Source organism: Brevibacterium sp. CCUG 69071, from assembly GCF_021023135.1.
Lineage (GTDB): Bacteria > Actinomycetota > Actinomycetes > Actinomycetales > Brevibacteriaceae > Brevibacterium.
The window spans coordinates 56,808-172,150 of sequence record NZ_PGFV01000003.1; the positions used below are offsets into that span (position 1 = coordinate 56,808).

Sequence of the window (115,343 nt, forward strand, 5' to 3'; positions counted from 1 at the left end):
CGCTCATCGGCACGTCGTCCTCAGAGAAGTGCAGCCAATGGCCCACCGGGAACAGCGGAGCCGCGGCATTACCCTCGTGGCCGAGCAGGGTGGCCAGGCGCGCAGCCCGCTCCCCATCTGCCGTTTCCGACACGGTCGATGACCGTCCGACCCAGTCCTGCAGGTTGTTCTCGCTCATCGTTTCCGTGCCTCTCTCAGCGTCCCAGCAGTTCGTCGGAGATGATGCGCATCTGGATCTCCGAGGAGCCTTCGAAGATCTTCGTCAGCCGGGCATCCCTCCAGTGGCGCTCAACGGCGAAGTCCTTCGTGTATCCGGCACCACCGTGGATCTGCACCGCCTCCGAGGTCACCTTCTCCGACATCTCCCCGGCCAGGTACTTCACCATCGCCGCTTCCTTGTCACAGCGACGGCCTGAGTCGATGTCGGTGCACACCGAATACATGAGCTGCCGGCAGGCCTCGATCTGGGCGGCCATGTCCGCGACCTTGAACCGCAGATGCTGGAAATCAGCGAGCGGATGCCCGAACTGCACCCGTTCCTTCAGGTACTTAATCGAATCTTCGAGTGCCGCCTGCGCCAAGCCGATCGACCGGGCCGCGGTGTGGGCGCGGCCGACTTCGAGGCCGGACACAGCCTGGTAGAAGCCCTTGCCCTCTTCGCCCAGCAGCGCCTCGGCGGGCAGGTGGAAGTTCTCGAACGACAGCTCCCAGGTCTTCCACCCGAAGTAGCCGATCTTCTTCGCCGCCGCCCCGGACATGCCGGCCGGGAACTGCCCGCGGGGTTTCTCGATGAGGAATGTGGAGATCCCCCGGTGCCGTTTCTCCTCTGTCGAGGTGCGGGCGAAGAGGATGAGATAGTCAGCCTGGTCAGCGTAGGTGCACCACATCTTCGTGCCGTTGATGACCCAGCCGCCATCGGCCGCGCGTTCGGCCTTGCAGCGCATGTTCGCGATATCCGATCCGGCTTCGGCCTCGGACAGGGCGAAGGCACCGAGGTATTCGCCCGTGGCGATCTTCGGCAGCAGTCTGGCTTCCTGCTCGGGTGAGAAGTTGCCGCCCATCCCATTGCCTCGGGCCAACAGACCGCCGACGGACATCCAGGCACGGGAGAGTTCCTCCGCCACGAGGCAGTACTCGAAGACTCCGAGACCCAGGCCGCCGTATTCTTCGGGGATGAGGATGCCGAAGAAACCCATGTCAGCCATCTGTTTGACCATGGTCTCGGGGAACTGACCCTCGATGGGGTCGAGTTCATTGGCGATGGGCAGGACGACGTCGAGGGCGAACTCGCGGGCGAGCGCCTGGATCTCGAGGCGCTCCTCGGTCATCATGTGCGGGGTGTCCGGACGCGGACGCGGCTTGTGAGTCATTTCTTCTCCCCTGATCGAGGCTCAACCGGTCAGGCCTTGTTCCGGCCGATGAGCTGCTTGGCGATGACGTTGAGCTGGATCTCATTCGTGCCCTCGCCGACTATCATCAGCGGGGCATCACGGTAATAGCGTTCGACGTCGTATTCGGTGGAGTATCCGTAACCGCCATGGACCCGGATCGCGTCGAGGGCCACCTCGGCGGCCATTTCGGAAGCGTAGTACTTCGCCATGCCCGCTTCCATGTCGACCCGCGCCCCCGAGTCATAGGTCCGGGCCGCGTGGAGGACGAGCTGCCGGGCGGCCTCGAGCTTCGTCGCCATCTTCGCCAGCTGGTTGCCCACGGCCTGGTGCCTCCAGATGGGTTTGCCCATGGACTCGCGCTCCTGCGAGTACTTCACCGCATCATTGACCGCGGCCTGCGCGACGCCCAAGGAGCGAGAAGCCACCTGGATGCGACCAATCTCCAGGCCCTTCATCATCTGCTTGAACCCGACGCCCTCGACCGAGCCGAGCAGCTGAGACTGCGGCTGACGGAGATTCTCGAAGTTCAGTTCGCAGGTCTCGACACCCTTGTATCCGAGCTTCGAGAGGTTCTTCGACACTGTGAAACCCTCGCCCTTCTCAACAAGGATGATCGAAATGCCCTTATGCCTGGGCTCGGCGGACGGGTCGGTCTTGCACAGCAGGGCGATGAGATCGGACTTGCGGGCATTGGTGATCCATGTCTTCGACCCATTGATGACGTACTCCTCGCCGTCCTTGGCCGCCGAGGTGCGCATCGCCTGCAGGTCGGACCCGCCGCCGGGCTCGGTCAGAGCCATGGTCGCCCGCAGCTCACCGGTGGCCATGCGCGGCAGGTAGGTGTCTTTCTGCTCGGCGGTGCCGTATTCCTGGATGAGCTTCGCGACGACGGTGTGCCCGCCCATGGCTCCGGCCAGGGACATCCATCCGCGGGCGAGCTCCTGGGTGATGAGCGCATAGGCCTCGGTCGAGACCTTCCCCGCACCCCAGGGTTCGTCGATCGCAAGCCCGTAGATGCCCATGTCCTTCATCGTCTGGATCCAGGCTTCGGGGTATTCGTTCGCGTGCTCGACCCGGTTGACGTGGGGTTTGACGTCGCGGTCGACGAACTCGGCGACCGTGTCGATCATCATCTGCTCTTCGCTGCTCACTGCCATAGTGTGTTCCTTCGTTGCGAGACTATCTCCGTCGAAATGCCCATGTTGCGGGCACGAGTCGGGCGCAGCGTCTGCGACAGACTCTCGTTCCGGCACCTCTTCGCATCGTATGCCGCAGTTCCCGGGTGATGTCATTATGCCTTCGCGTCTTTGTCGGGTCTGTCGGGTCCGTATCCGAAGATGGAAGCGTGGAAGCCGCGCGGGCCGCCCCACCCCTGTCCGCACGCAATTGCATCCGTTTGCCGCGGGTCGGATTCGCCAACAGAGCGTCCTAGGTCGAAAGCGCCTGAGCAGCTCAACTATGCAAGACTGCGCACTGCGGCAGCGTAGGACCCCTGTTCTGAATACGCACTGTCGATGATTCTGTTCCACTCTCCGAGCGAGGACCTGCACGCCTCAACTAGTTGGCTCGCCGCGGTACTCAGCCCGGTTGAACGATGCAGAATGCCGAACGACGATTTCACTATCGGTGAGGTCTCGTAAATCTGCGCACCACTCCGGCAAGCGTCCATAGCCATACGTAACGGCAAGAACGTGAACATTTCGCCATGCATTACGAATGACAGCTGCGTCAGGCGATTGGGTACAACGGCGTGAGGGGAGAATTTCGGGTTCGCGCCGCCCAATACTGCCGAAACCATGGTGTTCTCCATGTTCGCAAGGTGCGAAACCACAATCGGAATGTCGGGCAGCTCATCGACTGAAATGAGCCCGTTCGAATCGGCAATTCCCCGGAGTTCCTGATTGTTCGGTGGTCCGACCAACAGAAGCCTCTGTGTGGAAAGCTCTTCATGGACGAGGCTGTCGTTGTGTTCTATCGGAAACGAGCTGAATCCCATTTCCGACTGTCCATTTTCCACTGCTGAGACGAGCCCCGTCGAACTCTGCTCTTCGGAAAACACGAAGTGGAAGTTCCGGTGCCGCCGGATGTATTCGGAGGCCCAGGAGACAACTGCATCGCTCGACAGCTCGGGCATGGTCGAAATTGTCACGACTCCTGTCCGAGCGTCCTGTATCTCTTTCGCACGGTCAGAAAGGGCGAGAACGCCGCCGAGGGTGTTTCTGGCATCTGGAGCGAGTGCCAGTCCTGCGGTACTCGGGATGAGTCTTCGGCCGGTTCGCACGAACAGCTCCACGTTGAGCTCACGCTCCAAGGCACGAAGTGCCTGGGATATCGTCGGTTGCGCTACGTGCAGGGCCTGTGCGGCGCGCCCGACCCCACCATGGTCAATGACGGCGATGAAGTACTCGAGTTGCCTCAGTTCCATTTCCTACCCCAGTCTTTGCCACAGTGAGTCTCGATTTTCCCAGATCAATCTCCGGATCCAGCTATTGGAACTCTCAACGTCGGTCGATGCGGTAGGAGTCCGGGAGACGATCGTGCAAGCGTGATTCTTTGGCCATTGCGCGACCAAGGTTCCTGCGGTGCACGGGAGACGAGCCTTCATAGATCCTCAATGCCCGCACGTCTCGCCACATCCTCGGTACCGGATGACGGCCGACTATGCCTTCTCCGCCCAACAGCTGCACACAAGTGTCTGCGACCTGGCTTGCCATCTCGGTACAAAAGAGTTTCGCTGCCGAGATCCGATGCCGTGGAACCTTTCCTAAGTCAAAGGCGATTGCGGCTTCGAGAGTGAGCGCACGCCCTGCCTCCAGCTGGGCAAAGCATGCACCGAGACTGTCTTGCACGACTCCGAGTTCGGCTAGCGATCCTCCGAACTGGTGCCTGGAGTTGACATGGTGGGCAGTCTCTTCGAGCATTCGGGCCGCTTGACCCACCGCTGTCGCGGCGACGTGGAGGCGGGCATGATTGATACCGCGAAGTGCCATCTGCATCCCGTTGCCTTCAACACCACCGACAAGAGCTGAGTCAGGGACCCGCACTTCAGCGAGTTCGATCTCCCCGACAGGCGCCTCGGCGTGACCGTTCATGGTATCGGCCGCTCTTGTACTGACACCTGGAGTATCACGGGGCACGAGGAATGTACTGATTCCTTCTGTTGTCCGTGCGAAGATGAAAAGCAGGTCTGCCCAAGCAGCGTTCGTGATGAACCGCTTGCTACCGTTGAGAAGCCACTCATCACCGACTCGAACCGCGCGGGTCTGCAGCGATTGTGCATCAGATCCAGCTTCCGGTTCGGTCAGCCCAAAAGCAGTGACCGTCTCTCCAGCCGCCATAGACGGCAACAGGGACTCCTGCTGTTCCTGTGTTCCGTGGTCGATGAGCCCTTGAGAGCATAATCCGATCACGGTAGAGAATCGCGAGCGATAGACCAGCGAGGCACGGGTGAATTCCAGGGTCAGCCGCACCTGCTCTTCCATCGACCAGCCGAGTCCTCCCGACTTTCGCGGAATGGAGATGCCGAATAGCCCGGCATCGATCATGCGATTAAGGATTCTCTGCGGTACCGCTCCCGCGGCGACGAGCTCTTCCTCACCCGGAATAAGCACCTCGGAAGTTAGTTCGGCGATATGCGCGAGATATCGATTAAAACTCATCGATTTGACGGCAGGATCGATCATTAGGTTCCACTCCGGTCTTTTGTTCTGAGGTTCGTAGTCGTTGGATTGGGTCACTGAACCGGTGACGGCGCACTGGCAGGTACAGAATGGGTCGAGGCATTAGTTGTCGGCGCTGAGCCCACCGCAGGTGCCCGACCATGCGCAACGGATCTCTTACCGTCGAACACGACAGGCAAGCTCGGGAGTCCTGCTGCCTGTGCGCCTTGCTCGCCGCGAAGATCGATGTTCGTAAGCAGGTTGCTGGCGATGAGATCCGGATCGCCGATAATCTCGTCAAGCGTCCGGATCCGACCGCAGACGATCCCTGCCGAGCGGAGGAGGTCGATAGCCTGGGCAGTGGTCAGATGGCCAAATGCGGCATGGAGGATGTCGAGCATACTCTCTCGGTTGGCCACACGCTGCGGGTTCGAGATGAAACGGGGATCAACAGCAAGTTCGGGACGTTCGAGTACATTGCATAGTGCTTCCCACTTCGAACGAGTGTAGGCCGAGACGACGATCTCACCGTCAGATACTGTAATGACGTCCGCCGCAGGTGCGGCCGTTGGCTGACCGTTGCCTTTTCGCCGTGGAGAGTTTCCAGTCATCGCGTACTCGGCCCACTGCACTGCCTGGGCATGGACTGTTGCCTCCATGAGCGAGGTCTCTACCAGAATGCCCCGACCAGTCGTATTCCGTTCCAGAATCGCAGCGAGGATTCCGGTTGTCAGCGAATGCGATGCGAGCACGTCTGACACTGCGAAACCGGCCCGCTGTGGCTGCCCTTCGGCTTCACCAGTAACCCCCATGATGCCGAATTCTGCTTGCGCCATGATATCGAGGCCGGGTGTCTCTCGGTTTGGCCCTCGCCGCCCGAAACCAGAGGCGACACCACATATCAGACGTGGATTGAGTTCTGAGACCGAATCCCAGTCGACACCGAGCTTCCGCGCTGTGCGCGGGAGGAAATTGTGGATAAGCACATCGGCAGAGGCAATGAGCGTCTGAAGCTGCGCGCGATCGTCTTCGAGAGTGAGATCGAGCGCAATACTGTCTTTGCCGCGGTTGCACGCTTCGACGATTGCCTCGCCGAAGACACCAATCGTTCGTGCCTGCTCGCCGGTTGGCGCCTCGATTTTGATCACACGTGCACCGAGGTCTGCGAGGTTCTGCCCCGCCATCGGCGCGGAGATGTACTGGCCTAAGTCAAGAACTGTCAGGCCTTGGAAGGCGGTGAGGCTCATAAGGGTCCTTTCGATATTCGCGTGTACTGAATTTCACGGGTTCATTCGCGCGCGGTAGGCGCCTGCCCCATATCCTTGGAGTCGGCGGACAGTGATTCACAGCCGGCGGCCCGCAAGCGGCCTTCTCGCCGGGCGGTGATCGTCAGAAGCACACGACGAGACCGTTCGGGGTCGAGCAGGTAGCCACCGATGAGCGCGCAGATGACAATTGCGACACCTGCAACTTGGAAAGCAAACGAGTAACCGTGTTGGACGGTGTCTGAACGATCGACGATGATGCCCACAACATAGGGTGCGAGGATTCCGGCGACGCTGTAGACGGCGATGATGCAGCCGAAAAAGCCGACTCGATGCTTTGCTGGCAAGAAATCCGAAGCTCCGGCAAAAGCCGTTGAAAAGGCCACACTGTTGATTGAGAAGGCACAGACTACGAGTACAAGTTGTGGCCAACCATGGTCGATCCCGCTGAAAGTTATAAGGCAGACTCCGGCGAAGATGAGAAGGACTGCCGTGAGATAGCTGCGAGCCACTTTCGAGGTGAATCCCTTGGTCAGCAGCCACCCGGATATGGCTCCTGATGATATGAGCACAACGACTGCACATGCGTAGGGGATTGTGACGAGAACTCCGGTCGCCTCCTGTGAGTACCCAAGACCTTCATGCATGAACACAGGAAGCCACGAAGTCTTGAGTGAGGTGATGATATACCCACCGAAACTCAGAATCGCGAGACCCCAGAAAGATCCAAGCCGGAAATAGGTGTAGAAAGGAACTCGAATATCCTCGTTCGCATCAGTGTTTTCCTCCCGACCAGCGAGAAGGGCCCGCTCGCTTTCGGGGAGCCGAGAATTGAACATCTGCAGACGTCCTCGGTTTGTCATCAGCCATATAAGTACCCAGACAAGTCCGATTATGACGAGTACCAAAAATGCTGCATGCCAGTGGAAGCGAATGATCACCCAGGTCAGAACCGGAGCACTGAGCAACGGGCCGAGGGAAGATCCTGCATTGACGATCGAGCCGGCCAGAGCCCTCTTCTGAGGCGAAAATCTGACAGCGACAATCCCCTGGCACAATGCATGAGCAGGTCCCTCGAAGAATCCGAGGGCCATCCGCGACAGAAAGAGAACGAGAAAACTAGTCTCCATGGTCAGCGGTATCATCGTAGCCACCCACGCGAGCATGAGAACCGGCGCTCCCCACAGCAGGTTGACCCATCGAAATAGGGCTCCGATGCCGACCGCTCCGGCAGCGAAAAGCCAGAAAAAGCCACTGCTGAGCAACCCGTATTCTGCGTCTCCAATTGCCAGGTCTGCTTTGATCTGGCTGGCGCTGAACCCGATAGAGGCCTTATCAGCAAAGTTGAGGGTGAAGAAGACCAACAGGAGTCCCACAATCACCCAGTCACGCTTCGTCGGATTCACTCCGCGTTTGTGAGCACTTCGCATTGTGCCGGTGACTGCTTTCTCCGGTGGTGTCTTCTTTGGCTGCATCGAGTCATCTCCTTTGACGAGGTGCTATCTACAGTTCCACCACGAGAGAAGTCGAACAAGATCGAATCATCACTAGGTCCCATAGGCTGGGCCTATACTTTCGACTCTCTGTGAAACGTATCCCCGTGGCCCGGCGTGCAATCGCGTACAGTCCTGATTATCTCGATGAGAGGGCTGAAGAGTTGAGGTCAGACTGCGTCAACTTCGGCAGTCTCGTCCAATCCGATTCCCCGTATCCAGAAGCGGGTGAGCATCTCCACCATCTCCTCGCTCGGCGCCCGGCCCCGCCAGCCGATCTCTGTCGACGCGTAGTACGTCATCATCGACACGATCGCGAGACCAGCCTCGGCGGGATCGACCTCGGGGTCAGCGATACCGCGAGCCTGCTGGCGACGGATGCCCTTCGCAATGCGTCGTCCGAAGCTGTCACGAATAGTGAGGCGGATCTGTCGAAACGACGGATCGTGGTAAGCCGCCTGCTCGAGCACAGTCGAGAGCCCGAGTGAGCGACTGTACGAGTCCAGGAACTTTCGAACTGAGGCCTCAATCCGGTCGCGCACCAAAGGTACGTCGACGTCTCTGACATCCGTGCTCATCAGTCGAGATTCGATGGATCTCTCGATGATCGCTGCGAAGATTGCCTTCTTGCTCTTGAAGTGGGCGTAAAAGGTCCCCCGAGAGATGTCTGCTTCCTGAATGATGTCCTCGACTGCGCAGTCGACGTAGCCGTTGCGGACGAAAGCCAAGGTTGCCGCGTCCAACAGCTGTTCGCGCGTCCTCTCGCCTCTCTTATTCTTCGGTGCTGGCTGTGGTGGAACACCCGCCCAGACACTGAGCGCCCGGACAATATTGTCGACATCTGCGTCGACTGCTGCGGGGAACTTCACTGGTAGCTCTCTCCTGTCCTGCAGTCCGGTGGCTGCTGCGGCAGCATCAGCGCCATCGACTCCGTGAGGAGACGCTGGGCGCCCACCCCGTTCGCGCATCGTATCGTCCTATCTTCCAGGGACCATTGAACGAGTATGGCTGCACCGACCATACCCAATTCAACCATCCTGGTGAGTTCATGGTGAAGTAGCGCGTGGCGCGATAGCCCTCATCAATTATTGTTCGAGCAGCATTGCTGCCTGCTCGGGAAGCATCCCCAGCAACCGACCCAGCACTTCTTCCTGATGTTGAGCAAGTGTGGGCGGCGTTGTGAGGGGACGCTCATTCACCTCCTCTGAGAAGCGCAGAGGATTTCCTACCGTCGGGCGGCGACCATATTCCGGATGGTCGACGTAGCGGATCATCCCCCTCTCAATGAGATGAGGATCATCGTCTACCTCGCGTAGTTCCTTCACCGGAGCGCACGGAACTTTCTGCGTCTCGAGACGCTGTCTCAGCTCTTCACGGGAGAAGGTCATCATGACTTCAGTGAGAATCGTGTCGAGCTCTTCCATGTTGTCGGCTCGATCGTGAACGGTGAGGAATCGCTCGTCCTCGACGAGATCGCCTCTGTCCAGAGCTGTGCACACGCCGCGCCAGTGCTCCTCTGAAGCGCTGATGATCGCAAGCCACCCGTCAGCTGCGCGGTAAACGTTGTACGGAGCCATCGCCAAACCGGAGTGTCGGTTCCCCGTCCTCTGTGGGAGATCACGGTCCGGATAGTTGTAGAGCCCGCTTAGCGCAGAGGTGAGCATCGGGTAGATTGTGTCATGCATCGACACTTCGACGACGCGCCCCTTGCCAGTCTTCTCTCGGTCATAAAGTGCTGCGACGGCGCCGGCAAACAGATGAATGCCACCGGAGAAGTCACTGAATGCGGGTCCAGCCTTGACCGGGGGGCCGTCGGAGAAGCCGGAGGTAGCGATAGTGCCGGACATCGCTTGGACAGTGAGGTCCATGGCAGACATCGAAGAGTAAGGCCCGGTGGATCCATATCCCTTGCCAGAGGCAATAACGAGCCGAGGGTTGCGTACGTGCAGTGCTTCGACCCCTAGGCCCAGCCGCTCGAGCGCCCCGGGTGCGTAGTTCTCGACCAAAACGTCGGCCTTTTCTACCAACCGCATGAGCGTTTCGTGCCCTTCCTCGCTCTTGAGGTCGAGAGCGATGCTCTTCTTATTCGAGTTCAGCATGATGAACTCTTGTGGGTCAGATGCGCCTCGCGCACGCCCCCGCAGTTTCTCCCCAGTGAGAGGCTCGACTTTGATCACCTCGGCGCCGAGGTGGGCAAACATGAGTCCCGTGTACGGTCCGTTGTATATATGTGCCAGTTCGAGGACGACGAGATCTTCGAACGAAGACAGTGTGTAGTCAGGTGTCGAGCTCACAGACGGCCTTTCGCGCGTTTGAGTTCTGCCGAGCAGGCTTCGGCTCCACGGGTGAGCTTGTCGATAGTCGCAAGCACATCGGCACCAGACATGGTGCCCGAAGACGGCCCCCAGACCGTCATGGAGAAGACGCAGTCTCCGTCCTTGTCGAAGATCGGCGCAGTAGCAGAATGGAACTCATAGTCCTCGCCGCGTCTGACATCGGTGTTGTTAAACGTGTGAGACGCGGCGTTGATGGTCGACATGAGATGCCGACGTTCTTCCGAGGTGTGAGCCTTGTTCGCGGAGTCCGAGGCGAGCTCAATGGCAGCCCCCGCCTCGTGTCCGATGCCGAACGCATATCCGGTCTCACGAACTCGCTCAACCACCTGCTCGAATGAATGAATCGCCGAGCCGTCCGGGTCGTCGTGGATACTTGATAGCCAAGCTTTCTCCTCATCCGGGCCGCCGAAGGCCGCAAACACGCCGCCGATCGGAGGCATGAATGGAACGTGACGTCCGACTCGAGAGGATCGACCGCCTCGGATCGAATTGCCGGCAGACGCCACAGTGACCAGGTCTTCATCCACCCGACACATGGCCATGACTTCAGTACTGAGACTGCCGGAGAGTCGCTCCAGGTAAGGTCGGACGATGTCTAACCCGGCTAGACGAGCTGCGGGAATACCTACGCCGACTGCCATCGAACTTGGGCGGAAAGATCCGTAGCCGCCGCGGAAAAATAGCAGTGGGAGGTTGTTCTTGACAGTCTCCAAAGAATGAACTCGTCCGATGACGATATCGTGGTCGCCACCGTCGTAAATACTCTCTGTATCGCAGTCGATGAAGGCAATCGCGTCGTCGAGCCGGGGGTTGCCCAGCGGGGACGTCGTCCACCCGAACCCATCGAGCTTGTCGGTCTTTCGCCGAGCGACAGCACGGCAGATATCTTCCTGGGTGTTACCCAAGACGTTGATTCCGAACTTCGTTCCGCTTGCCCGGATCGCGGCCCACGACGACGAAGTCTTCGTCGGAAGGAACCCCACCAAAGGCGGATCCAGGGACACAGATACGAAAGACCCTACGGTCATTGCTAAACCGGCCCCATCGCCGTGAGTCGCAGTCACGACGACGACTCCGGTGGGGAACGCGCCCATGACGCGTCGGAACTCATTGCTGTCGAAATCATTCACTGTGATCGGTCCTTTCATTTTCACGTCGGAAGAGTGTCAGCTGTTGGAATATTGCGTTCAAGACTCGGCTGCGCCTACAGACTCCTCGTTGCTGCCGACGCCGAGGATACGTCTCGGATTGATGCGCATCATTTGATCGATATCAGAATCGCAGACACCTCGAGCACGAATGTCCGTGACGATGCGCGGCATCACAACTCGCGCATCCCAGAGTGGAAGGTTGGTTCTTCGATGCTCATCGGGAAAGTTCATGCTGAAGACCGATGAATCAGTTGCCAAGACCATACGGTCGGCGTAGCCGAGTTCACACATGCGCACGACAGTGTCGATTCGCTGTTCGTAAGGTAGTTGGGACTCGAGTCCGAATCGATCCATCCCGAGCACGGAACCACGATCAGCGATGCGCCGCAGAACATCGATGTCATCGGTATCTCCCACATGTCCGATGACGATGCTGGCGAGGTCGATTCCACGGGATTCGAAATAGTCCTGTTGGAGAGAACCTGTATCGTGCGCTGGGCTGGAATGGGTCATGATCGGTGTACCGGTCTCAAGGTGAGCATCAGCCACTGCCTGCATGATGATGCGCACCCCCTCCGTCACACCGAACTTGTCTGCAGAGCACTTGAGGACTGCCGCACGCACCCCGGTAGAACTGATCCCTTCGCGGATGTCGCGAATGAAGATCTCCGCAAGTGGGTCGGGGCCGTCGAACAATCGGCCCGGGCCATTGAGGTTGGCGAAGGCAGGGGCTTCGAAATACGTGTACCAGCCGGTCGCCACGAGGATATTGAGATCGACCTGCTCGGCGATCCGCTTGAGGACCGGAATGTTCCGCCCGGTCCCCATCACAGAGAGGTCGACGAATGTATCGATTCCGGACTGCCCGACCTCGGTAAGCGTCCGAACCGCCCGGTCGACCATTTCATCTTCGGGGAATAACTCCGGATAGTTGATCATGAGCTCTGCGTTAAGCACGAAAACGTGCTCATGCATGAGGACCGTTCCCAACTTGTCGGTCGGGACATTGCCGGTGAGCGAGGGAATCACCCGAGATCACTCCATTCGTGTGGCCAGAACATGTTCATGGTCGGTCTTCTGGCTGCGGGTCGTGGCCGCCAAGCTGTCTGATCGCATGGAACCCGAAGACATCATGACTTCGGATCAGCTGGGACGGTTGGGAAGAACGATCTCATCGTAGATTCGCTCGGCGATAGGCTCGAGGTAGGAACGATCCTCGAAATCGTCGCTGCCTTTGTACCAGTCAGGAAAGTCGTCGAATCCTCCGTCGTTGGTATATCCAAGCTCTTCGGAAATCGAAGTCCACTTGTCGATGCTTTCGGCCACAGCTTTATTAAGCGCCTCACCGTCCGTGGTGTCGGTTCCAGCGACATCGTCGAGCAGTGCTTCGTTCGCCTTCGACAAGGCTTCTTCGGACGCGGAATCGAGGAAGTTTACCTCTCCGTCATTCTCCGCGGCGACATCCGCCGTGTCACGGATCGATTCGAGGGAGTTGTACAGCTCCCCGGACATGTACTCCTCTTGGAGGTCGAACATGAGCTGCCGAGCTACCAGTGGTATCGACTCCCACGCTTGGCCGGCTACGAGACTGCCGGGGCCTGAGGCGAAGCTCTGCTCTTGGGGGAAGTACACATGTGGTGCCACCTCGAGCCAGCTTGCTGCAATCGCCGTACCTGGCGATTGCAGCGAACAGTCGAGGATTCCGCGTTGGAACGCCTCGTACCCCTCCGCAAGCTCGATTGTCGTCGCAGTACCCCCCAGCGACTCGATCTCCCGCTGGTGCGACTCTGCGTTACCGCGGATCTGCGCACCGCGGAAGTCTGCAGGGCTCTTGCGTTCCGAGTTGCAAACCAATGATGGATTGCCGTTCGGGTTCGCAGGGTTGATCACATGCATCCCACGACTCTCGAACTCCTCGAGGATCTCCGGGGTATTGAAAGCCACCTCCATCAGTGCGGCGTGCGTGACAATCTCCCCCTGCAGCGGAGTGCTGGGCACCTGGACCATCGAGGAGGTCATGTCCACGAAAGCCTGCATCTGTTGAGGCTCGTAGGTCGTGTAGTAATGCGCAAGATCGAGACGGCCATCAACAAGGGCGCTCGGCACATCAGTCGGTGCGGCAATCGCTCCCGCGTAATGGATATTGACCGTGATCTTTCCGCCGGACCATTCCTCGAGGGAATCGGCGAATTTCTGGTCACGCAACGACGCGTAGGATTCCGGATTGGCCGAGGCGACCTGGAAGTCGAGTTCGATCGGCTCGACGTCTTCGAAGGCTTTCTTGTATTCCTCCGCAGAGGCACCAGCCTCGATTCCCTCGCCACCTCCGCCTTCGCCTCCGCCGTTGTCTGCCTTCGAACATCCGGCCAGGATGACCGTCGTCGCCACAGCAAGAGGCAGTGCAACGCCTAACTTGAATCTCGATCGCATGTGATTACTCCTTTGTAATTCCACAGACACGCGGGATCGCGTGCTGGTCAGCCTTCAGTGAAGTGCTTGATCGCCCCTCGGAAGCCGAGCTCACGCATCTGGTCCTTTACCTGATCGATCGACTCGGCGGTGTGTGAGATTGAATCCCACTCAGCACCGGACCGTAATGCCTCGACAAAGCCCTGTCGGTCGAATACCCGATTGAGCGCGTTCTTTTTGAGGTAGAGGAGATCCAGCGGTGTCTTGCCGACCCTGCGCGCCAGCACAGTCGCAGCCTCTTCCACCTCACCCTTTGGCACGCTGCGGTTCGCCCACCCCAGGTCCGCGGCTTCCGCGCCAGACATACTGTTGCCAGCGATGTATGACAGTTCCTTCGCCTTCCGCATACCGACGTGCCACAGAGAGACGGGACTGAGCAGACCACCGCCGAGGGGAATCGAGGGCCACCCGATGTTCGCATCGTCGGCGACGACAACGAGGTCAGCACAGGCGACAAACATCGTCGCTCCGCCCAGACAATGCCCCTCGACCGCCGCGATGATCGGCTTTGGGTAGCGCCACACTCGTTCCCACAGGTCCACTGCATTCTGGAGTTTGCGCCAGTCTTGATAGGCCGTGGGAGCGGTGTAGCTCGTCACGACGTCGTAACCTGCACTGAAATTCCCACCGGCACCCTGCACGACGACTGCGGAGATGGAGTCATCGTCCTTGAGTTCGGCTAGTGCAGCAAAGAGGTCGTTCAGCAATTCGGTGTTGAATGCGTTGAGCTTCTCCGGGCGCTGCATCGTAATGACAGCGTAGCGGTGCTCTCCATTGCGTTCTGTACTTACCAGACTCATGGCAATCACACTCCGTGGAATTCGACGGCCGTCTTCGCCTTGAAAGCTGCGACCGAGTTCTTATGGTCCTGGGTCGTTGACGTCACCGCAGAGGCAAACGATTCGAAGTCCCAAGTCTGCGCAAAGGTGAGATCCGACGCTGCGTGTATGACCTTGCGGGTCGAAAACATAGCGGCGGTAGGCCCTGCCGCGAGAGTCTCGGCGAAACGTTGGACCTTGTTAGTGAACTCCTCGTCCCCGTAGCTCTGGGCAGCGATGCCCAGTTCCAGTGCCTTGACGGCGTCAATGATCTCGCCGGTCATCCCGTAGTACATTGTTGTCCTCGTACCAATCTGCTGCGCCAGGAAGTAGGGAACGGAGCTGTCGGGAGCGAGGCCCCGCTTGACGAAGCCGAACTGGAACTTGGCGGTGTCACTGGCGATGATGAGATCGGCCCCCAGAGCAAGGCCGAAACCCGCACCGACCGCGTGACCGCGAACTGCGGCGATCGTCGGCACCCTCACTCCGCGCAGAAGCTCGATGAGCTCACGGCCCAACGCAATGCGCGCGGCTCCTTGGACGGGGGTGCTCTTCCCCATGCCTTTGACGTCACCGCCCGCGCAGAAACTGTCACCTGCTCCGGTCAGAACGATACAGCGGACAGCCTCATCGTGATGGGCATCGAGCAGGGCGGTGCGCAGGTCAGCACGGAGGTCGATGCTGAGCGCGTTCTTCGCCTCAGGTCGGTTGAGCGTAATCGTGAGCACTCCCGCGCGAAGTTCACGCTCGACGTAGGAAAGAGTTGCGAAGTCGCTCACAGCACCGTCTCCCCGGCGAGCAGACGTTTGGCAATGGTGCGGCGTTGGATTTCTGAGGTTCCGTCAGGAATGCGCAACATGCGGGCGAAACGATATGCCGATTCCAGGCCCATTTCGTTTGTCAGACCAAGTCCGCCGTGGATCTGGATGGCCTCGTCGAGGACTTTGCCCACCATCTCGGTACACCGGGCCTTGACGATCGAAGTCTCCTTGACGGACTTCTCACCGGCATCGACCATTTCAGCAGTCCGAAGCACTGCCGACTTGCAAAGATAGATTTCCATCGCCATCTCCGCAAGCTTTCCCTGGATGAGCTGATGTTCGCCGATCGTCTTGCCGAAGGTGCTGCGCGTGTTCGCGTAGCTGATGGACTTGTCGAGCGCCCATCGTGCGAGACCCACGCACGTCGCGGACATCGTGAGTCGGCCGCGACCGATGCCGCCCAGGGCAAGTTTGAAGGCTTCGCCTTCCACGCCCACGATCTGCCTCGGGGTCACGTGAACATCCGTGAGCGAGATGATAGTCGCATTCGAGCCCCGGTTGCCCATCATCGGGATACCGGTGTCGACTGAGAATCCGGGGGAGTCGGTGTCAACGAAGAAGCAGGTGATTCCACCCTTCCGAGCTTTGAACTGTTCGGGGTCGGTCACTGCGAAGACGAAGGCGTGTGACGCATGGGCGGCGTTCGAGATCCACTGCTTCTGACCATTGATGACCCACCCGTCCTCGACTGGTGTCGCTTTCGACTTGACGTTGAAGACGTCTGAGCCTGCATCGGGTTCTGACAGGGCGAAACACAGAGTGGCGCTGCCGTCTCTGATGGCGTCAATCTTCTCGGCCAGCAGATCCTCGTTGAGTTTGAGCAGTAGCGGGCTCAGGCCGTTGGTGAACGGTGATGGGATGACTGACTCGTGGACGATGATGCGATCAGGCCCGTAGCGATGATGCATCGCTTCCTGGATGGCGACAATTCCGCTTGCCGATAGATTCCCGCCGCCCAGCTCCTCCGCCCCGTAGAGCGAGTAGAAGCCGGATTCGGCCGACAGCTCTCGGACCTGCCTGTTGATCGCAAGGTATTCCGGGGTCATGAGACCACGGTCGTTGTAGATTCGGCGATCATCGGCGAGGAGCTCGGCGTTCGCCTGCTCGATCGGCTCGACTGCCTTGTCGACGAACCCGAAGAGAGCGTCGATGATTTCTTTGTGCTCTGCAGCCTGTTCTGCCGCGCTGCCATTCATATCTGCGTTTTCCTCCGCCGCTGCTGGGTGTGGGCGCGGCGCCCTGGGTCGCCCCTGGGCGCCGCGGAGACTGTCCCGTCAAGCCGGGACGAGTGGTGTCAGGAACTCAACCCGCTGATCTGCGGGCGCACTTCCTTTGCGAATTTGGTCATTGACTTGAGGACTTGGCCCTGAGGCTGGCTGCCGGCATCGAACCAACCGACCAGTCCACCTATTCCCGTGACCTTCTTGTAATCGTCCAGCTGCTGAGCAACATCGTCAGACGATCCGAGGATGATCGCACCTTTGTCGAGATACTCCTGGAAGCTCAATTCGTTGAGGCCGAGACCGACTTTCGCCCTGTTGCTGAGAATGCTGAGATACCACATGAGACCCTTTTCGTACTCTTTCGCCGCGGTCTCACGGTCGTCGGAGACGTGGATGGCCTTAAGCTGCGACGACCTAGCAACGAGGTCGTCGATCTCGTCGTAGTTGTAGCCCGCGTCCCTGGCTTCCTCACGGTAGATGTTGACAAGGCGAGCCATATCCTCCCACGTCGGCATCTGACCCATTACAAAGGCGAAGCCCTGTCGAGCCGCCGCACGCAACGATGCCTCAGTCTGTGACACCATAACGAAGACTGGCGGATGAGGCTTCTGCAGGGGCCTCGGCATGAGCTGGATCTCTTCCGCCTGCTCACCTTCGCCGGGAACCGAGAAGTGCTTGCCTTTATGACTGATCTTGCCGGTCCGCCAGCCCTGCATGATGATCTCGAACGTCTCTTGATAGCGCTCGTCGCGCTCATCAGGGTTGATGTTGTAAGCCTGGAACTCGAGCAAGTCGTACGCCTTGCCGATACCGAAATTGAGGCGGCCGTCGCTGATGACGTCTAGCAGCGAGAAGTCTTCCGCTAGCTTAAGCGGGTGGTTCATCGGGAGACGAGCGACGCCGGTACCCAAGCGAATGTTTTTCGTCGTACCAGCGCAAGCGGCCAGAAGCACCTGAGACGACGAGATGATGCCATACTGACGCGCGTTGTGCTCTGCAACCCAAGCTTCCTCAAACCCAAGCTCATCCGCGAGATTGATCTGTTCGATGCCCTTGTGGACAGCTTCGTATTCAGTGCTCCAGTCTGGCACGTTGGTGAGGCTGAAGATTCCGAAGTGCAGTTCGTTGTGGGCCACTGGCTTTCCTCCCGATGATTCGACGACGCGAATCTGCATACATGCGACTCTGCGTGAATGTTTCTAGACACTTGCGTCTAGTTCTGAATCATCAAAGCACTTATTCATGAAACATGTCAAGACGATCAGGCCACATCATGCCAGGCCCCGCAATAGGTGACAACAGGTCAGCCGCAAATCTCGCTAATCTGTCGATTTTCGAAATCCAGCCACTCCAACGTATAGACAAAACATGACTATGTTGTATAGATTCCTCTAGAAGCCGCCGTCTACGGCGGACCGACTCAATGCCGCGTCGGTCGGTCATCCTATCTGGAACTCAACGACCGGCCTCGAAAGGATGAGAATGTCCAGTGCCAATGCAGTCGTCGTCACAGGATCCTCTGGAGGATTGGGATTCGCCACAGCGCAACGCTTCCTCAAGGACGGTTATACGGTTTTCGGCTTCGACTTCGGGACACCGGCGCGGCTCAAAGGCAGCGGCAACGCCGAATTCGTCCCGTTTCGGGTCGATGTTTCCAACAACGAGAGCGTGCGTGAAGCCGTAACGGCTGCGGCTAAACACGCTCCGATCGCGGGGCTCATCCACTGCGCTGGAATCGCAGAATTCGGACCAGACAACCCTGGCCATCTAGTTGCACCGACCTCCGGTCAGGTCATCGACAATCTGGACACGATCGAGCGGACACTTCGCGTCAATCTCGGCGGGACATTCATAGTCCTGCGCCATGTGATCGCCGCAATGACTGCGCGCGACACGCCAGCGAACGAGGAACGTGGCTTCATCATCCTCACCTCGTCTGGCGCAGCATTTGAAGGCAAACCCGGACAGTCGGCATACTCAGCTTCGAAAGCCGGCGTGATCGGAATGACCCTTCCACTAGCGCGAGAGCTGTCACCGTGGGCGATTCGCATCGCGACGATCGCACCAGGACTGTTTGATACGCCGATCCTTGCAGAGACACCTCGCCTGCCTCGCCATATACCTTTCCCCAATCGGATGGGCCATCCGAACGAATATGCCGCGCTGGCTCACCACATCGCGCAGAACAGCTATATCAACGCAGAGGTCATTCGCCTGGACGGCGGCATACGAAGCGCGTTCGAATCAGCATCGCCGTTCGTCCGTTGAACTCCCTGACACTTCTGCCGAGTTCACAACCTCGGCGGAACTTCCCGAGTAACCTCACCCACTGATCAGAAAGCCGGATTTCAATGTTGAAAGTCGTCAAATCTTTGGAGACCGCACTCTGTGCGATCGCTGCGTTGGCGCTGATCGCCATGATCATACTCAGCGTCACCAACGCCTTGGGCCGTACATGGTTCAGCAGCCCGATCCACGGCGCGAATGAGATCTCCGCGCAGTGGCTCCTGCCCATCACAGTACTGCTCGCACTTCCCAGCACACAGGTGTGGAAAGAGAACTATGTCGTGTCGATCGTGACAGAACGCCTCAATCCGACTTCACTGGGGCTCCTTAAGGCCGTCGGTTACGGAGCCAGCGCGATCCTGTGTGCGGCGATCGCCTGGTTCGGGTTGGAGGAGGCCCTGTCGCAGATGGAAATCCGTGCGACTGCAGGCGTCACCTCCCTGCCGGTGTGGCAGTTCTACTTCCTGGTTCCTATCGGCTTCGCACTCGCAATGATTGTGTTCGTTTTCGACGCCGTCCTCTCGTTCCGAGACCCCCATGAGGACATCAACACCGGAACCGGCAAGTCCATCAATCACGATGCCGAAGAAGAGACGGTCTGAGGGAGTGTCCATCATGTCATCCAGTCATTCAGCAACGGACCAGGCCCTCGACGAGGCACCTGTCGGCCGCACCGAAGCGAGCAAGGGGCCGCTGGATTCGTCCCGCAAAAGCAAGCCGTTAGGCTTCTTCATCTCCATCGCGGTCGTTATCATCTGCGCGATCGGCCTGTTCACCAGCGTCAGCGACCTTGCTTCTGGCCTGTGGTGCATTGGGTTGATGGTCGCTCTTATGTTCATCGGTGTGCCGATTCCTCTGTCCTTGGGGATTGCAAGCTCATTGGGGATCTATTATGTGAGCGGCACGCTTGCTCTCACGAACGTTCTCAAGACCTCTGCTTTCACCGCGTCGTCGTCGTGGTCGATGACGGTTCTACCGCTCTTCATCTTCATGGGCCTACTGCTGACGCAAGCTGGTCTCACCCAGAAGATGTACAAGGCGACAGAGCTATGGTTCGGCTGGCTGCCGGGCGGACTGGGCATCGGCACAACTGCCGCTGGTGCTGGTCTTGCATCAGTTTCCGGTTCGACGATTGGAATGACATACGCTTTGGGACGTGCTGGAATTCCTGAGATGCTCAGAGCCGGCTACGACCGACGGATAGCGGTCGGCACCGTTGTCATCGCAGGTCTGCCCGGCCAGCTCATTCCACCGTCGATTCTCTTGGTCGTCTATGCCGGCATCGCATCCGTGCCAGTCGGCCCACAGCTCATGGCTGGCGTCATTCCCGGATTACTCATCGCAATCGCATACGCACTCATGTTGTTGTTTATCGGCATCTTCCTTCCCCGACTCGTCGGGCGGGACAAGAACAAGGTGCGTGGAGACGAGAAAAACATCACCTGGGGAGAGCGCTTTGGAGCACTTGCGCAGATATGGGGCTTCCCGCTAATTATGCTGGTGCTGTTCGGCGGCATGTTCACCGGAGTCTTCACCCCGAGCGAGGCCGGAGCAGCAGCAGCAGGCATGTCGTTGGTCCTCGCCATCTTCTACACCTGGCGCAACAAGCCGATTGCACAGGTCGCAACAGCAGCTATGAACGCAGTCCGTTCATCTGCCGCTATCTTCTTCATCCTCATCGGCGCAGAGATGCTCACCCGGATGCTCGCAGTGACCGGGCTAGCCGAAAGCGTGACCTCGTTCATCACCGATCTCGGGCTGTCACGATTCCTGTTTCTCTGTGTCCTCATCGTGCTCTACATCTTCATGGGCATGTTCTTCGACACTCTCGCCATGATGCTGCTGACGATCCCGATACTCATGCCGGCGTTCGCTGCGTACGACGTCAATCTCCTGTGGTTCGGTGTCTTCATCGTCTTCCTCGGAGAGATCGGCATGATCACCCCGCCTGTGGGAGTGCTGTCTTACGTCGTTTACAACATTTGTAAGAAGCGAGAGGTCAACACAGGTATCAGGATCTCTTTGGGCGACGTCTTCATGTCGCTCGCGTGGTTCCTGCCTCTGTCGATCGCCTTCCTCATCGTCCTCATTCTGTGGCCGGACATAGCGCTTTGGCTTCCCGGGATCTCCAACGCATGATCGAGCGAAGATGTGACGTGCACCTTTCCGCATACACGGAAGGGTGCACGTCGTCGTCTTCCAAGTGGGCATATTTGACCTGAAACGATCTGGCCCAGTATCTGCACGTTTGAGGAACAATCTCGCGCCCGGATAACCGGTCGCCCCACCAAATAGCGGAGTAACCATGTTGGCAGCTACAAATTCCCAGCAGAATCATCCGACGAAAAGAAGGGATTGTGCGGGAACATCCGAGCGCCCGGGACGAGTCGACGACAAGATCGTTTTCGTCACTGGCGGCGCTTCCGGGATCGGGTGGGCATCAGCCCGTGCACTCTGTGCTGAGGGCGCCCGCGTTATCATCGCTGATCGGGACGAAGAATTGGGACGCTCGCGCGCTGAAGAGCTCGGTGAAGACACTGCGCCCTTCGTCAGGCTGGATGTCGCGGACTCTGCTTCCTGGGCAGTCGCGGTCGACGTTGCAGTCAATCAGTTCGGCGGCCTCACCGGGCTGGTCAACAATGCCGGCATCGCTGGTCACGGCGGACTTGAAGACATGGATGACGACACATGGCACACGGTCATGTCGGTCAACCTCCACGGTGTCTTCTTCGGTATGCGATCCTGCTTGCCAGAGCTCAAGAAGAACGACTCTGCCTCCATCGTCTCCATCTCTTCCATCGCGGGCCTGGTGGGTTTCAAGGGATCACCTGCGTACTCGGCATCGAAGTGGGCAGTACATGGACTCACAAAAACCGCCGCCATGGAGTTTGGGGACCAAGGCATGCGTGTGAATTCCGTCCATCCAGGCAGCATCGCGACACCGCTGACCGCGAACCTGGCACGTGGCATCGGGCAGATCCCCGCGGGGCGAGTCGGATGGCCGGAGGAGGTGGCAGCGCTCGTCGTCTACCTCATCTCCGACGAATCGCGTTTTACTAACGGCGCCAGCATCGCAGTAGACGGTGCTGAAACAGCGGGAAACAATATTCGCGGAGTGGTGTGATCTAGAGCCATGCTTTGAATCGCCCCGGGGATAATAGAGGCAGGGAGATTGGAAGAAGGAGATTCTCTCGTGCCAGTGAAATACACCGACGAACTCAAGGCTCGTGCCGTCGAGCTCGTCATCCATGCCCAGTCCGACCCGGACACCGCGAACGGGGCAATCACCCGCGTCGCCAGTGAGCTCGGTCTGAGTAAAGAGACCTTGCGAGTCTGGGTGCGCAAGCATAAAGAGTCTGGCAAAGCCACACCGACGGAGTCCGTTGATCTTGAAGTAGAGAACCGCCGGTTGCGGGCTGAGTTGGCTGAAGCGAAGCGGGCGAACGAGATCCTGAAGAGGGCTTCGGCTTTCTTCGCGGCGGAGCTCGACCGCCCATCGAAGTGATCGTCGCCTTCATCGACGACAATCGCAACGAGTTCGGAGTCGAGCCAATCGTGCGCGCCTTGTCCGGGACTGCTGCACGGATTGCTGCGAGCTCGTATTACGCGTTCAAGAAGCGCCAACCATCGGCCAGGGCCCGCCGGGACCAGGCACTGATGGTGGTCATCCAGGATGTCTATGAGGCGAACTACTCCTGCTACGGAGTGCGGAAGATGTGGAAGGCGATCAACCGCGACTACGCCGACCAATTCGGTCCGGTGGCCCGCTGCACGGTGGAGCGGTTGATGCGCCAGTTGGGCATCGACGGAATCCGGCGGAAGCGGAAACGTCCGAAGACGGCCTCAGCCAGGGCTGAGGAGTGTCCGGACGATCTTGTCGAACGCGAGTTCACAGCACCTGGCCCGAATTGCGTTTGGGTCGCCGATATTACGTATGTTCCGACTCAAGTTGGGTGGGTGTACACGACGTTCATCCTTGATGTGTTCCACCGCGAGATCGTGGGCTGGCAGGTGACGAACCATATGCGGGAGTCACTAGCCCGGGACGCACTCACTATGGCTCTGGCTGAGTCATCGGGGAAATTTGCGTTCGGTGGGTTCGAAAGTGCCCGCAGGAATCTGCGTGATCCCCATGAGTGTGGTGTGGACTCCGATGTTGCTGGCTAGCGTCATCACGTCGATGACCTGGTCCGGGGTCGCTCCGTAGCGAATCGCCTGCGCAGTATGGGTCTTGATACCAGGAGCAAAGAGGTGGGTGGTAGCTACATCAATAGCGATATAGATGAGCTCCTTGAACCAGGGCTGGAGTACGCCATGCGTCCAAGCAAGCCCTGACAGATCGAGATATGCTTCAAAATGTTCCGGCGAGTAGGCGAGGACAACGTCCCAGTGTGAGGACCAGTATTTCTTCTCGTCGATGAAGCGCTGTTTGAGCGCTTCGCGATGAGCGTCGAGCTTTTCAGCGTCGACAGCGACGCCAAGTTCTTCGAATATCTCGTGAGCTATGGGCACACCGACCAGCATCGAGTGAATCCCCAGGGATGCTGACAGTTGGAGCGTCTCGTCTATTTCTTCATTCGTCACGCCCGATTTCAGAGCTTCCCGAATGTGGTGCCTTGTATGTTTCTCATTAAGATAAGTGACCTGTGCATTAACAGCCACGCAAATGAGTTCCCTCTGCGCATCGGTGAGGTTACCGCGCTTCTGAGTGACCCGCAAAAGCCGATCGTAGGCCGCGAAATATTTAGGGTCTGCATTGAGCAGGTCATCGAGCGAGTCATTCCAGTACCCGTGCGCATCCTCGAATTCTGATCGAGCACTGACCCGACATCCTTGTCTCAATTCCATGTCACCCCAAAGCCACCTATGACAGCGTGATTAATGCATCAGCTTCGGACAATTATACCTTTCTGAACAGTCTTGTCTAACTTTCGTGGTCAGATGTTCACCATGGGTCCAGCAAAGGGGTTGCGCCACATTTGGCATATAGCCGCTGTCCAGATTGTTTCTGGAGCAAGTTGCGCCGCATCAAAAACGAACCTCCGGACGTCATCTTGGCAGCCATGACCAGCACCGATCGGCCCTGGCCTTCTGGGAGATCCGTGGGGCAGTGGAGGCGAGGCAGCGCATATACCGCCCCACCGGGCTGTGATCCCGGCACTCAAACCCTTGACTTCGAGTGCACTCACAGTCGTAGCGTTATGGTCATGACTCAGCCAGCAGTCGCCTCAGCCGCAACGACGATTCCGCACCCGCCGCCGTTGCCCCGACAGGAACCACCCAACGTGGACGTCCCGCTCTCCATCTCCGAGGTCAGCGAACTCCTCGGGATCACTGCACACACCGCCCGCTACTACGAACGCGCCGGACTGCTCACGATCGACAGGTCCCAATCGGGCCACCGCATCTACGACCGCAAGACCGTCGAACGGCTCGACTTCCTCGTCCGCATGCGCACCTCGGGCATGGGCATCAGCGAACTCAGCCGCTACGTCGACCTCGTCCGCGACGGGGACTCGACCACCGAAGAGCGCCTGCAGATCATGCTCGCCCAGCGCGAACGCATCCGGACCCAGATCCGCGAACTCGAACGTGCCCTGGACACGACGGAGTACAAGATCGCCACCTACGGCGGTGCCCCAACAACCTCAACAACCTCATCAGCCATCGACCACGAACCCGAAGGAACCTCATCATGACGACCACCCACCTCGGCGAGCTCAGTGTCTCGCCCATCGGCTTCGGCTGCATGGCCCTGTCCCACGTCTACGGCGGCACCACCGACGATTCCGCCCGCGCCACCCTGGGCGCAGCCGTCGATGCCGGCATCACCTTCCTCGACACCGCCGACGTCTACGGCGAGCCCCGCGAGGGCGCCACCGGTCCGGCCGGCACGAACGAAGAGATGCTCGCACCCTTTCTCGCCGGCCGTCGCGAGGAGGTCCAACTGGCCACGAAGTTCGGCATCACCGCGATCCGCACCGGCACGGACGGATCGACCAAACGCACGAACGGACGCCCCGACTACGCCCACCAGGCGTGCGAGGCATCGCTGAACCGCCTCGGCGTGGAGACGATCGATCTCTACTACCTGCACCGCCCGGACCCGGACGTCCCGATCGAGGAGACCGTCGGCGCCATGGCGGAACTCGTCGCGGCCGGCAAAGTCCGCCACATCGGCCTCTCCGAGGTCACCGCCGAGGAACTCCGGCGCGCCCATTCCACCCACCCGATCACTGCGCTCCAATCGGAGTGGAGCCTGTGGTCACGCGACGTCGAGGACCACGTCGTGCCGACCTGCGCGGAGCTCGGCATCGGCTTCGTGCCCTACAGCCCGCTGGGCCGCGGCTTCCTCACCGGCACCCTGACCAAGGAGCAGGTGGCCGGCGACTTCCGCAGCGGCACCGAGCGCATGGGGCAGGCCTGGGATGCCAACCAGCAGATCCTCGACATCATCGCCGAGGTGGCCCGCCGTCACGATGCCACCAACGCTCAGTTAGCGCTGGCGTGGCTGCTCCACCGCGGGGCTCAGATGGGTGTGACCGCCGTGCCGATTCCCGGATCGCGCAAGCCCGAACGAGCACTGGAGAACCTCGGCGCCCTCGACCTCACGCTCGACGCCGAAGACATGGGGCGACTCGATTCGATCCGCAGCCTCGTCGAGGGCACCCGCAACATCGTCGACAATCCGACCTGGATCAGTTCGGGGAGGGAGTGAGGCGAAGGGAGGCCCCTACCCAACCAACCCCATCACCGACTCCTTGACCTGCAGCACGGCGAGGAATCCGAACAGCAGGAAGCAGACGCCCAGCAGGACGTTCGACAGCCAGCGGTTGCGCAGCTCGGCCGCCACTGAGGAACGGTTGAGGATGACGAGGAGGGCCACGGCGAGCACGGGCAGGATGAAGGCGCTGATCGCGGCGTAGATGAGCACGAGCGTCACCGGTTTGCCGAAGCTCATGATGACCAGAGCCGCAATGGCGAGGTAGACCAGCGCCCCGCGGAACTCGATCGATTTCGCCGACATCTCGTGTTCGGGCTCATCCTGGTGCGGGTAGCGTCGCAGCACGCGGATGCAGTCGGAGGTCACGTAAGCGATGCCGGAGAACCCGCCGAGCACGCTCGTGTAGACCACGGCGAGGAAGCTGATGAGGAAGATCATCCGCCCGACCTCGCCGATGCGGCCGATGAGGTTGTCGGCGATCGCGAACAGTGAGTCGTTGTCCGAGATCGTGAAGCCCTGCCCGTAGAGAATGAACGCGCCGACGGCACTCATCGCCACGGCGAAGACGAGGACGAGTCCGTAGCTGATGAGCAGGTCGATGCGCACGACGGGTTTCCAGTCGGCGCTGCGCCAGGACTTCTCCCGGATCCAGTATGAGTAGGCGAGGATTCCCGTGGCCCCGCCGACCCCGCCGATGAGCGACATGACGGTGATGATCGAACCCTGCGGGAAGGTCGGGGCAATCGTCTCGACGGCAACGTCCTGCGCGCCCTGCCCTTGGTACACAGAAATCGCGAGCGCGATGATGCCGAAGAACATGAGGATCCCGAAGCCCATCATCGCCTTCTCGACGAGGCCGTAGCGGCCGATGCCGATGAGGATCACTGCTGAGGCAAGCACGACCACGGCGGTGGGCCAGAACGGCAGGACCGGGAAGATCGCCTGCAGGATGTTCGTCGTCACGGCCACCACTCCGGCGCCGAAGAACAGGCCGACGAGAAGCTCGGCGATGAGGAAGAGTGCGGGGAATGTTCGCCCGCCGAAGGAAGTCAGGTGCGACAGCAGCGAACGGTCACCGCTCATCTGCAGCCGCGATACCGCCTCGGAGAGGACGAACTTGAGGATGATGCCCACCGTGAACACCCAGATCAGAGCCAGTCCGTACTCGGCCCCGGAGTTCATCGTCGTGATCATGTCCGAAGCCCCGACGCTGGCCAGTGCCAGCACGATCCCGGGTCCGATCAGCCGCAGCCGTCCGGTCAGTGTCCCCGGTGCCGAGGCGGTGGTGACGGTGGTCTGCGATGGTGAGGGGGCGGACATAGGCGGGGTGGGGCTCCTTCGTGTAATCGTCGTTGAACGTGCTCGTGCCGCTCGAATGGGACCGCTCAAGTCTGACTGCTGTCCGCCCATCGGCACTCCTTGGTCTCAGCAATTGGGCAGATCCTGAGCAGGACTATATTGATCCCATGACCACGGCACTCGATGACGGACCGTTCTTCCACGGCACGAAGGCGCAGCTGGAACCCGGCGATCTCCTCACTCCCGGCTTCAACTCGAACTACCGGCCCGAGGTCGTCATGAACCACATCTACTTCACTGCCCTGCCCGATGGTGCAGGACTGGCCGCCGAGATCGCCGCGCTCGAAGGCATCCCCCACGTCTACGAAGTCGAACCGACCGGCGAGTTCGAGAACGACCCGAACGTCACGGACAAGAAGTTCCCCGGCAACCCCACCCGCTCCTACCGCAGCACCTCACCTCTGCGCATCATCCGCGAGGTCACCGACTGGACGCGGCTGAGTCCCGAGGACCTGGCGACCTGGCGGCAGCGCCTGGCCGCGATCCGCGAAGACGACGGAAAAGAGATCATCAACTGAGCAGGCTCCGGCACCCAGCCCGGACCTCCCCTACCTGCCGAAGAACTCCTTGCACACACGCCGGACGCGCTCGATCGCCTCGTCGTCGATGTCGAGATGCGTGACCCAGCGCAGTTTGCCGTGTGCACCGCCGGTGACGATGCCGCGCTCACTCAACAAAGAGCTGAAGGCCTCCATGTCCACACCGTCCGGGGACAGGAAGACCATGTTCGTGCGGGCCTCACCGGCGCCGAGCTCGGGGTAGTCGGCGAAGATCTCGGCCAACCGGGCAGCCCGATCGTGATCCTCGCGCAGACGCTCGACATTGTTCTCAAGCGCATAGATCCCTGCCGCGGCTATGACTCCGGTCTGACGCATGCCTCCGCCCAGGGTCTTCCGCAGTCGTTTGGCCCTGCCCACCAGTTCCGCAGGGCCGGCGAGCAGCGCACCGACCGGGGCGCCGAGGCCCTTCGACAGGCAGAGCGTGGCCGAATCGAACCGCCCCGCCACTGCCGCAGCTGCGCGACCTGTGGACACGACGGCGTTCATGATCCGCGCCCCGTCGAGGTGGGTCGCCAGCCCGCGATCGCGCGCCAGCTCGGTCGCCTCCTGGACGTAGGCTTCGGGCAAAGGCAGCCCGTTGAACGTGTTCTCCAACGTGAGCAGCCGGGTGACCGGGTTGTGGAAGTCATCGGGTTTGATCGCCGAGGCGATGGCCTCGAGATCGATGATCCCCTCGGGTTCGTTCGGCAGCGGCTGCGGCTGGACCGATCCCAGCACTGCCGCTCCCCCGCCCTCGTCACGGTAGGCGTGCGCGGTCTGGCCGACGATGAATTCGTCGCCGCGCCCGCAGTGGGCCATGATCGCCGCGAGGTTGGCCTGCGTCGCCGAGGGGAAGAACAGTGCCGCGTCCTTCCCGAGCATCTCGGCGGCCATCGACTCGAGCCGTTTCGTCGTCGCATCTTCGTCGTAGACGGCATCGCCCACCTCGGCGTCGGCCATGGCCCGGCGCATGCCGACGCTGGGCTTAGTGACGGTGTCGGAGCGGAAGTCGACCCGGTCGGTCACCGCGAGTTCTCTTTGACGATGGCGTAGTCGGCTCCGGTGGCGTTGCGGAAGCGTCCGCCTTCGGCCTGATAGTCATCCCCGGTCTCCTGCAGCTTCCGCACGAACAGCGGGCAGATCGGGACCACGGTCAGTCCCTTCTCCCGACAGTCGGCAAGCGCCTCGGCGACGAGGATCTTCGAGAGCCCTCTGCCACCGAATTCCTCGTCGACGACCGTGTGATAGAAGATCCGCTCCGTCTCGGGCACGGGTCCGGGCAGGTAGTGGGCTCGACCGGCGATCGTGCCTGCGTCGACCGCGATCGTATAGGCCTTCCGGTCTTCGTCGAGTTCGACGGCTACGGGTGCTCCCGTCGAATCCTTGAGATTCTCACTCATGTTTGCGACTCCTTCGTTGGGGTGGCTGTCAGGGATCGTCGATCCGCTCGGGTCCGCCTTGAACGTGGGGCGGGGGATTCTTCCGCGCCTTGATCTGAACGTCGGGCAACCTCGGCGCGGGAAGCCGGCCGAGTCCATCGGCGTTGCGGCCGGGACCACCCTTGCCCACGTACCCGTCGACCGCGCCGAAGCGGGAGCTCTCGGCCTGCCAGTCCTCGCGGTAGGCGCGGATCTCGTCGTGGCTGCGGCCCACGAAGTTCCACCACATGACGATCTCCTCACCGAACGGCTCCCCGCCGAGGATGACCACCCGACCCTCATCCTCGCCGAGGTTGCCGATGCGCATCGTCTCGACGCCGAGTCCCGTATATCCCAGGCTGTGGCGCGGCAGGGGCACGTTCTCGACGGTGATGTCTCCGGAGTCGACGAGGACTCCGTGTTCGAACTCGGGGTCGACGGGCAGGTCGATCGTGGCGCCGGGGCGCAGCCGCATTTCGGCGCCGAGGACCGGGGAATGGGTGGTCACCGGGGAGGACTGTCCCGCCAATTGCCCGAGGAAGACGATGAGTTCGCCTCCGTCGAGGGCCACGGGTTCGGGGGCGAAATGTTCGAAGCGGCGTTCGGGTCGGTTGCGGACGTTATCGGGCAGGGCCAGCCAGAGTTGGACGCCGTGGAGGGTGGAAGTGTCCGCGGTGGAGACCTCGGAGTGACAGATGCCGCTGCCGGCGGACATGAGGTTGACTTCGCCCGGTCGGACGAGGCCCGTGTTGCCGCCGGAGTCAATGTGCTCGATGTTGCCTTCGAAGAGCCAGCTGACCGTCTGCAGTCCCGTGTGCGGGTGCGGGGCGACGTCCATGCCGCCGGTGGTCGAGACGTCGGCGGGTCCGTAGTGGTCGACGAAGCACCAGGGTCCGATGAGGGAGCGCTGTCGCTGCGGCAGGGTTCGGCGCACGGTCATCGCGCGGGGGCCGCCGAGCGGAACCTCACGGGCGGTGATGATCTCGACCGGGGACCGATCCTTCTGGTCGCAGCTCGGAGCGGGCAGGCCGCCAGGCCGGCAGAGCACCTGCTGTGGGGCAGTCTCGACATTGCTCATGCCCGTATCGTACGCCCGGTGTCGAGGGGGTGGTTCAGCCCGAGTGTTCCTCGCCGGGAACCGGCCGACCATCGGGCTTCCCTGCATCGTTGCAGCCGGGCTTCCCTGCCTCGTCGGCAACCGGCACCGGGCGGATCTTGCTCACGAGCGCGAAGATCTCCTCGGCCTCATCGGCGCTGACCCCGGCGAAGCCGGCCATGATGATCTCGGCGTTTGTCGCCTCAGCTTCTTTCCGCAGCTGCACCCCGGCCTCGGTGAGGGTGACGAGCACTCCCCGCTGATCGTCGGGGTCCGGCTTCTGGACAACCAAGCCTCGCGCTTCCAACCGCCCGAGGAGTCGGCTGAGCGCGCTGCGACTGAGCACCATGCTGCGCAGCAGGTCCCGCTGACGCACCGGCTTCTCGGGATCGGAGTTGATGAGGGTATCGAATTCGTTGAGCGTGAGCCCGTGGCGCCGACCGAAGCCACGCTCGAACTGGGCCATGAAGTCCTGGTGCTTCTCCATCATCAGCCGCCACGACGCGATTTGGATCGGCCCGAAACGCCTGATGAGGCTGCTGACGGGCGTCGTCTCATTCCTCTGCTCGCTCATCGGACACCCTTGTTCCCTCTCTCACATCTTGTTGCATCGGCAACAAAGCCGTAGTTCAATGGTAATACCCGGCCCTCGAGAGGGCCACGTCGACCACCCCTCGACAGCAGTACCCGCACCATCCCCACGATGCCCCCGGCACGATCCGCTCGTGCGGGGGTATTGCATTGCCTCCGGACCGACCGCGAGTCCAGTAGATCCGCTTCAGTCCTTCGGAATCCGCTTCCGCCACGGCCACCACACGCTGCGCCCGACATCGTGCACGAGCGCCGGCACGACCAAGGACCGCACGAGGATCGCGTCGAGCAGCACTCCGAAGGTGACGATGAAGGCGAGCTGGGCGAGGAACATCACCGGGATCACCGACAGGGCGGCGAAGGTCGCGGCGAGCACGATCCCCGCCGAGGTGATCACCCCGCCCGTAGCCACGAGGCCGTCCAGCACGCCCCTCCTGGTGCCGAACCGCAGCGATTCCTCCCGCACCCTGGACATGAGGAAGATGTTGTAGTCGATGCCCAGCGCCACGAGGAAGACGAAGGCGTAGAGCGGCACCGAGGGATCCGCCCCGTCGAAGCCGATGATGTTGTTGAACACGAGCGCTGAGACTCCCAGGGCCGTGCCGAAGGAGAGCACCGTAAGCGCGACGAGCAGCACCGGGGCCAGCAGGGAGCGCAGGAGCAGGATGAGGATGATGGTGATGACGAGCAGGATGAGCGGGATCGCCAGGGTCCGGTCCGCCTCGGCGGTGGTGTTCGTGTCGAGGTCGACCGCGGTCTCCCCGCCCACCAGGGCCTGCGGGTCAACGTCGTGGACGGCCGCCCGGATGTCGGTGACGGTGGACTCGGCCGCCAGGGAGTCGGCAGCGTCGGACAGGGTGACCTCGAGCAGGACGTTGCCGTCGACCTCGGTGGGAGACGGCGGCGCGGTCGGCCCCGTGGGACCGCCGCCCGCGCGCGGCATCTCGAGCGCGCCCTCATCGTCGATCCCGAGGTTCCCGCTGGGTGAGTCCTCCGACGTCACGGACATCGATTCGACCCCGCCGAGGCGGCCGATCGCCTTCGCCGCATCTTCGAGTTCACCCTCGGCCAGAACGATCTGGGTGGGCGAGCCGGATCCGCCGGGGAAGTGCTCGGCGAGGACAAACTGACCGTCGCGGGCCTCGGATTCGCCGAGGACGAATTCGCTCTGCGCCACCCCGGAGGCCTTGAACTGCGGAACGGCGATGAGCGGCAGGGCGAGGAGGATGACGAGGGTGATCCAGATGGTCCGCGGCCGCTTGCCGACCACCTCGGCGATCCGAGCCCACAGGCCCTTCTTCGCCACCGTCGCCGAGGTGGTGCGCACCCGGGGGCGGAATGGCCAGAACACGGAGCGGCCGATGATCATCAGCGCCGCGGGCAGGAAGGTCAGGGCTGCGAGCATGGCCACGAGGATGCCGATCGCGGCGACTGGACCGAGTGCGCGGGTGGAGGCGAGGTCGGTGACGAGGAGGACGAGGAGACCGGCGATGACTGTGCCGCCGGAGGCTGCGATCGGTTCGATCACGCCCTTGAGAGCAGACAGGCCCGCGCGGACACGGTCGGTCTCGGTCAGCAGGGCGTCGCGGAAGCGGGCGACGACGAGCAGGGAGTAGTCGGTGGTGGCGCCGACGACGAGGATGAAGAGGATGCCTTGGACCTGCCCGTTGATGAGCAGGATGCCGGCGTCGGCGAGGTGCCAGATGACGAAGATCGAGGCAGCGAGCGCGGCGACCGAGGTGAAGAGGACGATGACCGGCAGCAGGGGTGAGCGGTAGACGATGATGAGGATGACGAAGACCGCGATGAGGGCCACGAGCAGGAGGATGCCGTCGATGCCGGCGAAGGCCTCGGAGAGGTCGGCGGCGAACCCGGCGGGGCCAGTGACGTAGACGTCGGCTGTGACGGTGGGGGCTTTGACGTCAGCGGTCCCGCTGGAGGCGGCCGCGGTCGGGAATGTCTCTGAGATGACGGCGCGGATGCGCTCCACGTCATCTCCGGTGCTGTCCGAGGAGACCGGGAGGATGAGCTGGAGGGCGTCGCCGTCCTCGGCGGGGATCACCGGTGAGGCGTCGGCAGCGAGCAGCCTCTCGTCTTCGAGCGTAGCGGTGAGGTCCTCGAGGTCGGTGGCGTCGTCCTCGTTGACGCCGTCGGTGTTCTCGAGGACGACGATCGCGGGCACGTAGTCGAGGTCGCTGAATTCATCGATGAGCTCCTGGGCGCGGGTCGATTCGGCCGATTCGGGCAGGAAGCTCGAGCGGTCGTTCGTCGCCACCTCGGAGATCTTGCCGAAGTACGGGCCGCCGATTCCCGAGATCCCGACCCAGGCGATGAGCAGGATCGCACAGAGGGCGATGAGTGAGCGGCGGCCGCGGATGACCGGGCCGCGTTCGCGGGGTGGGGGTTGGTGTCCCAGGTGCGCAGTTCCGCGACCGTTTCCGTGTCCGTCACCACGTCCGTTTCCGCGTCCCCCGCTCTCGGAAGCATCGTCGGAGGAGCCTGTCGGCGGCGTGGAAGTGAGCAGAAACTGCGGCATGAGACCACCCTACGCTGACGAGAGTCCCACAAGGGCGCTGCGACCGTCGATCGAGCAGATGGGCGAACGGGCAATCGGTGATAGATCGCGTAGCCCGCCGCGAACGCCCCTGCCCCACGCCCGCAGCGACCCATCACTCAGCAGACGAGTGGCCAGTCTGCAGACAGGCCACTTGCGCGCAGAGTGATGGATCGATGCACGCAAATGAAGGAGTCAGCCTCTCTGTCCCCTCCGCTGGCATTCGAGGGCGACAACTACGTCCGCCACGATTCGCGGATCGGTCAGCCGCGCCCCGAGCTGTCCTTCGATCTGACCGAGCCGGTAGCGGACCGTGTTTTCGTGCACGTTCAGTCGTCGAGCAGTGTCGGCGATGTTGCCGGAACACTCGATGTACGTCTTCAAGGTCGGCCAGGCATCGTTGCCGACGTTGAGTCTTTCCACATACCGTCGGGCAATCTGCCGATCGAAGCGAGAGTTCAGTCTGGCCGCCGCCCACTCGACCGGACGCATCTGTTCCACGTGGACGATCTCACCTGGTTTCGCCGCGGCCGCGGCAACATCGGCAGATCTCAACATCTCCGGAACTTGACCGAGAGCAGTGAACGATTCCGAGATTCCGACGGCGGTCACGCCCTCCGCCAGGAACTCTTCGATCGGAAAGTCCGACACGCACAGCGCCGTCACCTCGTCAGTCGTCGAGTTCATCCCAGAATCACTGAGCACGATTCCGTTCATCGCCGCCCTGGACGGCTCGGATGATGCCGCCCTCAGCACAGACTCCTGCGGCGCTGTTTCTGCAGACATCAATGGCAGACGCGCTCTTATTGCTCGCACAGGGCTGTAGGCAGGGATGCCGAAGTTCTCCAGTGTTCTCCACGTCGCCGGTTCACGACCCGGCGCTACTCCTGCCTGGAGCTCGCGCATGAGACGTGCCGACTCTTCCCGACGCGTGCTGATCGAGAACGATTCGAAACCTTCGAATGCTCGCAGGATCTTCACCGCAGTATCGAGGACAAGCATAGCCGCTGAACCTTCGACTTCGCTCAGCTTCCCACCAAATCGAAGGTCACGGATCGGATCGGAATCCTCATGCAGGGCGACGACGATGGCATGCATGCGCCGGCGGATCCTCACCGGCACCCCCACCACGATCCACCTGCCGATCTGGCTCTGCCGCACGTCGGAACTACTGTGGTGGTCATCAGCTTGCGAGTCCGTGGCCCCGGGTCGCGCGAATGCGTCGCTGACTACCCATTGGGAAATGAGTTGTGGTGGAGCAACACCGACCGCGCGAAGGACCTCTCCGAGTTCATTGACGATGAGCGCCGATCCTCTGGTGATCCGAGACGCCTGCTTGATCACGGATCCGAGTGGATCGTCCGCGCCTAGCGATGACAGCAACGCTTCGAAGACTTGCTCTCGACTGTTCATTTAGGACCTTCCGACATGCGGCGCGACTTCGCCCGCGCCCAGAATGTTCGCTCGATTCCGAATTTCCGGCGAAATGGAACTCCTACCTGCAGTTTCTCCCAATATTTGTGTATTTCACAATAGTGACGTCAGAGTCCTTCAGATCCTCCATTGACCAATTCCACACAATGAAGACACGATGAGGTTCAGTCCACACAATCGAAGGAGATCTCGTGGCCAATCTGCGCGTCGCCGTCGACGTCGGCGGTACTTTCACCGACATCTGCATTTTCGACGAATCCACCCAATCCATGCGAGTAACCAAGGTTCCCTCTACCCCAGACAATCCTATGACCGCTGTCCTGAACGGGGTCAGACGAGCGAATATCGATCTCACCGATGTCGAGCTCTTCTCACACGGAACCACCGTTGCCACCAATGCCCTCATCACTCGTAATTTCCCCAAAGCAGCCATGGTGACCACCGAAGGATTTCGAGATGTCATCGAAATCCGCGACGGCACGAAAGATGATCTCTGGGACGCCTATTCCGATGTTTCCGGACCATACATCCGTCGCCGCGACCGTTTTGAAGTTCTCGAGAGAATCGACTTCTCCGGCAATGTGATCACTCCCCTCGACGAAGATGCAGCGCGAGACCTAGGTCGACTGCTGCGCAAACGGAAAGTCGACACCGTGGCCGTCTGCTTCATCAACTCGTACGCAAACGCCGCTCATGAGAATCGGATGCGTGCGATCCTCGCCGAGGAATTGCCCGACGCCAGCATCTCCACGTCGGCAGAGATCCTCCCGGAGATCTTCGAACACAATCGTTTCAACACCACCGTCGCCAATGCGGTCCTCGGACCACTGGTTTCCGGTTATGTGGAGAAGCTCGACAAGAGCCTCACCGACGACGGATACTCCGGCGAACTGCTGCTCCTCCACTCGGGAGGCGGCTCGATGACCTCTGAGGTCGTCAAGAGATTCCCGGTTCGACTGGCTGCCTCCGGCATCGCTGCGGGTGCGATCGCCGCACAACACGTTGCCGAACAGTGTGGGTTCGCAAATGCCGTCGGGCTCGACATGGGAGGCACTTCGACCGACATCTCTCTCGTCGCCGACGGGGAGCTGAGAGAAACCAACGAATGGCAGGTCGAATACGGCCATCCCATCGTCTTCCCCAGCATCGAGGTTCTCACCATCGGGGCCGGCGGGGGTTCATTGGCCCACATCGATATTGCCGGCTCTCTGCGGAACGGCCCGCAGTCGGCCGGCGCCGATCCCGGCCCCGCTTGCTATCGCCTGGGTGGAACTGAGCCGACAAATACCGATGCCAACCTTTGGCTCGGCCGGCTCGGCACCGACTTGGCCGATGGTGAGATGACCCTCGACCGGGCGAGTTCGAAATCGGCTATCGAGAAGACGATCGCTGCGCCGCTCGAGCTCGATGTTGACGAAGCTGCAGACTCCATCATCAAGGTCGCGAATGCAAACATGGCCGACGCCGTCCGCCTGGTCTCCATTCGCCGCGGCCTCGACCCTCGGGACTTCGCCCTCATCGCCTTCGGCGGAGCAGGTGCGCTGCACGGCGCGGATGTCGCAAAAGAACTCGGCATCCCCAGTGTGATCGTGCCGCCCAGCCCCGGTGTCACCTCGGCGTTGGGCTGTCTCCTCGTGGACATTCAGCACGATCTCTCACAGATGTACACGGGAGCGGCCGACACCGCCGATTCCGGAGCAGTTGAAGAGCACTTCCGCGAGCTCGAACTAGAGGGCCGGAACAGGCTCCGGTATGAAAAGGTCGCCGAAGACGACTCGGTCTTCCAGCGCGGAATCTCCATGCGCTACCAGGGTCAGTGGCGGTCACTGCAGGTGAAGATGGGCGACGGCCCGAACGCTCTCGCCGAGGCGGTTCAGCTCTTCCACGAGGAGCACGAAAAGCAGTACGCGTTCCGACAGGACGACACTCCGGTCGAAATCTACCAACTGCATCTCAAGGCACTCGGAAAGACTCCGAAACCGAGCTTCAAACCCTCTCCTGTGAGTTCCGCCGACCCGGGAGACCCTATTGAGATCCGGGATGCCTACTTCGGCGGCACCTGGCATCGCACTCCGGTCTACCAGAGGGAGAATCTGCCCTCCGGCGCCGCCTTCATCGGGCCGGCCATTCTCAATCAGATCGATTCGACAACGGTGATCCCGCCCGATGCGTCGGCGGTCATCGACGAATGGTTCAACATCAGAATCACTCTGGCTTCCGACACCGCCAGTCGCGCTGCCGAGACCGCTGTCAGCGGCTCAACGCAGAGCGCACAATGAGGAGCGACAAATGACTACGACAACACCGTCAGCAAAGACTTCGACGCTCGACCCTGTTACCTTCGAGGTCCTCAAGAACGCCTTCGCCACCAGCGTCGACCTGATGAGCGAACAGATCCTGCGCACCTGCTATTCGTTCGTCATCTACTCGCGTGACTTCTCATCAGCACTGTGTGACAAATTCGGCAACACGGTGATGCAGGGCAGTGCAGACATCGCAGTCCACGTCGGCACCCTTCATTTCCAATGCAAGGCCGTGATGGAGGAGTTCGGCGAGGACATCAATCCGGGAGACGTCTTCCTCATCAACGACCCTTACCGAGGTGGCACCCACTTCAACGACGTCAGCTTCGTCCGCCCGATCTTCTCCGAGGACGAGATCATCGGCTTCGCGCAGAACAAGGGTCATTGGGCCGATATCGGCGGTTCTGTGCCTGGGTCGTTCGATGTCTCTGCGTCCGAACACTTCGGCGAAGGGCTGCGGATCACCCCCTTGCGGGTCTGGCACAAGGGACGATTCCTTCACGATGTGGCTCAGCTCCTCGTGTCGAACACGCGTGCCCCCGATCAGGCGCTCGGCGACCTCAACGCTCAAGCCGAGGCCACAGCAGTCTGTGAGCGTGAAGTCCTGAGACTCGTCGACAAGTATTCGAAGGACACCGTTCTTGCCGCAATGCAGGAGACTCAGGACTATGTGTGTCGCACAGTTCTCGCGAGCCTCGGTGACCTTCCTCGAGGCGAGTGGGAGACTGTCGACTATCTCGACGGGGATCCGGCGAAGGGTGAGGGGCTCGCTCCCATCCGAGTCAAGCTCACCCTCGACGGGGCAGGTATCCACTACGACCTCACCGGATCCGCCGAGGCGGTCTCCACATTCCTCAATTCCGGGTACGGCACGACGTTTTCGGCGATCTACGCCGGGACCAAGACCTTTTTCCCCGAGGTGCCACTCAACTCTGGTTTCTACCAAGCAGTCACGGCAGAGATCGGCGAGGAAGGAACCGTCGTCAATGCAGGGTGGCCACATGCGGTCACCGGATTCTGTTCGGGTCCGTATGAGAAGGTGATGAACGCGATCTTCGAGCTGTGGTCGCACATCATGCCAGAGCGAGCCATGGCCTGCGCATTCAACCTTGAATACCTTCTCGTCGGCGGGCACGACGCGCGAGTGAAGTCGAGTCCCTACTTCATGTGGTACGACTGGATGGCCGGCGGCTGGGGAGGGCGGTCGACGAAGGACGGCTCGTCGGCAACGTCTCCGGTCTTCGGCACTGGACTTGCCGTTCAGCCGGTCGAAGGCCAGGAACGCCTAACACCCGTCATCACGACTCAGCATTCCATCAACAAGGATTCGGGCGGTCCTGGTCGCTTCCGCGGAGGCTGCGGAGTCAACAAGGGCGGAATCCTGACAGACGCGGCGGGCGCGGTGATGAGCTACTGCTGCGACCGCGGCCGATCGACGACGTGGGGAATCAACGGCGGCCTGCCCTCCATCCCACACGGAGTCTGGCTGAATCCGTCCTCCGAGGATCGGAAGTATCTGGGCGCCACCTTCTCCAACGTCTCTATCAGCCCAGGCGACACTTTCGAACGCCCGAGCGCCGGCGGAGGAGGCTTCGGTGATCCCCTCGAGAGGACCACCGAGGAAGTCCTCGATGACGTCATCGACGGCTACGTCTCGCTCGACCGCGCGGCGAAGGACTATGGAGTCGTCATCAACGAGATCGATGCAGAACTCGACGAATACGAAATCGATGAGGCGGCGACTAAGACGCTTCGAACTCAAATTCGCGCCGAACGCGTGACATGGCTCGAAGCCGATCCTGCCGAGGTCGCTCAGCGCTATCGCGACGGAGAGATCACCGTTCACGATGTCGTGCGGCAACATGGCGTCGTCCTCGATTGGGGCACCGGGGAGCTGCTCGAGAAATCGACCGGACAGTTCCGTGAAAGTATGCAAACACGCTCCGTCATGCACTGGAAGTGATCGGACCTACCAGTTGGGCGATGAGCGCGTAGCCTGACGCGTGCATCGCCCAACCAGTACGTTCTTTCGACTGACGGTCACAGCCAATAAGGGTGAGTTCGAACGCAGATTGCCGTTCGCCCAAAATGACGAATCGACAATCCACCGACGAGGAGAACCTCACTTCGCCAGGTTAAAAGGCTAGTAGGAGTGCGGCTATCTGCTGGATAGAAGTTCGGCGGATTGCTGGATTCGCGGTATCCGACAGGCAATAAATCAACAGATCGGCGATCGACTCATCGATGCAGCTGTCATCAACACCGGCCCCGGCGCCTATCGCCGTCGGCGCCCCGATACGGGCTCTGCTCGAGAAATCCTGGTTCGGAGCCACGCTCGAGATGAGCGCCCTACGGAGACACGGCGATCCGCGGCAGCATCATCGTCGCGCCCACCGGCGAGGTGCTCGCGGGCCCGGTCTATGCAAAAGAGATGGTTCTCTGCGCCGACATCGATGACGGTTGCGTGCAGGTACTGACAGATCCTCATAGGATGGCAGGAATGAGCAGCTTCGTCGTTCCCGCCTTCGTGGCCGTCTTCGTCGGCTGCGGCATCGCCGTGCTCGCGTTCGTGCCGTTCGTCGCGATCAGCTATCGCCGCCGAGGCGGTCTGACGTTCGGGCGCACGCTGATGTGGCTGGCGGCCGCCATCTACGCCATGGCGCTGTGGACGTACACTCTGTTGCCGGTCCCTTCGGCCGACGAGGTCACCTGCGCGGCGGTGCAGCTGCGGCCCTTCCAGTTCGTCGCCGACATCCTCAGCTTCGACGTCGGCAGTGTGCGCAGCCTGATGACCAACCCTGCGGTACTGCAGGTAGCCCTCAACGTCATCCTCTTCGCTCCGCTCGGCTGGTTCGTCAGGCAGCTCGCCGGTCGGGGAATCGTCGTGGCGACGATGACTGGGCTGGCCACCTCGGCGCTCATCGAGTTCACTCAGCTCACCGGTATCTGGGGGATCTACCCGTGCGCCTACCGGGTCTTCGACGTCGACGACCTCATCATGAACACCTTCGGCGCGATCCTCGGCTCCCTGGCGAGCCTGCTCCTCCTCCACCGGCGCAGCGGCCTACAGGAAGCCGATGCCCCACGCCCGCTCACGGTGCCTCGCCGACTCACCGGCATCCTCTGCGACCTGCTCATCTGGGGACTGTTCAGCTGGACGGTCGCCCTCGCCTTCGGCATCGTCGAGGCCGTCCTCGGTGACGGCAGGATCACCGAGCCGGGGCCGTTCGTATCGCTCCTCGGCTTCGCCCTGCCCTTCGCCGCGCAGCTGCTCTCGGTTCTCAGCCGGGGTGTGACCATCGGCGAACGGATCGTGCTCATCACCGCCGTGCAGGTGCGACGCCCCGTGCCGGTCGGTCGGATCCTGCGGTTCCTCTTCGGCATCGGCGGGTACATGCTGCTGTCCCAGTGGACGTTCCCGCTCTCCGGTCTGCTCCTATCCCTCCTCGTCGCGGTCTCCGCCGTCATGGTGTTCACGACCCGCCGCCACCGCGGCCTGGCATGCGTGGTCTCAGGCACAGAGATCGACGATGCCAGGTCGACGGAAGCAGCGGTCGGCTAGACAGGTCCGGCGTACAGGCGAGTCACGGTCGTACCCGACCGCCTACGTCCTCACTCCCCGTCGTCGTGCCCTCAGCGCCAGAAGCGCGTCGACGAGGACGAAGGCGATGAGGCTGAGCCCGACGAGCGGCAGCAGCACACCGACCGCCACCGCACCGACGATGACGGACGCGACACCCCACCAAGGTGCACCGGACAGGACTCCGCGGGCGGGGGCGATACCGAACCTCCTCGACGGGTCGTGCTTCGGGCGGCGCTGCCACCACATCACGTAGCCCCACACGACCATCGCCGCGATCGCGATGGCGACGAGGAACATGACGATCTGATTGGCCAGCCCGAACATCGTGCCCATGTGGATGTCGACGCCCCATCGAGCGAGCTTCGAGACGAGCCCGTAGTCGGAGAAGTCGACCCGATCGGTGACCTCCATGGTGTTCGGGTCGAACGCCACGGCATCGACCTGAGTCGGATAGCTGCGCTGGATCTCCTGGACCACCCATGCCTGGTGGGCGTCCTCGGGCGGCAGGATCTCCACCTGCGCGGAATCGATATTGATCTGCCGCCCCATGGACAGCATCATGTCGAAATCGCCTGGATCGACGGCCGGCCCATCGGCTCCGGTCGTATCGGCTCCGGTCGCGGAGCCGGCATCGTCGGCTTCGGTCGAATCACCCGCACCTTGGTGGTGCGCGTGCTCACCGGCCCCGGAAGCCCCGTCCGACTCCGCCAGGTCGGTCGACACCGCCGGTGCCGTCCAGTCGAGAGCCTCGCGCAACTTGGTGACATTGTCTCCGCCCAGCTGTGACCAGGTGATTCCCGTCGCGGACAGGAACAGCATCCCGATCCCGACCCACACACCGACCGAGGCGTGCCAGGACAGGGTACGGCGCAGTCCCTTGTGTCGTGTCGTCGGATGCAGCAGCGCTGCCTTCCGTCGCGCCTTGACGAACCTGATCACCCACAGGCCCAATCCGGCGGCGGCGATGATGCCCAACCAGGAGGCCGCGAGTTCGCTGTAGTAGCGACCGACATCACCGAGGTGCAGCGCCCGGTGCAGCTGGTCGATCCAGGTTCGCAGCGGCAGGGATCCCGAGGTTCCGTACACGGTGAGATCCCCTGTCACCTCGGCGGTGGCGGGTTTGACGAAGACCGCCCGGGATTCGCTCTCCCCGAGCTCGGGGTCGGCATACATCACCCGGGTCGTGGCTCCGGGTTCGGGGGCGGGCCGGACTGCGCTGATCGTGTGACCAGGCCCGATGTAGTCATCGGCGGCGCTGACCTGATCGGCCAATGGCAGGGTCTCCGCCGCAGGTGGGACGGAGAGCTCATCGGCATAGACGAGCTTCTCCAGCTGCGGACTGAGTGCGTAGAGAGCCCCACTGAGCGCGGCGACGAGGATGAACGGTCCGACGAAGATTCCGGCGTAGAAGTGCAGGCGACGCAGAAACTGGCCGAACCAGCCGCGCTTGGCAGTGGGTGAGGTGGAGTCACGTCCCGGCGAGGCGGAGTCGTGACTCGGTGGTGCGGAACTGAGCCCCGGTTTCTCGGAGTCGTTGCTCCGACTTTCGGGCAGGGGTGATGAGTGAATGGTCATGCTCAAGCTTTCTGTGAAGAGTGCTCGCCGCCGCGAGAAGTCGGTCAGCTGAGCACGCGCCAGCGGGAATCCGCTGACGCTGAGGTCAAAGATGAAGAAGTCAGAAAGCTGTCACGGGAGGTCCGCGCGTCAGCACCGGCGAACGCAGCACGCCGAGGTGGCGCGGCAGGACGTCGACAACGCCGAGGTGGCGCATCGGTCGGCTCGGAACCGGGATCGGCCGTACCGGGCTCGGCAGCAGCGCGCGGACGACGAGTCGGACGAAGCTGCCGATCCGCTCCGGTAGCACCTCCGACCAATAGATCATGGCGATGGTGAGAACGGCTGCGACGAGGTGGGCTGCAAGCATGGCCGGCGAAGTGTGCGAGTGGGCCGCCATGGCATCGGCGCCCGAGCTCGACATCGACCCGGACATTCCGGACATCGCACCGTGCGCTCCTGCCATGGACCCGGGCATCGACGCGGCTCCGCCGTGGTGCATTGCGTGACGTTCCACCGCGTTCGTCGGACCGGCGGCTCCGGCCATCGGCGTGAAGACGGAGAAGAGGAGGTGGAACAGTGACTGGCTGGCCACCACCGACAGTGACAGTCTGGGCAGCGACAGCCTCCGGCCGGCGAGCAGGACACAGACGAGCGTCGAGAGAACGAGCGGCACAAGTACACCCATCAGTGTGGGCAGTGCCCCGCCGCCGATGACGTGTGAGGTCAGGGCCACGAAGGTGGCGAAGCCGGCGGCTGCACTGCCGCGCCGGGCCCGTCGCCCTCTCGCCTGAGTCATCACGTCCACCATTGTCACACGGAGGTCTGCCCTCAACCGGCCGGTCGCCGTTCGACCGACCGAGGAGCCCTGCCCTTCGGACAGCCCCCTACCCCTGGAACAGCCTCTACTCCTCGAGCAGCCCTCTGATGTCGGCGGCGGAGATCACCTCGTTGAAGGCGCTGCCGTTGTCCATGAGCGCGGTGAACAGTTCGGCCTTCTTCGCCTGCAGGGCCAGCACCTTCTCCTCGATCGTGTTCTCCGCGACGAGCCGGTAGACCATGACGTTGCGGGTCTGCCCGATCCGATGTGTCCGGTCGATCGCCTGGGATTCTGCGGCGGGGTTCCACCACGGGTCGAGGAGGAACACGTAGTCCGCCTCGGTCAGGGTCAGCCCGAAGCCGCCGGCCTTGAGGCTGATGAGGAACACCGGAGCCCGCCCTTCACGGAAGGACTCGATGACTCTCGTCCGGTCCTTCGTCGACCCGTCGAGGTAGACATAGTCGATTCCAACCTCCTCGAGTTCGGCGGCGACCGCCCGCAGGTAGCTCGTGAACTGGCTGAACACGAGCGCCCGGTGGTCTTCGGCGGTGATTTCGCTCAGGTATTCCATGAGCACGTGCAGCTTGCTCGATCCGATTCCCGAATCGGCGTGCTCGGCGACGATGCCGGGGTCGAGGGCGAGCATTCGCAGCAGCGTCAGCGAGCGGAAGATCGCGAAGCGGTTCTTCTCGAAATCGCCGAGGAGGCCGAGGACCTGTTTGCGTTCACGCTGGAGGACCGTGTCATAAAGCCTGCGGTGCGCCGGTTCGAGCTCGACGGAGAGCACCTGCTCCTGCTTCTCCGGCAGGTCGGCGGCCACGAGGTCCTTCGTCCGCCGCAGCATGAATGGCCGCAGTCTCGAGCGCAGCCGCGTCATCCGCTCCGGATCCTCCCCCGATTCGATCGGCCGGACGTAGTCCTCGCGGAACGCCTTCGCATTCGGGAACAGTCCCGGCGCCGTGATCGCCGCGAGCGACCACACATCGGTGAGCGAATTCTCCATCGGCGTGCCCGTGATCGCCAGGCGGAACGGGGCCGTGAGCCGTCTGGCCGCGCGGTGCGTCTTCGCCTGGTGGTTCTTCATGAACTGCGCCTCGTCGAAGATCACTCCCGCCCAGCCGAGTCCCGCGAATTCCTCGATGTCCAACCGCATCACCGCATACGAGGTGATGACGACATCGGCGCCGGCCACCGCCTCGGCGACGGGGACCTTACTCTTCTTCGTCGTCGCCGACACCGCGGTGACCGTGAGGTGCGGGGTGAACTTCCTGGCCTCGAGTACCCAGTTCGCGACCACCGAGGTGGGCGCGACAACGAGGAACGGCGGGAGCCCATCTGCTGCACTCTCACCGGCTCCCGCTCGCGGCCCCTTGACTGGACCGGCGACGACAGACCCGGCCGCTCCCCCAGCGGTCTTCCGCCTGGTCCGGTCGTGGTCGATGAGAGCGAGCGTCTGCAGAGTCTTGCCCAGGCCCATGTCATCGGCGAGGATCCCGCCGAGGTTGTGCTCGAGCAGGAACGCCAACCACCGGAATCCCTCGACCTGGTAGGGCCGCAGCTCCGCCTGCACGGTCTCGGGCACGGCCGCCTCGGCGATGGAGTCCAGCTGCCTGAGCCCATCCATCAGCCCGGCCCATCGCGGATCCTCGGCGACGTCGTCGGCGAGGTCTTCGAACTCGTCGTACAGGGCGGTCTGGTAGCGGCTGATCTGGGGCTTCTCCGGTGAGAACCCGTCGAGCGAGGCCGCCTCGGCGAGAAGTTCACGCAGTCGGTCGAAGGCGGGATCGTCGAGGGAGAAGTACGATCCGTCCTCGAGCAGCAGGTGGCTCTCCTCGGTGGCCAAGGCCCTGAACAGGTCGACGAAGGGGATCTCGTGGCCGTCGATGCTCACGTCGATGCCGAGGTCGAACCAGTCGGAGCCGTCGGCGCCTTCGGTCCGGATCGAGATCGCAGGTTCGGCCTCGAGCTCACGGAACTCGGGGGCGGCATCCGGGTCGCTGATGCTCACCGCGACCTCCTCGAGTGCTTCGAGCTGCGGGAGGATGCGGGTGGAGAAGGTCGCCACGTCGATGCCGGTCAGAGTCGCAGAAGCCGTTCTGGCGGCGGTCGGGTCGATCCCATGCACGCGCGCCAGGGCGGCCCGTTCGAACTTCGAATCACGCCCCTGGCTCGGCTCTGCGAACTCGCTGTGGTGGCCGACCAGCGGGTAGGTCCGCTTCGGCGAGAAGTAGGTCCACGACCATTCGAGTCGGAGGCTTCCGCCGGGCTGTCGGCCGGCCGTCTGGCCGCGTCCCGCCGCGGTCCGACGACCTTCCTTCTCCTTGCTGCCGGCGGTCTGTCCGGCATAGCTGAGCTGCAGGTTCAGCTGCGGAGGGCGTTCCACGGGCAGCTCGACCGAGCCGTCGCTGCTGATGATCGAGTCCGTGCCTCCGCGGCCGGCGGGCGGGCGCAGCAGCGGCAGGATCCGTTTGAAGAAGTTCTCGTGGGCTTCGGCGGGGATCTCCGTCGCCGAGGTGGTCGCCAGCAACGACCGCTGCCCCGGGCTGAGCTTTGAACTCAGCGGGGCGAGCGTGATCGTGGCCTTCGACTGTCCCGTCAGAGTCAGCGAGTAGACGCCATCGGAACCGAGCGGGCGCACCGTCTCCAGCGGGACAGTCCGGCCCTCGTGCGCCACTTCGGGGGCGAGGTTGAGCTCACCTCCTGTGCGAGTGATGTCGATGCGGAACGACGCGGACTCGGCGAGGCGCACGTCGATCTGCTTATCGGTGCTGATCAGCAGGATGTGGGCATCGTTCGCCTGGGCAAGCAGAGTCCACAGGAAGGGTGAGGAGAAGTCGTCGAGGATGATCGTCGCCGAGGAGTTCGAGTACCCGCGATAGCCGATCGCATCGTCGAGAGTGGCCAGGCGGAAGAACCACTCGAACTGTTCGGGATCAAAACGGGCGGAATTCATCCGAGTGGAGAACCAGTGCCAGCCGGACTGTCCCTTGATCCAATTGTCCTTCGACCCGGGTACGAGGGGGCGGATGTGCAGCTCCGGTTCGACCTCCTCGGCGAGTTCAGAGACTTTGAGCCTGCCGGGAGCCTTGGACCGGAAGTAGCGGCGATTCTGCGGACGGTGGAGCTCGAAGCCGAGCGCCAGCGGGGTTTCGGGTGCGGTCGCGCGCGGACGGGAGACTTCGACGATCCGGTCGAGGCGCTTCCTCCACTCCGGGGTCGGTGCCAGTCTGCCCGAGGATCGGATGCTGGGGAATCGGCGCGGGGCCGCGACGTCCTGTCCGTGTGCTTCAGCGCTCCGTGGACGCTCGCGTGCATCGTCATCGAAGACACGTGCATTGTTGAACAGCAGCAGCGCCACGCAGTGCTTGCAGCTGCGACCGACCGGGCAGGAGCAATGGGCACCGGCGACCTCACCCAGCCCCTCGCCCTCATTGTCATCGAAGACGACGCTGACGTTGTAGAGGCCGCTCGATCCGACGACGTCGCCGACGAGCTCCTGCCCATCACTCGACCACACGGCACGGAGGACGCGACCCTGATTGAGATAAGCCTGCCCCCGCGCGAACGCCGCCTCGCCGGCGAGGTCGAGGAGCACCTCGGTCGGCACCACGCTCATCGCTCGATCCATTGCCTCAGCTTCTCATGCCCCACTGACATGGCGAACCGCGCGGCCGACTCATGTCAGCGCCAGCATGTAGAGTGAAACACAGACCGTGACCGACATCACTGATCACGAGGATGGTTGCCGTGAGCGCAGATCAGACACCACCTGAAAACCCGAGCGGCATCGACGCCGCCGACACGCACGATGACGGGCCGCCGCCCAGATGGAGGCTGCTGGGTCCCGGCCTCGTGGTCGCCGCCACCGGCATCGGCGCCGGAGACCTCGTGGCGACCCTCGTCGCCGGTTCGAAGTTCGGCTATGCCCTGCTCTGGGCGGTCATCGCCGGAGTGGTGATCAAGATCTTCCTCGTCGAGGGTGCAGGCCGGTGGTCGCTGGCGACCGGGCATTCGATCTTCGAGGGCTGGCGCAGGCTGGGCCGGTGGACGTCGATCTACTTCGGTCCCTACATCATGATCTGGGGCTTCGTCTACGGTGCCACGGCGATGTCCGCCTCGGCGCTGCCGATCTACACCGTCTTCCCGCAGATCCCCTTCATCGTCTATGCGATCTTCTCCGGTCTCGTCGGCGCGGCTCTCGTCTGGATCGGGAAGTACCACGCCATCGAGAAGCTCGTCGCTGTCTTCGTCGGGCTGATGTTCCTCACCGTCGTCGGCTCGGCGGCCTTCGCGGCACCGAATGTCCTCGATGCGGTCAAAGGCCTTGTTCCGCTCATCCCCGAGGGCGGTGTCATCAACACCCTGAGCATCGCCGGCGGCGTCGGCGGCACGATCACGCTGGCTGCCTACGGCTATTGGCTCAAGGAGAAGGGCTGGTATCAGCCGAAGTGGATGCGGGTGATGCGCATCGACAACACGGTCGCCTATATCATCTCCGGTGTCTTCGTCATCTCGATGCTCATCATCGGCGCCGAGCTGCTGTACTCGGCGAACATCGCCATCGAATCCGGCGATGAAGGCCTCGTCGAACTCTCCGGGGTACTCGCCGACCGCTACGGCGGCTTCGTCGGCAACCTCTTCCTCCTCGGCTTCTGGGCGGCCTCGTTCTCCTCCGTCCTCGGCGTGTGGAACGGCGTGTCCATCATGTTCGCGGACTTCTGGGGCCGGGTGCGCAAGAAGGACGAGGACCACCCCGATCGTCGCTCGGGCGGCAAGTACTACAAGTTCTACGTGCTCTGGCTGACGTTCCCGCCGATGCTGCTCCTGCTGATCGGCAAACCGGTGAGCATCATCATCGCCTACGGGGTGTTGGGCTCGTTCTTCATGCCGTTCCTCGCGATCACGCTTCTGCTGCTCCTCAACGGTCGGCACATGCCCGAGAAGTGGCGCAACGGCTGGCTGCTCAACGTCATCCTCGGGGTGATCGCCGCGCTCTTCCTCGTCCTCGGCATCAACGAACTCATCGGAGCGTTCTCCCCGGGGTGATCTGCGGAGCGAGGCAGCCGGTGAGCCTCGACAGGTCGGCACCCCGGGTGATCGTGCTGAGAGCCGACGCTTCAGGGGTACCGATACGTCGGCACCGATACCTCGATCCCTCACTCTGCGTGCAGGAGGCCAGTCTGCAGACAGGTGTGCTGCACGCAGAGTGAGGGATCAGTGTACGCGGTGAGCCGAGGTTGTCCCGCGTTGCGACTCCGGCGGAACTCAGTTCGCATTCGAGGGCTCTTCGGCCACACCCCTGCGATCTCGTCCGATAAGCCAGCCCACGATGAGTGCGACGAAAGGAATCGCAGCGAGACCAGCACTCAATTGGACACTGCCACCTGTGACCAGAGTGAAATTCGAGAGAACCAGGCCCATGCCAGCCAGAAGCCCCACGGAAGCAAGAATCGGGATGAGAATCGTCCGCCATCTCCGACCGGCTCGAGCCGCCGAATTGCGGACGAAGAAGACGATCACCGCGATCGAAGTCGACAGCATGAGAACAGTCATTCCAACAGTCGCGACTCCAGCCATCGAACCGAAGACACCCACCAGCGGATCCACTCGGAAGATGGCGAAGACCGCAACGAGGATGAGAGCCGTACCTGTCTGAACCAGCGAGGACACCGATGGTGAGTGATGCTTCGGATGCACCGCAGCAAGAGGTTTGGGCAGGATCCTCATGCCGCCAAGAACGAACTGGTAGCGAGCGATCACGTTGTGGAACGACAGAACACAAGCGAAGAGACTGGTGAGAAGCAGAACATTGACTATGTCGCGACCGACATGGCCCAACTGATCGTTCGTCGTGTCGAGTAGCATGTTCGCTTCACCATCCAGGGTCCGTTGCGCCACTTCGGCGATTGAGTCAGGGCCGATAGCCACGACGAACGCCCAGCAGGTAAAGGCGTAGAACCCGCCGATGATGAGCACGGCTATGTAGGTGGCGCGAGGAACCGTGCGCTCCGGCGAGCGTGCCTCATTGCGGAAGACAGCGGTCGATTCAAATCCGATGAATCCAGTGAGCGCAAAGAGGATGGCGACGCCGATGGCACCGTCAAGAAATGTGTCTGGGGCAAATGACTCGACCGTGATCCCGGCCGGTCCGGGGTTGATGAGAATGGCGAAGTCCAAGACGAGGACGATCCCGATCTCTGCCACGAGTGCAACCCCGAGAACCTTTGCACTGAGGTCGATATGACGGTATCCGAGGAATGCGACGATCGCCAGAGTGAACAGGGCATAGATGGGCCACGGGATTGAAGGACCACCGTAGAAGCGCACGGTGTCATCGATCGCCCATCCGATGTAGCCATAGATGCCGACTTGGATTGCCGTGTACGAGACAAGCGCCACGACCGCGATTCCCATTCCGGCCCGCTTGCCGAGTCCCAGTGTGACATAGGAGAAGAAGGCCCCGGCTTCACGAACGTGAGGGGTCATCGTGACGAATCCGACGGAGAAGAGGAGCAGTATCAACGCCGCGATGAGGAATCCGACGGGAGCACCCGCCCCGTTGCCGAGTCCGATACCCAACGGCATATTGCCGCCGATGACCGTCAATGGTGCTGCCGCGGCAACTACCATGAAGACGATGCCCGTAGTTCCCAGCCGACCCGTCAGCTGCGCCGGTTGGTGAGTGTTCTTCGAATCGGTGTTTCCCATGGCGACCTCCTTGATGCTCAATGGTTGATTCGATTTCGCATTCGGTCAGTCGGCCATGGCCGCCATCAGCAACTCGTGGTCGATGGCGTGTGCCGTGATTCCAGTCGGTCCAGTGACAGTTTCAGCGGACACGAGACAGTTGAGAATGGCCTCTTCCGTTGCTTCGATCACGAGATCGAAGAAGCTGGTCGTGAGCTGCGGGGCGATCATCGACAGCTCGATCGTTGCCCGCTCGATCTGTGGGTTCTCGTCCCACAGATAAGGCGGAAGGCCACGATTTCCGGTTGAAAATGCCAGCATCAGGTCACCGCTGTACTGCTCACCGGTTCCGCCCATCCGGCCGACTCCAAGCGCGGCGCGCTGGGCCAGGCGGGTACATTGATGCGGCAGCAGAGGCGCATCGGTAGCGACGATGACGACAATCGACCCCGATCCCCGTTCGTAAACGGTCGGGGCATCCGGAGTGGGAACCACCTCGGCGCCGATACGTCGCCCGACCGGAACCCCCTCAACGCTCAGTCGCTCTCGCCTGCCGTGATTCGCCTGCACGAACACTCCCACCGTGTAGCTGCCAGCAGAGGTGTCGAGGATTCGTGACGACGTTCCCGATCCACCCTTGAACTCGTGGCAGATCATCCCGGTGCCACCGCCGACATTGCCTTCCTCCGGCAGCTCGGATGAGGCTGTGCGCAGTGCGTCGAAGACATGCTCTTCGCGAACATGATGACCATTGATGTCATTGAGCAACCCGTCATAGGTCTCGGCTACGACAGGCAGACACCAGTACGGTCCCGGACCACGGTGCGCCACCTGTTCCTTGACCAGCGCATCGCGAACGAGTCCGACGCTGTGAGTGTTGGTCAGCGCGATCGGCGACGTCAGTTCGCCGGCCTCCCTGATCCATTCGAGTCCGGTCATCTCACCGCTGCCGTTGAGCCTATGAGCACCAGCGAAGACGGGCTGCGTCCAGATGTCCTCGTGAGGGAGGATCGTCGTCACCCCAGTGTTCGCGGTCGTCTTCTCCCCACCGGAAGGCACTCCCCCGAGGGTGGAATATCCGAGCTTGACACCGGGTACATCGGTGATTGCATTGAGCGTGCCGGTCCGATGGGTGCCGACCACAATGCCGAGATCACGAGCTCTCACAGTTTTCCTCCAGTTATTTTCCTAATGTGAAAATAATGGCGTAATGTGGCGTGGAGCACAACCCCTCGACCGAAATCTCATTGCGCAGTCGGTAACCTGAATACTCAGCAGCCGAACGAGGAGCGAGGAGGCGCAGTGGCGCGACCAATCACTCAAGCGCAACGTCGGGAGGATATCCTTCGGGCAGCGATCTCACTCGTCGGCGAGACGGATCTTGCGCAGCTGAGCCTCGCCCAGGTGGCAGACAGACTCGGTGTGACGACCAACGCGATCAGGTACTACTACTCCGACATCGAGAGCCTCACCGCCGAACTCGCGGCGCGTTCGAACACCCGATTCTACGAGGACCGCCTCGCGCTCATCGATACGATCGCCGATCACGAGAAGCGGCTGGAGGCCGTAATCGAGGCCGGATTGCCGACAGGTCCCGAAGACGCGGAATGGCGAGTCATCTGGATGGCGATTCTCGATGCAGGTTTCGACCTCAAGAACCGATCCGATGTTCAAGCCATCTACCACCGCCAAGTCGGACTCTATGAATCTCTCCTCGCGGCAGGTTCTCGCGCGGGCGACTTCGACCTGCAGCAGGAAGCACTGGACATCGCGATGACCCTGATGTCGATGGAGGACTACCTGGGCTATCGTATTGCCGCTCGGGATCCGCTTGTATCCCGAAAGACGGCGCTGCATCTCATGAAGGACTTCGTTCGGGTCTCTGTCAGACCGCAGTCACTCGAACACGGGTTCCAGAGCGGTCAATCTCGGCACAGGGACTCCTAGGAGTCTCGCCTCGGCGAGGACATCACGCGGATAGATGCTGGTCATCTCATAGTTGCCGTGGCCGCTTCCCATCGCCTGATCCATGAGATAGCCGAAGCCGCCGTCGCCGCCGAGGAGTCTGCGCAGACCGAAGCCGAGCAGACCGGCCGGGATCAGGCTCACTGCCTTGGCCCCCAGGCGCGGAGTTCCGCCCTTGGCTTCGAGGACGGGGATCATCTCCCGCACGTGCAGCATCGATTCCTTCACCGCGGAGGGTGATCCCACGAATTCGCGGAAGCCGCCGGAGCGGAGGATTCCGATCATGATGGCAGCGTCGAGGATGAAGTGGAACCACAGCCAACTCCGGAAGTCCGCCACTTCGGAGACCGAGAACCCGGCCGTAGTGAAGAGCTCGTGCACCGCCCTGTCTCGCTCGGACGGCTTCTCACGATCGAGCAGCCCCAGGAATACGGTCTTGACCATGCCGCCGCGCAGGGTGCTGTCGAAGAATCCGCCGCCGGCGCCGGGGAAGCCCCACACGATCTGGTCCTCGGGGATTCCGGCCACCGCCTGTGTGGGCTCGATCCAGATGTTGTTGAAGACGAGCACCGTCGCCTTGCCGATGCGTGGGGCGAGGAATTCGACGGCGGTGGCCATCTGGTCGTGGTTGACGCTGAGGATGATGAGGTCGTAGTCATGATCGGCGGTCAGCTCCTCGCGCATCGTGATCGGCCAGCGCCGCCTGACCTCGCGATCGCCGCGTCGGCGGCGGCCGTCCCTGATCTCGAGGTCGACGTGCGGGCCATAGTCGGCGGCCCGGCCCGGACGGACATAGAAGTCGATCTCGTGCCCGGCCGTCTCGAGCGCCCATGCGTACTGTGTGCCGATCACTCCGCGACCGAACATGAGAATCTTCATCTGCTTGCCTCTTCTCCGGCCCATCGCCGGGTTTCGACCCACCCATCCTGATCTGGAAGGTGCTTTCCACTTAGGTTAAGGTCGAATGCGACCGGGTGATTCCGTTTCCGTGGAAGTGAGAGAAGATATGCCCGAGCAGTCTCAGATCGACGCCTCCCGCAGCACGAAACTTCGCTCGGATGCGGCACTCAACCGGCGGCGCATCCTCGCCGCCGCTACCGAGCTCTTCGCCGAACGCGGACTCGATGTGCCGATGAGTGCGATCGCCCGGCGGGCGGGAGTCGGTGTGGCCACGCTGTTCCGGCGGTTCCCTGACCGCGAGAGCCTCGTCGAAGAGGCCTTCGCCACGCAACTCGATCATTGCGAATCGGTGCTCTTCGAGGCGGTGTCCGATCCCGATCCGTGGAACGGCTTCCGCCGCTTCATCGAGGAGGTCTGTCGCATGCAGATCGAGGATCGCGGATTCACCGAGGCGTTCCTCTCGACCCGCGCCGCAGCCGAGGACTCCGAGATGCCAGAATCCGATTCCGGGCCCAATCCCGACCCCGGGCCCGGGCACGAGCACCGGCACGGCGTCGACGAGAAACGACGTGAGGCGGAGGTACAGTTCTCCCAGCTCGTCGACCGCGCGAAGCAAGCGGGAATGCTGCGGGAGGACTTCGCCGTCAGCGACCTGACGATGGTGTTGCTGGCCAATTCCGGCCTCAGCTCCGCATCGGGTCGGCACACACACGAACTCTCACAACGACTGGTCGCGTTTCTGCTCTTCGCCTTCGGAACCGAGACCGCGCGAGCTCAGATCGCGCTGCCGCCACCCAGCCGGATGGGTATCAGCGAGCTGTACTCCCCCGCGACGTGACCATCACATCTCTTCGTGGGTGAGCGGATCCCGGTCCTTCATCCGACCGCGCTCGAGTCCGGAGATCGCGGCCACCTCGGCGGGGGTGAGGTGGAAGCCGAAGACATCGGCGTTGCTGCGCTGACGTTCCGGGTTCGCCGACTTCGGAATCGGCAGACTGCCGATCTCGATGTGCCAACGCAGCACCACCTGGGCCGCTTCCACGCCATGCGCGGCGGCCGCCTCGGCGATGGGGGCCTCGTCGAACAGCCCCTGGTCGCGGTAGAGCGGTGACCAGGCTTCGGTCTGCACGCCGACCGAACGGTGGAACTCGATGAGCTTCTCCTGCGGGAAATATGGGTGGAGTTCGACCTGGTTGACGGCGGGGGTGACGCCGGTGACCTCGATGAGTTCGGCGAGCATCGCCTCGGTGAAGTTCGAGACGCCGATGGACTTCACGAGCCCGCGATCGCGCAGTTCGATGAGGCCGCGCCAGGTGTCGATGTACTTGCCGACGCTGGGGTTGGGCCAGTGGATGAGATGGAGGTCGAGGTAGTCGAGGCCGAGCCGGGCCAGCGATTCCTCGGTGCTCGCGATCGCCTCGTCGAAGCCGTGGTGACGGCCGGGGATCTTTGAGGTGACGAAGAGTTCGGACCGTTCGACCGGTGAGTTCGCGACGGCTTCGCCGACCTCGCGTTCGTTCTCGTAGTTGACCGCGGTGTCGAGGAGTCGGTAGCCGGAGTCGATGGCGCCGACGATCGCGTCGACGCCCTCCTGGCCCTTCATCGCGTAGATGCCGAGGCCGAGCTGCGGGATCGAGCGGCCGTCGTTGAGGTCGAGAGTGGGGATGGCTGGGTTCTGCGCTGATGTCGACATATCCCCACCCTATGACCGCCGAGGCGGGGCTGGCCAGGGGTGGTCGCTGCCTGTGAGGACCGCTGAAACTTCGTCGGCGCCGGGTTCTCACAACGCTTCTTGGGTTAGCGTTTGAGCATGAAGATGAGAGTGCGAGCCGTGGCGCAGGCGCCCCTTCGCTTCGCCCGGCGACTATCAGGCTGGCAGATGGCGTTTCTGCTTCCGTGCGTCGGCTTGGCGCTGGCTCTGCTTCTCCACGTGGCGCAGTGGGTGACTTCGTGGATCTCGACGTCGGTGGCTCAGTCTCGCGGTGTTGCCGAGACTTGCTCTGATCTGATCGACGACTTCGGTGCCGATCCGGACGCGGTGGAACTCGTCGATCGCGCCCCTTTCGGTTTCACCTGTTTCGCCTCGACCCACGACGGCGGCTACTCGATGATCGAATACTCTGGGGTCACCTCGGCGATGTTCGTCATGTCGGCCGGGCTCGCGGCGCTGGGCTTCGCGGTCCTCCTCGGCGTACTGCTGGCGTTCACGGTGACCAGGCTGGTCACGTTGTACCGCTCGCCGTTCTCCGAACCCTGTCGGGATCGGTGGCCGCTACGCCTCATCGGGGTCGGGGCCTTCCTGCTTCCGCTGATGCTGCTCGGCCAGTATCTGCAGTGGTATTCGGCGTCGAAGTCCGATGGATTCGGGATCTGCCCGGGAGACGTCGGCGGCGAAGAGGCGTTGGGATTCTCCGTGACTGCCAGTTACCTGCTTCCCAGCCTCACCTGCAGCGGGGACACCGTCTCCGGTGAGGAGTTCTCGGTGACGCAGTACGGGTTCCCCTTCTACGGATTACTCGCCGGGCTGATTCTGGTGGCGGTGGGGCTGGTTCTGCTCTTCGTTGTGAAACCGCTCCTCACACGACGAACCCGCGCGGCTCCCGCCCTTCAAAGACGTCGATGACTGCTTGGGCTGCGGCGATTCCGGCGCGTTCGCGCGCTTCGACGGTCTGCCCGGCGAGGTGGGATGTGATGACGACGGAGTCCATGGTCCGCAGCGGGTTGTCTTCGATGATGGGTTCGCGCTCGAGGACGTCAAGTCCGGCACCGGCGATCTGCCCCGAGCGTAGGGCGCTGACCAGGGCAGTTTCGTCGACGAGTGAACCACGGGAGGTGTTGATGAGGACGGCCGTGTCCTTCATTGCCGCCAGGGTCTCGGCGTCGATGACCGGGGTGCCGGTGGCCCGGGCATGGAGGGTGAGGTAGTCGGCGGCCTTCACCGTCGTGTCGAAGTCCGCGAAGTCGATCCCGGAGGCGGGGTCGACGTCGGGGTGGCCTGTGGACACGAGAACCTGCATGCCCAGGGCTGTGCCGAGTGCGGCGATTGCTCGGCCGCTGGGGCCATAGCCGATGACTCCGAGCGTCTTCCCTCGCAGTTCGGTCCCGGCTTCCCGCGGCCATCCGCCGGAGGCGACTCCGCTCAGTACGGTCGCGAGGCGGCGGGCGCTGGCGAGCATGAGGGCGAGTGCCATCTCGGCGACGGCGTGATGGTTGACCTCAGGAGTATTGCAGACTCGGATGCCGAGTTCGGCTGCGGCGTCGAGGTCGACGTTGTCGTAGCCGACTCCGGCGCGGGCGAGGACCTTGAGGTCGGTGGCGGCGGAGAGCATCTCGCGGGTGACCGGCTCACTTGCGGCGATCGCTCCGCCGGCTCCGGTGAAGAGTGTTCGCTTCTCCTCGTCTGTGCGGCCGCCTCCTGCCGGCGAGTAGACCGGCTCGAGACCGCGCTCACGCAGCATCGTGTCGACGGTGTCGCCCGAGTGGAGGTAGTCGGTGGTGATGACGATGCGTGAGCTCATGGATCCGACCTTACCGGTGGCGGGTTGGTCTCAGGGTGATGTTCCGCGTGGTGGTGTGGATACCGATCCCGACGCATCGCTTACCCGAGCCTCACTCCCCCGCCGACACCTGCCGGACCAACCTCGCCGAGGCGGTGTTCCGGTACGAATCGACGATGAGTTCCCGCAGCTCCTCATCGTCCAGCCCTGACACTTCGAGGCCGATCCACCCGGTCGGACCGAGATACATGGGAACGAAGGAGTCCGGTCGCTCGAGCATCACCTCGGCGTCCATGGGATCGAGGAGGACGAGAACGGAGTGAGGGTGCTGTTCGATCTCGCCGGTCACGTGCTTGCGTGCACCCCCGTAGTAGGCGAAGACCTTCTTCGTAAAGAAGGTCGGGCGACCGTGCGAGACCTTCTCCATGGCCTCGGGCAGGCTCAGCGCGATCGCCCGCAGCCGGGCGAGCACCGGATCGTCGTCATCGAACATCTGCGGATGCGCCATGGTTCCAAGGTACGCCGTCGCCCCGAGGATGGTGCGGCGCGCGGGGAACACCGCAGACGACAGACGGCGGATGGTGCCTCGCGCGGCCCCGGCGTACCCTGCACATGTGAGTGATTCCGTGTCCGGTCCGACGCGGCGGCACTGGATCCGGATCATCACGGGGATCCTCGCGGCCGCGGCGCTCCTTGTCGTGGTCGCCGGTCTGGTGCCCGGTCCGCAGCTCGGCGAGCTGGCAGCGACCACCGGGCCGGTTCTCGCCTTCGTTTTGGGGGTGACGATCGTCGCCGAACTCGCGAGCTTGGCCGGGGTCTTCACCGTCCTCGCCTCGCACCTCGCGGCCTGGGGTCGGGGTCGTGTGATCCTGCTGTGGTCGCTCGTGCTCGTCATGATCGTGCTCATCACGGCCTTCATGTCACTCGACACCACGGCCGTCCTCGTCACCCCGATCGTCGTCGTCCTCGCCCGCCGGGTCGGCCTCTCTCCCCTGCCCTTCGCCCTGGCCACCGTGTGGCTGGCGAACACAGCGTCCCTGTTCCTCCCGGTCTCCAATCTGACGAACCTCATCGCCGCCGATACCTTCGGGCCGCACCCGGGTGATTTCACCTCCGCCCTGTGGGCCCCGACCCTGACTGCCGTGGTCATCACCGTCGCTGCGCTCTCGATCATCTACCGCAGGTCCCTGACCGGCAGGTACACGGTGACCGCCCCCGCCGAGGTGGCTGACCGTCCGCTTCTCATCGTCGGCATGATCGTCGTTGGCCTGCTCGTGCCACTGCTGATCTCGGGCGCGGACGTGGCCATCGTCGCCGGAGGCGCCGCGCTCGTTCTGTTGGCGGCGTTCGCGATCCGCAGGCCCCGAGTGCTCAGCCCGAGCCTCGTCCCGTGGCGCACTCTGGTGTTCGCGGCGAGCCTCTTCGTCCTCGTCGAGGCCGCCCACGCCCACGGATTCGGGACGCTGCTGGCCTCGGCGAGCGGCACAGGTGAGGACCTCGGCAGCCTGCTGCAGGTGGCGGCGGTCGGCGCACTGGGTGCGAACGCGGTGAACAATCTGCCGGCATTCCTCGCACTCACCCCGATCGCCGAGTCCCCGCTGCGCATGGGCGCCCTGCTCATCGGCGTCAACCTGGCCCCGCTGATCTCACCGTGGGCATCGCTGGCGACCCTGCTGTGGCATCAGCGGCTGACGAGTCTCGACGTGGACATCTCTTGGCGTCGCTACGCCCGGTTCGGACTGCTCCTCGTCATCGTCCTCGTGCCCGCCTGCGTGCTCGCACTCTGGGTGAGTTGAAGCGGGCGGCGTTCGCGGGTGGCCGGGCCGCTCTGCACCGATTCAGTCAGGATGCACCGGTTGCAACCGGTGCATCCTGACTCATTCAGTGCACTTCTCGGGCGCGGAGGCGGTCAGCAGGCTGCACCGCACGCGTCTCACCGGACCAGGCAGGGTCGTTTCGCGTCGAAGGACCATCCGGGGACCAGGTACTGCATGGCCACCGAATCGTCGCGCGATCCCAGACCGTGTTCGACGTAGAGTTCGTGGGCCGCGGCCAGTTTGTCCTCGTCGATCGTCACGCCGAGGCCCGGTGTCTGCGGTACAGCGATCTCGCCGTCGACGATCCGCAGCGGCTCGGTTGTCAGCTCCTGACCGTCCTGCCAGATCCAGTGGGTGTCGAGCGCGGTGATCTCGCCTGGGGCGGCGGCACCGACATGGGTGAACATGGCCAGGGAGACATCGAAGTGGTTGTTCGAGTGCGAACCCCAGGTGAGACCGAAGTCGTGGCACATCTGGGAGACTCGGTGAGAGCCGGACATCGTCCAGAAGTGCGGATCGGCCAAGGGGATGTCGACAGATGACTCACGGATCGCGTGGGCCATCTCCCGCCAGTCCGTGGCGATCATGTTCGTCGCCGTCCGCAGCCCGGTGGCACGACGGAACTCGGCCATCACTTCGCGCCCGGAGAAGCGACCCTCGGGGCCGCAGGGATCCTCGGCGTAGGCGACGACGCCGTTGAGTGCATGCCCATAGCGGATGGCGTCCTCGAGCAGCCAGCCGCCATTGGGGTCGAGGGTGATCCGAGCGTCCGGGAAGCGCTCGGCGAGCGCGGTGACGGTGTCGACCTCACGGTCGCCGGCGAGCACACCTCCCTTGAGCTTGAAGTCCTTGAACCCGTATTTCTCGGCAGCCGCCTCGGCGAGGGTGACGATCGATTCCGGGGTCAGCGCCTCTTCGCGACGCAGCCGATCCCAGCCGGTAGCCTCAGGCTCACGCAGGTAGTCGAGATCGGTGGCGTCCGGGTTGCCGACGTAGAAGAGATACCCGAGCATCGGCACGGCGTCTCGCTGCTGGCCTGCGGCGAGCAGGTCTGCCACCGGCAGCCCGAGGAACTGTCCGAGGAGGTCGAGCAGCGCGGACTCGAGCGCGGCGGTCGCGTGCACGCCGACGCGCAGATCGAAGGTCTGGTTGCCTCGGCCTCCGGCGTCGACTGCGGCGAACTTCCCGTGCAGCTCGGACACGATCCGATTGACCAGAGCCACCGGGCGACCGATCAGCTCTCCTCCGGCCTCTTCGATTGCTGACTTGATGTTCTCTCCGCCGGGAACCTCACCGAGCCCCGTCCGTCCATCGCTGTCGGTGACGAGAACGATGTTGCGGGTGAAGTAGGGCCCGTGTGCCCCGGAGAGGTTGAGCAGCATCGAGTCGCGCCCGGCCACGGGGACGACGCGAACGGCGGCGATGGTCGGTCGAACCGTTTCGCCCATGTCTCTATCTCACCGTTCCGTCGATCATCTGCACGACCGACCAGGGGTTCTCATCCTGCACCGGCTCGGGCAGCAGCGAGGCGGGAATCGCCTGATACGCGACCGGCCGGAGGAACCTGTCGATGGCGAGGCTGCCCACCGAGGTTGTCGCCGGAGCCGAGGTCGCCGGGAACGGCCCGCCGTGGACCATCGCGTGTCCGACCTCGACTCCCGTCGGCCATCCGTTGAAGAGGATTCGACCGCAGAGGTCTTCAAGTGTGGGAAGCAGTCGGCCTGCCGCCTCGTGGTCGGACTTTGCAGCGTGAATGGTCGTCGTCAGCTGTCCTTCGACGTCTGCGAGTGTGGCCGCAAGCTCGTCGACATCGGCATAGCGGACGAGCAGAGATGCGGCACCGAAGATCTCCTCGCTGAGCACACTGTTCGAGCTCAGCGCGGCCGCCGAGGCGGTGAACACGACAGGTGCGGGAGCATTGGCTTCCTGACCCGGCTGGCCCTGGGCCACCTCGGTGACGTCGTCCTGAGCGGCGAGCTTCGAAACCCCTCGGTCGAACGCCTCGGCGATCGAGGGGGTGAGCATCGTCTGCCCGGACTGCTCGCGCAGCAGTTCGGCCGTGGCGGCGACGAATGCGTCGCCGGCGGCTCCGGTCGGAACCAGCACCAGCCCGGGGGCTGTGCACAGCTGACCGCTCGATCCGGTCAGCGACGTGACGAACTGCGCGGCGAGCCCCTGGGCTCCGGTCCCCTCGTCGCCCAGTGCGCCTTCGAGGAGGATCACCGGGTTGATCGAGCTCATCTCGGCATAGACGGGGATGGGCACGGGACGAGCAGCCGCGGTGGCGGCGAGTGCGAGTCCGCCGGTGCGCGAACCGGTGAATCCGATGGCCGCGATGCGCGGGTCAGCGGCCAGCTGCTGACCGACGGAGGAGCCCGGCCCGTAGACGAGCGAGAAGACTCCGCTGTCGATCCCGGTCTCTTCGGCGGCTCGGGCGATTGCCCGGCCGACGATTTCGCCGGTGCCCGGGTGCGCATTGTGGGCCTTGACGATCACGGGGCAGCCTGCGGCCAGAGCCGAGGCGGTGTCGCCGCCGGCAACGGAGAAGGCCAGGGGGAAGTTGCTGGCTCCGAAGACGACGACGGGTCCCAGCGGAACTCGGCGCTGCCGGATGTCGAGTCGCGGCGCAGGGGTCCGGTCGGGAAGGGCCGGGTCGATGCGGGCACCGTGGTGGTTCCCGGTGCGGACCACCTCGGCGAAGAGGCGCAGCTGTCCGACGGTGCGGCCGACCTCTCCGGTCAGCCGTGCCTGCGGAAGCCCGGTCTCGGACATCGCCCGCTCGACCAGCGGTTCCCGGACCGCTTCGATGTTCGCGGCGATCGCGTCGAGGAAGCGGCTTCTGGCCTCGGGGGTCGTGCTGCGATATGAGGAGAAGGCCGCGGCCGCCGCCGCGATCGCCTCATCGACCTGAGTGGAGTCGAGGAAACTGTAGTCGGGGGCGAGCTTCTCCCCTGTGGAGGGGTCGACGGCCCGTGTGGAGCCGCCGTTGCCGGCGAGCTGGGCGCCGGCGATGAGGGACTGGCCGGTGAGTTCTGTCATTGGCGATCAGGCTCCGATCTTCTCGGCTGTGGCGGGACGGATTCCGGCGGCGTCGATGAGCGCGCCGAGGTCAGCGATGTCCTTTTCGCTGAGGTCGGTCAGCGGTGGTCGCACTGGTCCGCTGTCGTGTCCGATGGCCTTGAGGCCGCCCTTGACGATGGAGACGCCGAATCCCTTTCCGCGATCGCGGATGTCGAGGTAGGGCAGGACGAAGCGATTGAGCTTCTCCGTGACCGCAGTGCGATTCTGTTCTCGCACATCGGCATAGAAGTCGAGAGCGAACTCGGGGACGAAGTTGAACATCGCCGAGGAGTAGGTGCTCATCCCCAACTGGAGGAGCGGGAGGGCGAAGGTCTCGGCCGTCGGCAGCCCGCCGAGGTAGAAGAGGCGGTCGCCGTTCTTCGCATAGACCTTGGTCAGGTGCTCGATGTCGCCGATGGCGTCCTTGAAGCCGATGAAGTTCGCATGGTTGTCGGCGAGGCGGGCGACGGTTTCGGCGGAGTAGATCGCGTTGGCGCGGTTGTAGACGATGACGCCGATGTTCGTCGCTTCGCAGATCGCGGCGACGTGGCGGTAGAGGCCGTCCTGATCGCATTCGGTGAGGTAGGGCGGGAGCACCAGGACACCTTCGGCCCCGGCCGCTTCCGCGTCCTTGACGTTGCGCACCGCCTGCACGGTCGGTCCCGCCGCGGATGCCAGGACCGGTACTTCGGGCCGGGATTCGGCGACGGCCAGGGAGACCACTCGGGCTGCTTCGTCGGGGCTCAGGCTGAAGCCCTCACCGGTGCCGCCGGCTGCGAACAGGCCGGCAACCTCGTAGCTGGACTGCCAGGCGATGTGGTCACGGTAGCGATCCTCGTCAATGCTGAGGTCCGAGTTGAAGGCCGTGGCGGGGAACGAGAGCAGACCGTTCTTCAGATGTGTCGCCAGTTCCTGAGGGGAGAATTGGGCCATGGTGCTTCCTTTTCTGACATCTTCGATTGAGGTGATTCGGAAGTGACTCTAGGGTCCTCTGTGATGCCTGTCTAAGCCCCATTCGATATCAGTTCATGCATTAAAGGTATTGGCCTCTGCGGGCGAACACGTATGTCATGGTGTCGGCACACGACTCGTTCGGGCACCGCCGATTGCCGTGACGAGATCGACTTCGAATCGGCATTTCTGAGGAGCACATATGGCGTACCATCCCGATGCGATCACGTCGATCACCCTGTCATCGATCCGACTGCCCTTGGAGGTGCCGATCTCGGATGCCAAGGTCTTCACCGGGCGGCAGAAGCCGATGACCGAGGTGGCGATGCTCTTCGCCGAGATCACGACCGCAGAGGGGAACTCGGGGATCGGCTTCAGCTACTCGAAGCGCGCCGGCGGTCCCGCCCAGTACGCCCACGCCAAGGAGATCGCCGAGGCGGCCCTCGGCGAGGATCCCAACGACATCGCCAAGCTCTACACGAAGCTGCTGTGGGCGGGGGCCTCGGTCGGTCGCTCAGGACTGGCCACCCAGGCGCTCGCCGCCATCGACATCGCCCTCTACGACCTCAAGGCCAAGCGCGCGGATCTCCCCCTGGCCAAGTTCCTCGGCAGCCACCGGGATTCGGTCCGGACGTACAACACCTCCGGCGGCTTCCTCAACGCCTCCATCGACGAGGTGAAGGACCGTGCGTCGAAATCGCTTGCCGACGGCATCGGCGGAATCAAGATCAAGGTCGGCCTGCCCGACAGCGCAGAGGACATTCGACGCGTGAGCGCGGTGCGCGAGCACATCGGCGATGCACCGCTGATGGTCGATGCCAATCAGCAATGGGACAGAGCTACCGCTCTGCGCATGGGGCGGGCCTTCGATGACCTCGACCTCGTCTGGATCGAGGAACCCCTCGATGCCTATGACGTGGAGGGACATGCCCGACTGACCCGCACCCTGGACACCCCGATCGCCACCGGTGAGATGCTCAGCTCCGTCGCCGAGCACCGTGCACTCATCGATGCCCGGGCCTGCGACATCGTCCAGCCCGATGCGCCGCGAGTCGGCGGCATCACGCAATTCATGCGCCTGCTCACGCTGGCCGATGAGGCGGCACTCGACATCGCCCCGCATTTCGCGATGGAGATCCACCTTCATCTGGCCGCGTGCTACCCGCGGGAGACCTGGGTCGAGCACTTCGATTGGCTCGACCCGCTGTTCAACGAGCGGCTTGAGACCAAGGACGGTCGGATGATCGTGCCCGACCGCCCCGGTCTGGGAATCACGCTCAGTGATCAAGCGCGTGCCTGGACAGTCGAGACCGTGACGATCGGCTGAGGACAACACTGCAATGACAGGAACACCGACCTCACGCGAGCGCATCGTCGATATCTCCATCACCCCGGTGGCCTTCGCCGACCCGCCCCTGCTCAATGCGGTGGGAGTCCATGAGCCCTTCGCCATCCGCACCATCGTCGAAGTCATCACCGACTCCGGCACCTACGGACTTGGCGAGACATACGGCGATGAGGCTCACCAGGCGCGACTGACCCTCGCAGCCGAGGCACTCATCGGCACGGACATCTTCGACATCAACCACGCGCGCACCAGAGTCGACGAGGCTCTGGCCAAGGATTCCAGCGCCGGTGGGCACGGGATGAGCGGAATGATCACCGATTCCTCCACTCTCGATCGTGTCTTCTCACCGTTCGAGGTGGCACTCCTCGATCTGCAGGGCAAGAAACTCGGTCTGCCCGTCTCCGAGCTTCTCGGCGGTCGCGTGCGCGAGCGGGTCGACTTCAGCGGCTACCTGTTCTACAAATGGGCCGGGCATCCGGGACATGCCGATGACCGGTGGGGTGAGGCTCTCGATCCCGCCGGCATCGTCCGGCAGGCCGAGAAGATGGTCTCCGAATACGGATTCAGGGCTCTCAAGCTCAAAGGAGGCGTCTTCGCCCCGGATCAGGAAGCGGAAGCCATCGAGGCTCTTGCGACCCGATTCCCCGAGGTGCCGCTGCGAATCGACCCCAATGCCGCCTGGACGGTCGAGACGTCGAACCGCGTTGCCGAGCGTCTGGCCTCAACGCTCGAATACCTCGAGGACCCGACGCCGGGTATCACGGGGATGGCCGAGGTCCGCTCCTCGGCCTCCATGCCGCTGGCGACGAACATGTGCGTCGTCGCCTTCGCTCAGCTGCCGGAGGCGATCGCGGCAGGCAGCATCGACATCATCCTCTCCGATCACCATTTCTGGGGAGGGCTGCGCAGGTCGAGCATGCTGGCAGGCATCGCCGAGACCTTCGGAATGTCTTTGTCGATGCATTCGAATTCGCACCTGGGCATCAGCCTCGCGGCCATGCTCCATTTGGCCGGGTCGACTCAGAACATCGACTTCGCCTGCGACACCCATTGGCCGTGGAAGAACCCCGAGGACGATGTCGTCGCCGGTGCCCCGTTCCACTTCGAAGGCGGAAGCCTGGAGGTGCCGAAAGCACCCGGGCTGGGCGTGGAGCTGAACCGAGACAGACTCGCCGCCCTGCACCAGCGCTACCTCGACTGCGGAATCAGAAATCGCGACGACACCGGCTACATGCAGAAGCTCGACCCTGACTACCAGGCACTGGCTCCGCGCTGGTGATCTGACCGGACCCGCCGAAAGGATCCAATACATATGAGTTCCCCGAGCAACGATGCTCAGACCGAGACAGACACCGGCGCAGGCGCCCCGAGAAAGAGAGGAATCCTCGGAAGCCTCCGCGAATTCGGCCCCGGCATCATCGCCGTCCTCGCGATGATGGGGGCCGGGGATCTCGTCACCGCCTCGGTGTCGGGGTCGAACTACGGCTACAACCTCATGTGGCTGCTTGCCGCCTCCCTGCTCATCCGATTCGTCATCGTCAACATCATGGGCCGCTATCAGGTCCTCAACCTGAAGAACCAGTCGATCATCGAGGGCTACAACGATGTCGCCCGCTGGTACCCCTGGGCCATCGGCATCGCCGCACTCATCAGCGGTCACCTGCTCAACGGCTATATGGTTCGCGGTGCCGGCGAGGCTCTGGCGAAGATCATCACCATCGGCGATCCGTTCCTCTGGTCATGTGTCCTCGTCGTCGCCAGCATCTTCGTGATCGGCAAGAACGTCTACAAGACGATCGAGAACATCATGAAGCTGCTCCTGGCCATGATGACGGTGGTGTTCCTCGGACTTGCGATCTACAGTGTTCCCGATGTCGGTGAGATCGTTCGCGGCACCATCGGGTTCGGAATCCCCGACAACACCGGAGCGATCGGCGTCTTCGCCGTGGCATTGTCATTGATCGGAGCAGTCGCCGGCTCGATGGCGAACTTCCTCTACCCCTACTACGTTCGCGACAAGGGCTGGAGAGGCATCAGCTACAAGAAGCTCCAGCGCAACGACATCCTGTTCGGGATTTCGTCTGCCATCGTCATCAGCCTCTCGATCTGGGTCGTCGGTGCCGAGATCCTGCGGCCGAACGGCATTGAGGTCACCAACCTCGATGACATCTCCCAAGCGCTGTCGATACACCTCGGAACCATCGGCGGAATCGTCTTCTATCTCGGCGCGTTCGGAATCCTCTACAGCAGCGTCGTCGGCTTCGCCAACGGCTTCCCCAAAGTCATCGTCGACTGCATGCACATCGTGCGGCCCGCCCGGCGCGAACGCTACGGAAGCCGCCTCGAGGACGATCCGAGCTTCAAGTGGCTCAGCCTCTTCATCCTCATCTCGCCGATCATCTGGGCATTTCCGGGCATGCCGGGCTTCGTCACCATGGCGGTCTTCGTCACCGGGCTGCAGGCGATCATCGTGCCGCTGGTCGCCATCGGTCTGCTCATCCTCGCCAACAGGAAGAGCAATTTCGGGGAGCACCGAGCGAACATCTTCGAGAACATCGTCCTCGTGCTCACCACCCTGCTGACGATCTGGGTGACCATCCAGGTCGTCATCGGCTGGTTCTGAGCTCAGGCTCCCTGCGTCGCCGCATCGTGGCGCAGGGAGCCGCTATCACCGTCGCCGGGGCGACGCTGCCACTCGCAGCGTCGCCCCATGCCCCACCAGAATGCTCATGACACGAACTCCTTCTCCTGCCGCTTGATCTTCGAGCGGCCGAACACCTTGCTGATGATCGGCAGAAGCAGGCATAGGCAGCTCACCGAGATGCTTGCGCACCGGGGCCTGTCGACCGTGCGGATCGCTTCCCGAAACGTCAGCTCAAATACAGCCAGTCAGATCCCTCGGTCGCTGGGTACCCCCGGGACCGACCCGGCTCTCTAGGTTGTTCCTCTGTGCTGTTCTTATCGCTGTTTGTCGCGATCCTGCATGGAGAGAGCAGACGGCACCACTTCGCTCGAGCACCGCGCGGTGCCGATCGCGATCAGAGCACCGAGAGCGCGTAACTGAATCGGTCTGTCGCGAGGTCGAGGAGAATCCAGAGCAGTCCGAGGCCGGACGCGATCCCGCCCATCGCCATCGCGGACGTGGCCATTCTCGACGTGCCTGCGGCTCGAGGGGCCCGGCGTCTGCCGATGAGGCCGAGGACGAGAGCGACACCCCCGAGCACGAACGGCGCGACGCTCGTGAGCACGAGCCCTGGCAGCAGGTGCTGGGCATCGTAGGGAGGGCCGCCCTCCGACGAAGCCCCGAGGCCGGAGAGACCGTCGAGGACCACGAAGACGAACCCTGGGAACCAGACGACCACCGCCGCGATCGCAAAGAGCAGCGCGGCGATGCTCGTCGCTCGACCGCTCGCCTGGGGGCGAGTCACTTCGGTTGCCTGCTGCATCATGCGACCAGTCTCCCACCCGGGAGTGGATGCACGCTTCTCTCGGTCGCTCGACTACGATTTCATCCGCGCATCGGGCGAGAAGTACGAGCCCGACCCGTGGGACGCGACGCCTGAGTGCATCTATCCGTGCGGGCATCTGGTCGCCCGGGTCCCCGGTAGAGGCTCAGGATTCGAGGGCGAAGAAGAGGAAACCCGGCGATGTCGATAAGTGGGCAAAGTCCTCGGGATGACGATTGCGGGCCTCCGGCAGGGGCTGCGGTTCGGTGATGGTCCTGATGAGGAACCCCGCCGAGGCGAAGGCATCGAGCATCTCCTGCAGCGACCTGCGCCAGAACCGCATCGGAACGCGCCGACCGCCGAACTCCCAGTCGAACTCGTAGCTGGTGGTGGCGAAATAGTCCGGACGAGGCTCGCGGATCGTATAGGCGATGATGGGGTGGTCGACGGAGACGAGCAGACGACCGCCAGGCCGCAGAACCCTGCGTAGCTCGGCCAGCGCCGGTTCCCAGTCCTCCAGATAGTGCAGAACCAGTGAGGCGATCGCATCGTCGAACATGCCGTCGTCGAAGGGCAGTGGATCGTTGAGGTCGACCCGATACAGTTCGATATCCTCACCGAGGCGCAGCCTGGCCAAGGCGAGCATCCCGGCGCTGGCATCGATGCCCGTGACGGAGGCGCCGCGCTCACGCAGAGCCTCGGACAGGGCTCCCGAACCGCAGCCGACATCGAGGATGCTGCGGCCGGCCACCTCTCCGGCCAGGGCGAGCATGGCGGGGCGTTCGTGGTAGGCGTTGGCGAGACTGCCGTCGTTCTCTTTGGCGTAGGCCTCTGCGAAGGCATCGTAGTCGTTCGCGTCCAGTTGGCTGGGCCCGGTCTTTCCGCTCGTCTCATCCATACTCCCAGGCTAATTGCGGTTCCCGGGAAGTCAGCTCAGACGATGCGAAAGCAGTGGAAGCGCCGCGAGACGGTCACCTGCAAGAGTTGACCTTGACCCGCAGGGCAAGGTCTAACGTTCTTCTCGGAGGTGACGATGCGAATCGGAGAGGCTGCCCGGAGGGCCGGTGTGACGGTGAAAGCCGTGCGCTACTACGAGCGTCTGGGGCTGTTGAGTCCCGAGCGCAACGCGAACGGCTACCGGGACTACGGCGAGGACCACGTGCGGATCCTCGCAGAGATCCACGATCTGTCCGCCGCCGGGATCAGCGTCCGGGCCACACGCCCGTTCGTCGAGTGTCTGAAGCTCGGTAGCGAGCACAGCGACGACTGCGTGTCGTCTTTGGCGGAGTACCGCCGCAGCATCAACGAGATCGACCGTCTCGTCGCCTCGCTCACCGCCCATCGTGCGCGGCTGGTCGCACGGCTTGATCAGAGCGCCGCACGCGGATTCGACAAGGAGAAGAACACGATGACTGACTACACGACCCTCCCCGATGGCCTGCCGGTTCCCGAGGATGATGGGGCCGCCGATCACTTGCCCGGAACCGCCATACCGGACCTGACTCTGCCGAGCAGCGACGGCGGCAGCATTAAGCTTGGCAACCTCGGACCAGGCAGGGTTGTCATCTATCTGTACCCTCTCACCGGCCGTCCTGGTGTGGATCTGCCGGACGGCTGGGATTCGATCCCCGGAGCGCGCGGCTGTTCGACGGAGGCCTGCAACTTCCGCGACCACTTCGACGATCTGAAGTCAGCGGGGGCAGAGCTGGTCTACGGACTTTCGAGTCAGGACCCCGTCTACCAGGCCGAAGTCGTCGACCGTCTGCGGCTACCTTTCCCGATGATCTCCGACGAGGCGTTCGCCCTGGGCAAGGTGCTGAACCTGCCGACGTTCTCCGCCCCAAGTCGCGAGAGTCTCTACGCGCGTCTGACATTGATCATCCGCGATGGCGTGATCGAGCACGTCTTCTACCCGATCTTCCCGCCGAATGAGCATGCCGGGCAAGTGTTGGAGTGGTTGCGCGGGAACGGGTGAGGTATTGGGGCGAGAGGTGCCCATGGAAATTGAACCTGCGATCCCTTGGAGGCTCCGGACAGTTTCCGGTCTCCGCCGATCGTCTCGGGAACTCGCGGATTCCCTTGCGTTTACAGGGAACCGGGCGGTTCGCTTGGGTTGCTTGTAGTCGATTGGTAGCGATCTGTGGCGGCTGATTGGGATGAGTAAGCAATGGCCACGATTCCTCCGTTACGGCGTCCACAACGTAGTCTTCGCTGCAATGCCCCTTACATTTTCTCGAGAAAAGCCGTGCTTGATCTGGCATTCATACGCCGCCGCCACGAGCGAAGGCCGGACGGGCCTCGATAGCTGAGTTCGACGACGTTCGCTGCAGTGTTTCGAGCATCCACGACAACGCCCCGGGACCCCGCCGTTCACGTGCGATGAGAGCGACGACATGCCCCGTTTCACTTTCGACCTGGAGTCTTAGTCAGCCGCGATCACGGCCGGACACCGCGTCGATTAGACTGCCAGAGCCGAGCGATCCGGCCGACGGGTGCCATCCTTGCTGTCCGTGCGATCGAGTTCTCAGGCTCCTCGCCGAAGCGAAGCGTCGAGGACTACGACGGCAACTTTTCCTCCTGCCACCGCCGCGGCGTCATCCAGTTGAGCACGTAGATCGTCTATGCCAGCAAAACGAGCTGCGGTGCTCCGACGCCGATCAGAACTGTCAGCCCATGGTTCTTGGTCGAACCAAACGACGATGTAGATGCCGTATTCGGTTTGGAAGTCTGCCATGTAGCGCTCGACGAGCTGGCTGCTGATCGAATCAATTGCTCCGGCGTTCCAGACCCCCTTCACCTCACCGGGAATCTTCACGGAGGTCGTCCCCTCTAGTGCGGCGTTTGTCGGGATGGCTTCGAAGCGGAGGTCGGTACGTTCGGGCAGCCCGGACAGCTTGATACGGCGAACCTGGACTTCGCGGTTGACGACCGCACCCGCATGGCCGAGCCTGTTGTTCAGTTCGATGGCCAGGTAGTCGGAGATCTCCTCTTCGGTCTTGGGCCGCGCCGCGTACGTATCCCATAAGAGCGGAGCAGATGGAGTGTCGCACTGGAGGCGGGCCTGGATACCTTCCAGGGCCAGGAGTACGGCGTTCTGAAGGTCAGCGTCCGTGCGCATCAATCGCACTGATTGATTAGCTGCAAGTTGATCCAGCTCGTGCGGGTTGAGCGGCTGCCAGGACTGATCACGGAGGGTCCGCTTGGCATCGATCAGGACTCGCTTCAGCCAAGGCTCCTCCGGCAGGGCATCGCAAATTTCCTGGATGGCTCGAACGGCGCTGGTGGTGCCTCTAAGCCGGAGTCTTTCGAGCAGCGCATCGCGCCAGTTTGCAAGAGCCTCCCGCGGGCCGACCCAGTGAACATCGTCGGACTGTGGGTCCTCTGCGGGAGGGAAGAGCTCGCGGAGGTGGAGGTACAGGTCGCCAAGGCCGGCGTCATCTAGGTCGGGCATCTTGCGGTCGTGGGCGAAACGGTTCGCGAGGAACACCTTCTTGATGAACTCCGGATCGGTTTCCAGCAGCGTCCGTAGGCGTGGCCATCCGGCTGTGGGGGCGTGTAGGAGCAGCCTCATGGCCGCATCTGCCGCACGATCGGGGTTATTGGTCCGCTCCGTGTCGCCGATCCAGCTGAGCAGCGCGGGTTCGACCAGACTTATCCACCCGCCTGTGAGAAGGGAATCGAGCAGGCTGTCTCGGGTTTCCTTGGCTGTCGCCCTATCCAGCCTTGAGGTCAACTCGCTGGCGAGGCCTTCCGACATGAGCGCGGCCAACTCGGTTGTTGCGAAGACGTGCTTCTGCTCGGCAATGTCACGGTCGATGAGTGTAAGCAGTGTCGAGACCATCTCGGGGCGCGCGTGCTTGGCGGCCAATTCGATCAGAGTGGTCTTGTCGTCCGGGTTGGCGCCGTTAACCGTACCGGTCCAAGCGATGATGATCGGAGCCCATTCCTGCCAGACAGCGGGCGGGAGAGCGGCGAGCGTGGCAGGTCGTTCTCGGAGCAGGAGTACCAGGGCGCGGTAGCCCGCCCGCGCGGGGTGGAAGATGACATCTTTGGCCAACCAGCGATCAGGTTCGCACCGTCCGTCGCGCAGATAGTTGGCCGATGCCGCAATGAGGTCGGTCTGCGTGGTCGCGGGGAGGGTCTTCCATCGTGGATGAGCGGTGAGGTCAGGCTGAAACTCGTTCATGAATCGCTGCGCGCCGGGTCGTACCGCCACCAGGCGCACGGCGCACCAGTACGCCTCGACGTCGCCGCTGAGAGCGCGCTGCGCGAGCGTGGCGATCTTTGGGTTGACCCAGGAGTCCGTCGTCTCGGCTGCTTTCCGTTCCTCTAGCTCCCTTCGACGGTCGGCCCACTGAGCCCATTGAGCGCGTGCCTGGGCCGCCTCCGGTGAGGAGAGCAGCACTACACGGCGCCAGGAGCTGAAGACTTCCGCCGCCGGGTCAGTGTCCGACAGGCTCAGCACCAGGTCGCTGTGTGCCACGAGCTCTGGTCGGATCAGGTAGTGCATCGCGGTGGCGATGTTGGTGCGAAGAGTCCCGTCGGCAGCTCCATATTGATCGATGAGCCATTCAAGATCGGCCTCCGAGAGCAGACGTAGCCCGTGATTCGACAGGTGATCGCACATGGCCCAGGTCTGTTCCTCAGTTGCCTCGGCCAGGAGCACGAGCGCTATTTCTCGTCGCTGGTCGTCGTTTAGCTCTGGAGCCTGGTCGAACGTATGCTCGCCGAACAGCGGCTCGTAGTCTTCCGCGTGTTGAAACGCCACGTGTCGCAGCGCCTGGCGAGCGCGCAGGTCGTCGAGGTGGCGGATGCACAAGCCAGTGACGGCGTTGACCAGGTCCGCGAACCGGCTGTCGTTGAGCTTGTCAGTGTTCGAGAGAAGCCAGTCGCAAGCCGGCGTCAGATCTGCGTCCGTCAGCGCCGCGGCGAAGTGGTTTACGAACATGGAGTACATGCCAATGAAGTTGCGGGGATGACGTGGGCCAAGCAACGCGAAGACATCTGCAGTGGTGATGGCGTGCGGCCAAGAGGCCATCAATACTGCGCCCTCGAGCTCATGGTGAATAGGACTGCTCTCCTCGCGGCTTGTTCCGGATGACTTGAGTAACCCGACCAGTGCCCTGCTTGGGCTTTCCTCAGAGAGGTCACGCACATTCAGCGCTGCCGATACCCGCAGACTCACCTCGGCTGTCGGGTCCAGCGCGAGGGCGACTAAGTCTGGGACAAGCTCAGTGAGTAGGCATTGGCGAGCGATGCGCAGGGCGAGTCGTCGGGCTTCGTCACTTTGGTCCGAGAGCGCTTGACGAACCTGAATAGCCAGCCCTGAGTGGCCAAGTCCGGTCAAGTCGAGGTTGTACTCGTCGTAGAATGTGCCGGCGCGCGCCTCTGTGAAGAGCGCGTCGACCAGCTCGGCCCTTAGCGCCTCCTCCGGGATGTCTGCGTTCTGAAGAAATGCCTGGGGGTCGCGGGTGATGAAGCAGCGGAACCGAGTCGGCATCATTGCGACTAGCCATGCGGCGACCGACCGCACTCGCGGGTAGATCTGCCCGTCGTCGGCGAACAGTAGAGACTCGATCTGCTGGTCACCGAGCGAGCTTTCAATCATCCACCGCACCGTCAGGTAGTCGGCGAATGTTGCATGTGCCCATCCCAGCCGAGACTCACCGTTGCCCGTGAACAGACCCGTTCGCAGTGTCGTATCAACGACTTCCGAGGAGGTCGCGTGCGCCTGTGCGACGAAACCCGTTGGCAGGCACTCGTCGACGGTGATCGTGGCGTCTTCAGCCTCGGCGATGTGGCCTATCCAGATTGACGGCCGACCCCCGAAGGTCGAGATCGCCGCAATTCGCGATGCAACCCTGAGTCTTTCGGTGGCGCTGCCCGCGGCGAAGCCTGCGCCGTGCCGCATCGGATTCATCTCGTCGGCCAATGCCAGAAGACCCTTGTCATACAGCTCTGAGGCGCTTTGCGGGAGCCCTCCGGCGGGGTCGATCGAGGCGCGCAGCAGATTCAGTGTCAACGGTCGCGCAGCAAGTGGTACAACACGGGCGGCTTCAACCGCTGTCAAGACGCCGATCGGATCAACGCCGGCTGCTCGAAGGAGCGTTGCGGCGTCGTCGCGTCGTAGCGGCAGCAGCTCCCGAACCTGGACGCCTTCTTTGCCAAACCCTTCCTCCAGCACCTCCCGCAGGAATGCTGGCCAGCTCGCAGTTCGGCACGCGACCCGCAGGTATAGCCGAGAGCAGTCGCATTGGTTGAGAAAGTCGACGAGAAGGCGCGGCAGAGTCTCAATGCGGTCATGTGCCTCGTCGAAACCGTCAAGGCTCAGGCACAGCTCGCCGCGTCCCCTGCTCCACACCGTGAGCTCGGCGCTCTCGAAGACACGGGCCACTAGCCGCTCTTCGCTGCTGAAGGATCCCAAGTCAAAATGCTGAACCGGAATGCCCGGATCGGGCTGGAACTCGCGTCCCCCGTTGAGCGCACTGGTCTTGCCTATGCCGGGCTCACCTAACAACACAAGGCACCGAGCACTAGCAAGATCTCGGGTGGGAGATATGCGAGGGTTAATCGAATAAAACGCACCAGCGGAAGGCTCGGCCAGCCAGCCCTCCTGTGTCAGCTCGTAGGACTCGCCAGAGGCGGCCCAGAATCGCTCGAGGCTGACGAAAGCACCGGAACGTTTCATACCTGACTCCTATATCCCAGGCCGGCTCACCCAAAATCGAGCATCAATCCTATGCCACAGCGTCAACCGGTATAAGACTGAATATTAGTCGTCGCAGAGATCCTCGAACGGACATCTCGGGTTCGAGTCCGCAGCACGTCTTATCATCGTGCTTGGGACATCTGCCAACGTTCGTATCTGTTGCGAACCGCTCACTGAGCGCTTATGCCGTGCGGCAGAGTCGATCCGCTACTATCGCAACGCGGTCCAGACGCTCACCAACTACGACTATCTAAGACTGGCGTGATCAGACTCGATGTATGCGCTCGTTGCGGCACTCGCGACGACGTCCAGTTACTAGAGTCAGAGATTGCACGTGGTCTTCGCTGCCATCCCTTCCTACATTTCTCCTTCACTATCAGCAGTTTGAACAGGACTTTCCAGAGCAACCTCCTTTATCGTCGATACCCGCAGCGTCAAATACACGCCTGCCCATTACGACGTCCACATCTCTAACGGCGTACCTGACCCGATGGACCGGATCTCGAGGCACATCGTCTAACTAGATTTGTCGCTGACGACGCAGCGTGGAAGCTCCTTCAAAGCGCACCCAATGACGAGGCATGTTCAGTCGTCTCCCTGCTCTGAGATCGCGTTAGACACTCACACTATATGCCGGCTGTTGAAGCCTCGCTCCAGGGGGCTGTTAGTTAAGGGGACTGTTGCAATGAGAGGTGCCAATCGGGGTGTCACGCTGCGAGTGCAGGTGACTCACTAATTGCCTTGTACTCGATTGGTGTCAAACGACCCGACCGGGTTTTCCGACGACGCCGGTGACACATCCCCTCGATCCAGGTCAAGATCGCGATTCTCAACTGGTCCCGACTCACCCACCGGCGACGGTCGAGCACGTTCTTCTGCACCAGAACGAAGAACGATTCCATAGCCGCGCTATCGCCGGCCGCGCTGACTCGTCCCATCGACCCGGCCAGGCCGTGACGGGCCAGTGCCCGCGTAAACTTCTTCGACCGGTTGAATACGGCTTGCGACTCCCTGCCGCTTTGTACCACCCATTCGGCCACATCGCCACCGCTACGTGCAACGGTCATCTCGAGGGCTACGACAGCCAAACGCGCCTTCATCCGGGCCCCAATGGAGTAGCCGACTATCCTCGACGAGCAAACGTCCTTGATCGCGCACATGTAAGCTCGCCCTCATTCGTGTGACGCTCCGTTATATCGGCGAGCCGGAGCTGATTCGGGCCATCAGCTCCGAACTCGTGCCTGCGTCGTCCGTCGGCGTCGACAACCGCACACAGATCGCCGTGGACAGGCAGACCGGGCTTCTTCCCGTTCTTGCCCGGCCCTTGCCGAAGGCGGAGAACTAAATATAGGCCGAACACAGCCACCACGCGGAGCGCACCGCCATCGGTTGCCCACTCGCTTCGACTTCGTCGGCGAAGTACCGGTACGCAAACTCAGGGCCATCACGGTGGACATCGAAGAGAGCGTTGGCCCAATACGCCTCGACGACGTCAGCTTCGGGGGTCGACGTTGCCAGCCACCGGTAGTAGGGCTGGCGAGAGAGCTTGAGTACCCGGCATGTCATTGCGACGGAATCCCATTGGCGGCGAGCTCTCTCACGAGCGGGTAGAGCCTTTTGACGGCAGGTTTGCCCGCGACAGATAGGCGGTAGCACGGTGCAGCATCACGTTCTCCTGCTCAAGCAGACGGGTGCGCCGTCTGAGTTCTCGCAGTTCGGCGGACTCGTCACTGGTGAAACCGGGTTTATTGCCGACATTGATCTCGGCTTTCCGAAGCCGTTTCACGATGGTGCTTTCGTGGACTCCGAAGTCCTTCGCGATCTGGACAATCGTGGTGTCTTTGTCCCGGCCCAGTGCGACGCGGAATTCTTTCGGGTAGGGCGGTGGCATGATGTTCATCCTTCCAGGCTTGCCTGTGTACAAGCCGGATCAGATATCACCAAACCCTGTATCCGTCCCGATCTCCTTCAATCAACTAGGATCGCCGCTACCAACTTGATGTCCGGGTGCAACTAGGGACAGCGAAGCAGCCCCGGAGTCCAGTGGCGGAAAGCGAAAGGCCCTGGATTACATCTGGTCTATATTTGGTGTCATGAGATGCCACCACGACACATCAAACTTTCATGTCTGATGCTGAGGATCCTACGGAAGCAGTTACGCCTGACGACTGCAATACGACGAAACGAAGTAAACCTCCCAATCATCCCGTCGCTAGGGCGCCCCAAGAGGCGCCGGCCGAAGAAACTACCGAGCTGACTGGGCTCGCCAGCGATTTGGTTTCGAACGAACTGAAAAAGGCGCTTGCGGATGCAGCGAAGGAGGCGGTGGGCAGGACCGACATCCGCACGGCGCTCCAAGACGCCATACGCAAACAAACCACCAGCCTCAGCGCCTTCGGCCCGACGGGGCTAGACGACGCCGTCCACAATGCACTCACGGACGCAGCGAAGCAAGCAGTAGGCAGAATCGACACCCGCACGGCGCTCCAAGACACCATACGCAAACAAACCACCAGCCTCAGCGCCTTCGGCCCGACGGGGCTAGACGACGCCGTCCACAATGCACTCACGGACGCAGCGAAGCAAGCAGTAGGCAGAATCGACACCCGCACGGCGCTCCAAGACACCATACGCAAACAAACCACCAGCCTCAGCGCCTTCGGCCCGACGGGGCTAGACGACGCCGTCCACAATGCACTCACGGACGCAGCGAAGCAAGCAGTAGGCAGAATCGACACCCGCACGGCGCTCCAAGACACCATACGCAAACAAGCCACCAGGTGGAGTTCAACTCGATTCTTTGACCCGGCGATTGCTCTCGAGATTGCTGCTTCAAGGCCGGGGCTACCGGCGCCGCGCGAAACAACGCCGGGAGTCGATTATCAACATCAAGAAAGAGGAATCCCTAGCGAGGGCCGGTTCTCCGAAAGCTTCACCGGCCCTGGGAGCTTTTTCGCTACCCACGAGGTAGTAGTCGATTCTTTCAGTTCCCTTACGCAAGAACTAGCCAATCTTTCGGAGATCAATCCGGGCCTCCGCTTGGTATGGCGTGGTCAGCAGAACGCCAACTGGGGTCTGCACAGTAGCTTGTACCGCCGACTGCTAAAGCACTCTGGCGTAGTGACTCAGAGATCTGCCGAAGGGGCTGGCGAGGCATCCCAAATATTCCCCGACGAGTCGGCGATGCTCCAAGCGGAACTCGCCATCCTGGATGAAGCGTCAGACTGGCGGATGTCAGATCTCTCAGCACTAGAGCTGATGGCTCGTCTCCAGCATCACGGTGGTCCCTCGCGGTTGCTAGATGTCACGCGAAATCCACTCATCGCCGCGTGGTTTGCAGTCGAGAGTGGACCAGACGATGGCGAGGACGCCCGATTGTTCGCCCTCTCGACTGCACCGGTGGGCGATAACAGCCCCGGTGACGCGGTGTTGAACGAGGTTCTTGCTAGCACTCGCTATCCGTTTTGGGTGTACGACAACGAGGAGCAACGAAGAACGGCAGAATGGGGCACTGGAGCACGGCGTCGAATCTGGGTGCCTCCGGCCTACGACGCAAGGATTGCAGCGCAGAACGCTGCCTTCTTGCTTGAAGGAGTGCCGATGTTCACAAGAGGAAACCTGCGACTGTTCGAGAGAGCCAAAAACCGACAATGGCATGCTGTAGATGTCGCTGCCGCAACTTCGATCTACGCAAGGCCCGCAAATCCGCACAAGCGCGCGCGACCGAATAAAGCCGGGCTGGCTCCTGTCTTCACCTTCAGAATCGAGGCTCAGGCCAAGGACCAAATCAGACAGTCCCTGACCCAAATCTATGGTTACACGACGGCACTCCTCTACCCCGATATCCAAGGAATGAGCACCCGGCTGCGGCTGCATTCCGATTGGATAGAAGCGAGCCGATAGAATTTAATGCATATTCTCAAGCTCATCCTGTAATTCACGGTGGATAAATCGCCACACCAAGTAGGCACAAGATACGAGGTTGGAGAACAGTGAATTTGACAACTAGGTGTGTCGAGTGGAGCCCAGTTGCTGACTTCGTTCTTCTTGATCTATTCAGTATCTAACTTGGACCGCGCATTATTGCCGTGCGGAGACGTTTTGGGAGCACTGCAATACGCTCGCTGCCGCGGCTCGCCGGACGCTCGGCGCTGATCGAACCCATCCTGCCGCTCACCCTTGGAACTTGACGGCACCCGCCCGCCTACACCCGGTCTTCCGCCAACATGCCCAAAACCCGATGGCGCGCGGTGAGGAAACCGCCGTTGCGACCGAGCTCGACGAGTTCGAGGTCGAGACGACGGGGCAACGGAGGCCGGCCCGCACCGAGGGTCACCGGCGCGATCGAGGTGATCACCTCGTCGAGCAGACCCGCATCGGCGAACTGACCGGCCAGATCGCCACCTCCGACGACCCACAGGTCCTTACCACCGGCGCACGCACACTGTTGCGCATGGATATCAGCAACGGAGCCCCGGGCGAACCGGATGTCGAGGCGCTCCGGCAAGAAGTGCTCGGGCGAGGGCCCGTCCGATGCAGCACCGGACTCACCCGGGCTCCCGTTCCCCTCCGCCGCCCCCGGATCTCGAACCGGTCCGGCAGGTCCAGGCCCCGGCTGGTCATCACCCAGCTCGGCAGCAGATAGGGCCACGCCCCCGATTCGTGGTCGAGCACCCACTCATAGGTCGTCGATCCCATCACGAGCGCACCCACCTCGGCGAAGAACTCATCGAAGTCGTTCCCGCCTCCCTCATCCAAGGGCTGCCGGAGCAGCCAGTCGAGCGAGTCGCTCGGATCCGCGATGAAACCGTCGAGAGTGGTCGCGGTGTAGTACACGGTTCTGGTCATGATCCCTCTTCTTCATACCGTTCATCGTCGGATTCTCCGCGCAGCCGACGCAGCCACATGATCGGATCGCCGTCATCGACCGGGCGTTCCAGCAACCTCAACATCTGCCGCACCAGCTGGCGGCGGTGGGCGGAGAAGGTGAGCACATGCGCGATCACCGCGCTGATGACAAAACTCTCGGGAGGTTCGCACAGCGCATCGATGAGGCGGTCGTCCCATCCACCTCGGCGATCGATGTCCGCGACGAAATCGAGCCAGCGGACCGCGACCTCGCCGTGCCGCTCCGAGAGGGAAGCCCGATACTCGCCGAGGCGGGAGCCGGGATCCGCATCCAGGAACGAATGACGGCGAGGAAAGTCGAGTCCCTCCAACGAGGCGGGCCACACCTCCTTGGTGTACACGAGACTCTCGAGCACCTCGGCGAACGGAACCCTCCTCCCCGTCCCATTCGAGCACGGTGGTGCCGGGCAGCACCCTGCGGGTGAACTCCTCCGGCTCCAGATCCGCGGAAGTACGGATGAGGTGGCCGATGTCGTCGAGATCGTGTCGGATGAGCTGTTCGCTGAGCGGATTCATCGGGGTCTCCTCATTGCGCACCCAGAGCGAGGCGGGCGGATGGAAGTGGATGCCGTTGGGGCTGGCCAGCCAGTGGCTCGACGCCTGTGCGCTTGAGGCCCGTGCGCTCGGCGGATGACCGAACGCCTTGGCATAGGCACGGCTGAATCCCTCTGCGAACCCGTAGCCGGCCTCCCAAGCGGCGTCGGTGACGCTGGCGCCGCCGCCCAGCTGCCAGGCCGCCCGCTCGAGCATCACCCGGCGACGCATCGCCACCGGGGACTCGCCCGTTTCACGGGACACCGACCGCCCGAAATGGAACTGCGTGGCATGCGCCCCCTCGGCCATCTGGCCCAGAGTCTCGTTCCCCTCGTCGAGCACAGCATCGAGCAGCTCCCGCAATCGGTCGCGACCGTTCTTCGTCATGCTTCCAGTGTGACGACCCCACGGGCCCGGCGCATGATCATTCTTGCGCTGTCCGAAACATCGGGCGGGCACGCATCTCTGCGGCCGCCTCGGCGAAGATTCGATCACCGAGGCAGCCGCAGAGATGCGTGCCCGCTGGGCCTGCTTTCCGCTCAGTCCGCCTTCACTGCGAGCACCGGCATATCGGCCTGCAGGAGGATGCGCTGAGCCGAGGACCCCATGATGAACTTTCCGACCTGCGACCGTTTGCGCATGCCGATGACGATGAGGTCGACAGACCAGGCATCGGCTGCTTCGAGAAGCGAATCGACGACATCGTCTTCATGCGCCAGAGTGAAGACCTCTGCGTCGACGCCCTGACTCTCCGCCCGCTCCTTGACGGCATCGAGATCGGCGTCATCTGCGACCGATTCCTCGACCAGCGGGCCGCGCTTGCGAGAGTTCGCGATCCTCAGCTTCACCCCTCTCCAAGCCGCTTCCTTGATGGCGGCGTCGACGGCCGCCTCTCCGGTCGGGGTCGGGACGTATCCCACCAGAATGCTCATGACACGAGCTCCTTCTCCTGCGACTTGGTCTTCGAGCGGCCGAGCACCTTCCGGATGATCGGCAGAAGTATGACGACGAGGAACACTACCAGCAGCGTGAGCGTGATCGGACGGGTGAAGACTCCACCCAGATCGCCTTCGAACAGGATCAGCGAACGGCGGACACTCGATTCGAGGAGTTCGGCCAGCACGAACGCAAGCACCAGCGGGCCCGGCTCGAAACCGGCCTTCTTCATCAGGTACCCGATCACGCCGAAGAGGACGACGAGTCCGACGTCGAACACGGAGTTCTTGATCGTGTAGGCGCCGATGAGCGTGATCAACACCGTGATCGGTGCCAGGATCGCCGGCCGCACACTGAGGATCTTGACGAAGACACCGATGAGCGGGATCGCCATGATGAGCAGCAGGATGTTGCCGATGTACATCGAATTGACGACACCCCAGAACAGCTCGGGCTCCTCGGTGACCAGCAGTGGACCGGGTGTGATTCCCTGGATGAGCAGCGCGCCGAACATCAGAGCCATGGTCGCGTTCGCTGGGATGCCGAGGCTCAGCAGAGGAATGAACGACGAGGTGGCGGCCGCGTTGTTGGCCGATTCCGGGCCTGCCACACCTTCGATGGCGCCCTTGCCGAACCTGGACGGATCCTTGGCGACCTTCTTCTCGACACCGTAGGCGGCGAGGGAGGAGATCGTCGCTCCGCCGCCGGGAAGGATTCCGAGGAGGAAGCCGAGAACTGATCCGCGTCCGATCGCCGGGGCGGACTGCTTGAGGTCGCCGCGGGTCGGCCACACGTTCTTGACCTTCTTCGGAGCGGCCATCGCCTTGTGGCGCTCTTCGAGATTGTAGAGGATCTCGCCGAGGCCGAAGAGTCCCATGGCCACCGTGACGAAGTCGATTCCGTCGCTGAGGCTGAGGTTGTCGAAAGTGAATCGTTCGGTGCCGGTGAAGACATCCCGACCGACCATGGCCAGGAACACGCCGATGGAGGCGGCGATCAGGGCCTTGAGCTTGTTGCCGGAGCTGATCGTGGCCACCAAGGTGACGCCGAGCAATGCGAGTGCGGCGTATTCGGGCGGACCGAAGTCGAGGGCGAAGCCGGCGATCAGCGGGGCGAGGAACGTCAGGCCCAGGATGGATGCGGTGCCGCCGATGAACGATCCGATCGCCGCGACTCCGAGGGCAGCGCCGGCGCGACCCTGTTTCGCCATCTGGAAGCCGTCGAAGACAGTGACGACCGCGCTGGCCTCACCCGGAAGGCGAAGCAGCACCGAAGTGATGGTGCCACCGTACTGGGCGCCGTAGAAGATACCGGCGAGCATGATGATCGCCGTGACGGGTTCGATGCCGAAGGTCATCGGGAGCAGAATCGCCATCGTCGCCGCGGGCCCGAGGCCCGGGAGAACGCCGATCAGCATTCCGACGAGGACGCCGATGAAGCAGTACAGAAGGTTTCCGGGTTCGAGGACTGTGCCGAATCCCTGGAGAACCGGGACGAACATATCCATAGGTCGTCCTCCTCAGAACAGGTGCGGGAGCTGCGTGCGCAGCGCCACGACGAAGATGAGATAGAAGGCCACAACGGTGAGGACCGAATAGAGGATCGCTGACCTCCACGATTCGCCTCCCAGCAGCTTCATCCAGACGAAGGAGAGCAGCAGGGACGGAATCTCGAATCCGACGAGCGGCAGTACGGCCACGAAGATCACGAGGCTGAGCACGCCCCAGACGACTGTGACGGAGTGGGAGATGAACTTCTCACCGTCCCCGCCCCGGCGACCCAGCACGATCTGGGCCGCCGAGAGGACGGTCGCGATCAGGGCGACGACGAAGGGGAAGAAGCCGGGGGCCGGATCGGTCAGGGTTCCCAAGGAGAGATTCCAAGAGAGGATCATGCCGACGATTCCGAAGAGGCATGTCACGCCGCAGGCCACCAGATTCGAGATTCCGCCTGCGGGCGGAGGACCCTCATCTTCCCAGAGGGCCAACAGCTCGTCGGGGGTCTCCGCTTCGTCTCCCGGGGCGACTACCCCCGCGGTCGGATCGTCGTCAGCAGAGGGACCGTTCGCCTTCGGCTCGTTCATCGTGGTCGACTCAGTCCGAAAGATCGATGTCATATTCATCAATCAGCTTCTTGTAGCGGTCTGCGAGGTCAGCCCATTCCGTGGCGATCTCGTCACCGGAGACCTCGGTCGGGGTGAGCAGGTTCTTCTCGTTGAACTCCTTGTAGGCGTCGGTCTCGAACGTCGCCTTGAAGGACTTGTCGAGTCGTTCGATCACCGCATCGGGGGTGTCCTTGGGAGCGACGACCGCACGGTACTGCGAGACCGGGATGTCGTAGCCTTCCTCCGTGGCGGTCGGGACATCCTCGAGGAACTTGTTCCGCTCCTCGGAGAAGACCATGATCGGCACGAGCTTGCCGGCATCGATATGCGGCTTCGCCTCACCGAGCTGGACCGTGGAGATGTTCACCTGGTTGCCCAGGGCCGCCGTCACGGCCGGAGCGCCCGAATCGAAGGGCACCTCTTTGAAATCGGTGTCGATCTGCGCGAGCAGCAGACTCTGCGCCAGCTGCGATCCGGTGCCGACTCCGGCGGTGCCGAAGGACAGCTTCTCGTCGCTGTTCTTGATGTCGTCGACGGTCTTCACGCCGGCATCTGGATTGGCGACCATGACGTAGTCGTCTTGGGAGACGCCGGTGATGACTTCGAAGTCGTCGATGCTCACAGCTTCGTCCTCACCGACGGCGAGAGGGGTGATCGTGATGAGCGAGGCGTTGAGCGTCGCGAGGTTGTATCCGTCCGGCTTGGCGGACTGCACTTCCTTGGCCGCCAGAGTTCCGTTGGCACCGGGTTTGTTGATCACAGGCAGGGCCTGTCCGAGGTCGGACGAGGCGCCGTCGGCGAGTGCGCGGGCGATGAGGTCGGTCGATCCGCCAGCGGCGGCACCGACGGTGATGGAGACCTCCTTCGTTGGGAAGTCCTCTTCTCCCCCGCCGCCACCTGCAGCGACGTTTCCACCGCAACCGGACAGCACCATTGCTGCTGCCGATCCCAGGGCCAGGGGTCCGACGAGCCGTTTCGAGATTCTGCGCATGTTCTGGTCCATTCCCTTCAGTCTCAGTCGACACTCCTGCGTATCTGTCGAGCGCTTCGGAATGAGCCTAAGAAGCACCAGTAATATTGTCTATGATGATAACTGCATGAAATGATGCCTGAAAGGTATCGTGGTCCTATGTACACCTTGGACCAAGTTCGGTGCTTCGTCGCGGTGGCCGAGCATCTGCATTTCGGCCGAGCGGCCGCAGCGCTGTCGATGACCCAGCCCCCGCTCAGTCGGCAGGTGCAGAAGCTCGAACGGTTCGTCGGCGTCGACCTGCTCGAACGCGACAATCGCCGTGTGGTGCTGACTGCGGCCGGAGAGGCCTTCCTCGACAATGCGCGAGTGCTCCTCGCGATGTCCGATCGCGCCCCGCAGGATGCACGGCGCATCGCCTCCGGACAATGGGGGCGACTGAGCGTCGGCTTCACCGCGGCGAGCGGCTTCGGAATCCTCGGCAGTCTGGTCACCGCGATCGAAGAGAGCTTCCCCGGTATCGACCTCGATCTTCACGAGATGGTCACCGGAGAGCAGCTGGAGAACCTGGCCGAGGGCCGCATCGACCTCGGACTCGGACGCCTCGACTCCACCCCGCCCTCGGTGCAGTCCGAGCTTCTCTTGGCCGAACGGCTGCTCCTCGCCGTACCCAAGGATCATCCGCTGGCTCATCTCGAGCGGCCCCTTCGCAAGGATGACGTGACCGGCCAGCCGCTGATCATGCACTCGGCGACGCGAGCGACCTACTTCTACGATCTGCTCGTCCGGCACTTCCCGATCGATCACCACATGGTCCGCCACTCGCTCAGCCAGGTGCTGACGATGATCAACCTCGTCGCCGACAATCACGGGCTCGCCTTCGTCCCCGAATCGGCCGCATTGGTCAGCGTCCCCGGAGTCCGCTATCTGGCGTTCGAGGATCTCAGCGAAGAGATCGTCGAGCTCAAGGCCCTGTGGAACACGCAGACGAAGAATCCTGCCCTCAAGCAGGTCGTCTCGCTGCTCCGTTCCTGACCTCCCAGAACTACCCGACGGCGGCCCAGCAACGTGGCGCGAGGTATCTGGGCCGCCGCCAGGTAGCAATTAGGATCGCGCGGTCTCCAGATCCTCGCGGAATGCTCGTCCGGCTGCCCCGATGTCCCCCGCCGAGGTGATGAACCGGAATCCCTGCTCCTTGCGCAGCTTGGCTTCCGCACCGTCACCGCAGTGGATTCCGGGGACGACTCCCGCTTCGTCGGCGGCCGTGCGGATCCGCACGAGCGCCTCGGCGTGGGCGTCGTTGTGCTGCCCGGGCAGGGCACCGACGGCGAAGGCGAGGTCCGATGGCCCGACGTAGACCCCGTCGATGCCGGGCACGGCGCAGATGTCCTCGACGGCAGCCAGGCCGTCCTTGTTCTCGATCATGACGAAGAGCAGCGGACGTGCGGCACGGGTGTCCTGGACGTCGCCGGCGATGAGCTCGGCGGTCGGACCCCAGGATCGGTCGCCTCCCCGGCTGGGGTAGTCGAGGGCCTGGACGGCGGACTCCGCCTCGGCGACCGAGGACACGAGGGGAACGATGATCGCTTCGACCCCGGCGTCGGCGAGCGCACCGATCTCGGTGAAGCGGTTTGCGGCGACCCGCGCGGTGACCAGGGCGGGACCGCTGGCGCGGATGGCGTCGGTGAGCCGGAGGACGTCGGTGGGACGGATCAGCCCGTGCTGCAGATCGAGACTGACGTAGTCGAAGCCGGCAGCAGAACCGACCTTCGCGAGCTCCGGACTCGTCGACATCATCCACAGTCCGTTGTAGATCTCACCCGCGCCGAGGCGAGCACGGTGGTCATCGAGGGGGCGGGCCTGGTGCCCGGGCATCATTGCTTCAGTCATATCTGCATCGAATCACACGCGTGACTCGGACGCCAGGGCTGCCCGGCATCCGAGTCACGATCATGCTGACTGCGTGCGGCGGGATCCTGGACTGCCTGCCCGCGACGGCCCGGCCGCCGCACCTCGGCGAGCTCAGATCTCCTGGGTCCGCAGCGCCTCGGCGATGTATTCGGCCTGCCGGATGGCCAGGGCCACGATGGTCAGGGTCGGGTTCGCGGCGGCACCGGTGGTGAAGACCGAGCCGTCGGAGATGAAGAGGTTCTTCACATCATGGGTCCGACCCCACTTGTCGACGACCCCGTCCTCGGGCCGCTCGCTCATCCGCGCGGTCCCCAGATTGTGAGTCGACGGGTACGGCGGGGTCCGGTGGGACGTCTGCGCACCCACGGCCTTGTAGACGCTCTCACCTGCGGAATAGGCATGCTCGCGCATCGCCAGATCATTCGCGTGATCGTCGTAGTGGACATTGGGCACAGGCAGCCCGTACTGATCCTTCACGGTCGTATTCAGCGTGATCCGGTTGGACTCCTGCGGCATGTCCTCGCCGACGATCCACATCCCCGCGGTGTTGAGATAGCGGTCGATGAGACCCGCGAAGTCCGGCCCCCAGGTCCCTGGATCGACGAAGGCGGCCATGAACGCCGGACCCAGTGCGATCGTTTCCATGTAGTAGCCGCCGGAGAACCCGCGATCAGGGTCATGGATCGATTCATCGGCGATGACTCCGGCCATCGTCTCTCCCCGGTACATCCTCACCGGTTTGTCGAAATGACCCCACACGGTGCCGGTGAGGTGGCGCATGTAGTTGCGTCCCACATGCCCCGAGGAGTTCGCGAGCCCGTCGGGGAAGCTCGGCGTCCCGGAGAGGAGGAGCAGCCTCGGCGTCTCGATCGAATTCCCCGCCACGCACACGATCTTGGCGGCCTGGCGGTGGAGGTTGCCCTCCTTGTCGAGATAGAGCACCGCATCGGCACGGCCGGCCGAATCGTGGGTGATCTGGACGGCCTGGGATTCGGGCCGCAGGTCGAGCAGCCCGGTCTTCGCCGCACGGGGGATCTCTCTGACCAGGGTCGACCACTTCGACTTGTTCTTATCGCCCTGGAAGTTGAAACCGTCCTGAATGGACGCGGGACGGCCGTCGTATTCCTCGGCGTTCGTGGCATAGGGACCGGTCGCGTAGAACTTGTAGCCGACCTCCTTCGCGCCGCCTGCAAAGACCTTGTAGTTGTTGTTCGCCGGCAGCGGCGGACGCCCGTGGACGTGGGTGGAGCCCATCGCCTTCTCGGCCCGATCGTAATAGGGAGCCAGATCCTCGAGGCCGATGGGCCAGTCGAGGAGGTTCGCCCCGTCGATGCGACCGTAGGTGGACCGGGCCTTGAACTCATGCGACTTGAACCGGGGTGTGGCCCCGGACCAGTGGGTGGTGGTTCCGCCGACGGCCTTGACGATCCAGGCCGGGAGGTTGGGGAAGTCGCGTGAGACCCGCCAGGAGCCGGTCGTCGTCCGCGGGTCCAGCCAGGCCATCTGGTTGAAGGCCTCCCACTCGTTGTTGACGTAATCCTCGTTGCTCAGATGCGGACCGGCCTCGAGGACGACGACGGGAATCCCCTTCGCCGTGAGCTCATAGGCCAGCGTTCCGCCGCCCGCCCCGGAGCCGATGATGACGACGGCCTCGTCGTTGACATCGATGCTGTCTCCACTCGCCATCACTTCTTCACCTCTCCCATATCGGCGCGCTGCGCCCGCGGCTGGTTGGTCGATTCATCGGCTTCGTTCACGGTCTGCGGTGCCGCGTGCGCTCCCGGACCCAGCTCTGGAATGTCCTCGTCATCGGGGTAGAGGATCCGCGGTTCCGGCAGCCAATCGAGATCGTTGAAACCGCGATCGATGTAGCCGCCCTGGTCGAAGGAGGGACCTTCGTAGCCCAGGGCCTCCCACACCTCGGCGTCGTCATAGAGGTTGAGGACGGCGGTGCGGCGGACGAATCCGAAGAACTCGGTGCCTTCGACCCTGCGCAGCACCCGCAGCGCCGAATCGTCGTCGAGCGAACAGAAGTCGCCGTCGGCGAGCTGGTCGAGCGACTGCAGACCCTGAATGAGGGCGACCCGGAACCAAGTCTCGGCATCGGCCTCGACGAGGATCCCGTCGGCGGTGCGCTCGTAGGGCCCATCGGGGAAGTTCTCGTGCGGGAACGCCACCCGCAGTACTCGGACGAGGGTCTGCCTCGCCTCATCGGTCATCTCCATCGCATTCAGCGAGGGATATTTGGCGGGGAATGCCATCGGCTGCTCCTTTGCTCCTTGACGATGACGATCGGCTCGATCCGGGCACCATCGTCGACCCGGTCATAGGCAACCTATGTGAGACAGACCACCGTCCACTATCCTTATTCTCACGTGGCGATAAACATGAGGCGAGGTGGCCCGAGATGTCGAACAGTGCCGTGATCGGACGGATCTTCTCCGTCCTCGAGGCGGTGTCGGCCTCCGGCTGCGCCTCAGCGAAGACCATCGCCGACCGACTCGAGATTCCGTTGCCCACGGTCTACCGACTCCTCCACGAACTCGAGGACGCGAGCTATCTCGTCTACCTCAAGGAGGACAAGCACTTCGAACTCGGGCCGAAGTGCTTCGAGCTCGGACTGTCCTTCCAGCAGCGCCTCGTCGCCCCGTTCCCGATCCGCCAGATCACCGATGAGCTCCACCGGGCCCTGGGCACGGCCGCCTATTTCGCGATCTACCGAGGGTCCGACATCATCCTCACCTACTGCTCGGACTGCGAGAAGCATCCGCGGTTGCGCCCCCTGCGCTTCGGCTTCCACGAGGCGGCCCATGCCACGGCCTTCGGCAAGATCCTGCTGGCCGGGATGACCTCGACACAGCGGACCGAGTACCTCGATGCCCGCGGCATGCAGGTGCTCACCCCGCAGACGATCGTGCGTCGCGATCTCCTCGACGATCACCTCACCGAGGTGGCCACGCGCGGCATCGCGTGGGAGCACGACGAGTTCCTGCCGCGGCAGACCTGTGCCGCCGTTCCGGTGCGCAACGGGACGGGGATGCAGGTCGGGGCGATCGCCGTGAGCACTCCGTCGACGAAGGCGAACGGACGGACGAAGGAGATCGAGTCGACCCTGCGGGAGCGCGCCGGGTTGTGCTCGCGGTATCTGCGCGGTGGGGCGGTCACGGTCCCGGTGACCGAGCACCGGTGACGATTCCGGTGGCCAACCTCGGTGATGGCCCGAACCCCGCCCCAACCTCGGCGATCAACACCGCTGATTATCACCTCATGAGAAGGAGCGTGTCCTCCCGCCCCCGCCTCTGCTGAGAATGATCGTGCTCACTCAAGGTCGAGACACAAAGGGGTACAACCATGAGCACATCCAGCAGCGTCGCCGTCGTCACAGGATCCGCCCGCGGCATCGGACAGGGAATCGCCGAGCGCCTCGGCGCCGACGGCCATCACGTCATCGTCGCCGATCTGCCGACCATGCGCGAAGGCGTCGATGAGACCGTCGCCGCGATCGAGAAGGCAGGCGGCACGGCCACCGGCACCGAGGTCGACGTCACCGATCAGGCCTCCGTCGAGGCCCTCGTGGCGACCGCCGTCGAGGCGGGAGGCAAGCTCGACGTATTCGTCGCCAATGCCGGAATCGCTCAGGTCGAACCGCTGATCGAGTATTCGAAGGCCGATTTCGAGAAGATCCTCGACGTCAACGTCACCGGGGTGTTCCTGTCCTATCAGGCTGCGGCCAAGCAGATGATCGAACAGGGCAACGGCGGCAAGATCATCGGTGCCGCCTCGATCGTCGCGTTCCGTCCCTTCGCGCTGCTCTCGCCGTATTCGGCGACCAAGTGGGCCGTGCGCGGGCTGACCCAGGGCGCGGCGATGGAGTGGGCCAAGCACGGCATCACCGTCAACGCCTACGGGCCCGGGATCGTCGGGACCGCGATGTGGGATCTCATCGATGAGAAGCTCGCCGCCGAGGAGGGGCTGGCCAAGGGTGAGGCGATCAAGAAATATGCCGGTGACATCCTCCTCGGCCGGGTGTCCGTGCCCGAGGACGTCGCCAATCTCGTCTCGTTCCTGGCGAGCGAGGATTCCGACTACGTCACCGGCCAGACCATGCTCGTCGACGGCGGCATGCAGTTCTCCTAGGCTGGATGGCAGCCGGGCCGAGTCTCGAACTCAGCCAGGTCGCCGACTAGGCTGACCACCAACCGCAAACACCGAGAAGAGAGAAGGAAGTCCCATGATCTTCATCGTCGTGAAGTTCCCCGTCAAGCCCGAACTGGCCGAGCAATGGCCGGAGATCACCCGCGAATTCACCGAGGCGACCCGTGCCGAACCGGGCAACAAATGGTTCGACTGGTCACGCAGCCTCGAGGATCCGAATGAGTACGTCCTCGTCGAGGCCTTCGACGACGATGCCGCCGAGGCACACGTGAAGTCCGATCACTTCCAGGCAGCGACCGCCGAGGGCGGACCCATGCACAGCGCGCTGACCGCGACCCCGAAGATCATCTCGCGTCAGATCGATGGGGATGACTGGGACGCCATGGGAGAGCTCCAGGTCGGCTGACTCTCCTCGGCTGCGTGGTCTGGGCCCGAGGTCGGCCGCAGACCGGAGCCCGCAGCCGATTCCACCCGAACCCGCGGGCCCGCTGATGCGATCAGCGGGCCCGCGTCCATGAGCAGATCACCCGATTCACACGCTGATAATATTGTCTTATGAGCTTTCTGCCTGAGTATCGCGAAGCGCAACGAGGCGAGGATGTCGCTCGACTGCGCCGCGCACTCGCGCTCAGAGCCATGCTCGCCAGCGGTATGAGCCAGCGACAGATCGCGGAAGAACTCGGCATCTCTCAGCCTGCCGTGAGCCAGCAGATCAAATTCGCTCCCGCCGTCGATCAAGTCCACCCCGAACTTCTCTTGGAAGCGGCCGTACCGATACTCAAGAAGCTCGCCGCAGAACACGGCTACGAACATCTCGCCGTTTTCGGCTCGGCAGCCCGTCGTGAAGCTCGGACGGATTCCGATATCGATCTGATCGTCGACGCTCCGCAAGGAACCTCGTCCTTCGCGTTCATTCGGTTCAAGCAACTCATTGAGAAGGTGCTCGGTCGGGGGATCGACCTTGTCGACTACGCCGGGCTGAAGCCCGGCATGGACGATGACATACGGCGGGAGGCGGTGCTGCTCTGATGGAACGCCGAGTTGCGAAGGAATTGCTGCATATCGAGGCCTGGCTTCTGCGCGCGAATGAAATCGCCGATCAAGGCAAGGAAACCTATCTTGAAAGCGCTTTGCTGCAAGAGGCGGGCGATTCCCTGATGATGAAACTCGGGGAAGCCGCGAATCGCCTTTCCCGGTTAGGCGCACCCTCGCCCGCCGGAATCGATTGGGCCCTCGCAACCGCGAATCGCAATTTCATCATTCATCAATACGATCAGATCAGCCGCTCCCTCACCTGGTTGACGCTTTCTGTCGATCTCAGAGAGTGGCATGACGCGCTCCAACCATCGTTCAGAGCCGCACGATCTTCACTCGCCGACGATATCGAGTGAATCCAGAACAGTTCCGAACCCAGCGGGCCCGCTGATGCGATCAGCGGGCCCGCGTCAGGTATGCCCCCTGCGTCTCGATCCACTCGTCGAGGATCTCGGCACGGTCATCGAACTTCGCCGTCGGGAACGCCAGGCCCTTGGTGGGCACGCTCGCACCGAGTTCGACGAGGAGGGGCCGCAGGGTCATCTCCACGGCGACGGTGTGAGCGGGCGAACCGATGGTGAAGACCGGGACTGCGGTGAGCCCGTGCAGGCCGTTCGAGTCATAGCGATCGAGGAAGGCCTTGAGCAGCCCGGTGTAGCTGGCTTTGTAGGTCGGTGTCGCGATCACGGCGAAGTCAGCGGTCGCGAGACGATCGTTCAGCCGGTCGAGGCGATCCGACTTCCACTCGAAGATCTCGGTGGCCACCTCGGCGAGTTCGATGGTCTCATCCACCTCGGCGCCGATGAGATCGGCGATCCGGGCCGCGAGATCCTCCGCGACCTGCCGAGTGCGGGAGTTCGGGCTCGGGTTGCCGACGACGACGCCGATGCGTGCTGCCATGGGTGCTCCTCTCGACCTGCGATTCAGTGTGGACCCCACGCTATTGCCCGCTCATTGACTTCATCCCGACGGATGCCATGCAACGTCATCCGACGCAATCCCCCTCCCTGTGCACTACCTCCGGGCGCAACAATGACATAGATCAGATATTTAGCGGCCGTTACTCGCAATATTCGTCATCATCAACCTCATTGACGTTTAAAGATCATAGGTTTAAGCTCGAACTTGCCGCGAAGATGACTCACACGATGTGGCCTTCCCGTGGCCGGCACGCGCAGAGCCGCACGTTGCCGATGAACACAACCAGAACGGGCCGCTATGAGCATGAACCCTGAAGCGCACCTCGATGAACCCTCATCGGCTCGCATCGGCAGAGCCGTCAACGAGCTCCTCGGATCGACCGGCTTCGCTCGTGCCGCCGAACTCATCGACGCGGCTTCTTGGGAGATCGACCAATCCTTCACCGCCCCCTCGGCGCCTGAGTGGGTGGAGCAGAGTCCCCCTCCTGCAAGCGAACACCCGCTGGTCACCGCAGACGAGGACGCCCGCCGCTCTGGAATCATCCGCTACTACACCGGCGCGTTCATCACCGGAGCCCGTGCCTCAACGACAGAACTGACCGGACTGCGCTTCACCCACAAAGACAACATCGGCATCAGCGGATACCCTCTCGCCATCGGAAACCCCGCCCTGGACGACCGACGTTCGGCTCTCACATCTCCCCTACTCACATCGATTGAGGCCGCCGGCGGCACAATCGTCGGAGCGAACCACATGGCGGAATTCGCGTTGAGTCCCACCGGACACAACCACTGGCTCGGCGATGGGATCAACCCCCGCAACGATGCCTACTTGTCCGGCGGATCCTCTAGCGGTTCAGCAATTTCCGTCGCATCCGGTTCGAGTGACGTCTCGCTCGGCACGGACACCGGAGGCTCGGTACGCCTGCCCGCCGCATTCTGCGGCCTGTCAGGATACAAACCTACGAACGGGCTGTTCTCCTCGGTCGGATTGATTCCGCTCTCGGAGACCTTGGACACGATCGGCATGATTGCGTCCGCCCCGGCGACGATCCGGGCCGTTGCAGAAGTCATGTATTCCGATGCTTCCGTCGTCAGCCTCGAGCACCGTGATCTACTGGATCTGCTGCCTGAATCTTCGCGGACTGAGTTCTCTCACCTTTCGGTCTCGGCAGTCGAGCGGATCTGTGACGCCGACGTCGCCGAATCATATGCCTCGGCTCTGTCCGCGCTCGGCGTCTCCAAGCATGGTCGCCAGGAACCAGACACATCCGGCCCCGCGCCCGTAGTCGATTTCGACGACAGTGACCTCAATCGCCGATCGGTCGTCGTCGTAAGTGTCGAGGCTGCCCGCAATGTCGGTCGGATACTCGGGTGGGAATGGGACCTCCTCGGCGATCAGGTCCTCTCACGAGTCATCCGCGGGACTACGGTCTCTGCGATCGAGTATGCCGATGCCCTCGCGGAGCGTGAGACGCTGCAGAGAAGGTTCCTCGCCGAGGCGATGCCTAACGCCCGTTTTCTGCTCACCCCGACCAGTCCGATCCGTGCCCCGAGAGCGGTGACCCGGGATGGCGCTGCCAATGACGAGGTACGTCGGGACTACATGCGAGCTAGCCGGTTCACCCGTGTCATCAACTATCTGGGCCTGCCCGCCATCACCGTTCCGTTGCCAGCGGCCGAGGACTCGATGACTGCGGGACTGCAGATCATCGGTCGTCCGTTCGATGATCGGGCGCTGCTCGACTTCGCGGTGATAGTGGCAGAAGCACTCACCTGAGGTCCCTCTATCAATAGATCCGTAGAACTACCGAAGAGTCGAAAGTACGAATAACCCTGTAGAAAGGCGCGACAACGATGTCCGTGGACACCACTGCTGAAGAAATGAAGATCGGAGCGCGTATGGACGCGCTCACACCGAACAGAGAGCACAGAAAACTCTTCGCCTACATCGGTGCCGGCGCAATGATCGACGCTTATGACATCTATGTTGCCGCCGGAGTCTCGGCAGCCCTGGTGTCGACCGGCTTCGCCGGAGTTCATGAAGTCGCCGTCTTCATGTCAATGACCTTCTTCGGCATGCTCCTCGGTGCAGCGACAGCGGGTTTCGTCGGAGACAAGTTCGGTCGCCGAATGAGCTATCAGATCAATCTACTGATATTCGCTGTTGCCGGATTCGCAGCGGCCCTGGCACCGACTTTCGAGTTCCTCGTCGGTACCCGATTCATCATGGGGATCGGTCTCGGAGCCGAACTCGTGCTTGCCGCGGCCATCCTCGGCGAGTTCGTACCCCCGCGCAGCAGAGGCCGCTGGACGGCCATGCTCGGCATCCTCGTCAACTCCGGACTGCTCTTCGCCTCCGCGATCGGAGCAGTGGTGATCTCCAGCTTCGGGTGGCGGTGGATGTTCGTCATCGGTGCCGTACTGGCTGTCATCGTCTGGATCGCCAGGACGCGATGCCCCGAGTCGCCTCGATGGCTGGTCGTCAAGGGCAGAATGAACGAAGCGCAGGCTATCGTCGAGCGGTTCGAGAGGCTTTCGCAAACCACTCTGGAAGACAATCCGCCCGCATCTGTCACCACAGCGACCGAGTCGAGGGACACTGACAAACGTCCCTTCTGGCAGTTGGCAGTGCTCGGCACGGTAGTCGCAGTCGGTGTCAACATGTTCGTCTACGGCTTCATCTCCTGGATGCCGACGTTCTTCGTCGAACAGGGCATCGACGTCTCCCATTCTCTCGCCTACACGACAGCGATGGCTCTCGGCGCACCAGGAGGTGGACTCGTCTGCCTCCTGCTCATCAATAGACTCAACCGCCGCACAGCCATCGTGGCCTTCTCCATCATCGTCATTCCGCTCGGGCTTGCATATGCATCGGCGCAGTCGATCATCATGATCGTCATCATCGGCATTCTGCTCGTCACGGCGATCTACACGCTCGTCACGTTCGTGCTCTACTCCTACATGCCCGAGCTCTACCCAACCCGCTATCGGCTGCGCGGGACCGGCATCTCCTACACCTTCGCACGGGGTGCCTCGATCGTCGTGCCGTTCGTCATGTCCGGATTGTTCGTCGCATTCGGAATCTTCGGACCCATCGGCTTTGTCTGCGCCATGGCCATCTGCATGATCGTCGTCGTCTTCGCGATACCCGTCGAGACCCGCGGGCGCAGCCTCGAAGAGATCGCCTGAAAACACGTCAGCACGGCAAGTCGGCCGTCGTCCGCCCTACCCACAGAACCGCACCACCCGGACAAGGAGTCACACCCACATGAGCACCCATGACGCGACCATCGGCCGCTTCTTCGATGACTACGTCGTCGGAGACGTCTACCAGCATCCATTCGGCCGCACCATCACCGAAGCGGACAACGTCTGGCTGACGAATCTGACGATGAATACGAATCAGAACCACTTCAACGACCACTTCGCCGCGCAGAACCCGATCACCGACGGCAAAGTCATCGTCAACTCGGGGCTCACCGTAGCCCTGGTGCTCGGCCTGACGGTGTATGACATGAGCCAGAACGCGATTTCGAATCTGGCCTTCACCGATATCGCCTTCCGCCATCCGGTCTACGTCGGGGACACCCTCTATGCCGAGAGTGTGTGCACCGATGCCCGCCGGTCGAAGTCACGCGAATACGCAGGAATCATCTCCATGACCACCCGCGGTCTCAACCAGGACGGTACGACCGTCGTGACCTGGAAGCGTTCGGTCATGGTGGCCACCCGCGACAGCGGAATCGGGCAGGGTTATTTTCCCGAGTCCTCCGACTCCGTCCTCGACTACAACTGAGTCGACCATGAGAGCACTCACTCAACGACGAATCCCCGCCGACCAGCAGCGAGCAAAGGAGCAGAACACATGAAGCCGCTCGAGGACATCCGCATCATCGCCGTCGAACAGTACGGCGCCGGCCCCTGGGGTTCGATGCACCTCGCCGACCTCGGCGCAGACGTCATCAAGATCGAGGACCCGAATACGGGAGGGGACATCGGACGCTACGTTCCGCCCTACCGCGAAGGTGAGGACTCCCTTTTCTACGAATCGTTCAATCGCAACAAACGCAGCATCGCACTGAGCCTCAAGGATGACGAAGACCGGGCCGTCTTCGACCGCCTCGTCGCTACGGCGGATGTCGTGTACTCGAATCTGCGCGGAGACGTTCCCGCCAAGCTCGGCATCACGTACGACGACCTGAGCAGCATCAACCCGCAGATCGTCTGCTGCACACTCTCCGGGTACGGCAGCCAGGGCGCAGCCGCCAGACGGCCCGGCTATGACTACATGCTGCAGGCCGCCGCGGGATGGATGGACATCACCGGTGAACCGGACGGGCCACCGACGAAGTCCGGCCTCTCCCTCGTCGATTTCAGCGGCGGATTGGTCGCAGCGATCTCCATGCTTGCCGCTGTTCACGCCGCGCGCCGTGACGGTGTGGGAACCGACTGCGATCTCAGTCTCTTCGACACCGCCGTGTCAATGCTCAGCTACGTGGGCAACTGGCATCTCAACGAAGGTTTCGAACCGCGCCGAACACCGAAGTCTTCTCATCCCTCACTCGTTCCCTTCCAAGCGTTCGAGGCAGCCGACGGCTGGCTGACCGTCGGCTGCGCCAAGGAGAAGTTCTATCGCCGCCTGGTCGACGTGATCGGGGACGAGCGGCTGAATGCCGAAGAATTCTCCGATTTCGAACGAAGAATCGCGAACAAGGACAGACTTCTGCCTCTCCTCGACGAGGCATTTCTGCAGCGTTCCGCCGAGGAGTGGGTGAGCCTGCTTGAATCCGCCGGGGTGCCGGTGGCGAAGGTGAAGAGCGTGGCAGAGGCCCTCGACGATCCGCTCGTCGAGGAACGCGGCCTCGTCTTCGATACCGACCATGGCCGGTGGGGAACGATCCGCAACATAGCCACTGCACCTCGTGCCGGAGCCCGCCTCGACTCCCACCGGGCGGCACCCCAGATCGATGAACACCGCGCTGAGCTTCTCGCTGAGCTCGGCCTGAACACCACAAGTAAAGGAGCCTGAGACGATGTTCGAACTCAGCGAAGAGCAGAATGATTTCAAGAAGTCACTGCGCACGTTCGTCGACCGGGAGATCATCCCCGTCGCCCGCGAGATGGAAGCCACGGGCGAATACCCCAGCGCCATCGTCGACGGGCTCAAGGAGATGGGGCTCTTCGGACTGACGATCCCCGAGGATCACGATGGACTGGGCATCGATCCCGTCTCGTTCGGAATCGTCTTCGAGGAACTGGCGCGCGGCTGGATGGGGATCGCCGGCGTTCTCGGCAGCCACACCATGGCAGCGAAGATGATCGCCGAGCACGGCACCGACGATCAGAGGGCCACATACCTCTCCGACCTGGCCTCGGGCTCACGTCGCACGGCCCTCGCGCTCACCGAACCGGACGCCGGAACGGACCTCCAGGGCATCAAGACCACGGCGAAAAGGGTCGAAGGCGGGTACCTCATCAACGGCGCGAAGATGTGGATCACGAACGCCCGACATGCCGATCCGCTCCCGGTTCTCGTCAAGACCGACACGACGACCACTCCGGCGCACAAAGGCATGAGCATCCTGCTCGTCGAAGCCGGCACTTCGGGATTCGAAGTCACCAAGGACATCGAGAAGCTCGGCTACAAGGGACCGGAGAGCTGTGAGATCGTCTTCGAGAACTGCGAGGTCCCCGAGTCCGCCCTCCTCGGCGGCGTCGAGGGGCGCGGCATGCAGCAGGTGCTCTCGGCTCTGCAATGGGGCCGTGTGAATATTGCGGGCCGCTCCGTCGGCATCGCACAGCGGGCGCTTGAAGAATCCGTGTCCTACGCCCAAGAGCGCGAATCGTTCGGGCAGCCGATCTCAGAGTTCCAAGCCATTCAGCTCCGCGTCGGGCGGATGGCCACGCGGGTGCAGGCCGCACGCCAGCTGATGTACTGGTCGGCGCAGTCCCTCCTCCAGGGTCGCGCGGACGGAGAAACCGGGATGGCCAAGGTCTTCTGCTCGGAGGTGGCTCTCGAGTCCGCCATCGAAGCCATGTCGATCCACGGCGGCTACGGATATTCAAAGGAATATGAGATCGAACGACTCTACCGTGATGCTCCGCTGATGAGTATCGGTGAGGGAACGAACGACATCCTCAACACGGTGATTGCCAAATCCATCTTCAGCGGCCGAACCAAGATCTGAACTCGGGAGAACTCATGACCAGCATTTCCCAGACCATCGCCTCCGCCGCCACCCAGATCGGGCTCGAGGACATACCGGAGAAGGTCCAAGTGCGTGCCCGCCACCTATTGCTCGATTCGATCGGCGTCGGCATCGCCGCCAGCCACACGGACTTCGCCGAGGTGGCCATGAAGGGCCTGGCATCACCTGATCCCGGCGACGTTCCCGTCATCGGGCGCTCCCAGACTCTCTCGAAGTCGGGGGCCGCCATCGCCAACGGCTTGATGATCCATGGCCACGATTTCGACGATACGCATATCGCCGCAGTGTCGCATGTGAGCGCCTCGTCGCTGGCCGCGGTCATCAGCGCCGCCGCCGGCAGCACGTCCGTCAGCCTCGGCGATCTGCTCGTCGGGTATATTCTCGCGATCGAGGTCAACGCTCGCCTGGGGATGGCCGTCGACGGCCAGTTCCATGACAAGGGCTTCCACCCGACTGGCGTCCTCGGTGCCTTCGGTTCGGCTATCGGTGTCGGCAGACTCTCCGGCCTGACCGCCGACCAGCTCGTCTCCGCTCAAGGCATAGCCGGATCGTTCTCCTCGGGCATCCTGCAGTTTCTCGATGAGGGAGCACCGACGAAACGACTCCACCCGGGCTGGGCCGCCAACGCCGGACTGCACGCCGCCAGTCTTGCCGCGGCAGGATTCGAGGGGCCGACCGAGATCTACGAAGGACGGTTCGGTCTCTACCGCACCCATCTCCAGGACCGCTCCGCGCCGAGCGCAGATCTCTTCACCAACCTCGGCGAGGTCTGGGAGGTCGAGAATGTCGCGGTCAAACCGTTTCCGACCTGTCATTTCACCCATTCGTTCATCGACATCGCGACGCGACTGCGAGAGGATCCTGCATTCGACTTCGAGCAGATCGAATCAATCACGGCAAAGATCCACGATGTGCCAGCAAAGGTCGTGTGCGAACCAATCGAGGACAAGCTGCGGCCACGCAGCGAATACGATGCGAAGTTCAGCCTGCCGTTCCTGACAGCGGCGGCGCTCAAACACGGGAGGATCACCTTCGCCGAGCTCGACGAATCGGCACGCAGCGAGGAGGATGTTCTCACGGCAGCCGCTCTTGTCACGGTCGAACACGATGAGGCCAGCCTCTACCCGAAGGCCTTCTCAGGTGACCTGACCGTCGCCCTCAAGGATGGTGCCATTCTGCACGAGGCAGAGCTGGTCAACAGGGGCCATGAATCACGTCCGCTGAGCAACGACGAGGTCAAAGCGAAGTTCGACGAATGCGTGGTGCCTGTGCTCGGCGCTCAGCAGGCCGCGGAGATCCGGTCCGCGATCACCGACTCGTCCTCCGATACTGCTGCGGCGGTGCTCATCGGAGCGTTCAATGGATGAGTCCCCCGATCCCTCCGGGACCGACGGGTCGAACCTCGCGACTCCTATCAGCACGCGGGGCCCCGGTTGGCTGTTCGTCCCTGCGGACCGACCGGACCGCTTCGCCAAGGCTGCCGCCTCGGCAGATCTCGTGATCATCGATCTCGAGGATGCGGTGCGCGCCGCTGACAAGGAACGGGCGAGACAGACTCTGCGCACGGCCGATCTTGACGTGGAGCAGACCTGCATCCGCATCAACGGCTTCGCCACAGCGGACTTCGCTGCCGATCTTGCGCTCGTGCGCGAACTCGGAGTCAGAACCATCATGCTGCCCATGACCGAGGAGGACCAGCCGCTTGATTTGCTGTCGGACTTTCAGGTTATTGCTCTCGTCGAGACCGCCAAGGGGGTGTCCGGGGTTGAATCGATCGCGGCCGTTCCGTGTGTGCAAGCATTAGCCCTCGGGTCGGCAGACCTGCAGCTTGACCTCCGCTCGCGCGCCCTACCCGGTGCCGAATCCGCCTTCGATGATCTCCTGGCGTTCGCGCGGACCAGGCTGCTCTTCGCGGCCCGATCCTTCGACATCGCTGCCATCGACTCGGCCCATGTCGCCATCACCGACGAATCCGGGCTTGCGGGAGCGGCGAGCACTGCAGCTGCCTACGGGTTCGATGGGAAGCTCGCAATCCATCCCCGTCAGGTCCCACTTATCCGCCGCGCATTCGCTCCGACCTCCGGTGAACTCGAGTGGGCGCGAGCGGTGGTCCGCGGAGCGCATTCCCACTCCGTTGGTGCATTCGCCCTTGACGGTGAGCTCATCGACGAGGTTGTAATTCGGCGGGCCGAGATGCTTCTCCGCCTCGCGTCTTGAGACCCAAGCATCCGGCTGGGAACTGTTCTGCAGGAAGCCGAATGGTCCGACGGTCACATTGCGCGCTCGAGGTCGAGGTGTGAGGGTCAGAGCCGGATTCGCATTACGATGGCATGACAGGTAGTCGGCATCGCCCGTGGCAGCCGACTACACGGGCGAATACGCAGAGGAGTAGGGCAGCTTGGGTCAGCGCATTATCGACTTCTCACTGATTGCCGCCGTGCCCGGCAGCAGTTCCCACACCCTCGGCCGTCCGCTGAAGCAGGCGATGCACGGCCTCGAGATCGCCGGAGTCTGACATGGTCGAATCAAGAACCGCCTATTCAGTGGTTGCAGAGAAGCTGCGGCGCCAGATCCTCGACGGGACGCTCGCTCCCGGTTCACGTCTGCCCTCGGATGCGGAACTTCGCGAGACTTACGCGGTTGGGCAGAGTACGATCCGAGAAGCCCTGAGGACTCTCTCGAGCGAGCATCTTGTCAAGAGCGTACGCGGAGTGAACGGCGGCTCATTCGTCACGATGCCCACCGTGGGTCATCTCGGTTCACAGCTAGAAGTCGGTGTCACGCTGCTTGCCTCTGCCGAGTCGATCTCCATTGACGATCTCATGGAGATCCGGCATATCACCGAGGTTCCGGCCGCGGGATACGCGGCCTCTCGGCGAACCGACGAGGATCTGGTGAAGCTGAGGAACTCGGACCCGAGCCTGCGGAGTGAGGAGTCATCGTTCTCGAGCCACTCGACCTTCCACCAGCAGATCGTCGAAGCTGCGCACAACACCTTGCTTGAAATTGTCACGATTCCGCTATTCAATGCATTGCAGAACATCGTCGGTGAGTCGAATGCTGCTGCGAATATCGGCACCAGCGTCAGCCACGATCATTCGGCGCTCTTCGACGCGATCGTCCGTCGCGACTCAATGGACGCAATGGCGCTCATGCGTCGTCACCTCGATACCGTCTCGGAGTACTATCGCAGCCGCGGACTGTAGAAGTTCTATTAGGGTCGATCGCAGAAATGACCTCCTCGGGAGTGGCTGACTGATCATGCCGATCAAGCCGACCCTACCGAGGAGGTCACATTCAATGGATCAGCTTGCGCGTGCCTCAGCTCTCAGGGAAGCCGTCGCCGCGTCATCAACGACCCAGCGTTCTGTGTCGACGGCAACCCCGTAGTCCCGAGCGGCTTCTTCCGCGGTGAGGTATTCATCCCACACGTCGTGGAGCACCGCGAACGGATCTCTCTCGAACGGATCGCCGAAGCCTCCCCCTGACGGCATCCGAATCTCCAGCGTATCGCCGGCACGTACGACCTCCTGGGTGACCTTGGAGTGGAGAACCTCTTCGCGATCGGTACCCGGGTTGCGTACGAAGGATCCGGAAACCCCATCGGCTCCGCCGAGCGCACCAGCTGGCGCATCGCTCCTGTTATCGGCCTCGGACCCAAGGAATGTATCGGTCATCATCAGCCAACGCCTCACGCTGCCGATGCCTCCACGCCAGCGTCCTGGTGCAGGAGATTCGTCACGCAGCTCATAGCGCTCAGCACGCATCGCATGATTGAGCTCGAGTTCTTCGATCGGGTTGTTCCTCGTGTTCGCCATAAGGGCATCCACTGCGTCCATGCCATCTCGCCCGTTGCGACCGCCGTATGATCCTTCGTTGATTTCGATATAGACCCAGTAGCTCTCCCCATCCTCGTCAACTCCCGAATAGGCGATGGCGCACAGCGCTGACGATGAACCTGCGATTGCGTGGTCCGGGAGTACCGGAGCCAACGCCAGATTGATGGAATCAAAGACACGATTGACTTGAGAAAAGCGTGCGAAACACGACGCAGGAAAGTCCGGGTTGAAGATCGTGCCTTCAGGGGCATACGCCTTCACCGGCCTGAAACAGCCGTCGTTCTGCGGAACATATTCGGGGGTCGTCTCCTCATCCAGGAGAATCGTTCGGATAGCACTGACCGCCACAGGAAGAACCGACCCCTCGAACGGCACGTTGAAAGCAGTTGGCACCTGCTCGTTGGAGCCGGTGAGATCGATGAGCACCTCATCGCCGCTGATGTCGACGCGGACGGCGACTTTGAGCGGTACCCCACGATTCTTCCCATCGTCATCGAGGTAACCGATCGGCGCCTCGTAGCTACCATCGGGCAGCTCACGAATCCTATTCCGAAGCATGTTCTCGGAGTAATCCATCCACGTGTCGCTGGCGCTCATGACGGTGTCGAAGCCGTGGGCTTCGAGAAGTTCGAGGAATCTCATCTCACCGATCCTGGCGCAGGACACGAGAGCTTCCAGATCTCCTCGGTTCTGTTCGGGAGTCCGAACATTGTCGAGGATGTGCTGGATGAGAGCGTCGTTCCGCACTCCGCCATCGTAGATCTTCATCGAGTCCATGAGTTTGCCCTCTGCCCAGACGTCGACCACGTCCATGCACAGCCCTGGGAAGTTTCCGCCGATGTCCGAGACATGACCGGTGCATCCAGCGAATCCGATGTGCTCGTCCTTCCAGAAGATCGGGATGATGACTCCGTAGTCCGGCGAGTGCGCGGCTCCGTGGTAGGGATGGTTGTGCAGAATCACGTCTCCGGGTTTGTATGTGCCGGCGAGTCTGCGGTTGACGCCCTTGATGTATGCGGGAATCGATCCGCAGTGCATGGGAGTCGAGTCCGATTCGCAGAGCTCGCGGCCATTGACATCGAAGATTCCGGCTCCCAGGTCTTCGGACTCTCTGATCAGACTGGAGTAGGCCATTCTATAGAGCACTTGAGCCATTTCCTTGGCCATGGAATCGAGTGCCCCACCGATCACTCGCAGAGTGATCGGATCGACTTCAACCGAATTCCATGTCCGGTTTGCCTCCGGTGCAAGTGATACTCCAGTCTTCGGCATCATTGCCTTGCTCATGACTTGCTCCTTTCGATGATGATGTGTCCGAGTTCATCGACTTTGGCATGTTGGCCGATGCCGACGATTGATGTGGAGTCGAATTGTTCGACGATGGCAGGACCGTCGAAGACGTTCCCAGCTTTGAGCAGTTCCCTCGAATACACCGGAGTGTCGATCCATTCCGGGTCTCCGGCGTCGTCGGTCCACATAAGAGTTCGAGTCGTCGTGACGAGTGCAGAAGACGCGTCGGCACCGCCTTTGGCGATCTCGGGAAGCTTGACCTGTGGGACCGCCCCGATACCTGTCACTCTGACGTTGACGAGCTGGACTGGTTTGTCATCGAATCGCTGTGAGTACATCCTCCCGTGAAGTTCGTGGAAGGCCTGAGAAACGCTTTCCACCCATCCCCCGTTGATTTCGCCGTCGGGCGCTTGGACTATCAATTCGTATCCCTGCCCGACATATCGGCAGTCGACGCTGCGTTCAAGACTGATCTGTTCGTCTGGAATTCCGTCGTCTTTGAGCTGTTCGACTGCCTGCTCTGACAGACGCGTCAGTTCACGGCCAAGCAGCTCGAGGTCAGGGTCGTCGGATGAAGTCCAAGCTGTTGTCGGAACTTCGTATCGAATGTCTGTAGCGAGCAGGCCAACCGCCGAGGTGATGCCTGGGTGGTTGGGAATGATGATTCTTGGAATGTCCAACTGCTTGGCAATATGCCAGGCGAAGAGCGGGCCGGCTCCTCCCTCAGCTACCAAGGAGAAGGCGCGGGGATCGTAGCCCTTTCTCACCGAATGAAGGCTGATGGCTTCTGTCATTGAGTGTGCGAGCACCGTGAAGATTCCCATCGCGGCTTTCTCCAGACTGGTCTTGAGCGGTTGCGCGATGTGTTCTTGCACAGCTTCTTCAGCCAGGCTGGGATTGACGGTCATTGTGCCAGACAGGAAGCTCTTCTCCCGCAGCCATCCGAGCACAACCATTGCATCTGTGGAGGTCGGTTCTGTGCCGCCATTGCCGAAACAGGCCGGGCCGGGAATCGCGCCGGCGCTTCGCGGTCCGACTCGGAACATCCCACCCTCGTCGATCGAGGCGATAGAACCTCCGCCTGCACCGATGGTGTCGACTTCTGCCATGGGGACCATTGCGTGATAGTCCCCGATTCGGGTGTCCAGCAGATGCTTCATCCGCAAGCGGCCATCTGGAGCTACGCCGACGTCGGCAGAGGTTCCACCAACGTCAAGGGTGATCACACTCGGGTACCCGGAGGCCGCTCCGATTGCACAACCTCCGATGAGGCCTGCCACCACGCCGCTGGTGAGGAGCGACACCGGAGTCTCGCGAGCGCTCCGCGCGGTCACGAGGCCGCCTGCGGAGGTCATAAGATGAACATCATCGCTCACATCAGCGTGGCTCGCCTTGTCGACGAGTCTCGCAATATAGTTCGATGTCTTCGGCCCGACGAAGGCGTTGAGGGCAGTGGTCGAAAATCGTTCGTACTCCCGATACTGACTGGCGACTTCGCTCGACAGCGAGATGAATGCTTCCGGGAATTCCTCTTTGAGGATCTCTTTGACTCTCTGCTCATGAACAGGGTTTCTGTACGCGTGCAGAAATGCGACTGCCACGGCCGCAACTCCGCGTTCTCGAAGCAGCTGCACTTCTCGCCGGACTGCGGTCTCGTCCAACGGCGTCAGGATGGAGCCGGAAGCATCGATTCGCTCTGGAACTGTTCGCCTGTTCCTCCGGGGCACGAGCTGCCATTTCTGCCAGGGAAGCTCCTGATAGTTCGAATAGTTCAGAGGACGCTTCTTTCGAGCAATATGAAGCAGGTCGCGAAATCCATCCGTGGTAATCAGGCCCACGTCGTCGCCGTTGTGCTCGAGGACGATGTTCGTTGCCACGGTCGTACCGTGAAAGAACATGTCGACGCTTTCGGGCGAGATATCTGCCTTCTGCGCGAGAGCGGCGACGCCGTTCATGGTCCCAACAGACGGATCATCGTTGGTGGAAGGGGTCTTGTGGACTGTGATCGTGCCGTCGTCGTCCCATAGAACTAAGTCAGTGAAAGTTCCGCCGACGTCAACTCCGAGTCGCTTCGTGAGGGTCCATTCAGAAGTTGGGGCAATGTACTGCGATACGAGCACTGCTTTGTGCTTCGCATCACAAATGCGAATATACCTCAGATCTTTAAGCGCGGCTAGACGTCAATATTGCGGATATTAGCGCCCGCTCGGCACTTGAAAAACATATTTCCAGATAAACAACTGATGTTTACGGCTACAGAAGGGAGGTTGAGCTCGATACCGTCTTCACCCAGGCCATCATAATTTCACCATTGACTTATATTCTCCTCTGCTTATACTCAACATATGCACGCATTCGACGTGCTCGGGGATCCCGTTCGCCGACGGATTCTCGAGCTGCTGACCTCTGGTGAGATGACCGCCGGTGAGATCGTCGATGCCGTCGGCGAGGAATTCGCCATCAGCCAACCAGCCGTCTCCCAACACCTCAAGGTCCTCCGCGAGTCCGGATTCGCCAGTCGCCGAGCCCAGGGCACGCGGCGTCTCTACGCCCTCGAACCCGCTCCCCTGCGCGACGTCGACGAATGGATCGATCCCTTCCGCCGCTTCTGGGCCCCACGACTCGACGCCCTCTCGACCGAGATCACCCGGGGCAAACGTCGGCGACGCAATGAGCCAGACCACGACAACCCTGCCGAGAGCACCGCAGCTTCCGGCAGCACCGTAGCCTCCGCCGGCACCAACCGCGATGACACCGACACCGCCCTCACCGATGCAGAGGAGAAGTCATGACCGCCCCATCCGATCCCAGCAAACCATCCGAGCCGCTCACCCCAGCCGAAGCCGAGATCCTCGCGGCACAGGCCGACGCCGTCGACCGCGAGCTGAGCATCGACATCGACGGCGGCACCCAGCACACGGTCCAGTCGATCAGCCAGTCCTATCCGACCACGCTCGCCGACCTCTGGGAGGCCTGCACCGACCCGGCCCGACTGGAGCGCTGGTTCGCCCCGGTCAGCGGAGACCTCGAACTCGGCGGCCGCTATGCCATCGAGGGCAACGCCTCGGGCACCGTGGAAGAGTGCGAACCGCTCACCTCCTACACGATCACCTGGGAATTCGGCGGCGGCACCAGCCTCGTCACGGTCCGCCTCGCCGAGGACGGCGATGGGTCCCGACTGACGATCGAGCACTCCCACTCCGGGGAGGCCGGCGCGGAGTTCTGGACCCAGTTCGGTCCCGGCGCCACCGGCGTCGGCTGGGACCTGTCCCTGCTCGGCCTCGCCTTCCACCTCGTGGCGGGCACCGGCCGCCCGGCAGACGAGAACCACTTCGTCACCATCGACCTCGCCCAGCAGTTCGTCCGTGACTCCAGCACGCGCTGGGGCGAGGCCTCAGTCACCGCCGGCACCCCGGAGGACGATGCGATGGCCGCCGCCGAGCGCACCACCGGCTTCTACCTCGGCCTGCCCCCGGCCGAGTAGTTCAGCGAGGCTCGAGGCGGACGGGACCTGCAGAACCGCCCGCCTTAGGAGGACGAAATGGGCAGAAGTGCCCGGCGTGAGAGGACGAAATGGGCCGATCTCTTCGCGGCAGATCGGCCCAAAGGGTCCACCCACCACAGGATCAGTCCATTACGTCCACCCAAGGGCTACTGGCGCTCCGAAACGTCTGCACCGGATCGGCCCGTTTCGTCCGCCCAAGGGTCGCCAGCGCTACGAACGCCTGCACCCCAAACGCCCAAACGCCCAGCCCTCACTCGGCGCGGCGGGCGCCGAGTGCCAAGCGTGCGATATCACGGAGCACGCTGAGCTCCTCGCTGCCGTCGAGCAGCCCTTTGAGCTCCCCGGCCGCCTGCGCCAGCAGGCCGCGATAGGCGCCGCCCACATTGTCCGGCTCTCGGGTCAGCGGGTAGGACACGCAGAGGGCGAGCACGGTTCCTCCCGCCGTGAAGGCGACACTCGCCGAGGCGGTCCCGACCACCCGTGCCTGCTTCGTCGCGTAGAACTCGACTGGATTACCGGGACCGCACAGCGCCAGCGCCGCCGATCCGCCGTCGACGAGGGGCAGCACGGTGCCGACCCCGCGGGAGACCCGCAGTTCGTGGTCGGCCTCGACATTGCGCACGCACACTCGGTCCTCACCGACGCGCACCCACAGCTGCACCGATTCGCTCGTCAGCGTCCGCAGGTGCTCGAGCACCGAGTTCGTCGTCGCGATGCTCCGCCTGCCCGGGAAGGGCCCCAGGCGCAGCAGTCCGGAGGAGTCGCGGACGATGAACCTGTGGGCCCGCAGATCTGCCAGCAGTCGGTAGGTCGTCGACTTGGAGTACCCGAGACGGCGGCACACCTCGGCGGCGGTCATCGGGGTGTCCTGCAGGGCCGCGAGGATTGCGGCACTGCGGTCGATGACCCCGATCTCCTTGGCCGCGCCATCGGTCATCTCGGCCTCCGATCGCGCCTTCATGCCACGCTCACATCCGCGAGCAGTGCACGGCGGCGAACCCACCAGCGGAAGATGATCGGACCGACGATGCCGAGGACCATGAGGATGATGATCGACAGCGACACCGGCCGGGTGATCAGCGGCATGAACGAGCCTCCCGAGATCTGGAGCATGCGGCGGAAGTTGTCCTCGAGCAGGGGCACGAGCACCAAGGCCAGGATGGAGGGGGCGAGCGGGATTCCGCCCTTCTCCATGAGGTAGCCGATGATCCCGAAGATGCCGAGCAGCATGAGTCCGAAGAGGCTGAACTGGATCGCGTAGGCGCCGATGACGACGAGGACGAGGATCGCGGAGAACAGGATCTCCTTGGGCAGTTTGAGGAGTTTGACGAACACGCCGACCAACGGCAGGTTGAGAATGATCAGCGCCACGTTGCCGATGTACATGCTCGCGATGATCGTCCAGATCAGGCCCGTCTCGTCGCGGAAGATCAGCGGTCCCGGCTGCAGTCCGTACATCGTGAAGACGAAGAGCAGCAGCGCCGTCGTCGCCGATCCCGGGATGCCGAGGCTGAACAGCGGAATCATCGCCCCGCCGACTCCGGCGTTGTTCGCTGCCTCCGGTCCGGCCACACCTTCGATGGCTCCGTGGCCGAATTCCTCCTTCCGCTTAGAGACCCGCTTCTCCATGATGTAGGACATGAACGAGGCCAGCGAGGGACCGACTCCGGGCAGGATGCCGATGATGAAGCCGAGCACCGAACCACGCGCCCAGGGCATGGCAGAGCGCTGCCAGTCCTGCTTCGTCATCCACTTGTCGTCACCGAAGCTCTGGATCTCCTCCTTCGCCCCGCGACCGAGCGCGAGGTTGCGGATCGCCTCGGGGATCGCGAAGAGCGCCATGGCGAAGATCGTGAAATCGATGCCGTCGGAGAGCAGGTCGATGCCGAAGGTCTGGCGGGGCAGTCCGGTCTGGAAGTCGAGGCCGACGAGGCCGACGGCCAGTCCGATGAAGATCGAGATGAGCGCCTTCGCCCGCGATCCCGCCGACATCGTCGAGGCCAGCAGCAGGGCCGTGGCCATGAGCAGGAAGTACTCGGTGGCTCCGAAGACGTTGGCGAGCTTGACGAGCACCGGGGACAGGAAGGTCAGGCCCACGATGGCCAGGGTGCCGGCGAGGAAGGAGCCGATCGCTGCGGTCGCGAGCGCGGCCTTGCCACGACCTCGGCGGGCCATCTCGTAGCCTTCGATGGCAGTCACCGCACTGGCGACCTCACCAGGGGTTTTGATGAGCGTGGCGGTGATCGAACCGCCGTACATCGACCCGTAATAGATGCCGCAGAGCAGGATCAGACCGTGCACCGGCTCCATGCCGAAGGAGACCGGGATGAGGATCGCGATCGCGGAGATCGGCCCGATGCCCGGCAGGACCCCGACGACGGTGCCCAGCAGCACGCCGAGGAGGGCGAAGGCGAGGCTGGCCGGTTCGAGGGCGGAGACGAAGCCGCCGCCCAGATCGACGAGTGTGTTCATGCCAGCCCCCTACCCGAGGATCCCGACGGGCAGGTAGACCGCCAGCCCGTAGACGAATGCGACGTAGATGATCACTGCGAAGAGGACGGAGAAGGTGAGATTACGGATCCACTTCGCAGGCGCATAGATGCTGGTCAGAGCCATGAGGAAGGCTGCGGTGGAGAGGAGGAACCCGACCGGGATGAGGATCGCCAGGTAGACGAAGAAGAGCGCGAACTGGATGACCACCTTCTTCGACGGCGGGTCCTCCGGAGCGTCGAGGACGACCCCGGCGGCGGTGCCCGCGGAGGAGGAATCATCAGAGGCATCCCCCGCCGAGGCGGCCGCACCGTCCCGGTCCCCCGCCTCGGCGGCCTTGCGCCCCTTGTACAGCGCCTGGCCGGCGAGGAAGAGGCCGAGCACGATGAGTGCCACGCCGACGATCGCAGGGAAGGTACGCGGGGTGACGATATCGCTCGTCTCCCGGATCGAGAATGTCGCGATGTAGTAGACGAGGCCGACGATCGTGATGACGGCACCGGTGATGACGTCGCCGCGCAGGATTCTCATTCGCCGCTGCCCAGATCGGTTTCCTTCACGCCTTCCTCAACGGTGGCCGCGGCGTCGTCGACATAGGACTGGGCGTCCTCGCCGGTGCGGAATTCGGTCGCCCACTGGTTCTTCTTCAGCGTGTCCTGCCAGGTCTGCGAGCCGCTCATGTCTTCAAGCGTCTTGGCCCAGTAGTCGACGGCCTCGTCCGGCATATCGGCAGGACCGAACACTCCGCGCCAGTTGCCCAGGGTCACGTCGTAGCCGGAGTCCTTGGCCGTGGGCACATCGTCGTAGGGCGCGGCGAGCGGCTTCTGCGCGAAAGTGACCAGCGGTTTGATGTCCCCGGATTCGAGGACGGATCGGAATTCGCTCATCCCGGCGATCGCGACCTTCGCGTCTCCGTTGAGCATGGCCGTGGTCTGTTCGCCGCCGCCGTCGTAGTTGACGAAGTTGATGTCGGACGGGTCGACTCCGGCTTCCTTGGCGAAGAGCGCGAAGGGCAGGGTGTCATCGCCGGCCGCGGCGACGGTGACCTTCTGCGGATCGTCCTTGAGTGCCTTGACCAGGTCTTCGAGGTTGCCGAAGTCGCCGCCGTCGGGGGTCACGACCATGAAGTCCTCGACGTAGAGGGTGGCGATGAGAGTGGTGTCCTGCGGGCCGTATTTGCACAGGCCGCGGGCCTTCATCGTCTGGCTGGCCAGGGAGGTGATGGCGATCTGATCGTCCTTGCCCTTCTCCTGCTGCATCATCGAGGTGATCCACGAGCAGCCGGTGCCGCCGGGGCGGTTCTGCACGGGCAGCGGGGTGGAGACGATGTCCTCCTTCTGCAGGGCTTCGACGAGGGCGCGGGCGGTCGTGTCCCAGCCCGATCCGGGTTCGGCCGGGGCGGTGACCGTGACGGGTCCCTTCGGGTAATCCCCGCCCTCCCCGGGCGCCTGGGCCTTGTTGCCGCAGGCCGTGGCCACGAGGGCCACGGCCGCGAGGACCGCGCCGACCTTCGCGGCCGACCGGGCTCGCCGCGGTGACCTCGGTGGCGCCTCGCCCATCGCCGAGGTGGTCCGAGCTGTGCGTGTGATCATCGTTGATCGCATTGCTTCTCCTTATTCGCCTGTGCCGTGCTGATTGTTCGGGTAGTGATTGTTCGGGTGCTGCTGTGCTTCGGTGGTGCCTGCGGTGGTGCGGTGCTTCGGTGCTGGTGTGTGCCTGCGTTGGTGCTGCCGGCACTGTGGGTGGGTGGCTCGTCTACTGCGACTGCGTCCGTTCGTCGCCGAGGTGGTCGAGAGTATCCGGCGGCAGTTCGGCGACCGCACCGACCGTGTCGCTCCCGTCGCCAGGCCTGCCCCAGTCCCCCGCCGTCTCGGAGCCCTCGTCCGGCGGGCCGTTCGGAACGCTCGGGCCGTCCCGGTAGTGGGCGTTGTGGCGACCGGGTTCGGGCACTCCGCTGCGCAGCCCCAGCCTCCGGCCGTCGAAGGTCAGCGGCAGCAACGGCACGTCGACGCTCTCGCCGGTGGGCAAGCCGGTCGATGCCAGTGCTCCCGAGGCCACGAGGTGGGCATCGGTGGTGAGGTCTGCTGGAGTGTTCACCGGGGCGACGGGCAGTCCGCGGCGGGTGCACTTGTCCTCGATCTCGTTCAAGCTCAATCGCGACAGGGCGGTCTGGAGTTCGGTGTGGATACGCTCGCGCTGGTCGACTCTGCCCTGGTTCGTCTCGAGCGCGGAGTCGGCGGCGAGTCCGGTGAGGCCGAATTCGTCGCAGAGGTCGCGCCATTGTCCGTCGCTGACGGCGGCGACGAAGACCTGGTTGTCCTCGGCGTCGCGGAAGATGTCGTAGACGGCCCAGGTCGCCCGCCTCGTCGGCATCGGTCGCAGCGGTTCGTCGCTGAGCTGGGCCTGGGCCATATGGGTGCCGACGAGGAAGGCGTTGTTCTCGAACAGGGCGGAGTTGATGAGCTGCCCGTGCCCGGTCTGTTCCCGCACGCGCAGGGCCGACTGGATGCCGATGACGCCGAACATGCCGCCCATGATGTCGTTGACGCTTGCTCCGGCGCGCAGGGGTTGGCCAGGCGGGCCGGTCATGTAGGCGAGTCCGCCGAGCATCTGCACCACCTCGTCGAGGGCGGTGCGTTCACCATAAGGTCCGGACAGGAAGCCCTTGAGCGAGCAGTAGATGAGGCCCGGGTTCCGCGTCGAGAGCTCCTCGTACCCAAAGCCCATCGACTCCATCTTCCCGACTCGGAAGTTCTCGAGGAGCACGTCGGCGGAATCGACGAGCTGCAGGACCGTGTCCCGGTCGTCCGCCTCGGCGATGTCGAGTTGGACGCTGAGCTTATTGCGGTTGAAAGCGGGGAACAGGCCCGAGCCGGACCCGGGCAGGTAGCGGGTCTTGTCGCCGGCTCCGCGGGGTTCGACCTTGATCACCTCGGCGCCGAGGTCGGCGAGGATCATCCCGCAGCTCGGGCCCATGACCATATGGGAGAACTCGATGACGCGGATACCCTCGAGCGGCAGCGGTTCGGTGGGATTCGACGTGGAGCCGGCATCCGCCTCGGCGCCGGTGGCCCCCGGGTGCGCGCTCATGGCGTCCCGCTCGCCGAGGTGGGGGCGAAGCGGTCGTCGAAGACGGCCGGGGTCGCGGGGATGTCGGACAGGCTCGAGGTCAGGTCGTGGCCGACGGCCGAGATCAGGGGTTCGCGCACCTCGGTCAGCGCTGCCACGTCGACGCCGGTGGCCACGCCCTCGCGGTGGAGGAGGTGGACGAGGTCGTCGGTGCCGATGTTGCCGGCCGCGCCCGGGGCGAAGGGGCATCCGCCGAGTCCGCCCATGGCCGCGTCGAAGTTCGCGATCCCGAGGTCGAGGGCGGCGATGACGTTGGCCATGCCGAAGTTGTATGTGTCGTGCAGGTGGAGGTTGACCGGTTTGCCGGGGAAGGCCTCGAGCACCGCCGAGGTGTTCCTGCGCACCAGCGAGGGGTTGGCGTTGCCGATGGTGTCGGCGACTCCGATGCCGTGGGCGCCGGCGTCGACGAAGGGGCGGAGGACCTCGACGAGGTGATCGGCTTCGGTGATGCCGTCGAAGGGGCAGATAAAGCTGACCGCCGTCGAGATGTCGAAGCGCAGCCCCTGGTCACGGGCGTATTCGGCAGCGAGGAGGAGTCGTTCGCTGGCCTGGGCGATCGGGGCGTCGGAGTTCGCCTGCGAGTGCCCTTCGGAGGCGGAGAGGACGAGTTTGATGTTCTTCGCCCCTGCGTCGACGGCACGCTCGGCGCCCTTGAGATTGAAGACGAGGGTGAAGAGTTCGACACCCTCGGCCTCATAGGGCTGGAGCCTCCGCAGCACCTCGTCGGTGTCGGCCATCTGCGGGACCTTCTTCGGGTTGACGAAGGATCCGATCTCGAGTTCGGTCAGGCCCGCGGCGATGAGTCTTTCGGCCAGGGCGACCTTGGCATCCGTGGGCACGATGGTCTTCTCGATCTGGAGACCGTCGCGCAGGGTGGTGTCGAGGATGTGGACTCTGGATGGCCGAACCATGGGACTCCTTGAGGTGACATCCCGGTCATCGGGAAGTGCGTTTCACCGTGCTTCACTGCACGATGAGTCCATAGTTACCACATTCCGCTCGCGGAGCGGTATACAAAGTGCTCGCTATGTGAGAGCGCGCGAGCTTTTGCCTACTCATGTTCCCGTTTAACAGGACAGCGTGTTCAGGTCTCGTCCTCCTCGGACGATTCGCCGGAGGCCGCCCTGCCGAGCCCGAGCCAGTTAAGCACCTCCTCGGTGTGCTCGCCGAGGTCCGGGCCGAGGTGGTCGATCGGCAGGGACTGACCGCCGATGACGGGGGTGATGCCGGGGAAGGCGACGTCGTCGAGGATCTCTTCGCCGGTGGAGACATCGAGGTTCTGGATCATTCCGCGGGAGTTCAGCTGCTCGTCGGCGACGAGATCTTCGGCAGTGTAGATCGGGCCGGCGGGAACACCGGCCGATTCGAGGGCGGCGACGACATCCTCGACCTCGCGGTCGGCGCACCAGTCTCCGATCGCCTCGTCGAGTTCTTCGCGCCGATTCCACCTGCCGGCGTTCGTCTGCAGGTCGGGGTCCTCGGCGAGGTCGTTTCGGTCGATCGCTGTCATCAGTCGGGTGAAGATGCCGTCGCCGTTGCCGGCGATGACGACGGATCTGCCGCCGGCGCAGAGGTACCCGTTCGAGGGGGCGATGCCCTCCATCCGTCCGCCTGTGCGGGTGCGGATCTCGCCGAAGGCCGAATAGTCGGGGACGAGGGATTCCATCACGGAGAACGTCGCCTCGTTCAGCGCCACGTCGACGGTGCGCTCGGACAGCGGGCCCTCGCCTTCGAAGCTGTGATCGGAGCCGACGACCGCCTCGGCGGCTCCGGCGATCTTCTGTCGTTGGCGGTCGAAGAGCATCATCACGGCGCCGAAGGCGGCCTGCATGCCGGCGATCGAGTCGCCGATGGAGATGCCCACGCGCACGGGTGGGCGGTCGGGGTCGCCGACGAGCTCGCGGAAACCGGAGTAGCCTTCGGCGACGGCGGCGAATCCGGGGCGCTCGGACATCGGACCGGTCTGGCCGAATGCGGAGATGCGGACGAACACGAGGTCGGGGTTGGCCTCTTCGAGGACGTCGGGGCCCAGCCCCCACTTCTCGAGCGTGCCGGGCCGGAAGTTCTCGAGGACGATGTCGGAGCGGCGGACGAGTTCGAGGGCGGCCTTCCTGCCCTCGTCGGAGCGCAGGTCGAGGACGACGGACTTCTTGTTGCGGTTGATCGTGCGATAGAGCATCGAGGTGGTGCCGGCCTTGAGCCGCCAGTTGCGCAGTTCGTCGCCGGTGTCGGGGCGTTCGACCTTGATCACCTCGGCGCCGAAGTCGGCGAGCATCCGGCCCGCGGTGGGGGCGGCGATGTAATTGCCGAGTTCGAGGACTCGCACACCGGTGAGGGGAAGTCGGCGCCTGGTCATGTCGATGCTCCTAATCGTGCGGCAGCGGTGCGCGGGGTTCACGAGGGTCGCGAGGTACGCGACTTTCGCGGGCACACCGTGGTCGTGGTCGGCCGGGTCGGTAGTCCCATGGTGCCAGGTCTCGGACCTGCAGTCCCGGACATCCGCATACTCAGATCACACGGCCCGGGTGAACAGCGCCTGAGACTTGAGCGAACTCCACGCAATTGCCCTTGCCAGCTGTTGTCCTCTGAGTTCCGGTGTCCAAGACTGGCAAGCAGGTCGCAGATCGCGGCGCATCGTCACCGAACAGGAGTTGAACATGGGATCCAACGATTTCGACGGCAACAACCAGAACGGTCAGAACGACTTCAATGCACAGCAGGACGGACCCGGCGGACAGCAGGGTGCTCCCGGTCAGCAGGCTCAGGACCAGCAGTCCCAGGGCGGCTTCGACCAGCAGCGCTGATCGACTCACCCGGCCACGTTTGAGCAATGAGGGGTGGCGCACCGTTCGGGTGCGCCACCCCTCGTTCCGTCTCGGGATATTGCCCGTCATCGAATCCACATCGGTCATTCTGCGGCGGGCACCACCCCGGTCAACGACCAACCTCAACTCAGTCGGTGACGGTCACGACCTGGCGGTGGCGGCCGAGGCCTTCGATCTCGAGTTCGACGACATCACCGTCAGCAAGGTAGGGATATTTGCCCGACATGGCCACGCCCTGCGGTGTCCCGGTGAGGATCACATCGCCCGGCTCGAAGGCCATCGCCTGACTGAGTTGGACGATGATCTCCCCGACGTCGAAGATGAGGTCGCTCGTCGAGGAATCCTGGCGAACCTCGCCATTGACCCAGCTGCGCAGACGCAGGGACCCGGGGTCCACCTCGGCGGCGGGCCTGATCCACGGACCCAGCGGCGTGAAGCCGGGCAGGTTCTTGCCCTTCGACCATTGGCCGCCGGACTCCTCGATCTGGAGTCTGCGCTCGGACAGATCATTCGCCAGCACATAGCCCGCGACATGCGAATATGCCTCCTCCGCAGAGTCGACCCGGAAGGTCCGTGAGCCGATGACGACTCCCAGCTCGACCTCCCAGTCGGCCTTCGTCGCGTACGGCGGCAGCTCGATCGGATCGGTGGGGCCGCTGATCGTCGAGGGCATCTTGAAGAAGATCACGGGGCGCTCGGGCGGTTCGGCCCCGGCTTCCCGGGCATGCGCCGCATAGTTCATGCCCACGCAGATCACCGCTGAGGGCCTGGCCAGCGGCGCACCGACGCGCAGATCATCAGCACCGGCGAGCGGCTCGAGCTCCCCGGCATCGAGCACAGAGCGGACTCGATCGATGCCGTTCGCAGCGAAGAAGTCGGAGTCGATGTCCAGGGTCACCGGGCGCAGGTCGTAGTCGACGCCGCCTTCGCGGGCCACCGGGATCTCGTGGCCGATCGGTCCCAATCGCAGCAGTTCCATAGGGTTCCTCTCTTTCGAGTGCGGCCACCTCACTGTGGCCACGGTCCACGCTAACGATGTCTCGCATACTAAGTTGGAACTGTTCAAGAATTGGACATGTATTTTGTCGACCAGAACCACCCGAATCACGCGGCACATCGTCGAAAACTTTATTCAACCAGATGGTTGACTTACCCTCCTGTGCAGGCTTAGGCTTTCAATCAACCATATAGTTGAATACGAGGAGGATCTTTGGCCGACCAGCTTTCCAAGGTCTTCGCCGCCCTGTCCGACCCCACCCGTCGGGACATGGTCGCGAGGCTCAGCGTCGCCGACGCCACGGTCAACGAGCTCG

General features: G+C 62.8%; 100 protein-coding genes, 2 pseudogenes and 1 other annotated feature (2 of these 103 cut by a window edge). Of the genes and pseudogenes, 41 read left to right on the plus strand and 61 right to left on the minus strand.

Translation table 11 applies throughout. The features are described from left to right. From CV023_RS09480 to CV023_RS09555, 16 genes are all read right to left on the minus strand, one after another. Positions 1–178 carry the start of an FAS1-like dehydratase domain-containing protein gene (locus CV023_RS09480; RefSeq protein WP_230745247.1) on the minus strand. The gene continues 680 nt to the left of window position 1, outside the view, so only the first 178 of its 858 coding nucleotides appear in the window; its start codon is at positions 176–178; the stop codon falls past the left edge of the window. Positions 179–194: 16 nt separating this feature from the next. Then, complete coding sequence (locus tag CV023_RS09485; protein WP_230745249.1) at positions 195–1,370, minus strand: acyl-CoA dehydrogenase family protein; 1,176 nt, start codon at positions 1,368–1,370, stop codon at positions 195–197. 29 nt (positions 1,371–1,399) lie between these two features. Then, the gene (locus CV023_RS09490) at positions 1,400–2,548 is read right to left on the minus strand and encodes an acyl-CoA dehydrogenase family protein (RefSeq protein WP_230745251.1); all 1,149 of its coding nucleotides are present in this window, start codon (positions 2,546–2,548) and stop codon (positions 1,400–1,402) included. Positions 2,549–2,847: 299 nt separating this feature from the next. Further along, the gene (locus CV023_RS09495) at positions 2,848–3,816 is read right to left on the minus strand and encodes a LysR family transcriptional regulator (protein ID WP_230745252.1); all 969 of its coding nucleotides are present in this window, start codon (positions 3,814–3,816) and stop codon (positions 2,848–2,850) included. A gap of 73 nt (positions 3,817–3,889) precedes the next feature. Next, complete coding sequence (locus CV023_RS09500; protein ID WP_230745253.1) at positions 3,890–5,074, minus strand: acyl-CoA dehydrogenase family protein; 1,185 nt, start codon at positions 5,072–5,074, stop codon at positions 3,890–3,892. A 50-nt stretch (positions 5,075–5,124) separates the two neighbouring features. After that, the gene (locus tag CV023_RS09505; RefSeq protein WP_230745254.1) at positions 5,125–6,297 is read right to left on the minus strand and encodes a CaiB/BaiF CoA transferase family protein; all 1,173 of its coding nucleotides are present in this window, start codon (positions 6,295–6,297) and stop codon (positions 5,125–5,127) included. A 41-nt stretch (positions 6,298–6,338) separates the two neighbouring features. Continuing rightward, entirely contained in the window at positions 6,339–7,790 is a 1,452-nt protein-coding gene (locus tag CV023_RS09510) for an MFS transporter (RefSeq protein WP_230745255.1), read from the minus strand. A gap of 188 nt (positions 7,791–7,978) precedes the next feature. After that, positions 7,979–8,677 (minus strand): TetR/AcrR family transcriptional regulator, encoded by a 699-nt coding sequence (locus CV023_RS09515; RefSeq protein ID WP_230745256.1) that lies wholly within the window; start codon positions 8,675–8,677, stop codon positions 7,979–7,981. Between the two features lie 216 nt (positions 8,678–8,893). After that, complete coding sequence (locus CV023_RS09520) at positions 8,894–10,102, minus strand: CaiB/BaiF CoA transferase family protein (RefSeq protein ID WP_230745257.1); 1,209 nt, start codon at positions 10,100–10,102, stop codon at positions 8,894–8,896. Beyond that, positions 10,099–11,274, minus strand: coding sequence for a flavin reductase (locus CV023_RS09525; RefSeq protein ID WP_230745258.1), 1,176 nt, complete (start codon positions 11,272–11,274; stop codon positions 10,099–10,101). Before CV023_RS09525 ends, CV023_RS09520 begins: the two co-directional genes overlap by 4 nt. 57 nt (positions 11,275–11,331) lie before the next feature. Next, the gene (locus CV023_RS09530; RefSeq protein ID WP_230745259.1) at positions 11,332–12,324 is read right to left on the minus strand and encodes a phosphotriesterase family protein; all 993 of its coding nucleotides are present in this window, start codon (positions 12,322–12,324) and stop codon (positions 11,332–11,334) included. Positions 12,325–12,438: 114 nt separating this feature from the next. Continuing rightward, positions 12,439–13,725, minus strand: a complete 1,287-nt coding sequence (gene dctP, locus CV023_RS09535; RefSeq protein WP_230745261.1) for a TRAP transporter substrate-binding protein DctP — start codon at positions 13,723–13,725, stop codon at positions 12,439–12,441. Between the two features lie 47 nt (positions 13,726–13,772). Further along, a complete protein-coding gene (locus tag CV023_RS09540) occupies positions 13,773–14,564 on the minus strand; it encodes an enoyl-CoA hydratase/isomerase family protein (RefSeq protein ID WP_230745263.1) in 792 nt (263 codons plus the stop codon). 5 nt (positions 14,565–14,569) lie between these two features. Then, positions 14,570–15,361, minus strand: a complete 792-nt coding sequence (locus tag CV023_RS09545) for an enoyl-CoA hydratase/isomerase family protein (RefSeq protein WP_230745265.1) — start codon at positions 15,359–15,361, stop codon at positions 14,570–14,572. Continuing rightward, positions 15,358–16,599, minus strand: coding sequence for an acyl-CoA dehydrogenase family protein (locus CV023_RS09550; RefSeq protein ID WP_230745267.1), 1,242 nt, complete (start codon positions 16,597–16,599; stop codon positions 15,358–15,360). The genes CV023_RS09545 and CV023_RS09550 overlap by 4 nt, the downstream gene beginning before the upstream one ends. 98 nt (positions 16,600–16,697) lie before the next feature. Further along, entirely contained in the window at positions 16,698–17,801 is a 1,104-nt protein-coding gene (locus CV023_RS09555) for an LLM class flavin-dependent oxidoreductase (protein ID WP_230745269.1), read from the minus strand. A gap of 307 nt (positions 17,802–18,108) precedes the next feature. Here CV023_RS09555 and CV023_RS09560 point away from each other — a divergent pair, with 307 nt between their 5' ends. The 6 genes from CV023_RS09560 to CV023_RS19130 all read left to right on the plus strand — a co-directional run bounded on the left by CV023_RS09560 (position 18,109) and on the right by CV023_RS19130 (position 23,079). Next, positions 18,109–18,894: an SDR family NAD(P)-dependent oxidoreductase gene (locus tag CV023_RS09560; RefSeq protein ID WP_230745271.1), complete on the plus strand. Its 786-nt coding sequence runs from the start codon at positions 18,109–18,111 to the stop codon at positions 18,892–18,894. Between the two features lie 83 nt (positions 18,895–18,977). Next, positions 18,978–19,514, plus strand: a complete 537-nt coding sequence (locus CV023_RS09565; RefSeq protein WP_230745272.1) for a TRAP transporter small permease — start codon at positions 18,978–18,980, stop codon at positions 19,512–19,514. A gap of 13 nt (positions 19,515–19,527) precedes the next feature. Next, positions 19,528–21,051, plus strand: a complete 1,524-nt coding sequence (locus CV023_RS09570) for a TRAP transporter large permease (protein WP_230745274.1) — start codon at positions 19,528–19,530, stop codon at positions 21,049–21,051. A 166-nt stretch (positions 21,052–21,217) separates the two neighbouring features. After that, positions 21,218–22,036, plus strand: coding sequence for an SDR family oxidoreductase (locus CV023_RS09575; protein WP_230745276.1), 819 nt, complete (start codon positions 21,218–21,220; stop codon positions 22,034–22,036). 69 nt (positions 22,037–22,105) lie between these two features. After that, entirely contained in the window at positions 22,106–22,417 is a 312-nt protein-coding gene (locus CV023_RS09580) for a transposase (RefSeq protein WP_230745278.1), read from the plus strand. Next, positions 22,378–22,506, plus strand: a sequence feature (AL1L pseudoknot). (Overlaps the previous gene by 40 nt.) Continuing rightward, positions 22,468–23,079 carry an IS3 family transposase gene (locus CV023_RS19130; protein WP_350309929.1) on the plus strand — a complete coding sequence of 204 codons (612 nt, stop codon included), beginning with the start codon at positions 22,468–22,470 and terminating at the stop codon, positions 23,077–23,079. Its footprint overlaps the feature before it by 39 nt. Here CV023_RS19130 and CV023_RS09585 read toward each other — a convergent pair. Next, entirely contained in the window at positions 22,984–23,760 is a 777-nt protein-coding gene (locus CV023_RS09585) for a carboxymuconolactone decarboxylase family protein (protein WP_230745279.1), read from the minus strand. The genes CV023_RS19130 and CV023_RS09585 overlap by 96 nt on opposite strands. Before the next feature lie 359 nt (positions 23,761–24,119). On the opposite strand from CV023_RS09585, the gene CV023_RS09590 reads away from it, so the two are divergent. Continuing rightward, positions 24,120–24,611 (plus strand): MerR family transcriptional regulator, encoded by a 492-nt coding sequence (locus CV023_RS09590; protein ID WP_230745281.1) that lies wholly within the window; start codon positions 24,120–24,122, stop codon positions 24,609–24,611. After that, the gene (locus CV023_RS09595; RefSeq protein ID WP_230745282.1) at positions 24,608–25,630 is read left to right on the plus strand and encodes an aldo/keto reductase; all 1,023 of its coding nucleotides are present in this window, start codon (positions 24,608–24,610) and stop codon (positions 25,628–25,630) included. The genes CV023_RS09590 and CV023_RS09595 overlap by 4 nt, the downstream gene beginning before the upstream one ends. Positions 25,631–25,645: 15 nt before the next feature. On the opposite strand, the gene CV023_RS09600 is transcribed toward CV023_RS09595, so the two are convergent. Then, a complete protein-coding gene (locus CV023_RS09600; RefSeq protein WP_230745283.1) occupies positions 25,646–26,956 on the minus strand; it encodes an Nramp family divalent metal transporter in 1,311 nt (436 codons plus the stop codon). A 146-nt stretch (positions 26,957–27,102) separates the two neighbouring features. Between CV023_RS09600 and arr the strand changes: the two genes are divergently transcribed. Further along, positions 27,103–27,513, plus strand: a complete 411-nt coding sequence (gene arr / locus CV023_RS09605) for an NAD(+)--rifampin ADP-ribosyltransferase (protein WP_230745284.1) — start codon at positions 27,103–27,105, stop codon at positions 27,511–27,513. Positions 27,514–27,543: 30 nt separating this feature from the next. Here the strand turns inward: arr and ltaE are convergent, their stop codons facing one another. The 6 genes from ltaE to CV023_RS09635 form a co-directional block, all read right to left on the minus strand. Further along, on the minus strand, positions 27,544–28,560 hold the full coding sequence (gene ltaE / locus CV023_RS09610; protein WP_230745285.1) for a low-specificity L-threonine aldolase: 1,017 nt from the start codon (positions 28,558–28,560) through the stop codon (positions 27,544–27,546). After that, a complete protein-coding gene (locus tag CV023_RS09615; RefSeq protein WP_230745286.1) occupies positions 28,557–28,934 on the minus strand; it encodes a GNAT family N-acetyltransferase in 378 nt (125 codons plus the stop codon). The genes ltaE and CV023_RS09615 overlap by 4 nt, the downstream gene beginning before the upstream one ends. A 28-nt stretch (positions 28,935–28,962) precedes the next feature. Further along, entirely contained in the window at positions 28,963–30,030 is a 1,068-nt protein-coding gene (locus CV023_RS09620; protein ID WP_230745287.1) for a pirin family protein, read from the minus strand. Positions 30,031–30,064: 34 nt separating this feature from the next. Then, positions 30,065–30,622: a MarR family winged helix-turn-helix transcriptional regulator gene (locus CV023_RS09625; protein WP_230745288.1), complete on the minus strand. Its 558-nt coding sequence runs from the start codon at positions 30,620–30,622 to the stop codon at positions 30,065–30,067. Positions 30,623–30,826: 204 nt separating this feature from the next. Beyond that, entirely contained in the window at positions 30,827–33,175 is a 2,349-nt protein-coding gene (locus CV023_RS09630; protein WP_230745289.1) for an MMPL family transporter, read from the minus strand. A gap of 213 nt (positions 33,176–33,388) precedes the next feature. Continuing rightward, positions 33,389–34,606 (minus strand): PucR family transcriptional regulator, encoded by a 1,218-nt coding sequence (locus CV023_RS09635; protein ID WP_230745290.1) that lies wholly within the window; start codon positions 34,604–34,606, stop codon positions 33,389–33,391. A 212-nt stretch (positions 34,607–34,818) separates the two neighbouring features. Here CV023_RS09635 and CV023_RS09640 point away from each other — a divergent pair, with 212 nt between their 5' ends. The 3 genes from CV023_RS09640 to CV023_RS09650 all read left to right on the plus strand — a co-directional run bounded on the left by CV023_RS09640 (position 34,819) and on the right by CV023_RS09650 (position 40,492). Continuing rightward, positions 34,819–36,906, plus strand: coding sequence for a hydantoinase/oxoprolinase family protein (locus CV023_RS09640; protein WP_230745291.1), 2,088 nt, complete (start codon positions 34,819–34,821; stop codon positions 36,904–36,906). A gap of 10 nt (positions 36,907–36,916) precedes the next feature. Next, positions 36,917–38,893: a hydantoinase B/oxoprolinase family protein gene (locus tag CV023_RS09645; protein WP_230745292.1), complete on the plus strand. Its 1,977-nt coding sequence runs from the start codon at positions 36,917–36,919 to the stop codon at positions 38,891–38,893. A gap of 537 nt (positions 38,894–39,430) precedes the next feature. Then, the gene (locus CV023_RS09650) at positions 39,431–40,492 is read left to right on the plus strand and encodes a VanZ family protein (protein ID WP_230745293.1); all 1,062 of its coding nucleotides are present in this window, start codon (positions 39,431–39,433) and stop codon (positions 40,490–40,492) included. Between the two features lie 42 nt (positions 40,493–40,534). On the opposite strand, the gene CV023_RS09655 is transcribed toward CV023_RS09650, so the two are convergent. The 3 genes from CV023_RS09655 to CV023_RS09665 form a co-directional block, all read right to left on the minus strand. Beyond that, on the minus strand, positions 40,535–42,088 hold the full coding sequence (locus tag CV023_RS09655) for a PepSY-associated TM helix domain-containing protein (protein WP_230745294.1): 1,554 nt from the start codon (positions 42,086–42,088) through the stop codon (positions 40,535–40,537). 100 nt (positions 42,089–42,188) lie between these two features. Further along, positions 42,189–42,866, minus strand: coding sequence for a hypothetical protein (locus tag CV023_RS09660; protein WP_230745295.1), 678 nt, complete (start codon positions 42,864–42,866; stop codon positions 42,189–42,191). Between the two features lie 106 nt (positions 42,867–42,972). Continuing rightward, positions 42,973–46,503 carry a DEAD/DEAH box helicase gene (locus CV023_RS09665; protein WP_230745296.1) on the minus strand — a complete coding sequence of 1,177 codons (3,531 nt, stop codon included), beginning with the start codon at positions 46,501–46,503 and terminating at the stop codon, positions 42,973–42,975. A gap of 122 nt (positions 46,504–46,625) precedes the next feature. Between CV023_RS09665 and CV023_RS09670 the strand changes: the two genes are divergently transcribed. Then, positions 46,626–47,933 (plus strand): Nramp family divalent metal transporter, encoded by a 1,308-nt coding sequence (locus CV023_RS09670; protein ID WP_269067297.1) that lies wholly within the window; start codon positions 46,626–46,628, stop codon positions 47,931–47,933. 219 nt (positions 47,934–48,152) lie between these two features. On the opposite strand, the gene CV023_RS09675 is transcribed toward CV023_RS09670, so the two are convergent. Both CV023_RS09675 and CV023_RS09680 read right to left on the minus strand, forming a co-directional pair. Further along, a complete protein-coding gene (locus CV023_RS09675; RefSeq protein WP_230745297.1) occupies positions 48,153–49,595 on the minus strand; it encodes an APC family permease in 1,443 nt (480 codons plus the stop codon). Positions 49,596–49,640: 45 nt separating this feature from the next. Next, positions 49,641–50,741, minus strand: a complete 1,101-nt coding sequence (locus tag CV023_RS09680) for a DmpA family aminopeptidase (protein WP_330166656.1) — start codon at positions 50,739–50,741, stop codon at positions 49,641–49,643. Positions 50,742–50,876: 135 nt separating this feature from the next. Between CV023_RS09680 and CV023_RS09685 the strand changes: the two genes are divergently transcribed. Then, positions 50,877–51,521 (plus strand): TetR/AcrR family transcriptional regulator, encoded by a 645-nt coding sequence (locus CV023_RS09685; protein WP_230745298.1) that lies wholly within the window; start codon positions 50,877–50,879, stop codon positions 51,519–51,521. Here CV023_RS09685 and CV023_RS09690 read toward each other — a convergent pair. Further along, entirely contained in the window at positions 51,471–52,418 is a 948-nt protein-coding gene (locus tag CV023_RS09690) for a ketopantoate reductase family protein (RefSeq protein WP_230745300.1), read from the minus strand. The two genes, CV023_RS09685 and CV023_RS09690, sit on opposite strands and share 51 nt — an antisense overlap. 127 nt (positions 52,419–52,545) lie before the next feature. On the opposite strand from CV023_RS09690, the gene CV023_RS09695 reads away from it, so the two are divergent. Then, positions 52,546–53,277, plus strand: coding sequence for a TetR/AcrR family transcriptional regulator (locus tag CV023_RS09695; RefSeq protein ID WP_230745302.1), 732 nt, complete (start codon positions 52,546–52,548; stop codon positions 53,275–53,277). A gap of 3 nt (positions 53,278–53,280) precedes the next feature. Here CV023_RS09695 and CV023_RS09700 read toward each other — a convergent pair whose 3' ends face one another. Beyond that, positions 53,281–54,132 (minus strand): aldo/keto reductase, encoded by an 852-nt coding sequence (locus CV023_RS09700; RefSeq protein ID WP_230745304.1) that lies wholly within the window; start codon positions 54,130–54,132, stop codon positions 53,281–53,283. Positions 54,133–54,249: 117 nt separating this feature from the next. On the opposite strand from CV023_RS09700, the gene CV023_RS09705 reads away from it, so the two are divergent. Beyond that, positions 54,250–55,062 (plus strand): hypothetical protein, encoded by an 813-nt coding sequence (locus CV023_RS09705; RefSeq protein WP_230745306.1) that lies wholly within the window; start codon positions 54,250–54,252, stop codon positions 55,060–55,062. Here CV023_RS09705 and CV023_RS09710 read toward each other — a convergent pair. Both CV023_RS09710 and CV023_RS09715 read right to left on the minus strand, forming a co-directional pair. Further along, a complete protein-coding gene (locus tag CV023_RS09710) occupies positions 55,016–55,957 on the minus strand; it encodes a phosphoglycerate dehydrogenase (protein ID WP_230745308.1) in 942 nt (313 codons plus the stop codon). The genes CV023_RS09705 and CV023_RS09710 overlap by 47 nt on opposite strands. A gap of 91 nt (positions 55,958–56,048) precedes the next feature. Then, positions 56,049–56,444, minus strand: a complete 396-nt coding sequence (locus tag CV023_RS09715) for an MmcQ/YjbR family DNA-binding protein (RefSeq protein ID WP_230745310.1) — start codon at positions 56,442–56,444, stop codon at positions 56,049–56,051. A 106-nt stretch (positions 56,445–56,550) separates the two neighbouring features. Here CV023_RS09715 and CV023_RS09720 point away from each other — a divergent pair, with 106 nt between their 5' ends. Continuing rightward, positions 56,551–57,732 carry an SLC13 family permease gene (locus CV023_RS09720; protein ID WP_230745311.1) on the plus strand — a complete coding sequence of 394 codons (1,182 nt, stop codon included), beginning with the start codon at positions 56,551–56,553 and terminating at the stop codon, positions 57,730–57,732. 137 nt (positions 57,733–57,869) lie between these two features. Here CV023_RS09720 and CV023_RS09725 read toward each other — a convergent pair whose 3' ends face one another. From CV023_RS09725 to CV023_RS09735, 3 genes are read right to left on the minus strand one after another with little or no spacing between them, the layout of a single operon-like run. Then, the gene (locus tag CV023_RS09725; protein WP_230745313.1) at positions 57,870–59,201 is read right to left on the minus strand and encodes an enolase C-terminal domain-like protein; all 1,332 of its coding nucleotides are present in this window, start codon (positions 59,199–59,201) and stop codon (positions 57,870–57,872) included. A gap of 4 nt (positions 59,202–59,205) precedes the next feature. Continuing rightward, entirely contained in the window at positions 59,206–60,792 is a 1,587-nt protein-coding gene (locus tag CV023_RS09730; protein ID WP_230745315.1) for an aldehyde dehydrogenase (NADP(+)), read from the minus strand. Positions 60,793–60,798: 6 nt separating this feature from the next. After that, on the minus strand, positions 60,799–61,746 hold the full coding sequence (locus CV023_RS09735; protein ID WP_230745317.1) for a 5-dehydro-4-deoxyglucarate dehydratase: 948 nt from the start codon (positions 61,744–61,746) through the stop codon (positions 60,799–60,801). A gap of 220 nt (positions 61,747–61,966) precedes the next feature. On the opposite strand from CV023_RS09735, the gene CV023_RS09740 reads away from it, so the two are divergent. From CV023_RS09740 to CV023_RS09750, 3 genes are read left to right on the plus strand one after another with little or no spacing between them, the layout of a single operon-like run. Continuing rightward, positions 61,967–63,091, plus strand: a complete 1,125-nt coding sequence (locus CV023_RS09740; protein WP_230745319.1) for an L-talarate/galactarate dehydratase — start codon at positions 61,967–61,969, stop codon at positions 63,089–63,091. Between the two features lie 13 nt (positions 63,092–63,104). Continuing rightward, positions 63,105–64,391 (plus strand): glucarate dehydratase family protein, encoded by a 1,287-nt coding sequence (locus CV023_RS09745; RefSeq protein ID WP_230745320.1) that lies wholly within the window; start codon positions 63,105–63,107, stop codon positions 64,389–64,391. A 33-nt stretch (positions 64,392–64,424) separates the two neighbouring features. Further along, positions 64,425–65,735, plus strand: coding sequence for an Nramp family divalent metal transporter (locus CV023_RS09750; protein WP_230745322.1), 1,311 nt, complete (start codon positions 64,425–64,427; stop codon positions 65,733–65,735). A gap of 415 nt (positions 65,736–66,150) precedes the next feature. Here the strand turns inward: CV023_RS09750 and CV023_RS09755 are convergent, their stop codons facing one another. Together CV023_RS09755 and CV023_RS09760 are read right to left on the minus strand one after the other, a co-directional pair. Then, complete coding sequence (locus tag CV023_RS09755; protein WP_230745324.1) at positions 66,151–66,561, minus strand: hypothetical protein; 411 nt, start codon at positions 66,559–66,561, stop codon at positions 66,151–66,153. Positions 66,562–66,724: 163 nt separating this feature from the next. Then, positions 66,725–67,456, minus strand: a complete 732-nt coding sequence (locus tag CV023_RS09760) for a class I SAM-dependent methyltransferase (protein WP_230745326.1) — start codon at positions 67,454–67,456, stop codon at positions 66,725–66,727. A gap of 135 nt (positions 67,457–67,591) precedes the next feature. Between CV023_RS09760 and CV023_RS09765 the strand changes: the two genes are divergently transcribed. Then, the gene (locus tag CV023_RS09765; protein WP_269067299.1) at positions 67,592–68,533 is read left to right on the plus strand and encodes a MerR family transcriptional regulator; all 942 of its coding nucleotides are present in this window, start codon (positions 67,592–67,594) and stop codon (positions 68,531–68,533) included. A gap of 549 nt (positions 68,534–69,082) precedes the next feature. Here CV023_RS09765 and CV023_RS09770 read toward each other — a convergent pair. Together CV023_RS09770 and CV023_RS19135 are read right to left on the minus strand one after the other, a co-directional pair. After that, entirely contained in the window at positions 69,083–73,246 is a 4,164-nt protein-coding gene (locus tag CV023_RS09770) for a hypothetical protein (RefSeq protein ID WP_230745331.1), read from the minus strand. Between the two features lie 728 nt (positions 73,247–73,974). Beyond that, a pseudogene (locus CV023_RS19135) lies at positions 73,975–75,158 on the minus strand (IS3 family transposase). A gap of 233 nt (positions 75,159–75,391) precedes the next feature. Here CV023_RS19135 and CV023_RS09795 point away from each other — a divergent pair. Further along, positions 75,392–77,170, plus strand: coding sequence for an FRG domain-containing protein (locus tag CV023_RS09795; protein WP_230745337.1), 1,779 nt, complete (start codon positions 75,392–75,394; stop codon positions 77,168–77,170). A gap of 301 nt (positions 77,171–77,471) precedes the next feature. On the opposite strand, the gene CV023_RS09800 is transcribed toward CV023_RS09795, so the two are convergent. Both CV023_RS09800 and CV023_RS09805 read right to left on the minus strand, forming a co-directional pair. Then, the gene (locus tag CV023_RS09800; RefSeq protein ID WP_230745339.1) at positions 77,472–77,774 is read right to left on the minus strand and encodes a dihydrofolate reductase family protein; all 303 of its coding nucleotides are present in this window, start codon (positions 77,772–77,774) and stop codon (positions 77,472–77,474) included. 337 nt (positions 77,775–78,111) lie between these two features. Continuing rightward, entirely contained in the window at positions 78,112–78,516 is a 405-nt protein-coding gene (locus CV023_RS09805) for a hypothetical protein (protein ID WP_230745341.1), read from the minus strand. 128 nt (positions 78,517–78,644) lie between these two features. Here CV023_RS09805 and CV023_RS09810 point away from each other — a divergent pair, with 128 nt between their 5' ends. Next, entirely contained in the window at positions 78,645–78,809 is a 165-nt protein-coding gene (locus CV023_RS09810; RefSeq protein WP_230745344.1) for a hypothetical protein, read from the plus strand. A 44-nt stretch (positions 78,810–78,853) separates the two neighbouring features. Here the strand turns inward: CV023_RS09810 and CV023_RS19140 are convergent. From CV023_RS19140 to CV023_RS09830, 5 genes and pseudogenes are all read right to left on the minus strand, one after another. Next, positions 78,854–79,096, minus strand: a pseudogene (locus CV023_RS19140) (helix-turn-helix domain-containing protein); the annotation flags it as partial. A gap of 152 nt (positions 79,097–79,248) precedes the next feature. Next, on the minus strand, positions 79,249–79,641 hold the full coding sequence (locus CV023_RS09815) for a universal stress protein (protein WP_230745346.1): 393 nt from the start codon (positions 79,639–79,641) through the stop codon (positions 79,249–79,251). Beyond that, the gene (locus CV023_RS09820; protein WP_230745348.1) at positions 79,638–81,152 is read right to left on the minus strand and encodes a tripartite tricarboxylate transporter permease; all 1,515 of its coding nucleotides are present in this window, start codon (positions 81,150–81,152) and stop codon (positions 79,638–79,640) included. Before CV023_RS09820 ends, CV023_RS09815 begins: the two co-directional genes overlap by 4 nt. A gap of 12 nt (positions 81,153–81,164) precedes the next feature. Continuing rightward, positions 81,165–81,728: a tripartite tricarboxylate transporter TctB family protein gene (locus CV023_RS09825; protein ID WP_230745350.1), complete on the minus strand. Its 564-nt coding sequence runs from the start codon at positions 81,726–81,728 to the stop codon at positions 81,165–81,167. A 10-nt stretch (positions 81,729–81,738) separates the two neighbouring features. Further along, on the minus strand, positions 81,739–82,752 hold the full coding sequence (locus CV023_RS09830) for a Bug family tripartite tricarboxylate transporter substrate binding protein (RefSeq protein ID WP_230745351.1): 1,014 nt from the start codon (positions 82,750–82,752) through the stop codon (positions 81,739–81,741). Positions 82,753–82,878: 126 nt separating this feature from the next. Here CV023_RS09830 and CV023_RS09835 point away from each other — a divergent pair, with 126 nt between their 5' ends. Continuing rightward, a complete protein-coding gene (locus tag CV023_RS09835) occupies positions 82,879–83,754 on the plus strand; it encodes a LysR family transcriptional regulator (protein ID WP_230745352.1) in 876 nt (291 codons plus the stop codon). Between the two features lie 69 nt (positions 83,755–83,823). On the opposite strand, the gene CV023_RS09840 is transcribed toward CV023_RS09835, so the two are convergent. The 3 genes from CV023_RS09840 to CV023_RS09850 all read right to left on the minus strand — a co-directional run bounded on the left by CV023_RS09840 (position 83,824) and on the right by CV023_RS09850 (position 86,891). After that, on the minus strand, positions 83,824–84,609 hold the full coding sequence (locus CV023_RS09840; RefSeq protein WP_230745353.1) for an HpcH/HpaI aldolase family protein: 786 nt from the start codon (positions 84,607–84,609) through the stop codon (positions 83,824–83,826). Between the two features lie 132 nt (positions 84,610–84,741). Then, entirely contained in the window at positions 84,742–86,316 is a 1,575-nt protein-coding gene (locus tag CV023_RS09845) for a GMC family oxidoreductase (RefSeq protein ID WP_230745354.1), read from the minus strand. After that, a complete protein-coding gene (locus CV023_RS09850; RefSeq protein WP_230745356.1) occupies positions 86,316–86,891 on the minus strand; it encodes a hypothetical protein in 576 nt (191 codons plus the stop codon). Before CV023_RS09850 ends, CV023_RS09845 begins: the two co-directional genes overlap by 1 nt. A 146-nt stretch (positions 86,892–87,037) precedes the next feature. On the opposite strand from CV023_RS09850, the gene CV023_RS09855 reads away from it, so the two are divergent. The 5 genes from CV023_RS09855 to CV023_RS09875 all read left to right on the plus strand — a co-directional run bounded on the left by CV023_RS09855 (position 87,038) and on the right by CV023_RS09875 (position 90,176). Further along, the gene (locus CV023_RS09855; protein WP_230745358.1) at positions 87,038–87,820 is read left to right on the plus strand and encodes an IclR family transcriptional regulator; all 783 of its coding nucleotides are present in this window, start codon (positions 87,038–87,040) and stop codon (positions 87,818–87,820) included. Positions 87,821–87,981: 161 nt separating this feature from the next. Next, a complete protein-coding gene (locus CV023_RS09860) occupies positions 87,982–88,767 on the plus strand; it encodes an acetoin reductase (RefSeq protein WP_230745360.1) in 786 nt (261 codons plus the stop codon). Between the two features lie 94 nt (positions 88,768–88,861). Then, positions 88,862–89,191 (plus strand): putative quinol monooxygenase, encoded by a 330-nt coding sequence (locus tag CV023_RS09865; protein WP_230745361.1) that lies wholly within the window; start codon positions 88,862–88,864, stop codon positions 89,189–89,191. Between the two features lie 149 nt (positions 89,192–89,340). Then, positions 89,341–89,814 (plus strand): nucleotidyltransferase domain-containing protein, encoded by a 474-nt coding sequence (locus CV023_RS09870; protein ID WP_230745362.1) that lies wholly within the window; start codon positions 89,341–89,343, stop codon positions 89,812–89,814. Further along, the gene (locus tag CV023_RS09875; RefSeq protein WP_230745363.1) at positions 89,814–90,176 is read left to right on the plus strand and encodes a HepT-like ribonuclease domain-containing protein; all 363 of its coding nucleotides are present in this window, start codon (positions 89,814–89,816) and stop codon (positions 90,174–90,176) included. Before CV023_RS09870 ends, CV023_RS09875 begins: the two co-directional genes overlap by 1 nt. Positions 90,177–90,216: 40 nt before the next feature. Here CV023_RS09875 and CV023_RS09880 read toward each other — a convergent pair whose 3' ends face one another. Then, positions 90,217–90,720, minus strand: coding sequence for an NADPH-dependent FMN reductase (locus tag CV023_RS09880; RefSeq protein WP_230745364.1), 504 nt, complete (start codon positions 90,718–90,720; stop codon positions 90,217–90,219). 324 nt (positions 90,721–91,044) lie between these two features. On the opposite strand from CV023_RS09880, the gene CV023_RS09885 reads away from it, so the two are divergent. The 8 genes from CV023_RS09885 to CV023_RS09920 all read left to right on the plus strand — a co-directional run bounded on the left by CV023_RS09885 (position 91,045) and on the right by CV023_RS09920 (position 100,158). After that, positions 91,045–92,520 (plus strand): amidase, encoded by a 1,476-nt coding sequence (locus tag CV023_RS09885; protein WP_230745365.1) that lies wholly within the window; start codon positions 91,045–91,047, stop codon positions 92,518–92,520. Positions 92,521–92,642: 122 nt separating this feature from the next. Then, positions 92,643–93,932: an MFS transporter gene (locus tag CV023_RS09890; RefSeq protein ID WP_230745366.1), complete on the plus strand. Its 1,290-nt coding sequence runs from the start codon at positions 92,643–92,645 to the stop codon at positions 93,930–93,932. Positions 93,933–94,011: 79 nt separating this feature from the next. Continuing rightward, entirely contained in the window at positions 94,012–94,539 is a 528-nt protein-coding gene (locus tag CV023_RS09895) for a MaoC family dehydratase (RefSeq protein ID WP_230745368.1), read from the plus strand. A gap of 69 nt (positions 94,540–94,608) precedes the next feature. Then, positions 94,609–95,772 carry a CaiB/BaiF CoA transferase family protein gene (locus CV023_RS09900; RefSeq protein WP_230745369.1) on the plus strand — a complete coding sequence of 388 codons (1,164 nt, stop codon included), beginning with the start codon at positions 94,609–94,611 and terminating at the stop codon, positions 95,770–95,772. A 4-nt stretch (positions 95,773–95,776) separates the two neighbouring features. Further along, a complete protein-coding gene (locus tag CV023_RS09905; protein ID WP_230745370.1) occupies positions 95,777–96,931 on the plus strand; it encodes an acyl-CoA dehydrogenase family protein in 1,155 nt (384 codons plus the stop codon). A 14-nt stretch (positions 96,932–96,945) separates the two neighbouring features. Then, the gene (locus CV023_RS09910; RefSeq protein WP_230745371.1) at positions 96,946–98,319 is read left to right on the plus strand and encodes an MmgE/PrpD family protein; all 1,374 of its coding nucleotides are present in this window, start codon (positions 96,946–96,948) and stop codon (positions 98,317–98,319) included. Next, positions 98,312–99,169, plus strand: a complete 858-nt coding sequence (locus CV023_RS09915) for an HpcH/HpaI aldolase/citrate lyase family protein (protein ID WP_230745372.1) — start codon at positions 98,312–98,314, stop codon at positions 99,167–99,169. Before CV023_RS09910 ends, CV023_RS09915 begins: the two co-directional genes overlap by 8 nt. 299 nt (positions 99,170–99,468) lie before the next feature. Beyond that, the gene (locus tag CV023_RS09920) at positions 99,469–100,158 is read left to right on the plus strand and encodes a FadR/GntR family transcriptional regulator (RefSeq protein ID WP_230745373.1); all 690 of its coding nucleotides are present in this window, start codon (positions 99,469–99,471) and stop codon (positions 100,156–100,158) included. A 99-nt stretch (positions 100,159–100,257) separates the two neighbouring features. On the opposite strand, the gene CV023_RS09925 is transcribed toward CV023_RS09920, so the two are convergent. Both CV023_RS09925 and CV023_RS09930 read right to left on the minus strand, forming a co-directional pair. Beyond that, positions 100,258–102,078, minus strand: a complete 1,821-nt coding sequence (locus CV023_RS09925; RefSeq protein WP_230745374.1) for a hydantoinase B/oxoprolinase family protein — start codon at positions 102,076–102,078, stop codon at positions 100,258–100,260. Further along, positions 102,075–104,201 (minus strand): hydantoinase/oxoprolinase family protein, encoded by a 2,127-nt coding sequence (locus CV023_RS09930; protein WP_230745375.1) that lies wholly within the window; start codon positions 104,199–104,201, stop codon positions 102,075–102,077. Before CV023_RS09930 ends, CV023_RS09925 begins: the two co-directional genes overlap by 4 nt. Before the next feature lie 225 nt (positions 104,202–104,426). Between CV023_RS09930 and CV023_RS09935 the strand changes: the two genes are divergently transcribed. Together CV023_RS09935 and CV023_RS09940 are read left to right on the plus strand one after the other, a co-directional pair. Continuing rightward, positions 104,427–104,873, plus strand: coding sequence for an ArsR/SmtB family transcription factor (locus CV023_RS09935; RefSeq protein ID WP_230745377.1), 447 nt, complete (start codon positions 104,427–104,429; stop codon positions 104,871–104,873). Beyond that, positions 104,870–105,565, plus strand: a complete 696-nt coding sequence (locus CV023_RS09940; RefSeq protein WP_230745379.1) for an SRPBCC family protein — start codon at positions 104,870–104,872, stop codon at positions 105,563–105,565. The genes CV023_RS09935 and CV023_RS09940 overlap by 4 nt, the downstream gene beginning before the upstream one ends. Positions 105,566–105,836: 271 nt before the next feature. Here CV023_RS09940 and CV023_RS09945 read toward each other — a convergent pair whose 3' ends face one another. The 7 genes from CV023_RS09945 to CV023_RS09975 form a co-directional block, all read right to left on the minus strand. After that, positions 105,837–106,547 (minus strand): helix-turn-helix domain-containing protein, encoded by a 711-nt coding sequence (locus CV023_RS09945; protein WP_230745381.1) that lies wholly within the window; start codon positions 106,545–106,547, stop codon positions 105,837–105,839. Next, the gene (locus CV023_RS09950) at positions 106,544–108,058 is read right to left on the minus strand and encodes a tripartite tricarboxylate transporter permease (protein WP_230745383.1); all 1,515 of its coding nucleotides are present in this window, start codon (positions 108,056–108,058) and stop codon (positions 106,544–106,546) included. The genes CV023_RS09945 and CV023_RS09950 overlap by 4 nt, the downstream gene beginning before the upstream one ends. A 9-nt stretch (positions 108,059–108,067) precedes the next feature. Beyond that, the gene (locus tag CV023_RS09955; protein WP_230745385.1) at positions 108,068–108,607 is read right to left on the minus strand and encodes a tripartite tricarboxylate transporter TctB family protein; all 540 of its coding nucleotides are present in this window, start codon (positions 108,605–108,607) and stop codon (positions 108,068–108,070) included. Beyond that, positions 108,604–109,668, minus strand: a complete 1,065-nt coding sequence (locus tag CV023_RS09960; RefSeq protein ID WP_230745387.1) for a tripartite tricarboxylate transporter substrate binding protein — start codon at positions 109,666–109,668, stop codon at positions 108,604–108,606. The genes CV023_RS09955 and CV023_RS09960 overlap by 4 nt, the downstream gene beginning before the upstream one ends. A 163-nt stretch (positions 109,669–109,831) precedes the next feature. Continuing rightward, positions 109,832–111,166 (minus strand): CaiB/BaiF CoA transferase family protein, encoded by a 1,335-nt coding sequence (locus tag CV023_RS09965; protein WP_230745388.1) that lies wholly within the window; start codon positions 111,164–111,166, stop codon positions 109,832–109,834. Then, entirely contained in the window at positions 111,163–112,116 is a 954-nt protein-coding gene (locus CV023_RS09970) for a hydroxymethylglutaryl-CoA lyase (RefSeq protein ID WP_230745389.1), read from the minus strand. Before CV023_RS09970 ends, CV023_RS09965 begins: the two co-directional genes overlap by 4 nt. Before the next feature lie 173 nt (positions 112,117–112,289). Beyond that, the gene (locus CV023_RS09975) at positions 112,290–113,561 is read right to left on the minus strand and encodes a CaiB/BaiF CoA transferase family protein (protein ID WP_230745390.1); all 1,272 of its coding nucleotides are present in this window, start codon (positions 113,559–113,561) and stop codon (positions 112,290–112,292) included. A 301-nt stretch (positions 113,562–113,862) separates the two neighbouring features. Here CV023_RS09975 and CV023_RS09980 point away from each other — a divergent pair, with 301 nt between their 5' ends. Then, positions 113,863–114,009 carry a hypothetical protein gene (locus CV023_RS09980; RefSeq protein WP_230745391.1) on the plus strand — a complete coding sequence of 49 codons (147 nt, stop codon included), beginning with the start codon at positions 113,863–113,865 and terminating at the stop codon, positions 114,007–114,009. Between the two features lie 148 nt (positions 114,010–114,157). On the opposite strand, the gene CV023_RS09985 is transcribed toward CV023_RS09980, so the two are convergent. Then, on the minus strand, positions 114,158–115,009 hold the full coding sequence (locus CV023_RS09985; RefSeq protein ID WP_230745392.1) for a fumarylacetoacetate hydrolase family protein: 852 nt from the start codon (positions 115,007–115,009) through the stop codon (positions 114,158–114,160). Between the two features lie 231 nt (positions 115,010–115,240). Here CV023_RS09985 and CV023_RS09990 point away from each other — a divergent pair, with 231 nt between their 5' ends. After that, positions 115,241–115,343, plus strand: partial view of an ArsR/SmtB family transcription factor gene (locus CV023_RS09990; protein ID WP_230745393.1) — the 5' portion only. It continues 308 nt past the right edge of the window; 103 of the gene's 411 nt are visible here — the first part of the coding sequence; the start codon lies at positions 115,241–115,243; its stop codon lies off the right edge, out of view.

Coding starts and splice junctions, on each gene's coding strand:
- CV023_RS09945 (WP_230745381.1), bottom strand. CDS start 106,547: ATGAAGGCGCGATCGGAGGCCGAGATGACCGATGGCGCGGCCAAGGAG.
- CV023_RS09920 (WP_230745373.1), top strand. CDS start 99,469: ATGGTCGAATCAAGAACCGCCTATTCAGTGGTTGCAGAGAAGCTGCGG.
- CV023_RS09490 (WP_230745251.1), bottom strand. CDS start 2,548: ATGGCAGTGAGCAGCGAAGAGCAGATGATGATCGACACGGTCGCCGAG.
- CV023_RS09700 (WP_230745304.1), bottom strand. CDS start 54,132: ATGTCGACATCAGCGCAGAACCCAGCCATCCCCACTCTCGACCTCAAC.
- CV023_RS09660 (WP_230745295.1), bottom strand. CDS start 42,866: ATGACTCAGGCGAGAGGGCGACGGGCCCGGCGCGGCAGTGCAGCCGCC.
- CV023_RS09625 (WP_230745288.1), bottom strand. CDS start 30,622: ATGAGCGAGCAGAGGAATGAGACGACGCCCGTCAGCAGCCTCATCAGG.
- CV023_RS09745 (WP_230745320.1), top strand. CDS start 63,105: ATGACAGGAACACCGACCTCACGCGAGCGCATCGTCGATATCTCCATC.
- CV023_RS09865 (WP_230745361.1), top strand. CDS start 88,862: ATGATCTTCATCGTCGTGAAGTTCCCCGTCAAGCCCGAACTGGCCGAG.
- CV023_RS09560 (WP_230745271.1), top strand. CDS start 18,109: ATGTCCAGTGCCAATGCAGTCGTCGTCACAGGATCCTCTGGAGGATTG.
- CV023_RS09690 (WP_230745300.1), bottom strand. CDS start 52,418: ATGAAGATTCTCATGTTCGGTCGCGGAGTGATCGGCACACAGTACGCA.
- CV023_RS09965 (WP_230745388.1), bottom strand. CDS start 111,166: ATGAGCGCGCACCCGGGGGCCACCGGCGCCGAGGCGGATGCCGGCTCC.
- CV023_RS09725 (WP_230745313.1), bottom strand. CDS start 59,201: ATGGGCGAAACGGTTCGACCGACCATCGCCGCCGTTCGCGTCGTCCCC.
- dctP (WP_230745261.1), bottom strand. CDS start 13,725: ATGCGATCGAGATTCAAGTTAGGCGTTGCACTGCCTCTTGCTGTGGCG.
- CV023_RS09485 (WP_230745249.1), bottom strand. CDS start 1,370: ATGACTCACAAGCCGCGTCCGCGTCCGGACACCCCGCACATGATGACC.
- CV023_RS09825 (WP_230745350.1), bottom strand. CDS start 81,728: ATGAACGAGCCGAAGGCGAACGGTCCCTCTGCTGACGACGATCCGACC.
- CV023_RS09905 (WP_230745370.1), top strand. CDS start 95,777: ATGTTCGAACTCAGCGAAGAGCAGAATGATTTCAAGAAGTCACTGCGC.
- arr (WP_230745284.1), top strand. CDS start 27,103: ATGACCACGGCACTCGATGACGGACCGTTCTTCCACGGCACGAAGGCG.
- CV023_RS09940 (WP_230745379.1), top strand. CDS start 104,870: ATGACCGCCCCATCCGATCCCAGCAAACCATCCGAGCCGCTCACCCCA.
- CV023_RS09715 (WP_230745310.1), bottom strand. CDS start 56,444: ATGGCGCATCCGCAGATGTTCGATGACGACGATCCGGTGCTCGCCCGG.
- CV023_RS09885 (WP_230745365.1), top strand. CDS start 91,045: ATGAACCCTGAAGCGCACCTCGATGAACCCTCATCGGCTCGCATCGGC.
- CV023_RS09505 (WP_230745254.1), bottom strand. CDS start 6,297: ATGAGCCTCACCGCCTTCCAAGGCCTGACAGTTCTTGACTTAGGCCAG.
- CV023_RS09845 (WP_230745354.1), bottom strand. CDS start 86,316: ATGGCGAGTGGAGACAGCATCGATGTCAACGACGAGGCCGTCGTCATC.
- CV023_RS09500 (WP_230745253.1), bottom strand. CDS start 5,074: ATGATCGATCCTGCCGTCAAATCGATGAGTTTTAATCGATATCTCGCG.
- CV023_RS09740 (WP_230745319.1), top strand. CDS start 61,967: ATGGCGTACCATCCCGATGCGATCACGTCGATCACCCTGTCATCGATC.
- CV023_RS09970 (WP_230745389.1), bottom strand. CDS start 112,116: ATGGTTCGGCCATCCAGAGTCCACATCCTCGACACCACCCTGCGCGAC.
- CV023_RS09730 (WP_230745315.1), bottom strand. CDS start 60,792: ATGACAGAACTCACCGGCCAGTCCCTCATCGCCGGCGCCCAGCTCGCC.
- CV023_RS09840 (WP_230745353.1), bottom strand. CDS start 84,609: ATGACTGAAGCAATGATGCCCGGGCACCAGGCCCGCCCCCTCGATGAC.
- CV023_RS09570 (WP_230745274.1), top strand. CDS start 19,528: ATGTCATCCAGTCATTCAGCAACGGACCAGGCCCTCGACGAGGCACCT.
- CV023_RS09770 (WP_230745331.1), bottom strand. CDS start 73,246: ATGAAACGTTCCGGTGCTTTCGTCAGCCTCGAGCGATTCTGGGCCGCC.
- CV023_RS09960 (WP_230745387.1), bottom strand. CDS start 109,668: ATGATCACACGCACAGCTCGGACCACCTCGGCGATGGGCGAGGCGCCA.
- CV023_RS09935 (WP_230745377.1), top strand. CDS start 104,427: ATGCACGCATTCGACGTGCTCGGGGATCCCGTTCGCCGACGGATTCTC.
- CV023_RS09810 (WP_230745344.1), top strand. CDS start 78,645: ATGTCGTCGAGATCGTGTCGGATGAGCTGTTCGCTGAGCGGATTCATC.
- CV023_RS09980 (WP_230745391.1), top strand. CDS start 113,863: ATGGGATCCAACGATTTCGACGGCAACAACCAGAACGGTCAGAACGAC.
- CV023_RS09880 (WP_230745364.1), bottom strand. CDS start 90,720: ATGGCAGCACGCATCGGCGTCGTCGTCGGCAACCCGAGCCCGAACTCC.
- CV023_RS09835 (WP_230745352.1), top strand. CDS start 82,879: ATGTACACCTTGGACCAAGTTCGGTGCTTCGTCGCGGTGGCCGAGCAT.
- CV023_RS09590 (WP_230745281.1), top strand. CDS start 24,120: ATGACTCAGCCAGCAGTCGCCTCAGCCGCAACGACGATTCCGCACCCG.
- CV023_RS09795 (WP_230745337.1), top strand. CDS start 75,392: ATGTCTGATGCTGAGGATCCTACGGAAGCAGTTACGCCTGACGACTGC.
- CV023_RS09630 (WP_230745289.1), bottom strand. CDS start 33,175: ATGCCGCAGTTTCTGCTCACTTCCACGCCGCCGACAGGCTCCTCCGAC.
- CV023_RS09900 (WP_230745369.1), top strand. CDS start 94,609: ATGAAGCCGCTCGAGGACATCCGCATCATCGCCGTCGAACAGTACGGC.
- CV023_RS09650 (WP_230745293.1), top strand. CDS start 39,431: ATGAGCAGCTTCGTCGTTCCCGCCTTCGTGGCCGTCTTCGTCGGCTGC.
- CV023_RS09860 (WP_230745360.1), top strand. CDS start 87,982: ATGAGCACATCCAGCAGCGTCGCCGTCGTCACAGGATCCGCCCGCGGC.
- CV023_RS09585 (WP_230745279.1), bottom strand. CDS start 23,760: ATGGAATTGAGACAAGGATGTCGGGTCAGTGCTCGATCAGAATTCGAG.
- CV023_RS09955 (WP_230745385.1), bottom strand. CDS start 108,607: ATGAGAATCCTGCGCGGCGACGTCATCACCGGTGCCGTCATCACGATC.
- CV023_RS09665 (WP_230745296.1), bottom strand. CDS start 46,503: ATGAGCGTGGTGCCGACCGAGGTGCTCCTCGACCTCGCCGGCGAGGCG.
- CV023_RS09565 (WP_230745272.1), top strand. CDS start 18,978: ATGTTGAAAGTCGTCAAATCTTTGGAGACCGCACTCTGTGCGATCGCT.
- CV023_RS09510 (WP_230745255.1), bottom strand. CDS start 7,790: ATGCAGCCAAAGAAGACACCACCGGAGAAAGCAGTCACCGGCACAATG.
- CV023_RS09595 (WP_230745282.1), top strand. CDS start 24,608: ATGACGACCACCCACCTCGGCGAGCTCAGTGTCTCGCCCATCGGCTTC.
- CV023_RS09855 (WP_230745358.1), top strand. CDS start 87,038: ATGTCGAACAGTGCCGTGATCGGACGGATCTTCTCCGTCCTCGAGGCG.
- CV023_RS09695 (WP_230745302.1), top strand. CDS start 52,546: ATGCCCGAGCAGTCTCAGATCGACGCCTCCCGCAGCACGAAACTTCGC.
- CV023_RS09600 (WP_230745283.1), bottom strand. CDS start 26,956: ATGTCCGCCCCCTCACCATCGCAGACCACCGTCACCACCGCCTCGGCA.
- CV023_RS09670 (WP_269067297.1), top strand. CDS start 46,626: ATGGTTGCCGTGAGCGCAGATCAGACACCACCTGAAAACCCGAGCGGC.
- CV023_RS09620 (WP_230745287.1), bottom strand. CDS start 30,030: ATGAGCAATGTCGAGACTGCCCCACAGCAGGTGCTCTGCCGGCCTGGC.
- CV023_RS09675 (WP_230745297.1), bottom strand. CDS start 49,595: ATGGGAAACACCGATTCGAAGAACACTCACCAACCGGCGCAGCTGACG.
- CV023_RS09895 (WP_230745368.1), top strand. CDS start 94,012: ATGAGCACCCATGACGCGACCATCGGCCGCTTCTTCGATGACTACGTC.
- CV023_RS09975 (WP_230745390.1), bottom strand. CDS start 113,561: ATGACCAGGCGCCGACTTCCCCTCACCGGTGTGCGAGTCCTCGAACTC.
- CV023_RS09655 (WP_230745294.1), bottom strand. CDS start 42,088: ATGACCATTCACTCATCACCCCTGCCCGAAAGTCGGAGCAACGACTCC.
- CV023_RS09755 (WP_230745324.1), bottom strand. CDS start 66,561: ATGATGCAGCAGGCAACCGAAGTGACTCGCCCCCAGGCGAGCGGTCGA.
- CV023_RS09575 (WP_230745276.1), top strand. CDS start 21,218: ATGTTGGCAGCTACAAATTCCCAGCAGAATCATCCGACGAAAAGAAGG.
- CV023_RS09950 (WP_230745383.1), bottom strand. CDS start 108,058: ATGAACACACTCGTCGATCTGGGCGGCGGCTTCGTCTCCGCCCTCGAA.
- CV023_RS09850 (WP_230745356.1), bottom strand. CDS start 86,891: ATGGCATTCCCCGCCAAATATCCCTCGCTGAATGCGATGGAGATGACC.
- CV023_RS09540 (WP_230745263.1), bottom strand. CDS start 14,564: ATGAGTCTGGTAAGTACAGAACGCAATGGAGAGCACCGCTACGCTGTC.
- CV023_RS09815 (WP_230745346.1), bottom strand. CDS start 79,641: ATGAGCATTCTGGTGGGATACGTCCCGACCCCGACCGGAGAGGCGGCC.
- CV023_RS09555 (WP_230745269.1), bottom strand. CDS start 17,801: ATGCAGATTCGCGTCGTCGAATCATCGGGAGGAAAGCCAGTGGCCCAC.
- CV023_RS09760 (WP_230745326.1), bottom strand. CDS start 67,456: ATGGATGAGACGAGCGGAAAGACCGGGCCCAGCCAACTGGACGCGAAC.
- CV023_RS09645 (WP_230745292.1), top strand. CDS start 36,917: ATGACTACGACAACACCGTCAGCAAAGACTTCGACGCTCGACCCTGTT.
- CV023_RS09495 (WP_230745252.1), bottom strand. CDS start 3,816: ATGGAACTGAGGCAACTCGAGTACTTCATCGCCGTCATTGACCATGGT.
- CV023_RS09820 (WP_230745348.1), bottom strand. CDS start 81,152: ATGGATATGTTCGTCCCGGTTCTCCAGGGATTCGGCACAGTCCTCGAA.
- CV023_RS09615 (WP_230745286.1), bottom strand. CDS start 28,934: ATGAGTGAGAATCTCAAGGATTCGACGGGAGCACCCGTAGCCGTCGAA.
- CV023_RS09635 (WP_230745290.1), bottom strand. CDS start 34,606: ATGAACAGTCGAGAGCAAGTCTTCGAAGCGTTGCTGTCATCGCTAGGC.
- CV023_RS09925 (WP_230745374.1), bottom strand. CDS start 102,078: ATGAGCAAGGCAATGATGCCGAAGACTGGAGTATCACTTGCACCGGAG.
- CV023_RS09735 (WP_230745317.1), bottom strand. CDS start 61,746: ATGGCCCAATTCTCCCCTCAGGAACTGGCGACACATCTGAAGAACGGT.
- CV023_RS09985 (WP_230745392.1), bottom strand. CDS start 115,009: ATGGAACTGCTGCGATTGGGACCGATCGGCCACGAGATCCCGGTGGCC.
- CV023_RS09710 (WP_230745308.1), bottom strand. CDS start 55,957: ATGAGCTCACGCATCGTCATCACCACCGACTACCTCCACTCGGGCGAC.
- CV023_RS09910 (WP_230745371.1), top strand. CDS start 96,946: ATGACCAGCATTTCCCAGACCATCGCCTCCGCCGCCACCCAGATCGGG.
- CV023_RS09870 (WP_230745362.1), top strand. CDS start 89,341: ATGAGCTTTCTGCCTGAGTATCGCGAAGCGCAACGAGGCGAGGATGTC.
- CV023_RS09550 (WP_230745267.1), bottom strand. CDS start 16,599: ATGAATGGCAGCGCGGCAGAACAGGCTGCAGAGCACAAAGAAATCATC.
- CV023_RS09705 (WP_230745306.1), top strand. CDS start 54,250: ATGAAGATGAGAGTGCGAGCCGTGGCGCAGGCGCCCCTTCGCTTCGCC.
- CV023_RS09915 (WP_230745372.1), top strand. CDS start 98,312: ATGGATGAGTCCCCCGATCCCTCCGGGACCGACGGGTCGAACCTCGCG.
- CV023_RS09875 (WP_230745363.1), top strand. CDS start 89,814: ATGGAACGCCGAGTTGCGAAGGAATTGCTGCATATCGAGGCCTGGCTT.
- CV023_RS09765 (WP_269067299.1), top strand. CDS start 67,592: ATGCGAATCGGAGAGGCTGCCCGGAGGGCCGGTGTGACGGTGAAAGCC.
- CV023_RS09750 (WP_230745322.1), top strand. CDS start 64,425: ATGAGTTCCCCGAGCAACGATGCTCAGACCGAGACAGACACCGGCGCA.
- CV023_RS09890 (WP_230745366.1), top strand. CDS start 92,643: ATGGACGCGCTCACACCGAACAGAGAGCACAGAAAACTCTTCGCCTAC.
- CV023_RS09830 (WP_230745351.1), bottom strand. CDS start 82,752: ATGGACCAGAACATGCGCAGAATCTCGAAACGGCTCGTCGGACCCCTG.